General features: G+C 71.9%; 116 protein-coding genes, 3 pseudogenes and 1 riboswitch (2 of these 120 running past the window's edge). Of the genes and pseudogenes, 58 read left to right on the top strand and 61 right to left on the bottom strand.

Annotated features, from left to right (window positions below):
- The 3 genes and pseudogenes from ACIRB7_RS01995 to ACIRB7_RS01985 form a co-directional block, all read left to right on the top strand.
- Positions 1–109, top strand: partial view of a malate dehydrogenase gene (locus ACIRB7_RS01995; RefSeq protein ID WP_403591021.1) — the 3' end only. The gene continues 881 nt to the left of window position 1, outside the view; 109 of the gene's 990 nt are visible here — the last part of the coding sequence; its start codon lies beyond the left edge, outside the window; it ends in the stop codon at positions 107–109.
- 147 nt (positions 110–256) lie between these two features.
- Positions 257–685, top strand: a pseudogene (locus ACIRB7_RS01990) (hypothetical protein); the annotation flags it as partial.
- Positions 686–804: 119 nt separating this feature from the next.
- Positions 805–978: a hypothetical protein gene (locus ACIRB7_RS01985; RefSeq protein WP_403591019.1), complete on the top strand. Its 174-nt coding sequence runs from the start codon at positions 805–807 to the stop codon at positions 976–978.
- A 54-nt stretch (positions 979–1,032) separates the two neighbouring features.
- Here ACIRB7_RS01985 and ACIRB7_RS01980 read toward each other — a convergent pair whose 3' ends face one another.
- A complete protein-coding gene (locus ACIRB7_RS01980) occupies positions 1,033–1,569 on the bottom strand; it encodes a carboxymuconolactone decarboxylase family protein (protein WP_403591016.1) in 537 nt (178 codons plus the stop codon).
- Positions 1,570–1,616: 47 nt separating this feature from the next.
- On the opposite strand from ACIRB7_RS01980, the gene ACIRB7_RS01975 reads away from it, so the two are divergent.
- Positions 1,617–3,059 carry a PLP-dependent aminotransferase family protein gene (locus ACIRB7_RS01975; protein WP_403591013.1) on the top strand — a complete coding sequence of 481 codons (1,443 nt, stop codon included), beginning with the start codon at positions 1,617–1,619 and terminating at the stop codon, positions 3,057–3,059.
- 7 nt (positions 3,060–3,066) lie between these two features.
- On the opposite strand, the pseudogene ACIRB7_RS01970 reads toward ACIRB7_RS01975, so the two are convergent.
- A pseudogene (locus tag ACIRB7_RS01970) lies at positions 3,067–3,920 on the bottom strand (hypothetical protein).
- A 172-nt stretch (positions 3,921–4,092) separates the two neighbouring features.
- On the opposite strand from ACIRB7_RS01970, the gene ACIRB7_RS01965 reads away from it, so the two are divergent.
- Positions 4,093–4,389: a hypothetical protein gene (locus ACIRB7_RS01965; protein ID WP_403592438.1), complete on the top strand. Its 297-nt coding sequence runs from the start codon at positions 4,093–4,095 to the stop codon at positions 4,387–4,389.
- 13 nt (positions 4,390–4,402) lie between these two features.
- Positions 4,403–5,587, top strand: coding sequence for a glutathionylspermidine synthase family protein (locus ACIRB7_RS01960; protein ID WP_403591010.1), 1,185 nt, complete (start codon positions 4,403–4,405; stop codon positions 5,585–5,587).
- A gap of 23 nt (positions 5,588–5,610) precedes the next feature.
- Here the strand turns inward: ACIRB7_RS01960 and ACIRB7_RS01955 are convergent, their stop codons facing one another.
- From ACIRB7_RS01955 to rocD, 3 genes are all read right to left on the bottom strand, one after another.
- The gene (locus ACIRB7_RS01955) at positions 5,611–6,003 is read right to left on the bottom strand and encodes a type II toxin-antitoxin system VapC family toxin (RefSeq protein ID WP_403591006.1); all 393 of its coding nucleotides are present in this window, start codon (positions 6,001–6,003) and stop codon (positions 5,611–5,613) included.
- Positions 6,003–6,263 carry a hypothetical protein gene (locus ACIRB7_RS01950; RefSeq protein ID WP_403591003.1) on the bottom strand — a complete coding sequence of 87 codons (261 nt, stop codon included), beginning with the start codon at positions 6,261–6,263 and terminating at the stop codon, positions 6,003–6,005. The genes ACIRB7_RS01955 and ACIRB7_RS01950 overlap by 1 nt, the downstream gene beginning before the upstream one ends.
- 78 nt (positions 6,264–6,341) lie before the next feature.
- Positions 6,342–7,547, bottom strand: a complete 1,206-nt coding sequence (rocD, locus tag ACIRB7_RS01945) for an ornithine--oxo-acid transaminase (RefSeq protein ID WP_403591001.1) — start codon at positions 7,545–7,547, stop codon at positions 6,342–6,344.
- Positions 7,548–7,670: 123 nt separating this feature from the next.
- Positions 7,671–7,761, top strand: a riboswitch (ZMP/ZTP riboswitch).
- A 73-nt stretch (positions 7,762–7,834) separates the two neighbouring features.
- Between rocD and glyA the strand changes: the two genes are divergently transcribed.
- Positions 7,835–9,100 carry a serine hydroxymethyltransferase gene (glyA, locus tag ACIRB7_RS01940; RefSeq protein WP_403590998.1) on the top strand — a complete coding sequence of 422 codons (1,266 nt, stop codon included), beginning with the start codon at positions 7,835–7,837 and terminating at the stop codon, positions 9,098–9,100.
- Between the two features lie 70 nt (positions 9,101–9,170).
- Here the strand turns inward: glyA and ACIRB7_RS01935 are convergent, their stop codons facing one another.
- Positions 9,171–10,013, bottom strand: coding sequence for a hypothetical protein (locus tag ACIRB7_RS01935; protein ID WP_403590995.1), 843 nt, complete (start codon positions 10,011–10,013; stop codon positions 9,171–9,173).
- Positions 10,006–10,602 carry an RNA polymerase sigma factor gene (locus ACIRB7_RS01930; RefSeq protein WP_403590992.1) on the bottom strand — a complete coding sequence of 199 codons (597 nt, stop codon included), beginning with the start codon at positions 10,600–10,602 and terminating at the stop codon, positions 10,006–10,008. The genes ACIRB7_RS01935 and ACIRB7_RS01930 overlap by 8 nt, the downstream gene beginning before the upstream one ends.
- A 56-nt stretch (positions 10,603–10,658) precedes the next feature.
- Between ACIRB7_RS01930 and trpS the strand changes: the two genes are divergently transcribed.
- Entirely contained in the window at positions 10,659–11,672 is a 1,014-nt protein-coding gene (trpS, locus tag ACIRB7_RS01925; protein WP_403590989.1) for a tryptophan--tRNA ligase, read from the top strand.
- A 91-nt stretch (positions 11,673–11,763) separates the two neighbouring features.
- Positions 11,764–12,360, top strand: a complete 597-nt coding sequence (locus ACIRB7_RS01920; RefSeq protein ID WP_403590987.1) for a 2'-5' RNA ligase family protein — start codon at positions 11,764–11,766, stop codon at positions 12,358–12,360.
- A gap of 13 nt (positions 12,361–12,373) precedes the next feature.
- Here the strand turns inward: ACIRB7_RS01920 and ACIRB7_RS01915 are convergent, their stop codons facing one another.
- Together ACIRB7_RS01915 and ACIRB7_RS01910 are read right to left on the bottom strand one after the other, a co-directional pair.
- Complete coding sequence (locus ACIRB7_RS01915; protein ID WP_403590984.1) at positions 12,374–13,129, bottom strand: decaprenylphospho-beta-D-erythro-pentofuranosid-2-ulose 2-reductase; 756 nt, start codon at positions 13,127–13,129, stop codon at positions 12,374–12,376.
- Between the two features lie 8 nt (positions 13,130–13,137).
- Positions 13,138–14,517, bottom strand: a complete 1,380-nt coding sequence (locus ACIRB7_RS01910; protein WP_403590981.1) for an FAD-binding oxidoreductase — start codon at positions 14,515–14,517, stop codon at positions 13,138–13,140.
- A gap of 140 nt (positions 14,518–14,657) precedes the next feature.
- On the opposite strand from ACIRB7_RS01910, the gene ACIRB7_RS01905 reads away from it, so the two are divergent.
- Positions 14,658–15,569: a YihY/virulence factor BrkB family protein gene (locus ACIRB7_RS01905; RefSeq protein WP_403590979.1), complete on the top strand. Its 912-nt coding sequence runs from the start codon at positions 14,658–14,660 to the stop codon at positions 15,567–15,569.
- On the opposite strand, the gene ACIRB7_RS01900 is transcribed toward ACIRB7_RS01905, so the two are convergent.
- Positions 15,493–16,767 carry a D-alanyl-D-alanine carboxypeptidase family protein gene (locus ACIRB7_RS01900; RefSeq protein WP_403590977.1) on the bottom strand — a complete coding sequence of 425 codons (1,275 nt, stop codon included), beginning with the start codon at positions 16,765–16,767 and terminating at the stop codon, positions 15,493–15,495. The two genes, ACIRB7_RS01905 and ACIRB7_RS01900, sit on opposite strands and share 77 nt — an antisense overlap.
- Before the next feature lie 109 nt (positions 16,768–16,876).
- On the opposite strand from ACIRB7_RS01900, the gene ACIRB7_RS01895 reads away from it, so the two are divergent.
- Together ACIRB7_RS01895 and ACIRB7_RS01890 are read left to right on the top strand one after the other, a co-directional pair.
- Positions 16,877–17,122, top strand: a complete 246-nt coding sequence (locus ACIRB7_RS01895) for an SCO4848 family membrane protein (protein ID WP_073809839.1) — start codon at positions 16,877–16,879, stop codon at positions 17,120–17,122.
- 17 nt (positions 17,123–17,139) lie between these two features.
- Positions 17,140–18,450 carry a metallophosphoesterase gene (locus ACIRB7_RS01890; RefSeq protein ID WP_403590974.1) on the top strand — a complete coding sequence of 437 codons (1,311 nt, stop codon included), beginning with the start codon at positions 17,140–17,142 and terminating at the stop codon, positions 18,448–18,450.
- A 10-nt stretch (positions 18,451–18,460) separates the two neighbouring features.
- Here ACIRB7_RS01890 and ACIRB7_RS01885 read toward each other — a convergent pair whose 3' ends face one another.
- From ACIRB7_RS01885 to ACIRB7_RS01875, 3 genes are read right to left on the bottom strand one after another with little or no spacing between them, the layout of a single operon-like run.
- Positions 18,461–19,243, bottom strand: a complete 783-nt coding sequence (locus ACIRB7_RS01885) for a TetR/AcrR family transcriptional regulator (protein ID WP_403590971.1) — start codon at positions 19,241–19,243, stop codon at positions 18,461–18,463.
- Between the two features lie 10 nt (positions 19,244–19,253).
- Positions 19,254–19,766 (bottom strand): DCC1-like thiol-disulfide oxidoreductase family protein, encoded by a 513-nt coding sequence (locus tag ACIRB7_RS01880; RefSeq protein WP_403590969.1) that lies wholly within the window; start codon positions 19,764–19,766, stop codon positions 19,254–19,256.
- 6 nt (positions 19,767–19,772) lie between these two features.
- Entirely contained in the window at positions 19,773–20,207 is a 435-nt protein-coding gene (locus ACIRB7_RS01875) for a hypothetical protein (RefSeq protein ID WP_403590966.1), read from the bottom strand.
- 123 nt (positions 20,208–20,330) lie between these two features.
- Between ACIRB7_RS01875 and ACIRB7_RS01870 the strand changes: the two genes are divergently transcribed.
- Positions 20,331–21,110: an alpha/beta fold hydrolase gene (locus ACIRB7_RS01870; RefSeq protein WP_403590963.1), complete on the top strand. Its 780-nt coding sequence runs from the start codon at positions 20,331–20,333 to the stop codon at positions 21,108–21,110.
- A 37-nt stretch (positions 21,111–21,147) separates the two neighbouring features.
- On the top strand, positions 21,148–21,753 hold the full coding sequence (locus ACIRB7_RS01865; protein WP_403590960.1) for a MarR family winged helix-turn-helix transcriptional regulator: 606 nt from the start codon (positions 21,148–21,150) through the stop codon (positions 21,751–21,753).
- Between the two features lie 10 nt (positions 21,754–21,763).
- On the opposite strand, the gene ACIRB7_RS01860 is transcribed toward ACIRB7_RS01865, so the two are convergent.
- The 6 genes from ACIRB7_RS01860 to ACIRB7_RS01835 form a co-directional block, all read right to left on the bottom strand.
- Complete coding sequence (locus ACIRB7_RS01860) at positions 21,764–22,288, bottom strand: hypothetical protein (protein ID WP_403590957.1); 525 nt, start codon at positions 22,286–22,288, stop codon at positions 21,764–21,766.
- An 82-nt stretch (positions 22,289–22,370) separates the two neighbouring features.
- The gene (locus tag ACIRB7_RS01855; protein ID WP_403590954.1) at positions 22,371–23,129 is read right to left on the bottom strand and encodes a succinate dehydrogenase iron-sulfur subunit; all 759 of its coding nucleotides are present in this window, start codon (positions 23,127–23,129) and stop codon (positions 22,371–22,373) included.
- On the bottom strand, positions 23,129–24,883 hold the full coding sequence (sdhA, locus tag ACIRB7_RS01850; protein ID WP_403590951.1) for a succinate dehydrogenase flavoprotein subunit: 1,755 nt from the start codon (positions 24,881–24,883) through the stop codon (positions 23,129–23,131). Before sdhA ends, ACIRB7_RS01855 begins: the two co-directional genes overlap by 1 nt.
- A gap of 25 nt (positions 24,884–24,908) precedes the next feature.
- Positions 24,909–25,388: a succinate dehydrogenase hydrophobic membrane anchor subunit gene (locus ACIRB7_RS01845; RefSeq protein WP_351213637.1), complete on the bottom strand. Its 480-nt coding sequence runs from the start codon at positions 25,386–25,388 to the stop codon at positions 24,909–24,911.
- Between the two features lie 5 nt (positions 25,389–25,393).
- The gene (gene sdhC, locus ACIRB7_RS01840; protein WP_078623754.1) at positions 25,394–25,774 is read right to left on the bottom strand and encodes a succinate dehydrogenase, cytochrome b556 subunit; all 381 of its coding nucleotides are present in this window, start codon (positions 25,772–25,774) and stop codon (positions 25,394–25,396) included.
- 192 nt (positions 25,775–25,966) lie between these two features.
- The gene (locus ACIRB7_RS01835; RefSeq protein WP_403590947.1) at positions 25,967–26,659 is read right to left on the bottom strand and encodes a 2-oxo-4-hydroxy-4-carboxy-5-ureidoimidazoline decarboxylase; all 693 of its coding nucleotides are present in this window, start codon (positions 26,657–26,659) and stop codon (positions 25,967–25,969) included.
- Positions 26,660–26,796: 137 nt separating this feature from the next.
- Here ACIRB7_RS01835 and ACIRB7_RS01830 point away from each other — a divergent pair, with 137 nt between their 5' ends.
- The 4 genes from ACIRB7_RS01830 (at position 26,797) to ACIRB7_RS01815 (ending at position 29,857) form a co-directional block, all read left to right on the top strand.
- Complete coding sequence (locus tag ACIRB7_RS01830; RefSeq protein ID WP_403590944.1) at positions 26,797–28,419, top strand: glycoside hydrolase family 20 protein; 1,623 nt, start codon at positions 26,797–26,799, stop codon at positions 28,417–28,419.
- Positions 28,420–28,465: 46 nt separating this feature from the next.
- Entirely contained in the window at positions 28,466–28,696 is a 231-nt protein-coding gene (locus ACIRB7_RS01825) for a FitA-like ribbon-helix-helix domain-containing protein (RefSeq protein ID WP_403590941.1), read from the top strand.
- Positions 28,693–29,115 carry a type II toxin-antitoxin system VapC family toxin gene (locus ACIRB7_RS01820; protein WP_403590938.1) on the top strand — a complete coding sequence of 141 codons (423 nt, stop codon included), beginning with the start codon at positions 28,693–28,695 and terminating at the stop codon, positions 29,113–29,115. The genes ACIRB7_RS01825 and ACIRB7_RS01820 overlap by 4 nt, the downstream gene beginning before the upstream one ends.
- A gap of 127 nt (positions 29,116–29,242) precedes the next feature.
- Positions 29,243–29,857 carry a hypothetical protein gene (locus ACIRB7_RS01815; RefSeq protein ID WP_403590935.1) on the top strand — a complete coding sequence of 205 codons (615 nt, stop codon included), beginning with the start codon at positions 29,243–29,245 and terminating at the stop codon, positions 29,855–29,857.
- A gap of 6 nt (positions 29,858–29,863) precedes the next feature.
- On the opposite strand, the gene ACIRB7_RS01810 is transcribed toward ACIRB7_RS01815, so the two are convergent.
- The gene (locus ACIRB7_RS01810; protein ID WP_403590932.1) at positions 29,864–30,610 is read right to left on the bottom strand and encodes a Clp protease N-terminal domain-containing protein; all 747 of its coding nucleotides are present in this window, start codon (positions 30,608–30,610) and stop codon (positions 29,864–29,866) included.
- A 433-nt stretch (positions 30,611–31,043) separates the two neighbouring features.
- Here ACIRB7_RS01810 and ACIRB7_RS01805 point away from each other — a divergent pair, with 433 nt between their 5' ends.
- Positions 31,044–31,733 carry an RNA polymerase sigma factor gene (locus tag ACIRB7_RS01805; RefSeq protein ID WP_403590929.1) on the top strand — a complete coding sequence of 230 codons (690 nt, stop codon included), beginning with the start codon at positions 31,044–31,046 and terminating at the stop codon, positions 31,731–31,733.
- Positions 31,733–32,890 carry a hypothetical protein gene (locus tag ACIRB7_RS01800; RefSeq protein WP_403590926.1) on the top strand — a complete coding sequence of 386 codons (1,158 nt, stop codon included), beginning with the start codon at positions 31,733–31,735 and terminating at the stop codon, positions 32,888–32,890. The genes ACIRB7_RS01805 and ACIRB7_RS01800 overlap by 1 nt, the downstream gene beginning before the upstream one ends.
- Before the next feature lie 162 nt (positions 32,891–33,052).
- Here the strand turns inward: ACIRB7_RS01800 and ACIRB7_RS01795 are convergent, their stop codons facing one another.
- Positions 33,053–33,901 carry a L,D-transpeptidase family protein gene (locus ACIRB7_RS01795; RefSeq protein ID WP_403590923.1) on the bottom strand — a complete coding sequence of 283 codons (849 nt, stop codon included), beginning with the start codon at positions 33,899–33,901 and terminating at the stop codon, positions 33,053–33,055.
- A gap of 126 nt (positions 33,902–34,027) precedes the next feature.
- On the opposite strand from ACIRB7_RS01795, the gene ACIRB7_RS01790 reads away from it, so the two are divergent.
- From ACIRB7_RS01790 to ACIRB7_RS01780, 3 genes are read left to right on the top strand one after another with little or no spacing between them, the layout of a single operon-like run.
- On the top strand, positions 34,028–35,608 hold the full coding sequence (locus tag ACIRB7_RS01790) for a methylmalonyl-CoA mutase (RefSeq protein WP_403590920.1): 1,581 nt from the start codon (positions 34,028–34,030) through the stop codon (positions 35,606–35,608).
- Between the two features lie 59 nt (positions 35,609–35,667).
- A complete protein-coding gene (leuE, locus tag ACIRB7_RS01785; protein ID WP_403590917.1) occupies positions 35,668–36,324 on the top strand; it encodes a leucine efflux protein LeuE in 657 nt (218 codons plus the stop codon).
- 37 nt (positions 36,325–36,361) lie between these two features.
- A complete protein-coding gene (locus ACIRB7_RS01780) occupies positions 36,362–37,183 on the top strand; it encodes a MerR family transcriptional regulator (RefSeq protein ID WP_403590914.1) in 822 nt (273 codons plus the stop codon).
- A gap of 69 nt (positions 37,184–37,252) precedes the next feature.
- On the opposite strand, the gene ACIRB7_RS01775 is transcribed toward ACIRB7_RS01780, so the two are convergent.
- Both ACIRB7_RS01775 and ACIRB7_RS01770 read right to left on the bottom strand, forming a co-directional pair.
- Positions 37,253–38,593: a polysialyltransferase family glycosyltransferase gene (locus tag ACIRB7_RS01775; RefSeq protein ID WP_403590911.1), complete on the bottom strand. Its 1,341-nt coding sequence runs from the start codon at positions 38,591–38,593 to the stop codon at positions 37,253–37,255.
- Positions 38,590–39,636, bottom strand: a complete 1,047-nt coding sequence (locus ACIRB7_RS01770; protein WP_403590908.1) for a glycosyltransferase family 2 protein — start codon at positions 39,634–39,636, stop codon at positions 38,590–38,592. Before ACIRB7_RS01770 ends, ACIRB7_RS01775 begins: the two co-directional genes overlap by 4 nt.
- Positions 39,637–39,855: 219 nt before the next feature.
- Between ACIRB7_RS01770 and ACIRB7_RS01765 the strand changes: the two genes are divergently transcribed.
- From ACIRB7_RS01765 to ACIRB7_RS01710, 12 genes are all read left to right on the top strand, one after another.
- Positions 39,856–41,145, top strand: a complete 1,290-nt coding sequence (locus ACIRB7_RS01765; protein WP_403590905.1) for a DUF6716 putative glycosyltransferase — start codon at positions 39,856–39,858, stop codon at positions 41,143–41,145.
- On the top strand, positions 41,145–42,530 hold the full coding sequence (locus tag ACIRB7_RS01760; protein WP_403590902.1) for a cytidylyltransferase domain-containing protein: 1,386 nt from the start codon (positions 41,145–41,147) through the stop codon (positions 42,528–42,530). The genes ACIRB7_RS01765 and ACIRB7_RS01760 overlap by 1 nt, the downstream gene beginning before the upstream one ends.
- 11 nt (positions 42,531–42,541) lie before the next feature.
- Positions 42,542–43,435 carry an N-acetylneuraminate synthase family protein gene (locus ACIRB7_RS01755; RefSeq protein WP_403590899.1) on the top strand — a complete coding sequence of 298 codons (894 nt, stop codon included), beginning with the start codon at positions 42,542–42,544 and terminating at the stop codon, positions 43,433–43,435.
- Complete coding sequence (locus ACIRB7_RS01750; RefSeq protein ID WP_403590896.1) at positions 43,432–44,547, top strand: hypothetical protein; 1,116 nt, start codon at positions 43,432–43,434, stop codon at positions 44,545–44,547. Before ACIRB7_RS01755 ends, ACIRB7_RS01750 begins: the two co-directional genes overlap by 4 nt.
- A gap of 116 nt (positions 44,548–44,663) precedes the next feature.
- Positions 44,664–45,884: an amidohydrolase gene (locus tag ACIRB7_RS01745; RefSeq protein WP_403590893.1), complete on the top strand. Its 1,221-nt coding sequence runs from the start codon at positions 44,664–44,666 to the stop codon at positions 45,882–45,884.
- A gap of 411 nt (positions 45,885–46,295) precedes the next feature.
- Positions 46,296–47,348, top strand: coding sequence for a BMP family protein (locus ACIRB7_RS01740; protein WP_403590890.1), 1,053 nt, complete (start codon positions 46,296–46,298; stop codon positions 47,346–47,348).
- Between the two features lie 183 nt (positions 47,349–47,531).
- Positions 47,532–49,163, top strand: coding sequence for an ABC transporter ATP-binding protein (locus ACIRB7_RS01735; RefSeq protein WP_403592435.1), 1,632 nt, complete (start codon positions 47,532–47,534; stop codon positions 49,161–49,163).
- Positions 49,160–50,278, top strand: a complete 1,119-nt coding sequence (locus tag ACIRB7_RS01730) for an ABC transporter permease (protein ID WP_403590887.1) — start codon at positions 49,160–49,162, stop codon at positions 50,276–50,278. The genes ACIRB7_RS01735 and ACIRB7_RS01730 overlap by 4 nt, the downstream gene beginning before the upstream one ends.
- Complete coding sequence (locus ACIRB7_RS01725) at positions 50,275–51,537, top strand: ABC transporter permease (RefSeq protein WP_403590884.1); 1,263 nt, start codon at positions 50,275–50,277, stop codon at positions 51,535–51,537. The genes ACIRB7_RS01730 and ACIRB7_RS01725 overlap by 4 nt, the downstream gene beginning before the upstream one ends.
- Positions 51,534–51,929 (top strand): cytidine deaminase, encoded by a 396-nt coding sequence (locus ACIRB7_RS01720; RefSeq protein WP_403590881.1) that lies wholly within the window; start codon positions 51,534–51,536, stop codon positions 51,927–51,929. Before ACIRB7_RS01725 ends, ACIRB7_RS01720 begins: the two co-directional genes overlap by 4 nt.
- Before the next feature lie 83 nt (positions 51,930–52,012).
- Positions 52,013–53,290 (top strand): thymidine phosphorylase, encoded by a 1,278-nt coding sequence (locus ACIRB7_RS01715; protein WP_403590878.1) that lies wholly within the window; start codon positions 52,013–52,015, stop codon positions 53,288–53,290.
- Between the two features lie 100 nt (positions 53,291–53,390).
- Positions 53,391–53,981: a Uma2 family endonuclease gene (locus tag ACIRB7_RS01710; protein ID WP_403590875.1), complete on the top strand. Its 591-nt coding sequence runs from the start codon at positions 53,391–53,393 to the stop codon at positions 53,979–53,981.
- Here ACIRB7_RS01710 and ACIRB7_RS01705 read toward each other — a convergent pair.
- Positions 53,974–54,633: an HAD family hydrolase gene (locus tag ACIRB7_RS01705; protein WP_403590872.1), complete on the bottom strand. Its 660-nt coding sequence runs from the start codon at positions 54,631–54,633 to the stop codon at positions 53,974–53,976. The two genes, ACIRB7_RS01710 and ACIRB7_RS01705, sit on opposite strands and share 8 nt — an antisense overlap.
- Positions 54,634–54,696: 63 nt before the next feature.
- Between ACIRB7_RS01705 and ACIRB7_RS01700 the strand changes: the two genes are divergently transcribed.
- Entirely contained in the window at positions 54,697–54,972 is a 276-nt protein-coding gene (locus ACIRB7_RS01700; RefSeq protein WP_403590869.1) for an STAS domain-containing protein, read from the top strand.
- Here the strand turns inward: ACIRB7_RS01700 and ACIRB7_RS01695 are convergent.
- The 3 genes from ACIRB7_RS01695 to ACIRB7_RS01685 all read right to left on the bottom strand — a co-directional run bounded on the left by ACIRB7_RS01695 (position 54,961) and on the right by ACIRB7_RS01685 (position 58,064).
- Entirely contained in the window at positions 54,961–55,932 is a 972-nt protein-coding gene (locus tag ACIRB7_RS01695; protein WP_403590866.1) for a sigma-70 family RNA polymerase sigma factor, read from the bottom strand. The two genes, ACIRB7_RS01700 and ACIRB7_RS01695, sit on opposite strands and share 12 nt — an antisense overlap.
- Before the next feature lie 84 nt (positions 55,933–56,016).
- Positions 56,017–56,724, bottom strand: a complete 708-nt coding sequence (locus tag ACIRB7_RS01690) for a L,D-transpeptidase (protein WP_403590863.1) — start codon at positions 56,722–56,724, stop codon at positions 56,017–56,019.
- Between the two features lie 77 nt (positions 56,725–56,801).
- Positions 56,802–58,064: an MFS transporter gene (locus ACIRB7_RS01685; protein WP_403590860.1), complete on the bottom strand. Its 1,263-nt coding sequence runs from the start codon at positions 58,062–58,064 to the stop codon at positions 56,802–56,804.
- A 62-nt stretch (positions 58,065–58,126) separates the two neighbouring features.
- Between ACIRB7_RS01685 and ACIRB7_RS01680 the strand changes: the two genes are divergently transcribed.
- Positions 58,127–59,098, top strand: a complete 972-nt coding sequence (locus ACIRB7_RS01680) for a LysR family transcriptional regulator (protein WP_403590857.1) — start codon at positions 58,127–58,129, stop codon at positions 59,096–59,098.
- Here ACIRB7_RS01680 and ACIRB7_RS01675 read toward each other — a convergent pair.
- Entirely contained in the window at positions 59,084–59,860 is a 777-nt protein-coding gene (locus ACIRB7_RS01675) for an alpha/beta hydrolase (protein WP_403590854.1), read from the bottom strand. The two genes, ACIRB7_RS01680 and ACIRB7_RS01675, sit on opposite strands and share 15 nt — an antisense overlap.
- An 86-nt stretch (positions 59,861–59,946) precedes the next feature.
- Positions 59,947–60,723: a GNAT family N-acetyltransferase gene (locus ACIRB7_RS01670; protein WP_403590851.1), complete on the bottom strand. Its 777-nt coding sequence runs from the start codon at positions 60,721–60,723 to the stop codon at positions 59,947–59,949.
- Between the two features lie 101 nt (positions 60,724–60,824).
- Here ACIRB7_RS01670 and ACIRB7_RS01665 point away from each other — a divergent pair, with 101 nt between their 5' ends.
- Together ACIRB7_RS01665 and ACIRB7_RS01660 are read left to right on the top strand one after the other, a co-directional pair.
- Positions 60,825–61,979, top strand: a complete 1,155-nt coding sequence (locus tag ACIRB7_RS01665; protein WP_403590848.1) for an adenosine deaminase — start codon at positions 60,825–60,827, stop codon at positions 61,977–61,979.
- A 174-nt stretch (positions 61,980–62,153) separates the two neighbouring features.
- On the top strand, positions 62,154–62,525 hold the full coding sequence (locus ACIRB7_RS01660) for a hypothetical protein (RefSeq protein ID WP_403590846.1): 372 nt from the start codon (positions 62,154–62,156) through the stop codon (positions 62,523–62,525).
- Between the two features lie 86 nt (positions 62,526–62,611).
- Here the strand turns inward: ACIRB7_RS01660 and ACIRB7_RS01655 are convergent, their stop codons facing one another.
- From ACIRB7_RS01655 to afsQ1, 5 genes are all read right to left on the bottom strand, one after another.
- Entirely contained in the window at positions 62,612–62,812 is a 201-nt protein-coding gene (locus tag ACIRB7_RS01655) for a PspC domain-containing protein (protein WP_403590843.1), read from the bottom strand.
- 89 nt (positions 62,813–62,901) lie between these two features.
- Positions 62,902–63,483: a VanZ family protein gene (locus ACIRB7_RS01650; protein ID WP_403590840.1), complete on the bottom strand. Its 582-nt coding sequence runs from the start codon at positions 63,481–63,483 to the stop codon at positions 62,902–62,904.
- A gap of 61 nt (positions 63,484–63,544) precedes the next feature.
- The gene (locus ACIRB7_RS01645) at positions 63,545–64,207 is read right to left on the bottom strand and encodes a hypothetical protein (RefSeq protein ID WP_403590837.1); all 663 of its coding nucleotides are present in this window, start codon (positions 64,205–64,207) and stop codon (positions 63,545–63,547) included.
- Positions 64,204–65,733: an ATP-binding protein gene (locus tag ACIRB7_RS01640; RefSeq protein WP_403590834.1), complete on the bottom strand. Its 1,530-nt coding sequence runs from the start codon at positions 65,731–65,733 to the stop codon at positions 64,204–64,206. Before ACIRB7_RS01640 ends, ACIRB7_RS01645 begins: the two co-directional genes overlap by 4 nt.
- The gene (gene afsQ1 / locus ACIRB7_RS01635) at positions 65,730–66,407 is read right to left on the bottom strand and encodes a two-component system response regulator AfsQ1 (protein ID WP_017239746.1); all 678 of its coding nucleotides are present in this window, start codon (positions 66,405–66,407) and stop codon (positions 65,730–65,732) included. The genes ACIRB7_RS01640 and afsQ1 overlap by 4 nt, the downstream gene beginning before the upstream one ends.
- Positions 66,408–66,577: 170 nt before the next feature.
- Between afsQ1 and ACIRB7_RS01630 the strand changes: the two genes are divergently transcribed.
- Positions 66,578–67,300, top strand: coding sequence for a SigE family RNA polymerase sigma factor (locus ACIRB7_RS01630; RefSeq protein ID WP_403590831.1), 723 nt, complete (start codon positions 66,578–66,580; stop codon positions 67,298–67,300).
- Between the two features lie 145 nt (positions 67,301–67,445).
- Here the strand turns inward: ACIRB7_RS01630 and ACIRB7_RS01625 are convergent, their stop codons facing one another.
- The 4 genes from ACIRB7_RS01625 to deoC all read right to left on the bottom strand — a co-directional run bounded on the left by ACIRB7_RS01625 (position 67,446) and on the right by deoC (position 71,576).
- Positions 67,446–68,141: a uridine kinase gene (locus ACIRB7_RS01625; RefSeq protein WP_403590828.1), complete on the bottom strand. Its 696-nt coding sequence runs from the start codon at positions 68,139–68,141 to the stop codon at positions 67,446–67,448.
- Between the two features lie 141 nt (positions 68,142–68,282).
- Positions 68,283–69,182 carry an aldehyde dehydrogenase family protein gene (locus ACIRB7_RS01620; RefSeq protein WP_403590826.1) on the bottom strand — a complete coding sequence of 300 codons (900 nt, stop codon included), beginning with the start codon at positions 69,180–69,182 and terminating at the stop codon, positions 68,283–68,285.
- Positions 69,175–70,611 carry an aldehyde dehydrogenase family protein gene (locus ACIRB7_RS01615; protein ID WP_403590823.1) on the bottom strand — a complete coding sequence of 479 codons (1,437 nt, stop codon included), beginning with the start codon at positions 70,609–70,611 and terminating at the stop codon, positions 69,175–69,177. The genes ACIRB7_RS01620 and ACIRB7_RS01615 overlap by 8 nt, the downstream gene beginning before the upstream one ends.
- Before the next feature lie 5 nt (positions 70,612–70,616).
- A complete protein-coding gene (gene deoC / locus ACIRB7_RS01610) occupies positions 70,617–71,576 on the bottom strand; it encodes a deoxyribose-phosphate aldolase (protein ID WP_403590821.1) in 960 nt (319 codons plus the stop codon).
- A 110-nt stretch (positions 71,577–71,686) separates the two neighbouring features.
- On the opposite strand from deoC, the gene ACIRB7_RS01605 reads away from it, so the two are divergent.
- The 3 genes from ACIRB7_RS01605 (at position 71,687) to ACIRB7_RS01595 (ending at position 72,958) form a co-directional block, all read left to right on the top strand.
- Positions 71,687–71,893 (top strand): hypothetical protein, encoded by a 207-nt coding sequence (locus ACIRB7_RS01605; RefSeq protein ID WP_403590819.1) that lies wholly within the window; start codon positions 71,687–71,689, stop codon positions 71,891–71,893.
- A gap of 34 nt (positions 71,894–71,927) precedes the next feature.
- Entirely contained in the window at positions 71,928–72,656 is a 729-nt protein-coding gene (locus ACIRB7_RS01600) for a PH domain-containing protein (protein ID WP_403590816.1), read from the top strand.
- A gap of 119 nt (positions 72,657–72,775) precedes the next feature.
- Positions 72,776–72,958, top strand: coding sequence for a hypothetical protein (locus ACIRB7_RS01595; protein ID WP_403590813.1), 183 nt, complete (start codon positions 72,776–72,778; stop codon positions 72,956–72,958).
- A gap of 72 nt (positions 72,959–73,030) precedes the next feature.
- Here the strand turns inward: ACIRB7_RS01595 and ACIRB7_RS01590 are convergent, their stop codons facing one another.
- The 3 genes from ACIRB7_RS01590 to ACIRB7_RS01580 all read right to left on the bottom strand — a co-directional run bounded on the left by ACIRB7_RS01590 (position 73,031) and on the right by ACIRB7_RS01580 (position 76,362).
- A complete protein-coding gene (locus tag ACIRB7_RS01590; RefSeq protein ID WP_403590810.1) occupies positions 73,031–74,683 on the bottom strand; it encodes a phospho-sugar mutase in 1,653 nt (550 codons plus the stop codon).
- A 248-nt stretch (positions 74,684–74,931) separates the two neighbouring features.
- Complete coding sequence (locus tag ACIRB7_RS01585; protein WP_351213728.1) at positions 74,932–75,735, bottom strand: purine-nucleoside phosphorylase; 804 nt, start codon at positions 75,733–75,735, stop codon at positions 74,932–74,934.
- Positions 75,736–75,924: 189 nt separating this feature from the next.
- Positions 75,925–76,362: a gamma-glutamylcyclotransferase gene (locus ACIRB7_RS01580; RefSeq protein WP_125745095.1), complete on the bottom strand. Its 438-nt coding sequence runs from the start codon at positions 76,360–76,362 to the stop codon at positions 75,925–75,927.
- 241 nt (positions 76,363–76,603) lie between these two features.
- Between ACIRB7_RS01580 and ACIRB7_RS01575 the strand changes: the two genes are divergently transcribed.
- Together ACIRB7_RS01575 and ACIRB7_RS01570 are read left to right on the top strand one after the other, a co-directional pair.
- Positions 76,604–78,043 carry an NAD(P)H-quinone dehydrogenase gene (locus ACIRB7_RS01575; RefSeq protein WP_403590807.1) on the top strand — a complete coding sequence of 480 codons (1,440 nt, stop codon included), beginning with the start codon at positions 76,604–76,606 and terminating at the stop codon, positions 78,041–78,043.
- A gap of 168 nt (positions 78,044–78,211) precedes the next feature.
- Positions 78,212–79,138 carry a DeoR/GlpR family DNA-binding transcription regulator gene (locus ACIRB7_RS01570; protein WP_403590804.1) on the top strand — a complete coding sequence of 309 codons (927 nt, stop codon included), beginning with the start codon at positions 78,212–78,214 and terminating at the stop codon, positions 79,136–79,138.
- Between the two features lie 93 nt (positions 79,139–79,231).
- On the opposite strand, the gene ACIRB7_RS01565 is transcribed toward ACIRB7_RS01570, so the two are convergent.
- Both ACIRB7_RS01565 and ACIRB7_RS01560 read right to left on the bottom strand, forming a co-directional pair.
- A complete protein-coding gene (locus ACIRB7_RS01565) occupies positions 79,232–79,777 on the bottom strand; it encodes a TetR/AcrR family transcriptional regulator (RefSeq protein WP_403590801.1) in 546 nt (181 codons plus the stop codon).
- A gap of 79 nt (positions 79,778–79,856) precedes the next feature.
- Complete coding sequence (locus tag ACIRB7_RS01560; RefSeq protein ID WP_403590798.1) at positions 79,857–81,611, bottom strand: acetyl/propionyl/methylcrotonyl-CoA carboxylase subunit alpha; 1,755 nt, start codon at positions 81,609–81,611, stop codon at positions 79,857–79,859.
- 373 nt (positions 81,612–81,984) lie between these two features.
- Between ACIRB7_RS01560 and ACIRB7_RS01555 the strand changes: the two genes are divergently transcribed.
- Positions 81,985–82,422, top strand: a complete 438-nt coding sequence (locus ACIRB7_RS01555; RefSeq protein ID WP_403590795.1) for a hypothetical protein — start codon at positions 81,985–81,987, stop codon at positions 82,420–82,422.
- Positions 82,423–82,452: 30 nt separating this feature from the next.
- Here the strand turns inward: ACIRB7_RS01555 and ACIRB7_RS01550 are convergent, their stop codons facing one another.
- The 5 genes from ACIRB7_RS01550 to ACIRB7_RS01530 all read right to left on the bottom strand — a co-directional run bounded on the left by ACIRB7_RS01550 (position 82,453) and on the right by ACIRB7_RS01530 (position 84,678).
- Entirely contained in the window at positions 82,453–83,058 is a 606-nt protein-coding gene (locus ACIRB7_RS01550; RefSeq protein ID WP_403590792.1) for a nucleoside triphosphate pyrophosphatase, read from the bottom strand.
- A gap of 33 nt (positions 83,059–83,091) precedes the next feature.
- Positions 83,092–83,526 carry a PIN domain-containing protein gene (locus ACIRB7_RS01545; RefSeq protein ID WP_403590789.1) on the bottom strand — a complete coding sequence of 145 codons (435 nt, stop codon included), beginning with the start codon at positions 83,524–83,526 and terminating at the stop codon, positions 83,092–83,094.
- A complete protein-coding gene (locus tag ACIRB7_RS01540; protein WP_403590786.1) occupies positions 83,523–83,762 on the bottom strand; it encodes a ribbon-helix-helix protein, CopG family in 240 nt (79 codons plus the stop codon). Before ACIRB7_RS01540 ends, ACIRB7_RS01545 begins: the two co-directional genes overlap by 4 nt.
- A 46-nt stretch (positions 83,763–83,808) precedes the next feature.
- On the bottom strand, positions 83,809–83,937 hold the full coding sequence (gene mmpB, locus ACIRB7_RS01535) for a morphogenic membrane protein MmpB (protein WP_261993113.1): 129 nt from the start codon (positions 83,935–83,937) through the stop codon (positions 83,809–83,811).
- A 72-nt stretch (positions 83,938–84,009) separates the two neighbouring features.
- Positions 84,010–84,678, bottom strand: a complete 669-nt coding sequence (locus ACIRB7_RS01530; RefSeq protein WP_403590783.1) for a TetR/AcrR family transcriptional regulator — start codon at positions 84,676–84,678, stop codon at positions 84,010–84,012.
- Between the two features lie 37 nt (positions 84,679–84,715).
- On the opposite strand from ACIRB7_RS01530, the gene ACIRB7_RS01525 reads away from it, so the two are divergent.
- Positions 84,716–86,104 (top strand): MFS transporter, encoded by a 1,389-nt coding sequence (locus ACIRB7_RS01525; protein ID WP_403590780.1) that lies wholly within the window; start codon positions 84,716–84,718, stop codon positions 86,102–86,104.
- A 113-nt stretch (positions 86,105–86,217) separates the two neighbouring features.
- On the opposite strand, the gene ACIRB7_RS01520 is transcribed toward ACIRB7_RS01525, so the two are convergent.
- On the bottom strand, positions 86,218–86,430 hold the full coding sequence (locus tag ACIRB7_RS01520; protein ID WP_073809582.1) for an acyl-CoA carboxylase subunit epsilon: 213 nt from the start codon (positions 86,428–86,430) through the stop codon (positions 86,218–86,220).
- Positions 86,431–86,458: 28 nt separating this feature from the next.
- A complete protein-coding gene (locus ACIRB7_RS01515) occupies positions 86,459–88,051 on the bottom strand; it encodes an acyl-CoA carboxylase subunit beta (RefSeq protein ID WP_403590778.1) in 1,593 nt (530 codons plus the stop codon).
- Between the two features lie 134 nt (positions 88,052–88,185).
- Between ACIRB7_RS01515 and ACIRB7_RS01510 the strand changes: the two genes are divergently transcribed.
- From ACIRB7_RS01510 to ACIRB7_RS01495, 4 genes are all read left to right on the top strand, one after another.
- Positions 88,186–89,031, top strand: a complete 846-nt coding sequence (locus ACIRB7_RS01510; RefSeq protein ID WP_403590775.1) for a biotin--[acetyl-CoA-carboxylase] ligase — start codon at positions 88,186–88,188, stop codon at positions 89,029–89,031.
- 139 nt (positions 89,032–89,170) lie between these two features.
- Positions 89,171–90,310, top strand: coding sequence for an adenylate/guanylate cyclase domain-containing protein (locus tag ACIRB7_RS01505; RefSeq protein ID WP_403590772.1), 1,140 nt, complete (start codon positions 89,171–89,173; stop codon positions 90,308–90,310).
- A gap of 67 nt (positions 90,311–90,377) precedes the next feature.
- Positions 90,378–91,190: an enoyl-CoA hydratase/isomerase family protein gene (locus ACIRB7_RS01500; protein ID WP_403590769.1), complete on the top strand. Its 813-nt coding sequence runs from the start codon at positions 90,378–90,380 to the stop codon at positions 91,188–91,190.
- Positions 91,191–91,270: 80 nt separating this feature from the next.
- On the top strand, positions 91,271–92,419 hold the full coding sequence (locus ACIRB7_RS01495; protein WP_403590766.1) for a diguanylate cyclase domain-containing protein: 1,149 nt from the start codon (positions 91,271–91,273) through the stop codon (positions 92,417–92,419).
- A gap of 81 nt (positions 92,420–92,500) precedes the next feature.
- On the opposite strand, the gene ACIRB7_RS01490 is transcribed toward ACIRB7_RS01495, so the two are convergent.
- The gene (locus ACIRB7_RS01490) at positions 92,501–93,526 is read right to left on the bottom strand and encodes a hypothetical protein (RefSeq protein WP_403590763.1); all 1,026 of its coding nucleotides are present in this window, start codon (positions 93,524–93,526) and stop codon (positions 92,501–92,503) included.
- Between the two features lie 294 nt (positions 93,527–93,820).
- Here ACIRB7_RS01490 and hutH point away from each other — a divergent pair, with 294 nt between their 5' ends.
- Positions 93,821–95,362, top strand: coding sequence for a histidine ammonia-lyase (gene hutH, locus ACIRB7_RS01485; RefSeq protein WP_403592432.1), 1,542 nt, complete (start codon positions 93,821–93,823; stop codon positions 95,360–95,362).
- A gap of 77 nt (positions 95,363–95,439) precedes the next feature.
- Here hutH and ACIRB7_RS01480 read toward each other — a convergent pair whose 3' ends face one another.
- Positions 95,440–95,709, bottom strand: a complete 270-nt coding sequence (locus ACIRB7_RS01480) for a hypothetical protein (protein WP_403590760.1) — start codon at positions 95,707–95,709, stop codon at positions 95,440–95,442.
- 110 nt (positions 95,710–95,819) lie between these two features.
- Here ACIRB7_RS01480 and ACIRB7_RS01475 point away from each other — a divergent pair, with 110 nt between their 5' ends.
- Both ACIRB7_RS01475 and ACIRB7_RS01470 read left to right on the top strand, forming a co-directional pair.
- The gene (locus ACIRB7_RS01475) at positions 95,820–96,164 is read left to right on the top strand and encodes a hypothetical protein (protein WP_403590757.1); all 345 of its coding nucleotides are present in this window, start codon (positions 95,820–95,822) and stop codon (positions 96,162–96,164) included.
- A 203-nt stretch (positions 96,165–96,367) separates the two neighbouring features.
- The gene (locus ACIRB7_RS01470) at positions 96,368–97,642 is read left to right on the top strand and encodes an Ig-like domain-containing protein (protein WP_403590755.1); all 1,275 of its coding nucleotides are present in this window, start codon (positions 96,368–96,370) and stop codon (positions 97,640–97,642) included.
- Positions 97,643–97,725: 83 nt separating this feature from the next.
- Here the strand turns inward: ACIRB7_RS01470 and ACIRB7_RS01465 are convergent, their stop codons facing one another.
- Positions 97,726–98,592 (bottom strand): helix-turn-helix domain-containing protein, encoded by an 867-nt coding sequence (locus tag ACIRB7_RS01465; RefSeq protein ID WP_403590753.1) that lies wholly within the window; start codon positions 98,590–98,592, stop codon positions 97,726–97,728.
- Positions 98,593–98,733: 141 nt separating this feature from the next.
- Between ACIRB7_RS01465 and ACIRB7_RS01460 the strand changes: the two genes are divergently transcribed.
- On the top strand, positions 98,734–99,774 hold the full coding sequence (locus ACIRB7_RS01460; RefSeq protein WP_403592429.1) for an NAD(P)-dependent alcohol dehydrogenase: 1,041 nt from the start codon (positions 98,734–98,736) through the stop codon (positions 99,772–99,774).
- Between the two features lie 159 nt (positions 99,775–99,933).
- Positions 99,934–100,233 (top strand): annotated as a pseudogene (locus ACIRB7_RS01455) (DUF1330 domain-containing protein); the annotation flags it as partial.
- A gap of 99 nt (positions 100,234–100,332) precedes the next feature.
- On the opposite strand, the gene abc-f reads toward ACIRB7_RS01455, so the two are convergent.
- From abc-f to ACIRB7_RS01435, 4 genes are all read right to left on the bottom strand, one after another.
- Positions 100,333–101,964: a ribosomal protection-like ABC-F family protein gene (gene abc-f / locus ACIRB7_RS01450; protein WP_403590750.1), complete on the bottom strand. Its 1,632-nt coding sequence runs from the start codon at positions 101,962–101,964 to the stop codon at positions 100,333–100,335.
- 155 nt (positions 101,965–102,119) lie between these two features.
- Complete coding sequence (locus ACIRB7_RS01445; RefSeq protein WP_403590747.1) at positions 102,120–102,785, bottom strand: hypothetical protein; 666 nt, start codon at positions 102,783–102,785, stop codon at positions 102,120–102,122.
- A 16-nt stretch (positions 102,786–102,801) separates the two neighbouring features.
- On the bottom strand, positions 102,802–103,467 hold the full coding sequence (gene msrA, locus ACIRB7_RS01440) for a peptide-methionine (S)-S-oxide reductase MsrA (RefSeq protein WP_403590744.1): 666 nt from the start codon (positions 103,465–103,467) through the stop codon (positions 102,802–102,804).
- 122 nt (positions 103,468–103,589) lie between these two features.
- Entirely contained in the window at positions 103,590–104,702 is a 1,113-nt protein-coding gene (locus ACIRB7_RS01435; RefSeq protein ID WP_403590741.1) for a hypothetical protein, read from the bottom strand.
- A gap of 71 nt (positions 104,703–104,773) precedes the next feature.
- Between ACIRB7_RS01435 and ACIRB7_RS01430 the strand changes: the two genes are divergently transcribed.
- A complete protein-coding gene (locus tag ACIRB7_RS01430) occupies positions 104,774–105,928 on the top strand; it encodes a cystathionine gamma-synthase (protein ID WP_403590738.1) in 1,155 nt (384 codons plus the stop codon).
- Between the two features lie 93 nt (positions 105,929–106,021).
- Here the strand turns inward: ACIRB7_RS01430 and ACIRB7_RS01425 are convergent, their stop codons facing one another.
- The 4 genes from ACIRB7_RS01425 to ACIRB7_RS01410 are packed head-to-tail and all read right to left on the bottom strand — an operon-like array spanning position 106,022 to position 107,592.
- Positions 106,022–106,213, bottom strand: a complete 192-nt coding sequence (locus ACIRB7_RS01425; protein WP_403590736.1) for a DUF1059 domain-containing protein — start codon at positions 106,211–106,213, stop codon at positions 106,022–106,024.
- A 44-nt stretch (positions 106,214–106,257) separates the two neighbouring features.
- Positions 106,258–106,509 (bottom strand): hypothetical protein, encoded by a 252-nt coding sequence (locus ACIRB7_RS01420; RefSeq protein ID WP_403590733.1) that lies wholly within the window; start codon positions 106,507–106,509, stop codon positions 106,258–106,260.
- A complete protein-coding gene (locus ACIRB7_RS01415) occupies positions 106,506–107,009 on the bottom strand; it encodes a sigma factor-like helix-turn-helix DNA-binding protein (RefSeq protein WP_403590730.1) in 504 nt (167 codons plus the stop codon). The genes ACIRB7_RS01420 and ACIRB7_RS01415 overlap by 4 nt, the downstream gene beginning before the upstream one ends.
- Before the next feature lie 31 nt (positions 107,010–107,040).
- Positions 107,041–107,592, bottom strand: a complete 552-nt coding sequence (locus ACIRB7_RS01410; protein ID WP_403590727.1) for a MarR family winged helix-turn-helix transcriptional regulator — start codon at positions 107,590–107,592, stop codon at positions 107,041–107,043.
- Between the two features lie 147 nt (positions 107,593–107,739).
- On the opposite strand from ACIRB7_RS01410, the gene ilvA reads away from it, so the two are divergent.
- Positions 107,740–108,617 carry the 5' portion of a threonine ammonia-lyase gene (ilvA, locus tag ACIRB7_RS01405; protein ID WP_403590724.1) on the top strand. The gene runs 352 nt beyond the window's last position, so 878 of the gene's 1,230 nt are visible here — the first part of the coding sequence; the start codon lies at positions 107,740–107,742; its stop codon lies off the right edge, out of view.

Here is a 108,617-nt window from a genome sequence, read left to right as displayed (position 1 = left end):
GATCGTCCAGGGTCTGGAGATCAACGACTTCTCCCGTACGCGCATCGACGCCTCGGTGGCGGAGCTCGCCGAGGAGCGCGACGCGGTGCGCGAGCTCGGCCTCCTCTGAGACCAGCGGCTCGCCTGAGCCCGGCTCACCCGAGTTCCGACTCGCCTGAGCCCGGCTCCACACGCTCGGCGCCCCCGGCCCGTACGACCGACCGTACGAGCCGGGGGCGCCGTTTTCCGTGCCGACACGGAACCCCGAGCTCCCCTGGAGGGCGGCGAGAGCCGCCGGCACTTCCTGCGCGTCCGGGTCGGCGGCTGGGGCGAGGAGATCGTCACGACCGTCTTCGTCCGCGTCCACACGCAGGGCGGGATGCTGATGCTGGAGGTGGCGCCGCACGTGCTCCGGCCGGTGAAGCCGCTCTACCGGTACGCCGACCGGATCGCCCACCGCTACCTGCACAACCACCACTTCGGCAAGGCCGTCTGGGCCCTCGGTCAGACCCCGCGCTCCGCCGGGCAGGCCCTGGTCACGGTCGGGCGCTCGCTCGCCCACGGCTGGCGGCTGCTCACCGCGGGCCACGCCAACGCGCTGCCCGAGGGCCCCGAGGTCTCGGTCCGCGAGCTCGGTTCCGACGACGAGGCCTCGCTCTTCCAGGAGATGGACGTCAGCCGTTATCTGAAGAGCGTGCAGGACCGCCGTACGAGGCCCTGAGGGGGGCCTCCGAGGACGGGCGGGCCAACAAGCCCGGCTACCAGGAGATCAGCCTCGAACGGGTCACGGGAGAAGCGGGTGCCCCGGCCGACTCCGTCGAGCTGGTGTACGCGTACGACCGGGACGACGGCAGCCGCCGCAAGGTCGTCGACCGGGCCTTCACGGCCGAGGACGGCACCCACTACGCGATCCTGGCAGCCGGCCCGGAGAGCGCCTGGCCGAAGCAGCGCGAAGTCCTCCGCGTGGCCCTGGACTCCTTCCGTCCGGGCGCGCACTGACCTGATCCGTCACGTCCCCGGGGCGCGCACTGACCCGGGTCGGCGCACCCCCGGTCACGCCGGGCGCGGGGTGTAGTGGCCGGGCGTCATCCGGGTGGTGACGGCGATCCGGTTCCAGGCGTTGATGACGACGATCGCGCTGATGACCCGGGCGAGTTCGGTCTCGTCGAAGTGCGCGGCGGCGTGGGCGTACACCTCGTCGGGGACGGAGCCCTCGGTGAGGACGGTGACGGACTCGGTCAGCGCGAGGGCCGCGAGTTCCCGCTCGGTGTAGAAGTGCCGGGACTCCTCCCAGGCGGAGAGCTGCACGATCCGCTCGACGGTCTCACCCTCCGCGAGCGCGTCCTTGGTGTGCATGTCGATGCAGAACGCGCAGCGGTTGACCTGAGAGGCCCGGATCTTGATCAGGTGGTAGAGGGTCGGGTCGATGTCCTGAGCGGCCGCCGCGTCCAGCCGGCGCATCGCGCGGTAGAACTCGGGGACGCGCTCGGCGAAGGGGAGCCGGGGGGCGTGCGCGGGGGCGTACTCGACGTGCGAGACGGCGGCGGAGGCGGCGGCGGTCTCGGTGAGAGTGGTGTTCGTGGTGGTCATGTCTCTCACCGTACGAGCCGGATGGCGCAGGGGTATGGTCCATTCCCATGGCGAATGAGTGTGCCAATTTCGGGGCCGACCTCCACCTGGAGCTCCGCGGTCCGCGCCTGCGCGCCGGTCTCATGGACGCGCTGCGGGAGGCGGTGCGCACCGGCCGCCTGGAGGCCGGCACCCGGCTGCCGTCGTCCCGTACGCTCGCCGCCGACCTCGGCATGGCCCGTAACACCGTCGCCGACGCCTACGCCGAACTGGTCGCCGAGGGCTGGCTGACCGCCCGGCAGGGCTCCGGCACCGTGGTGGCCCGCCGCGCCGAGCCCCGTACGGCGGTGCGCCCGCCTCCCGTCTCCTCGCCCGTGCTCTCCCCGACCCGGCCCGCCGCGCCCGCGCACAACCTGCGGGCCGGTACCCCCGACCTCGCGTCCTTCCCGCGCGCCGAGTGGCTCAAGGCGTACCGGCGGGCGCTCACCGACGCCCCGAACGAGGCCTTCGGATACGGCGACTCGCGCGGCCGGATCGAACTGCGCACCGCCCTCGCCGATTACCTCGCCCGTGCGCGGGGCGTGCACGCCCGGCCCGAACGGATCGTCATCTGCGCGGGCTTCGTGCACGGCCTGTTGCTGATGGGCCAGGTGCTGCGGAACCGGGGCGTACGGAACGTGGCGGTCGAGTCGTACGGGCTCGGCCTCCACGCCGGTCTCCTCACCGGGGCGGGCCTCGGGATCCCCGTCCTGCCCTTCGACGAACGCGGCACCAGGGTCGAGGAGTTGTCGGACCCGGGGGAGTACGGCGAGGGGGAGGCGCTCGTCTCTGCCGGGGCCGTCCTCATGACGGCCGCCCACCAGTTCCCGCTGGGCGGCGCCCTGCCCCCCGACCGGCGGGCGGCCGTCGTCGACTGGGCGCGGGCATCCGGCGGCTTCGTCCTGGAGGACGACTACGACGGGGAGTTCCGCTACGACAGACAGCCGGTCGGCGCGCTCCAGGGCCTCGACCCCGAACGGGTCGTCTACCTCGGCACCGCGAGCAAGTCCCTCGCCCCCGGACTGCGGCTCGCCTGGATGGTGCTGCCGGAGAGCCTCGCCGGCGAGGTGGCGGCGACGAAGGGGGCCGTGGACTGGACGTCGAGCGCGCCGGACCAGCTGGCGTTCGCGGAGTTCCTGCGCTCGGGGGCGTACGACCGGCACGTACGGGCGATGCGGCTGCGCTACCGGCGCCGCCGCGACCAGCTGGTCGCGGCGGTGGCCGCGCACTCGCCCGACACCCGGGTCAGCGGGATCGCGGCCGGTCTCCACGCGGTCCTCGCCCTGCCGCCCGGCACCGAACAGGCCGTCCTGCGGTCCGCCGCCTGGCACGGCCTCGCCGTCCAGGGCGTCAACCAGTTCCGCCGCCCCACGGTCCCCCCGACCCTGGACGGCCTCGTCGTCGGCTACGCCACCCCTCCCGACAGCGCCTGGAACAGCGCCCTCCAGAGCCTCTGCCGGGTGCTGCCCTGAAGTGATGTCAGGAGGCCTCGGGGCGCGCTGGGTCCGTGAGGCCCGTACCGAGGGCCGCCTCCGGGGCCTCCCCGAAGCGGGCCAGGGTCAGGGAGCCCGCCACCGCCACGGCGAAGCCGACGATCGCGAGCAGCCGAACCCCTCCCGCGTGCGGTCCCCGAGCCAGACCACCCCTACCACCGCAGGACCGATCGTCTCGCCGAGCACCATGCCCGCCGTCGCGGTGGTGACCGAACCGCGCTGGAGCGCCGAGGTCAGGAGGAGGAACGCCGCGCCGCCGCCCACGAGCAGCGCGTACAGGACCGGGTCGGCGAAGTCGACGCCGTCGAACAGTCGCACCCCCACCTCCACCACCCCGAAACCGAAGCCGGCGCCCAGGCCGAGGACCAGCGCGCGCGGCCGGTCCGGGAGCCGCCCGCCGACCACGCCGAGCAGCAGCACGCCGACGGCGGTCGCGAGCAGCGCCCACCGGAGCGCCTCCGAGCCGTCCCGGTGACCCTCCCTGCCCGAGGCGAGGGCGAGCAGGGCGAGTCCTGCGCAGACCACGGCCACGGCCGTCCACTCCACCCGGCTCAGCCGCACCGGAAGCACCCGGGAGGCGACGACCGCGGTGACCGCAAGGCTCGCGGCGAGGGCCGCGCCCACCGCGTAGATGGGCAGCGTCCGCAGGGCGACGACCTCCAGGGCGAAACCCAGACCGTCGAGGCCGAGACCGACGACGTACCGCCACTGCCGCAGCGCCCGCCACATCAGCGCCACGTCGACGCCGCCACCCGTCCCGGGCGTCGCGGCCCGGGCCGCCACCGCCTGGAGCACGGAGGCCGTGCCGAAGCAGACGGACGAAGCGAGCGCGCAAACCATCCCGAAGAGCACGAAAAGACTCTAGGGGGTGCGGCCGGAAACGACCGGCCTACACTGTGCGGTCGCGGCAGACGTGAACGCGACAAGAGCGGGCGCGATCGTGATCGCGACAGAGGTGGACGCGACGAGCGTGACCGTGGCGGTCGCGACCACGAAGGGGAGGGCGACGGACATGCGCAGGCTGAGGTCGAGCACGGTGGTGCTCGGCGGGATGGGCGTGCTCGCGGCGACGATCACCGCGTGCGGCTCCGAGCCGGACAGGCGGTGCGTGGACCCGCTGACCCGGGAGGAACTGCCCCGCTACGAGTGCGAGAGCGGCGGTGGAGACGATGACGACGACGGCGCGAGCCACCGGGGCTCGTACTACTACGGCGGTTCCCTCCGCGACAACCGCGTGAGCGGCGGCAGCTTCGACAAGAAGGCCGTGGACACCGGCGGCTTCGGCTGCTCCGGTTCCGGCGGCGGCTGAGAGGGCCCGGCACATGGAACGGCACACCATCGAGCCCCGGCCCGGCTGGCAGGAGACGGTGGAGGAACAGGGGCTCGTCTACCCGCTGACCCGCTACCCGGACGGCTCGCTCCGCCCGTACTGGGACGAGAGCGCGTACTACTCCTTCACCCTGCCCGAGGTCGAGGCCCTCGAAGAGGTGGTCGACGAGCTGCACGCCATGAGCCTGGCGGCGGCCGCGCACATCGTCGAGCGGGAACGGTTCGCCGAGCTCGGGATCACCGATCCGAAGCTCGTCGCCCGGGTCGCCGAGTCCTGGCGCCGCCGCGCGGAACTCCCGTCCCTCTACGGACGGTTCGACCTGCACTACGACGGTACGGGCCCGGCGAAGATGCTGGAGTACAACGCCGACACCCCCACCTCGCTCGTGGAGGCCGCCAGCCCGCAGTGGTTCTGGATGGAGGAGCGGTTCCCCGGCGCCGACCAGTGGAACTCCCTCCACGAACGGCTCGTCGACGCCTGGAAGCGGCAGGCACCGCTGCTGCCGCCCGGCCCCGTCCACTTCGTCCACTCCGACGGCGACGAACTCGGCGAGGACCTGATGACGGTCGCGTACCTGCGCGAGACCGCCCAGCAGGCCGGACTCGACACCGAGGCGCTCTCCGTCGAACGGATCGGCTGGGACCGGCTCTCGCGCCGCTTCGTGGACGACCGGCTCCGCTTCATCCGCAGCTGCTTCAAGCTCTACCCGTGGGAGTGGCTGACCACCGACCGCTTCGGCCGACACGTCCTCGACACCCTCGACAACGGCGGCGGCACCGGCACGACCTGCTGGATCGAGCCCGCCTGGAAGATGCTGCTCTCCAACAAGGCGCTCCTCGCCATCCTGTGGGAGCTGTACCCGGGCCACCCGAACCTGCTGCCCGCCTACCTCGACGGGCCGCGCGAACTCGCCGCGACCACCGGCTGGGTGGCCAAGCCGCTGCTCGGCCGCGAGGGCGCGGGCGTCACCCTCCACGAGGCCGGCACGGAACCGTTCGTACGGGACGGGGAACCCTGCTGCTACCAGGAACTGGCCCCGCTGCCCGACTTCGACGGCAACCGGGTGGTGCTCGGCGCGTGGGTCGTCGAGAACGAGGCGGCGGGGCTCGGCATACGGGAGTCGGCGGGACTCGTCACCGACGAGTACGCCCGCTTCCTCCCGCACGTGATCCTGTAGGGCGGCCTGTCTTCGGCCCGACGTCAGATCTTCACGACGGTGACGGACGGGCCGCAGAGCAGTGTCAGATCCTCCGGATCCGAGGTCAGGACGGTGACCGGGCCCGCCGCACGGCGCGCGATCGCCGCCAGGACGGCGTCGATCGCGTACTTGTGGCCGTGCAGGCCGTGTTCTCGTAGGAGTACGGCGGCCTCGTCGCTCACGGAGCGGGTGACATCGTGCACGTCGATGCGGGACAGGACCCATTGGATGCGCGCCGGGTGAACGCGTTCGTAGTCGGCCTCCAGGCGGGTCATCGCGGTGGTGGCCACCTGAATGCCTGTTTCCGTCGCAACCTGGACGCGGACCACGACACGCCGGTCCTTGAGGTAGAGCTTCGAGAGCCCTTCGCTGTCCAGCAGTAGCGTCCCCGCCATCAGGCGGCAGCCTCGCGGGCGTCGTCCGCGCCTGACGCGTGATGGCGCAGCTCGTCACGGGCGGCCTTGAGCTCCTCCTCGGTCAGCGGGTCGTTGTCGATCTCGAAGTCGGCCACAATCTCCCGGAGCCGCTCCATGGCGAGCCGATGTTCCAGAGCCTCCGCCACGTATGCGGAGAAGCCACCCGGCCCGACCCGGCTCCGCACACTCTCCGCGAGATCCTCGGGCAGGCTGATCGAGTACTTCTTGCTACCGCTCATGCATCTGATCCTACTGCTGATGCCCCCCTCGCGGGTGGTTTTCGGCCGCACCGCCAGGGGAGTCCAGGTCTCTCGCCCTCAGGCCGACAACACGCCCCTCAGCTGCTCAAGCCCCCAGTCCAGGTCCTCCTTCGAGATCACCAGGGGCGGCGCGATCCGGATCGTCGAACCATGGGTGTCCTTCACCAGGACACCCCGCTCCATCAGCTTCTCCGAGATCTCCCGGCCCGTGCCCCGCGACGGCGCGATGTCCACCCCGGCCCACAGCCCGCGCCCGCGCACCGCCTCCACCGCCCCGCCGCCCACGAGCAGCCCCAGCTCCGCGTGGAGATGCTCGCCCAGCTCCGCCGCCCGCTCCTGGAACTCACCGGACCGCAGCATCGCGATCACCTCGAGGGCCACCGCGCACGCCAGCGGGTTCCCGCCGAACGTCGACCCGTGCTCACCCGGCCGGAACACCCCCAGCACGTCACGGTCGGCGACCACCGCCGACACCGGCACCACCCCGCCGCCCAGCGCCTTCCCCAGGACGTACATGTCCGGCACCACACCCTCGTGCTCGCACGCGAACGTCCTCCCCGTCCGGCCGAGGCCCGACTGGATCTCGTCCGCCACGAACAGCACGTTCCGCCTGCGCGTCAGCTCCCGCACCCCCGCCAGATAGCCGGCCGGCGGGACCAGGACCCCCGCCTCGCCCTGGATCGGTTCGATCAGCACGGCCACCGTGTTCTCGGTGACCGCCGCCTCCATCGCCGTCAGGTCCCCGTACGGCACGATCTCGAAGCCCGGCGTGTACGGGCCGTAGTGGTCCCGGGCCTCGTGGTCCGTGGAGAAGCTGACGATCGTCGTCGTCCTGCCGTGGAAGTTGTTCGCCGCGACCACGATCTTCGCGTGCCCGTCCGGCACGCCCTTCACCTCGTACCCCCACTTCCTGGCGGTCTTCACGGCCGTCTCGACCGCCTCCGCGCCGGTGTTCATCGGCAGCACCGCCTCCTTGCCGCACAGCTCGGCGAGTTGGGTGCAGAAGTCGGCGAACCGGTCGTGGTGGAAGGCGCGCGAGGTCAGCGTCACCCGCTCCAGCTGGACCTTCGCCGCGTCGATCAGACGCCGGTTGCCGTGCCCGAAGTTGAGCGCCGAGTACCCGGCGAGCAGGTCGAGGTAGCGGCGCCCCTCGACATCGGTCATCCAGGCGCCGTCCGCCGAAGCGACGACGACCGGCAGGGGGTGGTAGTTGTGAGCGCTGTGCGCCTCCGCCGAAGCGATCGCGTCTTGTGTGCCCGACACGGGATCTCCGTTCGTCCTGCGGCTCGCGGGATGGACCCGCCGAAGGGGTGTGGCCCCCTGTTTCTATCGTCGCTCGCACACGGGGCGGGGAAACCTCGCGCGCGGCGCGCCCGCTACTCTGAAAACACGCACGGCGACTGGCGCACGGGGAAACGACCCCGGGGGAGCCGTGCGCGGCAGACCACACGGGACGCCGCCCGCCTGGGCGTCACGGGACCGAAGTCCCGCGTGGCGCCGCGCCTCTCGCACAGTGCCCCGGGACCCACCGACGCCCGGAGGATCCCCGCATGAACGCCCCGCAGCATCCCGCACTCGCCGCCGCCGACCCCGAGCTCGCCGCCCTCGTCGGCGCCGAGGAACGGCTCCAGGCCGAGACCCTGCGCCTCATCCCCAGCGAGAACTACGTCTCCGCCGCCGTCCTCGAAGCCTCCGGCACCGTCCTCCAGAACAAGTACAGCGAGGGCTACCCCGGCCGCCGCTACTACGAGGGCCAGCAGATCATCGACCAGGTCGAGGCCCTCGCCGTCGAGCGAGCCAAGGCCGTCTTCGGCGTCGAGCACGCCAACGTCCAGCCCTACTCCGGCTCCCCGGCCAACCTCGCCGTCTACCTCGCCTTCGCCGAGCCCGGCGACACCGTCATGGGCATGGCCCTGCCGATGGGCGGCCACCTCACCCACGGCTGGGGCGTCTCCGCCACCGGCAAGTGGTTCCGCGGCGTCCAGTACGGCGTCCGCCAGGACACCGGCCTCATCGACTTCGACCAGGTCCGGGAGCTGGCCCTCAAGGAACGCCCCAAGGCGATCTTCTGCGGCGGCACCGCGCTGCCCCGCACGATCGACTTCGCCGCCTTCGGCGAGATCGCCCGTGAGGCCGGTGCCGTGCTCGTCGCCGACGTCGCCCACATCGCCGGCCTCATCGCCGGTGGCGCCCACCCGTCCCCCGTCCCGCACGTGGACGTGATCTCCACGACCACCCACAAAACCCTGCGCGGCCCGCGCGGCGCCATGCTCATGTCCCGCGAGGAGCACGCCAAGGCGCTCGACAAGGCCGTCTTCCCCGGCCTCCAGGGCGGCCCGCACAACCAGACCACCGCCGCCATCGCCGTCGCCCTCCGCGAGGCCTCCCAGCCCTCCTTCCGCGACTACGCCCACGCCGTCGTCGCCAACGCCAGGGCCCTCGCCGAGGCGCTCCTCGCCCGTGGCTTCGACCTGGTCTCCGGCGGCACCGACAACCACCTGATCCTGATGGACCTGACCCCCAAGCAGGTCCCGGGCAAGATCGCCGCGAAGGCCCTCGACCGGGCCGGCATCGTCGTCAACTACAACACCGTCCCCTACGACCCCCGGAAGCCCTTCGACCCCTCCGGCATCCGCATCGGCACCCCCTCCCTCACCTCCCGCGGCCTCACCCCGGAGCACATGGACCAGGTCGCCGACTGGATCGACCGCGGCGTCACGGCGGCCGGCGCGGGGGACGAGGACGCCCTCCACACCGTCCGCGCCGAGGTCGCCGACCTGATGGCCGCCCACCCGGCTCCGGGCCTCCCCGTCTGACCACCCAGACCTGACCGCCCAGACCTGACGGCGCCGGCGTCGGCGCCGACCCAGACCTGACGGCCAGGGACTATCCGCCCACCGACTCCGCCGCCCGGCGGGCCTGCTCGCGGTCCGGTATGCCTTCAAGCCGGAAGGTGCGCGTGCCCCCGCTCCTCGTCCAGAGGAGCGTGGGGCCCGCGGTGCGGACCTCGTGCGTCCAGGCCGCGCCCGCCCCGTCCGTCATCGGGACCGTCAGGAGGTGCGGGGCCGCGAACCAGTAGCCCTGCGCGCCGTCCGGGAGGTCGACCCACTCCGGCCGTGTCCTGACCTGCTTGGCGAAGCCGATGTCCAGACCGGCCGGGAACTCGTCGAGCCGGACCGTCCGCTCCCCGTCGCGCCAGCACAGGCTGATCACCGCCCGGCCCCGCTCGGCCGACCCCGTCACCGCGACCGCGTCCGGCGCGCCGAGCGCCCTCGGTATCAGCGGCTCGAAGCCCGCCAGGCGCCCCGCCTCCGCCAACGGCACCGGCTCCGCGCACCCCGGCACCGCGCCACCGGCCGGGGCAGGGTGCCCCTCCGGGTCGTACCGCACGGTGACCCCGCCGAAGCCGAACCAGTCCGCCACCGCCGCCCGCACCGGCGGGGTGAGCACCAGGACGATCAACACCCCGGTCAGGCCCGCGACCAGCGCCCGCCACCGCTCGCGCGCCCACCCCCGCACCGACGCCCACCGGCTCCGTACCGGCGCGGGCGCGGGCGCGGGCGCCGGCGTCGGCACCCGCTCGGCGAGGAGCTGCGCGAGCACCCGCTCGGCCATCGTCTCGCCGTCCACGTCCGGCACCCGCAGCCGCCGCCCAAGCTCCCTCAGTTCACCCGGCAGTTCACCCGGCAGTTCGTCGGGCCGTTCGCCCGGCCGCCGCTCGTCAGCCACGCCCCTCACCTCCTCCCCGGTCTTCGTCCAGCACGAGTCCCAGCTTCTTCAGCGCCCGGCTCAGCCGGGACTTCACCGTCCCCTTCGGCCAGCCGAGCGCCTGGGCGGTCTCCGTCTCGTCCAGCTCCAGGAGATAGCGGTGGATCACCACCTGCCGGTGGGCCTCCGTGAGCCCGTCGAGGGCGTCGAGAAGCCGCCTGCTCCGCTCCCGCTCCTCGGCCGCCACCGCCGGATCCGCCGAATCCGGTATCCGCGGCTCGCCCCCGAGCAGGTCCGCCTCCCGGTCGGCGACGGCACGCTGCCGACCCGCCGCCCGCACTGTGTTCCTGGTCTCATTGACCACGATCCGCAACAGCCACGGCCGGAACGCCGCCCCCTCCTGGAACCGCCCCAACGAGCGGTACGCCTTGAAGAAGGCCTGCTGCACCACGTCCTCGGCCTCCGCGCCCGCACCGCACGCCACGGCCGCTCTCAGCGCGACCGCCGTGTGCGCGCGGACCAGCGCCGCGTACGCCTCCGGCTCTCCGGCGCGTACCCGAGCGATCACCGCGGCCTCGTCGTCGACCAGGCCCCCCTCCCGCGTCCTCACACTCTTGATACACCGGCAGTCCGGGATCGGTTCCCACACCTGAGAGAATGATGTGCATGGCCTCTGACAGTCCCCGTGTGCTCTCCGGAATCCAGCCCACCGCAGGCTCGTTCCACCTCGGCAACTACCTCGGCGCCGTCCGCCAGTGGGTCGCCCTGCAGGAGACCCACGACGCGTTCTACATGGTCGTCGACCTGCACGCGATCACGGTCCCGCAGGACCCCGCCGAGCTGCGTGCCAACACCCGGCTCGCCGCCGCCCAGCTGCTGGCCGCCGGCCTCGACCCGGAGCGCTGCACCCTCTTCGTCCAGAGCCACGTCCCCGAGCACGCGCAGCTCGGCTGGGTCATGAACTGCCTCACCGGCTTCGGCGAGGCCTCCCGCATGACCCAGTTCAAGGACAAGTCCGCGAAGCAGGGCGCCGACCGCGCCACCGTCGGACTCTTCACGTACCCGATCCTCCAGGTCGCGGACATCCTGCTCTACCAGGCCAACGAGGTCCCGGTCGGCGAGGATCAGCGCCAGCACATCGAGCTGACCCGCGACCTCGCGGAGCGCTTCAACGGCCGCTTCGGCGAGACCTTCACGATCCCCAAGCCGTACATCCTCAAGGAGACGGCGAAGATCTACGACCTCCAGGACCCGGCGGTCAAGATGAGCAAGTCGGCGTCGACGCCGAAGGGCCTCATCAACCTCCTGGACGACCCGAAGGCCACCGCGAAGAAGGTCAAGAGCGCGGTCACCGACACCGACACGGTGATCCGCTTCGACCCGGAGAACAAGGCGGGCGTCTCCAACCTGCTCACGATCATGTCCACGCTCACCTCCACGTCCGTCGAGGACCTGGTGAAGAGCTACGAGGGCAAGATGTACGGCGCCCTCAAGACGGATCTCGCCGAGGTCATGGTGGACTTCGTCACGCCGTTCCGGGCCCTCACCCAGGAATACCTGGACGACCCCGAGACGCTGGACTCGGTCCTGGCCAAGGGAGCGGAGAAGGCCCGCGCGGTCGCCGCGGAGACGCTGGCGCAGACGTACGAGCGGATGGGTTTCCTGCCCGCCAAGCACTGAGGCGGACGACCCTGGCCACAAGGGTGGTCCAGGCCGCACACTGGCGGCTGGACCACCGCACACAAGTCGACGGACGACGGAGGAGAACGACGTGGGGACCGTAACGCTCGGCGTTTCGATCGCGGTCCCGGAGCCCTACGGCAGCCTGCTCCAGGAGCGGCGCGCCGGCTTCGGGGACCCGGCCGCGTACGGCATCCCCACGCACGTCACGCTCGTCCCGCCGACCGAGGTCGCGGAGGAGCGGCTGCCGGAGATCGAGGCGCACCTCGCCGGTGTCGCCGCCGACCACCAGCCCTTCCCGGTGCGCCTGAAGGGCACCGGGACCTTCCGTCCGCTCTCCCCGGTCGTCTACGTGAAGGTGCAGGAGGGCGTCTCCCTCTGCCACCGGCTCCAGCACCAGATCCGGGACGAGGCGGGTCCGCTGGTGCGCGAGCTCCAGTTCCCGTACCACCCGCACGTCACCGTGGCGCACGGCATCTCCGAGGAGGGGATGGACCGCGCGTTCGAGGAGCTCGCCGGTTACGAGGCGGCGTGGACCTGCCGCTCCTTCGCGCTGTACGAGCAGGGCCCGGACGGCGTCTGGCGGAAGCTGTACGACTACATGTTCGGCAGCGGCCGCCCGGTCTCGGCCGTCCCGACGCAGTGCGGCAGCCCGATCGACTCGCCGACCGCCTGGCCCAGGGCCTGACCGCCTCCTCGGCTCACACCGGCAGGCGCCGGAACAGCGGCCTCGGCACGTGCCGTACCGCCGCCATCACCATCCGCAGCGCCCCCGGCACCCACACCGTCTCCGAGCGCCGCCGCAGGCCCAGCTCGATCGCGCCCGCGACCGCCTCCGGCGTGGTCGCGAGAGGCGCCTCCGCGAGCCCCGCCGTCATCTTCGAGCGTACGAACCCGGGCCGTACGACCATGACGTGCACACCGGTGCCGTGCAGCGCGTCCCCGAGGCCCTGGGCGAAGGCGTCGAGGCCGGCCTTCGACGAGCCGTAGATGAAGTCGGCGCGGCGGGCCCGTTCCCCCGCCACCGAGGAGAGCACCACGAGCGAGCCGTGCCCCTGTGCCTGGAGCGCGCCCGCGCACACCAGACCGGCCGAGACCGCGCCGGTGTAGTTGGTCTGGGCGACGCGGACGGCGGCGACCGGGTCGGACTCGTCCCGCGCCTGATCGCCGAGGACCCCGAAGGCGAGCAGCACCATGTCGATGTCGCCCTCCGTGAAGACCTTGCCGAGCCGCTCCTCGTGCGACTCGGTGTCGAGCGCGTCGAAGGGGACGGTCCGCACGTCCGCGCCGAGCGCGCGCAGCGAGTCCGCGGCGGCGGTCAGGGCGGGGGAGGGGCGTCCGGCGAGCCAGACGGTACGGGTACGCCGTGCGATCAGTCGGCGGGCGGTGGCGAGCCCGATCTCGGAGGTGCCGCCGAGGACGAGCAGGGACTGCGGGGCGCCGAAGGCGTCCTTCATGGAAGCTCCTAGAGACCGAGGCGGCGGGAGAGGTCCGAGGTGAGGACGGACCGGGGGTCGAGTGCGGCGCGCAGCGCCCGGAACTCGTCGAGCCCGGGATACATCGCGGCGAGCGTCTCCGGCCGCACCCGGGAGTCCTCGGCGAGCTGGATCCGGCCGCCCGCGCCCGCGACCTCCTCGTCGAGCGCGTCGAGGAAGGCCGCGAGCCCGGGGAGGCCGGCGGGCAGGTCGAGGGCGAGCCCCCAGCCGGGGAGCGGGAACGAGAGCCGGCCCGGGTCGCTCGCGCCGAAACGCCTGAGGACGGCGTGGAAGGAGGGGCAGCCGCGGTCCGCGATCCGCCGCACCACCCTCCGCAGGGCCTCCTCCTGCCCGTACGGGACGACACACCGGTACGGGACGAGGCCCACGCGCGCGTGGAGCCGGTTCCGGTGCGGGACGCCGTCGATAGGGGGAAACAAGAAGGCGCTGAGCGGCTGGAGCCGACCGGTGCTCTCCCGGGCCGCCCCGCGGTACCGCAGCTCGTTGAGCAGCCCCACGGCGGTACGGCCGAGCAGCCCGCCGGGGGCGTACGCGGGCGGGGCGGGCAGCCGAACCGGCCGGAAGGCGAGCGGCGCGCGGCGGGCCCGGTGCCGCCGGGGCAGCGCGTCGTACGGGGCGTGGTCGCCGCGCGTGAGGACGGCGCGGCCGGTGGCGGCGCCCCGGGCGAGCAGATCGATCCGGGCGAGGGAGTAGCGGTACCGGTGGTCACCGGAGGCGAGCCGGTCCATCAGGTCGTCGAGGTCGCGGGCGCGCTCGGTGTCCACGTACATCAGCGAGGTCTCGACGGGCAGCAGCCGCAGCGTGACGGAGAGGATCACGCCGGTCAGGCCCATGCCGCCGGTGGTGGCGTCGAAGAGCGGGGTGCCGGGCAGCACGGTCCGGATCCCGCCGTCGGCGGTGAGGAGCCGGAGCGCGGTCACATGCCGGCCGAAGGAGCCTGCGACCTGGTGGTTCGCGCCGTGGACGTCGGCCGCGACGGCGCCGCCGACGGTGACGTACCGGCTCGCGGGGACCACCGGCACGAACCAGCCCAGCGGCAGCAGCGCCGCCATCAGCCGGTGCAGGCTGACACCCGCCTCGCAGACGACGACACCGGCGGTGGCGTCGACGCCCAGGATCCGGTCGAGGCCGGTCATGTCGAGGACGGTGCCCCCGGCGTTCTGGGCGGCGTCCCCGTACGCGCGGCCGAGGCCGCGGGCGATCGAGCCGCGCGCCCCGCAGGCGCGCACGGCCTCGGCCACCTCGGCCTCGCCGCGCGGCCGGTGCACGCGCGCGAGGGTCGGGGCGGTGCGCCCCCAGCCGCTGAGCTCTACGCAGTCGTCGTCAAGGACGTGGGTCTCGACAGCCATGAGGGTGACCGTATAGCCGCCTCTGTCGCTTATGCCGGTATTGCAGAGCGGTTCGTCGAAATGGGTGATTAGACGAGAGTCGGGAAAACATCCCCGAGCAGCATCCGGCGGAGCGCACGGATCGGGGGTAGGGGTACGGAATGGACTGGCTGACCAAGCTCCCCGTCATCGGCCCGTGGGTCGCCCGCCTCATGAAGACCCACGCCTGGCGCGCGTACGAGACCCTCGACGAGGTCCACTGGAGTCGGCTCGCCGCCGCGATCACCTTCCTCTCCTTCCTGGCCCTCTTCCCGCTGATCACCGTGGCCGCCGCGATCGGCGCCGCACTCCTCTCCGACCGGCAGCTCGCCCGGATCGAGGAGAAGATCGGCGACCAGGTCCCCGGCATCTCCGAGCAGCTCGACATCGGCGGGCTCGTCGCCAACGCCGGCACCGTCGGCCTCGTCGCCGGCGCCGTCCTGCTCGTCACCGGCATCGGCTGGATCGGCTCCATGCGGGACTGCCTGCGCGCGGTGTGGAAGCTCGACGACGTGGACGAGGGCAACCCGGTGCTGCTCAAGGGCAAGGACGCGCTCGTCCTGCTCGGCCTCGGCGGAGTCGCCCTCGGCTCGCTCGCCGCGTCCTGGCTCGGCTCCACCGCCGTCGGCTGGAGCGCCGACCGGGTCGGCGTCTCCGGCGAGGGCGCGGGCGGCGTCCTCCTCCAGGGAGCGGCCGTCCTCGTCGCCGTCGCCGCCGACTTCCTGATCCTGCTGTACGTCCTCACGCTGCTGCCCGGCGTCCAGCCGCCCCGCCGCGCCCTCGTGGTGGCGGCGCTCATGGGGGCGGTCGGCTTCGAGCTGCTCAAGCTGCTGCTCGGCGGCTATATGCGGGGCGTCGCGGCGAAGTCGATGTACGGGGCGTTCGGCGTGCCGGTCGCCCTGATGCTCTGGATCAACTTCACCGCGAAGCTGCTGCTGTTCTGCGCCGCCTGGACCGCTACGGATTCACGTCGGGAGACTGCTCCCGAGGCCGACGCAGCCCCGCCGAAGCAGCCAGCGGCCAGCGGCGGTTGACCAGGAAGACACCCCCGGCGAGGAACAGGAACACCCCGCCCGCCACGGCGAGCGCGATCCCGATGCCGCCGGACTTGTCCGTGGCCCCCGCCTGGATGGTGTTCCCCGGCGCGGAGGCGTTCCCGTCGGGGGCGGCCGTCGAACTCTCGCCCGGGGCGGCCGTGCCCGTACGGGCGGACAGGGGCGGCACCAGTTCACCGACCGGGGTCACCTTCCCGGCCGCGGCGAAGCCCCAGTCGAGCAGCCGGGCGGTCTCGCGGTAGACGGCGTGCTGCTCCTTCGACGACGGGTTCATGACGGTGACGAGCAGCACCTTGCCGCCCCGCTCCGCGACCCCCGTGAAGGTGGCACCCGCGTGCGTGGTGCTGCCGTTCTTGACCCCGGCGATGCCCTGGTACGGGGCGACGCCGAAGTCACCCGTGAGCAGCCGGTTGGTGTTCTGGATCTCGAAGGTCTCGCGCTTCTTCCCCGGCTTCTGCTCGCCGGGGAAGACGGCCCGGGGTGTGGCCGCGTACTCGCGGAAGGCCGGCTTCTTCATGCCGTTGCGGGCGATGAGCGTCAGGTCGTACGCGGAGGAGACCTGCCCCGGGGCGTCGTAACCGTCCGGGGAGACCACATGGGTGTCGAGCGCCTGGAGCTCGACCGCGTGGTCGTTCATGTCCTTCACGGTCTGGCGGAGGCCGTTGTTCATGTTCGTCAGGACGTGCACGGCGTCGTTGCCGGAGCGGAGGAACACGCCGAGCCACAGGTCGTGGACGCTGTAGGTCTGCTTCTCCTTGATGCCGACGAGGCTGGAACCCGCTCCTATCCCGGCCAGGTCGGTGTTGGTGACGAGGTGGTTCTGCGTCTTGGGGAACTTCTCGAGCAGCGTGTCCGCGAAGAGCATCTTGAGGGTGGAGGCCGGGGCGAGCGGCCAGTGCGCGTTGTGCGCGGCGAGGATGTCGCCGTTCTCCGCGTCCGCGACGATCCAGGACCGGCCGGAGAGCTCCTTCGGCAGGACAGGGGCGCCGGGGCCCAGCTTCACCTGGGTGCCGGGGGTGCCGAGCAGCGGGCCGCCGAGCGAGGACATCTTGGCGGGGGGCTTGGGCTGCTGCTTGTCCTTCCCGGGCTCCGGGGCCGCGTGGGCGGGCACGGCGGTGACGAGCGGCAGGAGCACAGCGGCGGCGACGGCCCAGGCGGCCTTCTTCGAAGCAGACACGGTCGTGAACGTACAGGTACGAGATGAGGATCCGAACCCCGGCTTGCTCTTCGCCGCCGCTCCTCCACCCGGACGCGGGGGCCGCGGGGCACGCGGTGATACTGGGGTCATGAAGCTCAGCCGCCGCGTCTCCTGGTTCCTGCTCGCGTTCGGGGTGTGGAGCTGGTTCATCTGGATCACCTTCGTCAAGAACCTATGGAACGACGGGAGCGGCCTCGCCTTCGACGACGCGGGCGACCCGACGGCCTACTTCTGGGTTCACCTGCTGCTTGCCGTCACGTCCTTTGTCCTGGGGACGGTGATCGGGGTGCTCGGGTTGCGTGGTGTGCGTGCCGCGCGTCGCGCGAACGGTTAGAAGAGGGGTTTCGGGGCGTGGTCGTCTTCCTGCTGGTCCTGATCGTGGTACTCGCGCTGCTCGGCGCGGTCCACTGGTACGTGTGGCGGCGCCTGGTGCGCGATGTCACGCGGCGCGGCAGCCTGCCGCGCCGCCTGGGCACGGCCGCCGTCGTGGTGCTGCCCCTGCTCTCGTTCGCGGCCCTCGGCTCCGCCCGCGCCGGAGCCCCCTTCCGGCTCCAGCAGGTGGTCGCCTGGCCGGGCTTCCTGTGGCTCGCCCTGCTCCTGTACGTGACCCTGGCCCTGGTCGTCGGGGAGGCCGTCCGCCCGGCCCTGCGCGCCTGGCTCGCCCGCCGGGACGCGAAGGCGGCGGTACCGGCGGCCGCGGCGGCGGCCGCGCCCGTACCGGCCCCGGAGCCCGTGCCCGCCGCCGTGGGGCCGGCCGAGCCGGTGGAGCCCCCGGCCACGGCCGAACCGGCGCCCGCGCCCCCGACCGCGGCCGCCCCCACAGCCCCCACCGACGTCTCCCGGCGCCTGTTCGTCTCCCGGGTCGTCGGCGGCGCCGCCGCGGCGGCCGCCGTCGGGACCGTGGGCTACGGCGCGTACGGCGTGCTGCGCGGCCCCCGGATCAAGCGGGTCACCGTCCCGCTCGCCAAGGTTCCGCGCGCCGCGCACGGCTACCGGATCGCCGTCGTCTCCGACATCCACATCGGACCGATCCTGGGCCGCGCCCACACGCAGCGCATCGTGGACGCGATCAACTCCACCCAGCCCGATCTGATCGCGGTCGTCGGCGACCTCGTCGACGGCACCGTCGAGAACCTCGGCTCCGCCGCCGAGCCGCTCGCCCGGCTCCGCGCCCGCCACGGCTCGTTCTTCGTGACCGGCAACCACGAGTACTTCTCGGGCGCCGACGCCTGGGTCGACCACGTCCGCGAACTCGGCCTGCGCCCGCTGCGCAACGAGCGCCTGGAGATCGCGGCCGGCTTCGACCTCGCCGGCGTCGACGACATCGCGGGGGAGAGCGAGGGCCAGGGCCCCGACTTCGTACGCGCCCTCGGCGACCGCGACCGGGCCCGCGCCGCCGTCCTCCTCGCGCACCAGCCGGTCGTCGTCCACGACGCCGTACGCCACGGCGTGGACCTCCAGCTGTCCGGCCACACCCACGGCGGCCAGCTCTGGCCCGGCAACTACCTCGCCGAACTGGCGAACCCGACCGTCGCGGGACTCGAACGGTACGGAGACACCCAGCTGTACGTCTCCCGGGGCGCGGGCGCCTGGGGACCCCCGGTGCGGGTCGGCGCGCCGTCCGACATCACCCTCGTCCAGCTCGCCTCCAAGCAGGCGTGACCGGCCTGTCCTACGAGGTCTTGGGCGGCTTCGGTTCGGCCCCCTTCTTGGGCTTCCCCGAGGCCGCCATCCCGGCCGCCGTCGGCATGAAGTCCGAGAGCAGCTCGTGCGTCTCCTTGACGAGCGGGCGCAGGATGCGGAAGCGGGAGAGCGAGATCGCCCGGGCGGTGACCGGCGCGAGCCGTTCCACCAGACGGCGGCTGTTGGCCGCGTCCTCCGAGCGGTCGTACACCCAGAACAGCACCAGGCCCATCTGCTGGAGCCACAGCAGCTGCGGGAGCGCTTCGGCCAGTTCCGGGTCGACCTTCACCGAGGCGCCGGAGATGACCCGCCGGTGGACCTCGATCGCCGCCTCGCGCGGGCTCTCCGACTCGGGCGAGAACGGGCTGAGGGGGCTGTCCGGGTCGGCCGCGTTCTTGAAGAACTGGGACGCGAACTCGTGGTACGGCCCCGCGATGTCGAGCCAGCCGAGGTAGACCCCCCGGATCCGGGCCGTCAGGTCCTTCTCGCCACCGGTCAGGAGGGACTCGACGGCCGCCTGGTGCTCCTCGGCGATCCGGTCGTAGAAGCCCTGGACGAGGTGCTCCTTGGACGAGAAGTAGTAGTACGCGTTGCCGACGGAGACCCCGGCCTCCTGGGCGATGGCCCGCATCGTCGTCTTGTCGTAACCGCGCTCCTTGAACAGCCGGAGCGCGGTCTCCAGGATGAGCGTGCGGGTCTGCTCGCTCTTCGGGGCCTTCTTCTCGTCGGCCGGCTTGTCGTCGGCCTTCTTCTCTTCCTTCACGTCCTTCACGGGGCCGAGCCTAGCCGGGCGCACCGGGCACCTCGCAGTGCCCGTCCTCGCAGGCCGGCCCCTTGAGGGCCTCGCGCCACTTCGCCGCCGCGAGGACCGTCATCCGGGCGAAGGGCTGCCCGGCGGGGGTGGCGAGCCAGTGAGCCCTCGGCCGGTGGTCGGCGAGCGCCCAGAGGCAGACGATCCAGGCGGAGGTCCCCCGGTAGACCTGGCCCCGGTCCCCGACCACGGTGATCTCCCGCAGGGTGGAGGTGTGGTCGAGGTCCGGGAAGCGGCGCCCGGCCTCCTGCGACCCCGCCGGTACGAGGTCGAGCGGTACGAGCTGCCGCTGGCGCAGCAGCCAGTGCCTGAGGTGCACGCAGAGCGGGCAGTCGGCGTCGTACAGGACGGTCAGGCGTCCGACGGGGATCGTCGGCGCGGACGGGACCGCGGACGGGACTGCGGACGGGACCGGTGTCGGGACCGGGGCCGGGTCCTGGCCAGGTGTCGGGACCGGGGCCTGGCCAGGCGTCGGGGTCGGCATGGCGGGTCAGCCCTGCGGTGCGGGCGGGGCCCAGGGGCCGGTCCTCGGTGTGGTGGTCCAGCCCTGCGGGCCGACCGGCGGCACCTGTTCGCGCTCCATGACACCGCGGCGGCGGATCTTGTTGAGGACGTAGACGTTGCCGAGGTGCATCACGCCGAGGACGAGCAGGACGACGCCGAGCTTCACGGAGAGCGCCTCGAAGAGCGCGCGGGCGTCGCGGACGGCCTCGTCCTGGCTCAGGTAGAGGGCGACGAAGCCGAAGTTGACGAGGTAGAAGCCGACCACCAGGAGGTGGTTGACCGCCTCGGCGAGCTTCTCGTTCCCGTGGAGGACGTCCGCGAGGAAGATCCTTCCGTTGCGGCTGAGCGTGCGCGCGACCCAGACGGTCAGGGCCACGCTGATCAGCAGGTAGACGATGTACGCGATGACAGTGAGGTCCATGCCCCACCCTCCCTTGAACGCGTTCAAAAGCTGGCAGTCATGACTGTAGCCCTCTCTTTGAACGTGTTCAAGTCGCAAGAAGGAGTTCGTGTGCCCGACCCGGGGCCCTCTAGGCTCACGCGGATGACGCTCTCTCATGACCTGGCCGGTACCGGCCCCTCGGCCGTCGTTCTGTTGCACTCCGGGGTCTGCGACCGCCGGATGTGGGACGTGCCGTTCTCCGCGCTCGCCGAGGCGGGGCACCGCGTCGTCCGCTGCGACCTCCGCGGCTTCGGCGAGACCCCCGTCGACGCCCCGCACACCCACGCCGAGGACGTACGGGACCTCCTCGACCACCTCGGCGTCGAACGGGCCGCCGTCGTCGGCTCCTCCTTCGGCGGCGAGGTCGCCCTGGAGTTCGCCGCGCGTCACCCCGAGCGCCTCTCCGCCCTCGCCCTGCTCGGCTCCGGCATGCCCGGCATGGAGCCCGGCGAGGAACTGCGGGCCTGGGGCGGGCGCGAGGACGCGCTCCTCGAAGCGGGCGACATCGACGCCGCCGTCGAGCTCAACGTCGACACCTGGCTCGGCCCCGAGGCGGGGGAAGAGGCCCGCGCCCTCGTCAGGGAGATGCAGCGCCGCGCCTTCGAGGTGCAGCTCTCCGTACCCGACGAGCACGGTCCGGTCGACCCCGGCGTCACCCGGGACGAACTCGCCGGCATCCAGGTGCCCGCCCTGGTGGCGGTCGGCCGCCACGACCTCCCCGACTTCCGGGCGGTCGCCGACGAACTGACCCGTCTCCTGCCCGCCGCCCGCCGCGTCGACCTCGACTGGGCCGGACACCTCCCCGCCCTGGAACGTCCGCACGAGACGGCCCGCCTGTTGGTCGCCTTCCTGGCGGAGGCCCCGACACGGGCCTCGCTCTGACCACCGGGGGCGCGGCCTGCCGACGTACGATCCCCCCATGGCGCATCCCGAGGAACCGCGTACTCCGAGCGAGCCGCATCCCCCGAGCGAGCCGCATACCCCGAGCGAGCCGAGAACCGCCGACGCGCCGCGCGACTGGACCGACGAGCACGTCGCCCGCTGGCAGCCGGTCCTGCCCGGTCTCGACCCCGTGGTCGAAGGCGCTGTCACCCGGATGAAGAAGCTCTCCGTGCATCTCCGCCGGGTCAGGGAGCAGTCCCTCGTCGACTTCGACCTGGAGCGGCACGAGTTCGACACGCTCCACAAGATCGCCGGGCGTGGCGGCAGCGCCGCCCCCTCCGAGCTCGCCCAGGACCTCGACCTGGTCCCCGCCTCCGTCTCGGGGCGGCTCGACGCCCTGGAGAAGCGGGGCCTCGTCCGTCGTACCCAGTCCACGGCCGACCGGCGCCGGGTCGTCGTCGAACTCACCGCCGTCGGCCGCGAGACCTGGCTCGGCGCGATGGACGTCCTCGGTCACGAGGAGTACCGGCTCCTCGGCGTCCTCGCGCCCGAGGAGCGCGTCCTCCTCAACGACCTGCTGCGCCGGGTCATGGTCGAGGCGGAGTCCACGGAGCCCGCCACCCGCCACCACTGGCACGGCTGACGACCGGCACTCACATGCTGAGCGACCGCGCGTAGTTGAGCTGGCCCATCACCCAGTGGATGGTGTCCGGGCCGCGCGCCGGGATCATCGTCGCGTGGTGCTTGCCGCCGCTGGTCACGGTGACCTGGATGAAGCCGGTGGTCTGCTTCTCCTTCATCAGCAGGAACAGCAGGCCCAGCAGGCAGAAGATGAAGAAGACGATGGCCAGCACGATCGCGACCGTGGGCATCTTCTCCTCGGTCCGCGACATGTCCATCGCGTTCCACACGGCGCCCTTCAGGGGCATCGGCCCGGCCGGCGTGATGATCTGGTCGCCCACGACGGTGATGTCGCCCAGGCTCAGCAGCGGGGCGCCCCCGCCCGGCATGCCCTGCGGCACCGGCGCGTACTGCGGCGGCGGCACCGGCACGCCCTCGGCGATCGTCGGCTGGTACGCCGGCGTCTGCGGGTACCCGTAGGCCGGCGTCCCCGCCTGCTGCCCGGGGCCCCACTCGTACCCCTCAGGCTCCGACTTGTAAGGGTTCGGCTCGCTCATCTGTCCCCGTCCTCCGTGAGAAAAAAGGCCCGCTCCTGCACGCCGCAGCGTACAGAAGCGGGCCGAAGCACCGAACGGGTTGTCAGAAGCGGCGCGTGATCAGCGCGCGCTTGACTTCCTGGATCGCCTTCGTGACCTCGATGCCACGCGGGCACGCGTCCGTGCAGTTGAACGTCGTGCGGCAGCGCCACACACCGTCCTTGTCGTTCAGGATCTCCAGGCGCTGCTCGCCCGCCTCGTCACGCGAGTCGAAGATGAAGCGGTGCGCGTTGACGATCGCGGCCGGACCGAAGTACTGGCCGTCGTTCCAGAAGACCGGGCAGGACGACGTGCACGCGGCGCACAGGATGCACTTGGTGGTGTCGTCGAAGCGCTCACGGTCCTCGGCGGACTGCAGACGCTCGCGCGTCGGCTCGTTGCCCTTGGTGACCAGGAACGGCATGACGTCCCGGTACGCCTGGAAGAAGGGCTCCATGTCGACCACGAGGTCCTTGAGGACCGTCAGGCCCTTGATGGCCTCGACCGTGATCGGCTTCTCGGGGTTGAGGTCCTTGATCAGGGTCTTGCAGGCGAGCCTGTTCTTGCCGTTGATCCGCATCGCGTCCGAGCCGCAGATGCCGTGCGCGCACGACCGGCGGAAGGTCAGCGTGCCGTCGACGTCCCACTTGATCTTGTGGAGGGCGTCGAGCACACGCTCCTTCGGGTCGATCTCGATCTGGAAGTCCTCCCAGACCGACGCGTCCGACAACTCGGGGTTGAAGCGGCGGATCCGCATCGTGACCGTGATGTACGGGGAGGCGGCGGAGTCCTTCTCCACCTTGTCCAGTACGGGGGTAGCCATCAGTACTTACGCTCCATCGGCTGGTAGCGGGTCTGGACGACCGGCTTGTAGTCGAGACGGACGGTCTCGGAGCCGTCCTCGCCGACCTCGCGGTACGCCATGGTGTGGCGCATGAAGTTGACGTCGTCGCGGTTGGGGTAGTCCTCGCGGTAGTGACCGCCGCGGGACTCCTTGCGCGCCAGGGCAGAGACGGCCATGACCTCGGCCAGTTCGAGCAGGTTGCCCAGCTCCATGGCCTCAAGGAGGTCCGTGTTGAAGCGCTTGCCCTTGTCCTGGATGGACACGTTCTCGTAGCGCTCGCGCAGTTCGGCGATCTTCTCGACGGCCGTCTTGATGGTCTGCTCCGTGCGGAACACCATCACGTTGGCGTCCATCGTCTCCTGGAGCTCGCGGCGCAGGTCGGCGACCCGCTCGCTGCCCGTGGAGTTGCGCAGCTTCTCGATCTGCGCGACGACGAGGGACTCCGGGTTCTCCGGAAGCTCGACGAAGTCGTGCTTGGCGGAGTACTCGGCGGCGGCGATGCCGGAGCGCTTGCCGAAGACGTTGATGTCGAGCAGCGAGTTGGTGCCGAGGCGGTTGGCGCCGTGCACCGACACGCAGGCGACCTCGCCGGCCGCGTACAGGCCCGGGACGACGGTGGTGTTGTCGCGGAGGACCTCACCCTGGACGTTCGTCGGGATGCCGCCCATGGCGTAGTGCGCGGTGGGCTGGATCGGGATCGGGTCCGTGTACGGCTCGATGCCGAGGTACGTACGGGCGAACTCGGTGATGTCCGGGAGCTTGGCGTCGAGCTGCTCCGGCGGGAGGTGCGTCAGGTCCAGGTAGACGTGGTCGCCCTCGGGACCGCAGCCGCGGCCCTCGCGGATCTCCGTGTAGATGGAGCGGGAGACGACGTCACGGGACGCGAGGTCCTTCATGACCGGCGCGTACTTCTCCATGAAGCGCTCGCCGTCCTTGTTGCGGAGGATGCCGCCCTCACCGCGGGCGCCCTCCGTGAGCAGGATGCCCATGCGCCAGATGCCCGTCGGGTGGAACTGGAAGAACTCCATGTCCTCCAGGGGCAGACCGCGGCGGAAGCAGGCGGCCTGGCCGTCACCGGTCAGGGTGTGGGCGTTGGAGGTCACCTTGAAGAACTTGCCGGTGCCGCCGGACGCGTAGATCACGGCCTTGGCCTGGAAGACGTGGATCTCGCCGGTGGCCAGCTCGTACGCGACGACGCCGGCGGACTTCTTGACGCCGTCGACCTCGGTGATCAGCTGGTCCAGGACGTAGAACTCGTTGAAGAACTCCACGCCCTCCTTGACGCAGTTCTGGTACAGCGTCTGGAGGATCATGTGGCCGGTGCGGTCCGCGGCGTAGCAGGACCGGCGGACCGGGGCCTCGCCGTGGTTGCGGGAGTGGCCGCCGAAGCGGCGCTGGTCGATGGTGCCGTTCGGGGTCCGGTTGAACGGCAGGCCCATCTTCTCCAGGTCGAGGACGGCGTCGATGGCCTCCTTCGCCAGGATCTCGGCGGCGTCCTGGTCGACCAGGTAGTCACCGCCCTTGACCGTGTCGAAGGTGTGCCACTCCCAGTTGTCCTCCTCCACGTTCGCCAGCGCGGCGGCCATGCCGCCCTGCGCTGCGCCCGTGTGGGAGCGGGTGGGGTAGAGCTTCGTCAGCACGGCGGTGCGGCTGCGCTTCGTCGACTCGATGGCGGCGCGCATGCCGGCGCCACCGGCGCCGACGATGACGGTGTCGTACTTGTGGATCTTCATGACGTGGATTACCTCAGCCCCGTGCCTAGCGGATGTTCGGGTCGAAGGTGAAGATCACCAGCGTGCCCAGAAGGATGGTGAACACCGTGGCGGTGTACAGCAGGCCCTTGAGCCACAGGCGCGTGTTGGCCCGCTCCGCGTAGTCGTTGATGACGGTACGGAGGCCGTTGGCGCCGTGCAGCATGGCCAGCCAGAGCATCAGCAGGTCCCAGACCTGCCAGAACGGGGACGCCCAGCGGCCGGCCACGAAGGCGAAGCCGATCTTGGAGACGCCGCCGTCGAGGAAGAGCTGGATCAGCAGGTGGCCGAGGACCAGGACGACGAGGACGATGCCCGAGAGGCGCATGAAGAGCCACGCGGCCATCTCGAAGTTGCCCCGGGTCGCGCGCGGGGTCTTGCCCGTGCGCTTGCGGGGGGCCTCGATGAACGGCGCGGGGTTGTCCACGTCGTACTGGGCGCCGCCCTCGACGGGGCCGATCGCGGTGGTGGAGGTGTCAGCGGACATATGCGTCAGCTCCCGAACAGTTCACGTGCGGCGTGCCCGAGGATCGGGTACAGCGAGAAGGCCATCAGCACGACCCAGATGCCCACGACGGTCCAGAGCATCTGCTTCTGGTAGCGCGGGCCCTTGGACCAGAAGTCCACGGCGATGACCCGGAGGCCGTTCAGCGCGTGGAAGAGGATGGCAGCGACGAGGCCGTACTCCAGAAGAGCGACGATCGGCGTCTTGTAGGTCGCGACGACCTCGTCGTACGCCTCGGGGGAGACGCGGACGAGAGCGGTGTCCAGCACGTGTACGAACAGGAAGAAGAAGATGAGGACGCCGGTGACTCGATGAGCCACCCAGCTCCACATTCCTTCCCGGCCGCGGTACAGCGTTCCAGCCGGCACGGAAAAACCCTCCGGGAGCGGGGATCAGGGTCGGCCGGCTTCTCTGTCGGTCTGACCCGGCCGGGTACGGTCCACCGGCCCCGGTCATCGTAGCGACGACTTGTCGGTTCGCTCGCGCGGGGTCCATCGGTGTGATCAAACAGGCACGGACGGGCTATCGCGCGGGCCGGAATCGCCGCGTTCCGGACGGAATCACGGCCCGGTGTGTCGGGGTGTGAGCGCCTCGGAGAGCCGGAAGGCCAGGCGGGCGCGGGCGAGCCGGCGCAGTTCCTCGGCGGCGATCACCCGCTCCTCCTCCGCTTCGTTGCCGAGACGTGACCGGATACCGGCCAGTACCCGGTCGAGCCGCTCCCCGGGGCTCACTCCGTCGAGGCTGATCACGAACGCGTGTCCGAAGCTGCTCTCGTACGCGGCGTGGGCGGCCCGCAGCGCGGTCCGGGCCGCCGGCGGGGCGTCCGGGTGCGGAAGGGCGGAGGACTCGGCGGCCAGGGCCTCGTCGAGATCGGTGCGGGACAGGTCGTACCCGGCCTCGTCGGCGGCGGCGAGGAGGGCGGCCACGGTCGGGTACGGGCGGTGCGCCGCCACCCGTTCGGCCCAACGGTGACTGTGGCAGCAGGAGAGGAGCAGTACCTCGGCCTCGTCGGGCGTGGCGGCGTTGAATCCGGCCAGTCCCCGGAGGGTCCCGAGGGGGGCGGAGCCCTTGTGCTGGGCGGGCACGCCGGAGGGGGCGGCGGTGGCCGGAGGGGTGGCCGTGGCGGTGGCCGAAGCGGCGGCGTCGGGGCCGGCGGGCGTGTCCGTGGAACCCGGGTTCCGGCAGGGGACATGGGTGTCGCTGGTCAGCGTGGACTCCGGTACTCCGGGACGGGTGGGGTGGACGTGACTCAACGTTATCGACGGGACGGGGGAAGTGTCCGACGGATGCGCGAATTTCACCCGGAAGGGAGAGTTTCGGAACATGTGACGGATGATCGGGTTCCGTTCCCCCGATTGGCCGGACCGCCCGCCGTACGGGAGGATTCCGAATGATGCGGTACTCCATATGGGGGCCCCACAAGGGCCCCGGACTCCTTGCAACCGCGGTGGCACTGGTCACCGTGGCGGCCTGCTCCAACAGTGCTCCCACCGGAGCCCCCACGCCCCCCACCCCCTCCGGCGGCACGTCCGCGAGCGCCGCGCCCACCAGCGCGCAGCCCAGCCCGACGCCCACGCCGAGCCGGACCTACCCGCTCTCCACCGCGCCCCGGACCGTCCCCGCCGTCCGCGACCACGAGGCCGCCCGCGGCCCCGGCTGGAAACCGACGCCGACGGCCGGGATCGTCATCGCCGCGGGAAGCGAGGGACTCGCCGACGAGGCACGGCTGCTCGCGGGAGAGCTCAAGATCGCCTACCGGGGCGCCGTCGCGGCCCGCGCGGGCGACGTCGAGCTGGCCCTCGGCGGCAAGGGCTCCCCCGAGTCGTACACGCTGACCACCCGCGACGACCGGGTCAGGATCACCGGCCCCGACCAGGCGGGCGTCTTCTACGGCACCCGCACCCTCAAGCAGTCGGTGAAGGGCTCGGGCGCGATGCCCGAGGGCACGGTCATCGACACCCCCGCGAAGCCCCAGCGCGGGCTCAACCTCGACATCGCCCGCAAGTTCTTCACCGCGGAGTGGATCGAGGCCAGGCTCCGGGAGATGGCCGACCTCAAGCTCAACCAGTTCGGTCTGCACTTCTCCGACGACCAGGGCTTCCGGATCGCCTCGGACACCCACCCCGAGATCGTCTCGGAGCAGCACCTCACCAAGGCCGAGGTGCGCCGGATCCTCGCGCTCGCGCAGACCCTGCACATCACGGTCGTGCCCGAGATCGACTCGCCCGGACACCTCGGCGCCGTCCTGCGCGCCTACCCGAACCTGCAACTCCGCAATGTCCAGGGCACCCCGCGCCAGGGCGCGATCGACATCTCCAAGCCCGCCTCCGCGCGGCTCGTGGACGAGCTGCTGCGCGAGTACGCCGCGCTCTTCCCCGGCGGCTGGTTCCACGTCGGCGCCGACGAGTACCAGGCCCTGACCGTCCGCTCCCCGGCGGCCTCCTATCCGCAGCTGGCCACGGCGGCCCGCCAGCGGTACGGGCCCCAGGCGAGCGTCCAGGACCTGGCGGAGGGCTGGCTGAACGACCGCGCGGCGGTGGTGCGCGACACGGGCAAGGTGGCGAAGGCCTGGAACGACGGCTTCTTCAGCGGCGGGGTCGTCCAGGCCGACAAGAGCATCGAGGTCGAGTACTGGACGGGCAAGGAGATCGGGGCCCGGCCGCCGGGCGAGTACCTGGCCGAGGGCCGCAAGGTCGTGAACCTCAACGACGAGTACCTCTACTACGTCCTGGGCGAGCCGAACCAGTTCACGTACCCCACGGGCCGCCGCATCTACGAACAGTGGACACCACTGGTCCTGCGCGGCACGACCCCGGTGCCGGCGCGGTACGACCCCCAGATCCTGGGCGGCCGCCTCGCGGTCTGGTGCGACCTGTCGGGCGCGCAGACGCAGGCGCAGGTGGCGAACGGCATCCGACTGCCCCTGGCGGCACTGGCCCAGAAGGTCTGGGACCCGGCGAAGCCGAGCATGACCTGGGACCAGTTCCGGGCGCTGGCGGCGAGGGTGCGCTGAGGCGCATCTGCTAGCAGATTGCTGGCCATGCGACTATTCTTGTCGCATGGCCACTCTCTACGTGCGGGACCTGTCCGAGGAAGCGCTGACCGAGCTGAAGATAAGGGCCGCCCGCAATCGGCAGTCCTTGCAGGCGTACGCACGGACCCTGCTGGAGCAGGAAGCGGCGTCGCCGTCGCTGGAGGACGTGATCGCCCGCATCGAGGGCCGGGTGACGGCGAGGCTCTCCACCGAAGACGTACTGGACGAGATCGACCGGGGAAGGCGGCGCGAGTGATCGTCGTCGACGCCGGTGCGTTGGTCATGCTCCTTTCCGACGCGGGGCCGGTCGGCGTCGCGGTGAGGGAGCGGGTGAAGGGGGAGCGGCTCCTCGCCCCCCACCTGGTGGATGTCGAGGTGACGTCCGCGCTCCTGGGCAGGCACCGCGGCGGCAAGCTGACCGACCGCGAGCTGGACGACGCCTCCACGGCGTTCGCCGAATTGCCGTTGCGGAGGTCGGAGCACCTGTTCCTGCTGCCGCGTGTGCGGGAGCTGTACGCGAACCTCAGCGCGTACGACGCCGTGTACGTGGCACTCGCCGAGGGGTACGACGTGCCGCTGGTCACGAGTGACGGCCGGATCAAGGACGGCGCTCGCGCCACCCGGGCCAAGTGTCCGGTGGAGGTCTTCAACGAGAAGACCCACGGGGCGCCGTAGGCGGCTGTCCGGCCTCTATGCAGCGCGCCGCGCCACTGGCATGATTCCGGCCGCGCAGTGACGAAAAAGCGCCCCTCGGCGCAGTAGGGGAAGTACTGCGTCCGCATCGGGTGGCGAGGAGGCGTCCATGACGTCGGGGAACGGCCGGAGCCTGCTGGAACTGATCGACGGGGCCGATGAGCGAGGTCTGGCCGCGGCCGGCCTCGCCTGTCTCGACCGCTGCCTTCCGCTGCTCGCCGGCGACCGCGGTGAGGCCCTGCGCCCCGTGTGGGCGGCCGTCGCGCGCGGCGACGGGAACGCCTGGGGCGAGGCCGTCGCCAAGGCCCGGATCGAACTGGACGTCGACGGCACGGAGGGCGCCGGGGCCGTAGTCGGACCGCTCACCGCCGGGGCCGTGACCGGACTGTCGGCCGCCGGGGCCGTACGCGGGATGCTGGTCGCCGCCCCGGACGCCTGGGCGGCCGGGGAGCTCCGCGCCTGGGCCCACGCCTGCTCCGCCGGTGCCCTCGCCCTGCACGGCCGCTACGACGCCGCCGAGGTGTCCGACGGACTCGTCGAGCGCTGCCGGGCCGGGGACGCGGACGGTGCGGGCCCGCTGCTCGCCGGGGAGCTCCGCCGCCAGCAGGCCGTCCTCGAATCGGTCGCCCACGGCCCGACCGGTCTGCGCCGGGCGCGTGAACTCTCCGTCGAGGGCGGCCGGGTGCTGCGCGCGGTCGTCTCGCGCCGGGCCCGCACCGCTTAGGGCCTGTCAGGACTCGTCGGGATCCGGCGTCTCGACCATCGCCGAGGCGATCGTCTCGGCGATCTGCCGCTCCGCCGTGGCCTTGTCGAGTCCGAGCCCGGTGAGCACGCCCGTACCGTCCTCGTGCTCCAGGAGGGCGAGCAGGATGTGCTCGGTGCCGACGTAGTTGTGGCCGAGGCGCAGGGCCTCGCGGAACGTCAGCTCCAGGACCTTCTTCGCCGCCGCGTCGTACGGGACGAGGGTGGGCGGCTCCTCGACGCCCGGCGGCAGGGTCGCGGCGGCGGCCTCGCGGACCTGGTCGAGGGTCACGCCCTGGGAGGTGATCCAGTACGCGGCGATCCCCTCCGGCTCGGCGAGCAGGCCGAGCGCCAGGTGGGAGGGGGTGATCTCGGCGTTGCCGACGGCCGTGGCCTCGTTCTGGGAGGCCATGACCACGTTCCTGGCCCGGGGGGTGAAGCGGTTGAACCCGGCGTTCGGGTCCATCTTCTCCGCGTCCGGCTCCTTGGGCACGAAGCGCTTCTGGGCCGCCTGGCGGGTCACGCCCATGCTGCGGCCGATGTCGGTCCAGGAGGCGCCGGAGCGCCGGGCCTGGTCCACGAAGTGACCGATGAGGTGGTCGGCGACATCGCCGAGGTGGTCCGCCGCGATGACCGCGCCGGTGAGCTGCTCCAGGGCGTCGGGGTGGACCTTCTTGATCGCGTCGATGAGCTCGTCGAGACGGACAGGGACTTTCGGGCCGACTGGATTCGTCATGAGTGCAACCCTAGGTTGACACCCCGTCGCTGTCAACCGTCAGTTGACAGTGGGTGGGCGCACTACGCCCCTGGCGGGCGAGAAGAGCGAAAAAGGGGAGGCCGGAGGGCCGGACATGGGAGACGACCGGGGCCGCCACCCCCCACAGGAGAGGCCCCGGTCGTCGTCCACGGAGCCGCAGCACGGCTCCGTACTCCATTCAGCGCCAGGGGTGCGTTTTCTGTCACACCGCCGCGCACCCGCGTCCGGACACCATCCACGTGCCCCTCGCGCGCCCCCGCTCGAAGGTTGCAAGTTGCACAAAGAGCCCGGACCGCGTGGACGCGATGCCGCGCCACGACGTAGCGTGCAGATGCGCGAGGCGGCGTGGCGGTGGTGACCAGCCGCGATGAGCGACGACCGGACGACGCGACCGACGAACAGGGTTTGGGGAGTGCTGGGGGACGACGCGGAGCTGACGGCCGCGGTGCTCGCTGCGCAGGACGGGGACGAGAACGCCTTCCGTACTGTGTATCGCGCCGTGCATCCACGGCTGCTCGGCTACATACGCACACTGGTCGGCGACGCGGACGCCGAGGACGTCGCCTCGGAGTCCTGGCTCCAGATCGCCCGCGACCTCGACCGCTTCGACGGCGACGCGGACCGCTTCCGGGGCTGGGCCGCCCGGATCGCCCGCAACCGCGCCCTCGACCACATACGGATGCGCGGCAGGCGGCCCGCCGCCGGCGCCGACGAGGCCGAGCTCACCGACAAGCCCGCCACGTCCGACACCGCGGGCGAAGCCCTGGAGGCCCTCGCCACCGGACACACCATGCGGCTGATCGCCCAGCTCCCGCAGGACCAGGCCGAGGCCGTCGTCCTGCGCGTCGTCGTCGGCCTCGACGCCAAGAGCGCCGCCGACACGCTGGGCAAACGCCCCGGCGCCGTACGCACCGCCGCCCACCGCGGCCTGAAGAAGCTCGCCGAACTCCTCGGCGTCGACGGCGAGACGGACGGGGCGGACGTCACCGCCGAATCCGTCGCCGCACTGGACGGTGTGCCTCCGCAACGCGGGCGCCTCCCGGGGCCCGTGCCGCCACGCGGTGTGACGCAATCACGTCCCCGTACGCAGAAGGACATGTGATGGCCGACGAGCGGTACCAGTGGCTCGACCAGGACGCCGCCGAGCGGCTGCTCCGCGGCGAGCCGGTCGACGCCGTCGGCGACCACGCGCGCGCGGGGGCCGAGCGTCTCGCCGGAGCCCTCGACGCGACCCGTGTCCACGCCCTCCCCGCGCCCGGGAGCGGCGAACTCCCCGGCGAGGCCGCCGCGCTCGCCGCCTTCCGTAAGGCCACCGCCGAGCGCGCCGCCGCGCGTGCCGACGGCCGCGCCCCCGAGACGGCCGGAGCCGCGCACGGCCGCACCCTCCACGCCGACCTCGGCCGGGTGCGGCTCGCGCCGGCCGCCGCGCCGACGCGCCGCTGGGGTCGGTCCGTACGGTACGGACTCGCCGCCGCGGTGGCCGCCGTCACCGTCGGAGGGGTCGCCGTCGCCGCTGGAACAGGTGTGCTGCCCCTGGTCGGTCCGGCACCCGCCAGCTCCGTCACGGCGGGGGAGACCGCCGGCACGCTCGTGTCGAAGGAGCCCGGAATACGCCAGGACCCCGAGGCGCCCCCGACGCTTCCGGGCACCGACGGCGAACCCGCCCCCGGCGTGTCCCCCTCCGCCGGCACCACCACCGCACCGCCGACCGGAAGTCCGGACGGACACGGCACCGCCACCCCGGGTCCCGGCTCCCCGGAGCCGGGCAGGAGCACGGCGGGCACGGGCAGGGACTCCGGCGGCACGGGAACGCCCCCCGGCGGCACGGGCGTGGCCCCGGGCGGCACGACCTCCCTGGCGAAGGCCGTCAGGGCCTGCCGGGAGTACCGGTCGGGGAGGCTCGACGCCACCGGCCGGACGCAGCTCACGAACAGCCTGCGCGGCGGTGAGACCCTGCGCCGCTACTGCGACCGCGTCCTCGGCGGCGGCACGGCCACGCCCGGCGGCGAGGCCAAGGACGACTCGAAGGACTCCTCCGGCGACGCCAAGGACGACAAGGCCGACGACAACGCCGACGACAAGGGCGCCAAGGACAGCGCCGGGGACGGCAGGCCCGAGGACGGGCGCGTCGACGAGCACGCCGGGTCGGGGAACAGTCGTACCGGGGACGCCGCCGAGGACCGTCGCGGCACCGTCCGCTCGTCCGTCTCCGCACCCCTCGGCTTCGCCGTCACCGCACGCGTCGCGCTCGCGGTGTAACACTTCTCGACGCGACGGCGCAGTATGGAGTGTGCCGACTGGTCATCGGCCGCGCAGAGAGCCGGGGTTCCCCCCGTACCTACGGCTCCGCGCACCCGGCGCGGGTGGGGCACGTTCCCCCGGTCCCACCCGCGCCCTCTCTCCTCCCCTTCCCCTCCCGGGTCACCAGTGGACGACGACCTTGTCGCCGATCTTCACCTGGTCGAAGAGGGTCGTCAGCTTCGCCCGGTCCCGGACGTTGACGCAGCCGTGCGAGGCCCCGTCGTAGCCGCGGGCCGCGAAGTCCGACGAGTAGTGCACGGCCTGGCCACGACTGAAGTACATCGAGAGCGGCATCGGCGTGTGGTACAGCCTGGACCAGTCCTGGCGGACCTTCCGCTCGACGGTGAACGTGCCCTCCCGGGTCGGGGTGTTCTCCGAGCCGAAGCGGACGTCCATCGCCGAGACGACCTTGCCGTCGATCATCCAGGCGAGGGTCCGGCTCTCCTTGCTGATGCACAGCACCCGGCCCGTCATGCACCGCGCGTCGGGGGCGTCCAGCTGGTTGGTGGTCGCCGGCTTCAGCTCGTCGGCGGTCGGCTTCCGGCTCGCCCCGAGCAGCTTCTCCCAGGTCGCCCCGTCGACCGAACCGGCCCGCGGCAGACCCTGCTTCTTCTGGAAGGCCTTGACCGAAGCGGCCGTCATCGTCCCGTAGAACCCCGTGGGGGCCCGGTCGAAGTGACCGAGCTGCCGCAGCCGCGCCTGGAGCTCACGGACCTGCTCGCTCTCGTCCCCGTCGCCCATCAGGACCGTGGACCCGGGTTCGGGCTTCGCGGTCGTCGGCGAGGCGGACGGGGCCGTCGTGGTCGGTGCGGGGGCGGCGGTCGTCGGCGCCTTCGTCGGACTCGCGGACACGGTCCCGGATCCGGCGCCACCCCCGGCGTCGGCCGCCTGGGCCGTACAGCCGGTGGCGAGGGCCACCGAGGCCGCTGCCAGTACCGCTCTGCGTATGACGGAAGAAGACCGTTTCATTGTTGCCCCCCGGGACGAGTCTGTGTACGTAGGGATGCTCCACGCGCGCGCGTGGTTGCGCGGGTGGACCATGGACCGCGCATCCTGTGAGGAAGGTCCGAGCACATCTACCGGGAGGCACAACGCATGGCGCGCGAGTCGGAGTCGGGGCTGCCCATCGAACCGGTCTACGGACCGGACGCCCTGGACGGGTGGGACCCCGCCGAGAAGCTGGGCGAGCCCGGCACGTACCCCTTCACGCGCGGCGTGTACCCGTCGATGTACACCGGCCGGCCCTGGACCATGCGCCAGTACGCGGGCTTCGGCACCGCCGTCGAGTCCAACGCCCGCTACAAGCAGCTCATCGCCAACGGCACGACGGGCCTCTCCGTCGCCTTCGACCTGCCGACGCAGATGGGCCACGACTCGGACGCGCCGATCGCCTCGGGCGAGGTCGGCAAGGTCGGCGTCGCGATCGACTCGATCGACGACATGCGGATCCTGTTCGACGGGATCCCGCTCGACAAGGTCTCCACGTCGATGACGATCAACGCGCCCGGCGCCCTCCTTCTCCTCCTCTACCAGCTCGTCGGCGAGGAGCAGGGAGTGCCGGCCGACCAGCTGACCGGCACCATCCAGAACGACGTGCTCAAGGAGTACATCGCCCGCGGCACGTACATCTTCCCGCCGAAGCCGTCGCTGCGGCTGATCGCCGACATCTTCAAGTACTGCCGGGCCGAGATCCCCAGGTGGAACACCATCTCGATCTCCGGCTACCACATGGCAGAGGCCGGGGCCTCGCCCGCGCAGGAGATCGCGTTCACCCTCGCCGACGGCATCGAGTACGTACGGACCGCCGTCGCCGCCGGTATGGACGTGGACGACTTCGCGCCCCGGCTCTCCTTCTTCTTCGTGGCCCGCACGACGATCCTGGAGGAGGTCGCGAAGTTCCGGGCGGCCCGCCGGATCTGGGCCCGGGTCATGCGGGAGGAGTTCGGCGCGACGAACCCCAAGTCGCTGATGCTCCGCTTCCACACCCAGACCGCGGGCGTGCAGCTCACCGCCCAGCAGCCCGAGGTCAACCTGGTGCGCGTCGCCGTCCAGGGCCTCGCGGCCGTCCTCGGCGGCACCCAGTCGCTGCACACCAACTCCTTCGACGAGGCCATCGCCCTGCCGACGGACAAGTCCGCCCGCCTCGCCCTGCGCACCCAGCAGGTCCTCGCGTACGAGACCGACGTCACCGCCACCGTCGACCCCTTCGCCGGCAGCTACGTCGTCGAGAAGATGACCGACGACGTCGAGGCCGCGGCCCTGGACCTGATGGCCCGGGTCGAGGACATGGGCGGCGCGGTCGGCGCGATCGAGCGCGGCTTCCAGAAGGGCGAGATCGAGCGCTCCGCGTACCGGATCGCCCAGGAGACCGACAGCGGCGAGCGGGTCGTCGTCGGCGTCAACCGCTACACGATCGACGTCGAGGAGCCCTACGAGCCGCTGCGCGTCGACCCGGCGATCGAGGCCCAGCAGGCCGAGCGCCTCGCCCGGCTGCGCGCCGAGCGCGACCAGGACGCCGTGGACGCGGCGCTCGTCGCCCTGAAGAAGGCGGCCGAGGGGACGGACAACGTCCTCTACCCGATGAAGGACGCCCTCAGGGCCCGGGCCACGGTCGGCGAGGTCTGCAACGCGCTGCGGGAGGTCTGGGGCACGTACGTTCCGACCGACGCCTTCTGATCTTCCGCGATACGAAACACACGGGCGGAGTGTCGTACCCACGTGCGACACTCCGCCTCATGCTGGGTGTCACCGATCTTCCGACCTACCTCGTGGGTCTCGTCCTCATCATCCTCCTGCCGGGGCCGAACTCGCTGTACGTGCTGTCCGTCGCCGCCCGCAAGGGCACCCGGACCGGGTACAAGGCCGCCGCCGGTGTCTTCACCGGCGACGCCGTCCTGATGACGCTGGCCGCGCTCGGCGCGGCCTCACTGCTCCAGACCACACCCCTGCTCTTCATGATCGTGAAGTACGCGGGCGCGGGGTACCTGGCGTGGATGGCGTACGGGATGCTGCGGGCGGCCTGGTCGATGTGGCGCGGGCGGGACGAGGTGCGTCACGAGGACACCGCCCAGGCTCCGGTGGCCGCGGGGGAGAACCCGTACCGGCGGGCGCTGATCATCAGCCTCTTCAACCCGAAGGCGATCCTCTTCCTCATCTCCTTCTTCGTGCAGTTCGTGGACCCCGGCTACGCCTACCCGGCGCTCTCCTTCCTGGTCCTCGGCACCCTGCTCGAGATCGGCAGCTTCCTCTACCTGACGCTGCTCATATTCGGCGGCACCCGGCTCGCCGCGACGTTCCGGCGCCGCAGGCGGCTCTCGGCCGGGGCGACCTCCGCCGCGGGCGCCCTCTTCCTCGGCTTCGCCGCGAAACTCTCCCTCAGCAGCGCCGCTTGACCCTCACACCGTGTGAGGTCGTTCCGTAGGGGTCGTCATGTTTGCCATCGGAGACTTCGCCCGGCACGGGCGGGTGTCGGTCCGGATGCTGCGCCACTACGACGCCATCGGACTGCTGCGCCCGGCCCACGTCGACCCGCACAGCGGCTACCGCTTCTACACGGCGGACCAGCTCGCCCGGCTCAACCGTGTCATCGCGCTCAAGGACCTCGGCTTCACCCTCGAACAGGTGGGGGCGATCCTCGACGAGCAGATCGACGCGGACGAGCTGCGGGGCATGCTGCGGCTGCGCCAGGCCGAGCTGGAAGCGGCCCTGACGGAGGCGCGGGCCAGGCTCGCCCAGGTCGGCGCGCGGCTCCGAGCCATCGAGAGCGAGGGACGCATGTCCACCCAGGACGTCGTCGTGAAGAAGATCCCCGCCGTGCGCGTCGCCGAGCTGAGCGGCGTCGCCGCGAGCTTCGGCCCGCAGGACATCGGCCCGGTGATCGGGCCGATGTACGACGAGCTGTGCGGCCGGCTCGAAGCCGCGGGGGTCACCGGGTTCGGCCCGGGGATCGCGTACTACGAGGACGCGGGCAAGGGCGACGGCTCGGTCGTCGTGCACGCCGCCATGACCGTCCCCGAGGGAACGGCCGCGGAGGGCGTCGAGGTGCGGGTGCTGCCCGGCATCGAGGAGGCGGCCACCATCGTCCACCGGGGATCGATGGAGGACATCCTGCCGACCGTGCAGACCCTGGCCGCCTGGATCGACACCAACGGCTACCGGTCCGCCGGTCACGCCCGTGAGCTGTACCTGGAGTGCCCGGAGGACCCGGCCGGCTGGGTCGCCGAGATCCAGGAGCCCGTCGTCCGCGCCTGAGCCCGGACGCGCCCGCGGGCCCGGGTCACCCCCGAACGGGGTCCCGGGCCCGCGGGCCGTACCTCGTCGCTACCGCTTCTTCAGCGCCTTGCGCAGCCGCAGCGCGCGCCGCGCCAGCCGGCGGACCTTCGGGTGGCGGGGGATCGGCAGGCCCCCGGGCAGGTCAAGGACGGTGAGGCGGCGGCGGGTGAAGTGGTGCCGGGTGCGCTCGGCGAGCGGGCCCGACAGGTGCCGTACCGCGGGCTCCCGCAGCTCCGGCCGTATCTTCGGCTGCATCGCGAAGCCGACCGCCGCGACCAGGTCGTTCAGGAGCTCCGTACCGGCCGCGTCGCCGACCACCGCGCCGCTGTCCTCCGTGCCGTCCTCAAGGGGCGGCACGACGGCGTCCACGACCGTGAGCGGGATGCGGTTGCTGTTCTGGAACGGGGTGAGCCGTTCCAGGAGGGCGCCCGTGCCGACCCGGGCCACCGGCAGCCCGTAGAAGGTCCCCGCGGTCAGCAGCGCGGTGGAGAAGCAGCCGACGACGAGCGCGGGCCGCAGCTCGCCGTAGAGGACCTCGGCCAGCACCGGCCGGTCCTCGACGGTCAGTTCGGCGCCGAGCTCCTCCGCCGCCCGCACCAGCGTCCGCGACCAGGCGTCGGGGGCCGTCGGGTGCGGCTTGAAGACGAGCCGCCGGTGGCCCCGGGCGATCGCGCCCCGGACCATCCGCAGGTGCAGCTCCTCCTCCTCCGCGGCGGTCAGCAGCTTGAGCGCCGCCAGGTACTGGCCGAGAAGCAGGGCGGGCCCGCCCTCCGTCGCCCCCGCGGGCCCGGGGCCCGCCAGCTCCTCGACGACCTTGGTGAACGCCTCCGTCGGTACGGCCTCCGGCACCGCGCCGAACTCGGCGAGCAGCAGCGGCGCGAGCCCGGGCACGAGGTCCAGGTGGAGCAGCCGGCCGACACGACCGCCGATCAGCGGGTCGATCTTGTTACGGGTCGGCCCGTAGCTCATCAGACCGTCCGCGTACACGGTGATCGGCGCGTCGGGCAGCAGCTGGGCGATGGCGAGCGCGGGCGTCACCTGGAGCGATTCCAGGGCGAGTTCGACGCGGTCGTCGCCGAGGTTCCAGAGCTTGCGCAGATGCCGCTGGAGGAGCGGCAGATCGCTCGCGCGCGGGGTCCAGCCGCCCGGGTGGAGCGGGGAGATCGTCTCGTTCCAGGACAGGACGGAGTCGAAGCGGCCGCGCAGCCGGTCGAAGCCCTCGGCCTCGTCGAGGGCCGGGGTCGTCTCCGGGACGGCCGCGTTGTTGGTGACGAGGAGGATCCGGCGGTCGGCGGTGCCGAAGCAGCCGCTGTCCACGGCGGCGGCGAGCGTCACCGCCCCGTAGAGGGTGGAGGCACAGAAGATCTGGGTGGTCCGGCGGGCGCTCACGCGGCCACCTCCGCGGAGGCCGAGCCGGCACCGGCGCCCGTACGCGTCCCCGGGCCCGCGCCCGGGGTCGGGGACGGCGGTGGGGCCGGGCGACGGCGGCGCAGTCTGCGCAGCATCGTCGCGCGGTCCCCGCCCATCGCCGTCAGGGCCTCGTCGAGGACCCCCTGCGGCATCCGCCGCAGCGCACCCGCGCTCATCGCCTTCAACTGGCGGGCCACCTCCGGCTCGAATCGTTCGATCGAACCCATGTGATGGGAGATCACCGCGCAATAGGTACGGACGGCTTTCGGAAGAAGAAGATCCGCATTCGCGTCCTTCGCCGTTTCCTCGATCACCTGGTCGAAAGCGCGGATGAAATCCAATTGCCGTACATCACCGATCTGGGTGAGCGAGGTCGCGACCCCACGCCGGTAGAAGACACCGAGTTCACCGATCGCGGCGAACGATTCCGCCTCGCGGTGCAGTCTCCAGATCCACGGCCGGTCCTCGGCCGTCCGCAGACCGTGCGTGAAGTGCAGAAGCCCGCGGTCGAGAAGCCGCCGGTGGTAGATCCCCGCCCAGGCGTACGGGTAGTCGACCGAGGTCGTCCGGTGCGCCGGCAGGATCGCGTCCCGCGGGTTCAGCACCTCGCCGCGCAGGGGCACCGGCGCGCGGCGGATGCCGCGGTTCCGGCCGGTGACGGAGACGTGGTCGGTGCGCAGGAAGTCACAGCCGAGGTCCTCGGCCGCCGCGACCAGGCGGGAGTAGTAGCCGGGGGCGAGCCAGTCGTCCCCGTCCAGGAAGGTGAGGTATTCGCCGCTGGCGGCGTCGATGCCGGTGTTCCGGGCCGTGGCGAGGCCCTCGTTGTGCTCGTGCCTGATCAGGACGGCACCCGGGATCTCGCGCGCGGCCCGTTCGAGGAGTTCGGGCGTCCCGTCCGACGAGCAGTCGTCGACAAGAAGGAACTCGAAGTCCTCGCGGGCGTTGGCCCGCAGGCTCGTGAGGGTATCGGGGGCGTATGTCTGCACGTTGAAGAACGGCACGACGACGGAGAGCTTGACCACGCGGCCGACGCTAGGCGCCGCCCCGGCATTCCCACCGACCGGTGGGCAGCTATTCGGTGAACACCAAGCGGCGGGCCGATTAACCACCTTTCCCTGTGGGTGGATCCGGCCCCCTTACGACCGGATCCCGACCTACTTCAACAGGAGGAGAGGCTCTGTTCACCGTTTGTTGTGGCCCAGTTGGGCCGGAAAGCGGAATGCCCTTCTAGCGTCCTCGGCGTGCAAGGAAGTAACAGAGAAGCGGTACGGGTCGCCGTACTCGCCGACTCCGACACCCGGTGGAAATGGGGCGCCCTCACGGCGCGCCGCATCACCACGGCGACCGCCGAACCCACCGGATTCGTCCTGCGCGGACGGGCGACGCCCACCGCGCGCCAACTCGCCGAGACAGGGGTGTCCACGACCACCCCGCGCGAGGTGACGGGCGCGGAGTTCCTGCGCGCCCTACGGGACGCGGAGGAGCGCGGCGAGGGATACGACCTCGTCGTTCTCGCCCTCGTCGGCGGCACCGTCCGGGCCGTCCTCCAGGGCCTGGCCGATCTGGACCTGGTCCGGCGCCCGGTGATCGTCACCGGCTACGTCGGCGTCGTCTACGAGAAGCTCACCGACGGACTGCTGTTGCGCCACGGCGCCGATGTCGTCCTCGCCAACTCCCGCCACGACGCGGAGCGTTTCCGCGCCGTGTACGAGGGAGTGGGCGCCGGAGCCGACTCGGTCGTCGAGGCCGCCCTGCCCTTCCTGGGCGGCGCCCCGTACGCCCCCGAGGCCGGCCGCGACACCCTGGTCTTCGCCGCCCAGCCGTCCGTGCCGGCCACCCGGACCGAACGCGCCTACGTGCTGCGGCGGCTCATCGCCCACGCCCGCCTCCACCCGCGCCGCGAGGTGCTCCTCAAGCTCCGCTCCAAGCCGGGTGAGCACACCACGCACCTGGAGGAGTTCCCGTTCCAGAAGCTGGTCCGCGAGCTCGACCCGCCCGCCAACTTCCGGCTGGTGTACGGACACATGGGCGAGGTCCTCGACCGTACGGACCTCCTGGTCACCGTCTCCTCCACGGCCGCCCTGGAAGCCCTGCACCGCCGGATCCCCACCGCGATCCTCACCGACCTCGGGGTCCGCGAGGCGCTCGGCAACCACCACTTCGTGGGCTCGGGCCTGCTCGCCTCCTTCGACCGGCTCGACAAGGGGCTCGCCCCGACGCCCGACGAGACGTGGCTGGCCCGGCAGGGGGTGGCCGCCGACGGCTCGTACGAGGGGGCCTTCGACGCGGCCCGCGACCGGGTCGCCGAACTCCTGGCGCTTCCCGAGCTGCCCCCGATCACCCCCTACTACACCGCGGAGACGGCCCCCGGCTACCTGCCCGGGATCCTCGCCCGCCACCGCCTGGACGTCTCCGCGCCGGAGTCCCGCGAGAGCGGCCTGCGCCGGATCGTCCGGGAGGCGGCGCGGGGCGCGTACCGCCACGGCGTGCAACGCGTCGCCCCCGTCATCCGCCGCCTGGGAGAACTCTGATGCCCGCCACCACCCAGCCCCCCGCACAGCCCACGGCCACGGAGCCCGCGGCCACGGAGCCCGCGGCCACGGAGCCCGCGGCCACGGAGCCCGCGGCCACGGAGCCCGCGGCCACGCAGCCCACGGCCACGGAGCCCGCGGCCACGCAGCCCACGGCCACGCAGTCCACCGCCCAGGGCCCCGCCGCCTCGGCCACGCAGCCTCCCGCCACCGTGCTCGCCGTGATCCCCGCCCGGGGCGGCTCCAAGGGCGTCCCCGCCAAGAACCTCGCCCCGGTCGCCGGAGTCCCCCTGGTGTCCCGTGCCGTCCAGGCCTGCCTCGGCGCCCGCCCGGTCACGCACGTCGTCGTCTCCACCGACGACGCCGGCATCGCGGCCGCCGCCCGCACCGCCGGGGCCGAGGCCGTGCGGCGGCCCGCCGAGATCGCGGGCGACACCGCCACCAGCGAGGCGGCCGTCCTGCACGCCATGGACGCCTTCGAGGCCACCCACGGCCGCCCGGCCGACGTGGTCCTCCTCGTCCAGTGCACCAGCCCCTTCCTCACCTCCGCCGAGGTCGCCGAGACCGCCGAGCGCATCACCTCCGGCGCCGCCGACACGGCCTTCACGGCGGCCCCGTCCCACGGCTTCCTCTGGCGCGACACGGTCGAGGGCGGCGCCACCGGCGTCAACCACGACAAGGCGCACCGCCCCCGCCGCCAGGACCGGGAGCCCGAGTACCTGGAGACCGGCGCCGTCTACGCCATGGACGCGGCCGGGTTCCGTACCCACAGGCACCGCTTCTTCGGCCGTACCGCGCTCGTCGTCACCGACCCCGCCCGGGTCCTGGAGATCGACGACCCGCACGACCTGGCCCGGGCCCGCGCCCTCGCGCCGCTCCTCGACACCCCGGCCACGCCCGGCTTCGCCGACATCGACGCCGTGGTCCTGGACTTCGACGGCACCCAGACCGACGACCGGGTCCACCTCGACGCCGAAGGACGCGAGTTCGTCTCCGCGCACCGCGGCGACGGCCTCGGCATCGCCGCCCTGCGCCGCGCGGGCCTCCCCGTCCTCATCCTCTCCACCGAGCAGAACGCCGTCGTCGCCGCCCGCGCCCGCAAGCTCAAGATCCCCGTCCTGCACGGCATCGACCGCAAGGACCGGGCGCTCAAGGAGTGGTGCGACGCCGAGGGCATCGACCCGCAGCGCGTGCTCTACGCCGGAAACGACGTCAACGACCTGCCCTGCTTCCACCTCGTCGGCTGGCCCGTCGCGGTGAGCAGCGCCCACGACTCCGTGCGGGCCGCGGCCCGCGCGGTCACCGTCACCCCGGGCGGCTCAGGAGCGATCCGCGAGATCGCCGCCTGGCTCCTCGGACCCGAGCTCAACACCCCCAACGCGTAAGGAACCGCACCATGAACAGCCGCCTCCGCACCCTCGGCGACAAGACCGCCGGCCCGGGCCGCTCCGTCTACATCACGGGCGAGATCGGCATCAACCACAACGGTGACCTCGACAACGCCTTCGCCCTCATCGACATCGCCGCCGAAGCCGGCTGCGACGCCGTGAAGTTCCAGAAGCGCACCCCCGAGATCTGCACGCCGCGCGACCAGTGGGACATCGAGCGCGACACCCCCTGGGGCCGGATGACGTACATCGACTACCGTCACCGCGTCGAGTTCGACGAGACCCAGTACCGCGCGATCGACGAGCACTGCAAGAAGCGCGGCATCGACTGGTTCGCCTCCCCGTGGGACACCGAGGCCGTCGCCTTCCTGGAGAAGTTCGACGTCCCCGCCCACAAGGTCGCCTCCGCCTCCCTCACCGACGACGAGCTGCTGCGCGCGCTCCGCGCCACCGGCCGTACGGTCATCCTCTCCACCGGCATGTCCACCCCGGTGCAGATCCGCCACGCCGTCGAGGTCCTCGGCAGCGCGAACATCCTGCTCTGCCACGCCACCTCGACCTACCCGGCCAAGGCCGAGGAGCTCAACCTCCGCGTCATCCAGACGCTCCAGGACGAGTACCCGAACGTCCCGATCGGTTACTCCGGCCACGAGACCGGCCTCCAGACCACCCTCGCGGCCGTGGCCCTCGGCGCCACCTTCGTCGAGCGTCACATCACCCTCGACCGCGCCATGTGGGGCTCCGACCAGGCCGCCTCCGTCGAGCCGCAGGGCCTCCAGCGCCTGGTCCGCGACATCCGCGCCATCGAGGCCGCCCTCGGCGACGGCGTCAAGAAGGTCTACGAGTCGGAGCTCGGCCCGATGAAGAAGCTCCGCCGGGTCCAGGGCCTCGTCACCGCATGACCGGGCAGCTGGCGTTCGTCGAGAGCCCGGTCCAGCTTCTGAACGTCCTGGAATGGGCGCACACGCAGGCGCCCGCCCCGGGCGCGCCCCGCACCGCGCCCATGGGCGCGCCCCACTCGGCGGACGCCACCCCGCCCCTCACGGTCGTCGTCCTCTCGCCGACCGACCCCATGTCACGTGGCCAGCTGCGCCGGATGGCCCAGCTGGCCCGCGACGAGGGCGTCACCGTCCACTGGCAGGAGGCCCGCGGCGGCCGGGGCGCGCTCGTCCGCACCCTGCGGGAGCTCGCCCGGCCGCTGCGGTCGGCGGAGCGGGTGATCATCGGAGACCCGTTCTCGCGGTACGTCCAGCTGCTCCTGACCCTGTTCGGACCCCGGCACCTGACGGTGGTCGACGACGGCACCGCGACCATGGAGTTCGCCGACCAGATCGGCCGGGGCGAGCGCCTGGTGCGCTGGCACCGCAAGGGAAACCTGGGCCCGCGCGAGCTGGTCCTCGCCCCGGTGACCTCCCTCGCCCGGCGGCGCCTCGCCCCGACCCGGGGCCGTACGGTCGAGATCTTCACCTCGCTGCCCGTGGAGGCCCCCGAGGGCATCGAGGTCACCGAGAACTCCTTCGCCTGGACCCGCACCCGGTTCGGCCCGCCCCGGCTCATCAGCGGCGCGGACCTGGTGGGCACCTCGCTGGTCGAGACGGGCGTGGTCGACGCCGGCCACTACGACCGGGTGGTCGCGGAACTCGCCCGCGCCCACGGCGCCACCCGCTACTTCGCGCACCGCAGGGAGAGCGCCGAGAAACTGCACCGCATCGCGGTCGAGACGGGTCTTCAGGTGGTCCGGCCCGAACTGCCCCTCGAGCTGATCGCCCGGCGCGGCCCCGTCGGCCGTACGATCGTCAGCTTCCCGTCCACGGTCGTGCACACCCTGCCGCTCGCCCTCGCCGGGACCGGGGTGAAGGTCGCGGTCTGCGAGATCGCCCCGGAGTGGCTGCGGGAGAGCGCCTCACCACGCGCGCAGGGGTTCCTGTCCGGCGTGGCGGGCACCGCGGCCCACGAGGTCGACCGGCTCACCACCCGGGCGTCGACCTCCACCGACCGGCTCGGATTCGGGTGACCCTACCCACATGGAACAGCCTTCATGCCTGGTGAACGGAGTTTCTTTCCCCTAACGGGTTGAACTTTTCGTGATCAACGGGCAGTTGACCTGTCTGAAGGCCTACCCTTCAAAAGGTGAACCAGTTGAAGTCCCGTGAGCCAGACTCCGCCACCCTGCCCGGAAAGCTGTCCGACCCCCTGCGCGTCGAGCTGATCGCCTTCCGCAGGGACGTGCACATGCACCCGGAGCTCGGGAACCAGGAGTTCCGTACGACCGCCGTGCTGAAGGCCCGCCTGGAGGCGGCCGGCCTCGCGCCGAAGGTCCTGCCGGCCGGCACCGGACTCATCTGTGACATCGGCACCCCGGACCCCCGCCGTCCCATGTTGGCGATCCGCGCCGACCTCGACGCGCTGCCCATCCCCGACGTGAAGACCGTCGCCTACCGCTCCACGGTGGCCAACCGCGCCCACGCCTGCGGACACGACGTCCACACCACCACCGTCCTCGGCGCCGGACTCGTCCTCGCCGAACTCGACCGCCAGGGCCTGCTGCCCAACGCCGTGCGGCTGATCTTCCAGCCCGCCGAGGAGGTCCTCCCCGGCGGCGCCGCCGACGCCGTCGCGGCCGGGGTCCTGGACGGGGTCGGCCGGATCATCGCCGTCCACTGCGACCCCCGGGTGGACGCCGGGAAGATCGGGCTCCGCGCCGGCCCCATCACCTCCGCCTGCGACCGCCTCGAAGTCACCCTCGACGGCCCCGGCGGCCACACCGCGCGCCCGCACCTCACCACCGACCTCGTCACCGCCGCCGCCCGGGTCGCCACCGACGTCCCCGCCGTCCTCGCCCGCCGTGTCGACGCCCGCTCGGGCCTCTCGGTCACCTGGGGCCGTATCGAATCCGGCCACGCGCCCAACGTCATCCCCCAGCACGCGGAGCTCTCCGGCACCGTCCGCTGCCTCGACCTGCCGACCTGGCGCGAGGCACCCGACCTGGTCCACGCGGCGATCGACGAGATCGCGACCCTGCACCGCGCCAAGTCGACCGTGAACTACGTCCGGGGCGTCCCCCCGGTCGTCAACGACCCGGGGGTCACCGAACTGCTCCACGACGCCATGGCCGCGCGCCGTGGAACGCACGCGATCGAGGACACCGAGCAGAGCCTCGGCGGCGAGGACTTCTCCTGGTACCTGGAGCACGTCCCCGGCGCCATGGCCCGCCTCGGCGTCCGCACCCCCGGCGACACCCGCGTCCGCGATCTGCACGCGGGCGACTTCGACGTGGACGAGCACTGCATCGAGGCCGGGGTGGAACTCTTCACGGCCGCGGCCCTCCTCGACGCCACGCCGACCCTCTGACCCCGCCCGCCCCGGGCCCCACGCCGACCCCGCCGGGCCGGGGCCCCACGCCGACCCGCTGACGCCCGCCCGACCCGGGCCCCACGCCGACCCGCTGACGCCTGCCCGCCCCGGGCCACGCCGACCCGCTGACCCCCGGCCGGACGGACCCTCACCCCTCCGGCCGACCGCCGTCCCCCCTTCGGCCCAGCGCCCGGCGTGGCGCGCCCCCGCGCCCCTCCCGCCGCCCGTTCCCGGCGGTATAACCGGCCGTACCGGGCCGAACGCCCCCGGTCGCCTCGACTGGCCGGTTCGCGACGATCCGATAACGACTCATGAACGGGTCTTTAACTGACATCTACGCGCGTTACGATCGCCGCGAAACCAGCGCCGGAAGAGGCGCTTTCGGTCAGTCTTGAAGGGACCCTCCTCTTGCGCCGGATCACCAGGATCACGACCGTGGGCATCGCCTCCGCGGCCCTCGCCCTGTCCGCCACCGCGTGTGGCAAGTCTTCGAACGACTCCGGTTCCGGGACGGACTCGAAGGCGGCCAAGGCCGCCATCGCGTACGACATCGGCGGCCGTGGCGACCAGTCGTTCAACGACGCCGCCTACGCGGGCCTGAAGAAGGCCGAGGACGAGCTCGGCGTCAAGGGCTCCGAGGCCGAGCCGTCCGAGGGTGAGGGTGACGCCGACAAGGTGCAGCGCCTCACCGCGCTCGCCCGCGCCGGCAACAACCCGGTCATCGGCGTCGGCTTCGCCTACGCGCCGGCGATCGAGAAGGTCGCCAAGGCCTACCCGAAGACCACCTTCGGCCTCATCGACGACACGTCGAAGACCGGCCCGAACATCGCCAACCTCGTCTTCAACGAGGAGCAGGGCTCCTACCTGGCCGGCGTCGCCGCCGCCAAGGCGTCCAAGACCGGCACGGTCGGCTTCATCGGTGGCGTCGAGGTGCCGCTGATCAAGAAGTTCGAGGCGGGCTTCGCGCAGGGTGTCAAGGACACCAACCCCAAGGCGAAGGTGCTCGTGCAGTACCTGACCCAGCCGCCGAACTTCGACGGCTTCTCCAAGCCCGACCTCGGCAAGGCCGCCGCGCAGGGCCAGCTCGACAAGGGCGCCGACGTGATCTACGCCGCCGCCGGTCTGGCCGGTTCCGGCTCGATCGAGGCCGCCGCGACCGCCGGCAAGTGGGCCATCGGCGTCGACTCCGACCAGTACAACCAGGCCGGTCTCGCCTCCTACAAGGAGCACATCCTGACCTCGGTCACCAAGGACGTGTCGGACTCGGTCTTCAACCTGATCAAGTCGGTCAAGGACGGCAAGCCGCAGACCGGTGAGATCCGTTACGGCCTCGCCGCGGACGGCGTCGGCCTGGCCGACTCCAACCCGGCGTACAAGAAGATGACCGATGTCACCGACGCCGTGGCGAAGGCGAAGAAGGACATCGTCGACGGCAAGATCACGGTCAAGACCGCTCCGTAAGGACGGCAGGTCACCGACCTCAGGGCCCGGCAACGGTGGGACCCCCACCGGAGCCGGGCCCCGTTCCCGTACAGGTTTTCACTTTCCGGCAGCGCTACGCGTGTAGATGTCTCCCTGGCACGATAACTTCGCCCCGCCCTGCCCTCCCCCGCTCCCACTCCTTCCGGCCAAGGAGAGTGCGTCATCAACGCGTCCAGCCCCCCTGCCGTAGAACTGCACGGCATCACCAAGCGATTCCCTGGCGTCGTCGCCAACAAGGACATCGCGATCACGGTCCGCAAGGGCACCGTGCACGCCCTCATCGGCGAGAACGGTGCCGGCAAGTCGACCCTCATGAAGATCCTCTACGGCATGCAGAAGCCGGACGAGGGCACCATCGCCGTCGACGGCGAGCAGGTCACCTTCTCCAGCCCCGGTGACGCCATCGCGCGCGGCATCGGCATGGTGCACCAGCACTTCATGCTCGCCGACAACCTCACCGTCCTGGAGAACGTCGTCCTCGGCGGCGAGAAGCTCTACGGCATCGGCGCCAAGGCGCGGCGGAAGATCCAGGAGATCTCCGACGCGTACGGCCTCGGGGTCCGCCCCGACGCGCTCGTCGAGGACCTCGGTGTCGCCGACCGCCAGCGCGTGGAGATCCTCAAGGTCCTCTACCGCGGCGCCAGGATCCTCATCCTCGACGAGCCGACCGCCGTCCTCGTCCCGCAGGAGGTCGACGCGCTCTTCGACAACCTGCGCGAGCTCAAGTCCGAGGGCCTGACCGTCATCTTCATCTCGCACAAGCTGGGCGAGGTCCTGAAGGTCGCCGACGACATCACCGTCATCCGCCGGGGCACCACGGTCGGCACCGCCGACCCGAGGACCGCCACCACCAAGCAGCTCGCCGAGCTGATGGTCGGCAGCGAACTCCCCTCGCCGGAGACCCGCGAGTCGACGGTCACCGACGTCCCGATGCTCAAGGTCGAGAACCTGACCCTCGTCGAGGGTGGCGGCGCGACCCCCCTGACCACGGCCGCCCCGCCGGACCCGTCGAGCACCGCCACCGTCCGCGAGGAGACCGCGGCGGGCCGCAAGCTCCTCGACGACATCTCCCTCACGATCCACAAGGGCGAGATCCTCGGCATCGCGGGCGTCGAGGGCAACGGCCAGACCGAGCTCATCGAGGCCCTCATGGGCCTGTCCACCCCCGACGCGGGCGTCATCTCCCTCGACGGCAAGGACATCTCCAAGGTCTCGGTGCGCAAGCGCCGCGAGGGCGGCATCGGCTACATCCCCGAGGACCGCCACCGCCACGGCCTGCTCCTGGAGTCCCCCCTCTGGGAGAACCGCATCCTCGGCCACGTCACCGAGGCGCCCAACTCGAAGCGCGGCATCCTCGACCCGAAGGCGGCCCGCAAGGACACCGAGCGGATCGTGCGCGAGTACGACGTCCGCACTCCCGGCATCGACGTCACCGCGGCCTCCCTCTCCGGCGGCAACCAGCAGAAGCTGATCGTCGGCCGCGAGATGAGCCACGCCCCCAAGTTCCTGATCGCCGCCCACCCCACCCGTGGTGTGGACGTCGGCGCGCAGGCGCAGATCTGGGACGCGATCCGGGACGCCCGCCGCGAAGGCCTGGCGGTGCTGTTGATCTCCGCCGACCTCGACGAGCTGATCGGTCTCTCCGACACCCTCCGGGTCATGTACCGCGGCAAGCTCGTCGCCGACGCCGACCCCGCCACCATCACGCCCGAGGAGCTGGGCTCCGCCATGACCGGCGCGGCCAGCGGTCACCTCGAAGGCAACGAAGAGCCCGAAGACGGTGACGCCCGATGATGAAATTCGACAAGGACAAGCTGATCATCGGGGCCGCGGGCCCGGTGCTCGCGCTCGTCTCCGCGTTTGTGCTCACCGTGCTGGTGCTGCTCGCGACGGGCCTCGACCCGATCGAGCCGATCCGGCTGATGATCGACAACGCCGCGTTCTCCGACATCCAGGTCCTGATCGTCAACCAGACCGGGATCTACTACCTGGCAGCCCTGGCCGTGGCCGTCGGCTTCCGGATGAACCTGTTCAACATCGGCGTCGACGGCCAGTACCGGCTCGCCGCGATGGTCTCGGCCCTCGTCGGCGCCTCGGTCGAGCTGCCCGGCCCGCTGCACATCCTGCTCATCGTGCTCGTCGCGATGCTGACCGGCGCCTTCTGGTCCGGCATCGCCGGCATCCTGAAGACCACCCGGGGTGTCTCCGAGGTCGTCTCGACGATCATGCTGAACGCCATCGCGACCTCGCTGGTGGCCTGGCTGATCCTGCCGAAGAACTTCGGCTTCCAGCCGGAGGGCTCGAACAACCTCACCACCGGTGAGATCTCCGAGTCCGGCTGGTTCCCGGGCATCGACATGGGCGAGGGCAACGGAGTCATCTACGGCTTCACGTTCGTCGCGCTCGCCCTCGGCGTCGTCTACTGGTTCGTCCTCAACCGCACCCGGTTCGGCTTCGACCTGCGCGCCACCGGCGCCAGCGAGTCCGCCGCCCAGGCCAGCGGCGTCGACGCCAAGAAGATGATCCTCACCTCGATGCTGCTCTCGGGCGCGCTCGCCGGCCTCTCCGGCATGCCGACGCTGCTCGGCGAGTCCCACACGTACAGCCTCGACTTCCCCGTCGGTGTCGGCTTCACCGCCATCACCATCGCCCTGCTCGGCCGTAACCACCCGGTCGGCATCTTCTTCGCGGCCCTGCTCTTCGCGTTCCTCGACAAGGCCTCCTCGTCGCTGGACACCGAGGGCTACCCGAAGGAGATCACCAAGATCATGCAGGGCATCATCGTGATCGCGGTCGTCGTCTCGTACGAGCTCGTCCGCCGTTACGGCCTCCGCCGCCAGCAGCAGAAGGTCGGCGAGGAACTCGCCGCCGGCGGCGCCATCAAGACCGACAAGGAGGTCTCGGCATGAGCACCGGCACTGTCACCAAGCCGAGCGCCGCGCCCAAGGGCGGCGGACGCCGCAAGCTCACCCTGCCGTGGATCATGCTGATCGTCGCGGCCGGTCTCGTCCTCTTCTCCTTCGTCCGGGTCGTCTCCGGCGCCGACGACCTCACCTCCGTCGGACAGGTCTCCGGCGCGCTCCAGCTCGCCGTCCCGATCGGCCTCGCCGGACTCGGCGGCCTGTGGGCCGAGCGCGCGGGCGTCGTCAACATCGGCCTCGAAGGCATGATGGTCCTCGGCACCTGGTTCGGCGCCTGGGCCGGCTACCAGTGGGGCCCCTGGGTGGGCGTCCTCCTCGGTCTCCTCGGCGGCGCGCTCGGCGGTCTGCTGCACGCGATCATCACCGTCACGTTCAACGTGAACCACATCGTCTCCGGTGTGGCGATCAACATCCTGGCGGTCGGCTTCACCCAGTACCTGTCGAACTTCACGTTCGCCGAGGCCGAGGGCGGCTCCTCCAAGCAGTCCCCGCGCATCGACCAGATCACGAAGATCACCATCCCAGGGTTGTCGGACTGGCTACAGGACCTCCAGCAGAAACACTGGTTCCTGATCTCCGACCTGGCCGGCATCCTCGGCGGCCTCGTCACCAACCTGTCGCTGCTCACGATCGTCGCCCTGCTGCTGATCCCGGGCACCTGGTGGCTGCTGTGGCGTACGGCCTTCGGCCTGCGGCTCCGCTCCTGCGGTGAGAACCCGGTCGCGGCCGAGTCCCTCGGCGTGAACGTCTACAAGTACAAGTACATCGCCGTCACCGTCTCCGGCGCCCTCGCCGGCCTCGGCGGCGCGTTCCTCGCGATCGTCGCCACCGGCATCTACCAGGAGGGCCAGACCGGCGGCCGCGGCTACATCGGTCTCGCCGCGATGATCTTCGGCAACTGGATGCCCGGCGGCATGGCACTCGGCGCCGGCCTCTTCGGCTTCACCGACAGCCTCAAGCTCCGCGGCGGCGCCGAGAACGTCCACGCGCTGCTGCTGCTCGTCGCCGTGCTCCTGGTGCTCGCCGCGGCCTGGCAGCTGTACAAGAAGAAGTACGTGGCCGGTGTGGTCGCGGCCGCCTTCTCCGTCGGCTTCTTCCTCTGGTACCTGATGACCGACGAGGTCCCGAGCCAGTTCGTCGACGCCGCCCCGTACATCACCACCCTGCTCGTGCTCGCCCTCTCGGCGCAGCGCCTGCGCATGCCGAAGGCCGACGGACTGCCGTACCGGAAGGGCCAGGGCAAGTGACGTCCGCGCCCGACTGGGACCTCCTCCGGGAGACGGCCCGCGAGGCCATGTCCCACGCGTACGCCCCGTACTCGGGCTACCCGGTCGGCGCGGCGGCCCTCGCCGACGACGGCCGGGTGGTCTCCGGCTGCAACGTCGAGAACGCCTCCTTCGGCCTCGGCCTGTGCGCCGAGTGCGGCCTCGTCTCGCAGCTCCAGGCGACCGGCGGCGGCCGGCTGACCCACTTCGTCTGCGTCGACGGCCGGGGCGAGCCCCTGGTGCCGTGCGGCCGGTGCCGGCAGCTCCTGTACGAGTTCGGCGGCCCCGAGCTCGTCCTGGAGACGCCCGCCGGGTTCCTGACGCTGGCGGAGATGCTGCCGCAGGCGTTCGGCCCGGACCACCTCACCAAGTAGCACCTCGGAGCGACCCTTCCGGCACGATGGAAGGGTCGCTCCCCCCTTCCCCCCTCTATGCGCGTAGAAAGAGGCACCACCTCATGGACGTCATCTCCGTCATCCGCACGAAGCGGGACAAGGGCGAGCTGAGCCCGGAGCAGATCGACTGGGTCATCGACGCGTACACCCGCGGTGCGGTCGCCGACGAGCAGATGTCCGCCCTGGCCATGGCCATCCTGCTGAACGGCATGAACCGCGCGGAGATCGCCCGCTGGACCGCCGCGATGATCGCCAGCGGCGAGCGCATGAACTTCGACTCCCTCTCCCGCCCCACCGCCGACAAGCACTCCACCGGCGGTGTCGGCGACAAGATCACCCTTCCGCTCGCCCCGCTCGTCGCCGCCTGCGGCGCGGCCGTCCCGCAGCTCTCCGGCCGCGGCCTCGGCCACACCGGCGGCACCCTCGACAAGCTGGAGTCCATCCCCGGCTGGCGCGCCCTGCTCTCCAACGAGGAGATGCTGCACGTCCTCGACACCACCGGCGCGGTGATCTGCGCGGCGGGCGACGGCCTCGCCCCGGCGGACAAGAAGCTCTACGCGCTCCGTGACGTCACGGGCACGGTCGAGGCCATCCCCCTCATCGCCTCGTCCATCATGTCGAAGAAGATCGCGGAGGGCACCGGCTCCCTGGTCCTCGACGTGAAGGTCGGCACCGGCGCCTTCATGAAGAACATCGAGGACGCCCGCGAACTGGCCTCGACGATGGTCGGCCTCGGCACCGACAGCGGCGTGCGGACGGTGGCCCTGCTCACCGACATGTCCACCCCGCTCGGCCTCACCGCCGGCAACGCCCTCGAGGTCCGCGAGTCCGTCGAGGTCCTCGCGGGCGGCGGCCCGGCGGACGTCGTCGAGCTGACGATCGCGCTGGCCCGCGAGATGCTCGCCGCGGCCGGCATCAGGGACGCGGACCCGGCGAAGGCCCTCGCGGACGGCTCGGCGATGGACCACTGGCGCCGGATGATCGCGGCCCAGGGCGGCGACCCGGACGCGACCCTCCCGGTCGCCCGCGAGCAGCACGTGGTCACCGCCCCCGCCGACGGCGTCCTCACCCGCCTCGACGCCTACGACATCGGCATCGCCGCCTGGCGCCTGGGCGCGGGCCGCGCCCGCAAGGAGGACCCGGTGCAGGCGGGCGCGGGCGTAGAACTGCACGCCAAGCCGGGCGACACGGTCACGGCGGGCCAGCCGCTCCTGACCCTCCACACGGACACCCCGGAGAAGTTCGAGTACGCGCTGAAGTCCCTGGACTCGGCCTGGGACATCGCGGCCCCGGGCACGGCCTTCACCCCGACTCCGATCGTCCTGGACCGCATCGCCTGAGGCATATGCATCTGACACGTTCGGGTGAACGGGACCGGTGGACCATCGCCGGTCCCGTTCGGCATGCTGGGATCGGTGACGACCGAATGAGGAGCACACCATGAGCGCACTCGCTGCCGAGCCCCAGTACGGCCAGGGCAATGGCTGGGAGGACCTGGTCCGTCGCTGGGAGTCGATGGACTGGCCCGAGGGCTGCAAGGTGGAGATCATCGAGGGGATCATCACCGTGGCACCCACGCCGTGCGCCGGACACAACAACATCGCTTACAGGATTCTGAGGCGGCTCGCGGCTGAGATCCCCGAGGAGTGGGGCGTCTACCAAACGCAGTCCATCGCGATTCCGACCCGCCTGAGCGCCTTCGTCCCGGACCTCCTTGTTGCCCCTCTGAACGAAGTGGAGGGGCCCCACCACATCGTCCCGGCCGCAGTGGCAGAACTCGTTGCCGAGGTCACTTCGCCGTCGAACGCGAGCACCGACCGGATCACGAAAGCTGCCGCGTACGCCGAGGCCGGTGTACCGCTCTACCTCCTCATCGACCGCCACGCGCCCGGCGGCCCCACCGTGACCCTGTACGGCGAGCCGAAGGGTGACGTCTACCGCGTGCTGCGCGCGGTGCCGTTCGGCGAGGAGATCCACCTCCCCGCCCCCTTCGGCCTCACCCTCGACACCGCAGAGTTCCCCGTCAGCTGAGCGCCACGCCGAGCAGCCCCGGCAGCTCCCGCATGTGCTCGAAGACAACCGTCCGGGGTCCCGCGAGCCGCTCCGCCCGGGACAGGCCGCCCGCGTAGCCGAAGGCCCGCATCCCGGCCGCACGGGCCGCCCGCACGCCGTACGGGCTGTCCTCCACCACGGCGCACCGCTCCGGCGGGACGCCCATCGTGGCCGCCGCGTGCAGGAAGAGGTCCGGGGCCGGCTTGCCCCGGGCGACGTCACGGGCGCTGAACATGCGGCCCTCGAAGCGGTCCAGCAGGCCCGCGCGCGTGAGGTTCTTGCCGATGCTGGCGTGGCTGCCGTTGGAGGCGAGGCAGTACGGGACGTGCAGCGCGTCCAGGACTTCGGTGACGCCCTCCACCGCCGTCAGCTCCGCGTCCAGCGCGTCCTCGTACCGCTGCCGGAAAGGCGCGTTCCAGCCGGGCTCGAGCGGGCGGCCGATCCGCTCCTCCAGGATCGAGGTGAGGAGCTCGTGCGAGGAGCCGACGAAGTGCTCCACCATCTCCTCCTCGGTGAACTCCGCCCCGAGGGTGGCGAACACCTCCCGGTCCACCCGGCAGTAGATCCGCTCGCTGTCCACCAGAACGCCGTCGCAGTCGAAGATCACCAGTTCGACAGGCTCATGAGTCATGATCGGCAGCCTAGCGACACGGGCCCGCGATGAGTTCCAGGTCCCGGGGCGGTCTCAACGGACGTGGACACCAGTCAACCGCTTGTCGTGACCCTGCCCGCCCGCCCCACCCGGGACGAGGTGGCGCGGCTCTGTGCCGAGCTCGCCGCCGCCCCGCCCGGTGACGTGGTCTGCGAGGTCGGCGCCCTCGCGCCCGCCGACCTCACCGCCGTCGACGCCCTCGCCCGCCTGAAGCTCGCCGCCGGCCGCCGTGGCCACCGGATCCGCTTCCACGGAGCAGGACCCGACCTACGGGCCCTGCTCCTCCTGACGGGAATCGACGGGACCCTAGGCCTCTAGCCGGGCCGGCAGGTCGAAGAGCGGGAACCAGCGCTCGGTGTCCAGGAAGAAGTCCATCCCGGCGACCTTGCCGTCGCGGAGCTCCAGGACGATGAGCGCCCACGGGCTGTAGCCGCCCGCCGGGTCCGGGTGGTACTGCGCGAACGCCGGGGAGCCGTTCGCCACGGTCGGCACCAGCTTCGAGCCGGAGCAGACCTCGCCGACGCCCAGCATCCAGCCGACGATGTCGTCGTGACCCTGGAGCCAGAGGTCGTACGGCGGCATGGACATGGTGGCGTCCTCGTGGAGGAGCGCGGTCAGCGCCTTCATGTCGTAGCCCTCGAAGGCGGCGACATAGCGCTCCAGGAGCGCCTTCTGCTCCTCGTCGAGCGGGTTCGCCGGGTCGGAGGCGGCCGGCGCCTGCTCGGCCAGGGTCGCGCGGGCCCGCTGGAGCGCGCTGTTGACCGAGGCGACGGTGGTGTCGAGGAGCTCCGCGACCTCGCTCGCCTTCCAGGCGAGCACCTCGCGCAGGATGAGCACCGCCCGCTGCTTGGGCGGCAGATGCTGGAGCGCGGCGACGAACGCGAGCCGTACCGTCTCCCGGGAGACGGCCGTCTCCGCCGGGTCCGCGACCGAGGGAAGGACCCGCCCGTCGGGGACCGGCTCCAGCCAGGTGATCTCGGGCTGCTTGACGAGCTGCGCCTGGGCGACCGGCGTCGGCGAGGTCAGGTCCATCGGCCGTGCCCTCCGGTTGCCCGCGTTCAGCGCGTCCAGGCAGACGTTGGTGGCGATCCGGTACAGCCAGGACCGCAGCGAGGAGCGGCCCTCGAAGGAGTCGATGGCCTTCCAGGCCCGGACCATGGTGTCCTGCACCGCGTCCTCCGCCTCGAAGGACGATCCGAGCATCCGGTAGCAGTAACCGGTCAGCTCCCTGCGGTACTTGTCGAGTTCGTCGGTCGTCGCGGTCGCGGCGTCACTCATCGGGTCCACACCCCACTCACCCCTCACCGGCACCCGTTCGGTGCCGGTGAGAGGGAAGCTACCGGAGCGGACTGACAGTCGGGGTCAGGTTCCCGGCTTACGTCCGTAGACGAAGACGTCGTCGCCGTTCCGCAGCAGGTTCCAGTACACCTTGGCGTCCCTCGACGTCATGTTGACGCATCCGCCCGAGCCCGGTGGGTTCCACATGGACTTGGTGGTCGAGTGGAAGGCCTGCCCGCCGTCGAAGAACTGCGCGTACGGCATGGAGACGTTGTAGAGCGTCGACCAGTGGTTGATGTTCCGCCAGTAGATCTTCTTCGAGCCGGTACGGGTCTCGGTGCCGTCCTTGCCCGTACGGACCGGCACGGGGCCGTACTTGAGGCGGCTGCCGTCCTGGATCCAGGTCAGCTGGCGGGTCAGGTCGACGCAGGCGATCCGGCCCCGGTTGGTCGGACAGGCGCCCGCCCGGTTGGGGGTGGTGCCCGCCGCCCTCTGCTGGAGGATCGTGTTCATCGTGCGCCAGGTGACCGTCCCGGCGTACCCCGCGGCCGGGGTGATGCCGTGCTTCGCCTGGAAGGCCTGGATGGCCTGGCAGTCGGCGAGCGACTGGCGGCCGTCGACGGTCCGCCCGAGGAACTTCTCCACCTGCTTCTGGTACGGGCCCGTCGTCACGTTGCAGGACGCCGCCTGCGCCGGAGCCGTACCGAGCGCGATCGTCATCGGCACCACCAGTGAGGTGAGGCCGGCCGCGATGCCCGCTCTCCTGCCTATGCGACCCGCGATTCTCTTCATGATTGTCAACTCCCCCTTGAGTCCTATCACTCAGGACGTCCGGGGGAGCGACTCAGTTGCAGTGGAACCGGGCGGAATCAGCAGGGCGCGGCGATCCGCGTCCGCCGCGCCTCCAGGCGGGCGCTGTGGCTGCCGTACAGCGTGACCGACACGACGCCGAGGACCGCGACGAGACCGATCAGGACGGTCCCGGCCCACCCGCCCGCGTGGAAGGCGACCGCGCCGAGCGTGCCGCCCGCGCTGCTGCCGAGGTAGTACGCGGACTGGTAGAGCGCCGAGGCCTGCGCGCGGCCCGTCGTCGCCGTACGGCTCACCGAGGAGGAGGCGACGGCGTGGCCCGCGAAGAAGCCGGCCGTGATCAGGACGAGGCCCGCGAGGACCGTGGGCAGCGCGTCGGCGAGCGAGAGCAGCAGGCCGAGGGCCGTGGTGGAGACCGCCAGGTAGAGCGCCCCGCGCCGGCCGAGCCGCCCGACGAGCCTGCCGGCCGCCGCCGAGGAGACCGTACCGACCAGGTAGACCAGGAAGATCGAGCCGATCACGCCCTGCGGAAGCGAGAACGGGGCCTCCACCAGGCGGTAACCGATCACGGTGTACACCGCGCCGAAGACCGTCATGAACAGGGCGCCGATCACGTAGAGACGCATCAGCAGCGGGTCGGAGAGATGCGTCCGCACGGTCCGCGCGAGCGCCCGCGGGTCGAGCGTGCCCGGCGTGAAGTGCCGTGCCTTCGGCAGCAGCGCCCGGAAGGCGAGCGCGCAAAGGAGCGAGGTCAGACCGACGGCGGCCAGACCCGCACGCCAACCCCACATCTGGGCCACCCAGCCGGTCACCAGACGGCCGCTCATGCCACCGATCGAGTTGCCCGCCACGAACAGGCCGATCGCGCCGATCAGCGCCCGGGGGCGGACCTCCTCCGCGAGGAAGGCCATCGCGGAGGCCGGGAGCCCGGCGAGCGCCACGCCCTGGACCGCGCGCAGCGCGATCAGGGACTCCAGGTTCGGGGCGAGCGGCACCAGGAGCGCGACGGCGACCGCGACCGACAGGGAGGCGATCATCATCGCGCGCCGGCCGAAGCGCTCCGAGAGGGCGCTCAGCGGGAGGACACACAGGGCGAGGGCGCCGGTCGCGGCCGAGACCGTCCAGGAGGCGGCGGAGGCGGTGGCGCCGAACTCGGCCGAGATGGCCGGGAGCAGGGCCTGCGTGGAGTAGAGGAGGGCGAAGGTGGCGAGGCCGGCGGCGAAGAGCGCGAGGCTCATCCGGCGGTAGCCGGGGGTGCCGGGGGCGAGGCGGGTGTCGGCGGACGCGGTGGTGGCGGCCGCCTTGGTACTGGCGGAAGGCATGTCACGAACGTAGGCCGCCCCACTTCATGCGTCCAATGCACGGAACTGCTGTAATCGTTCCCATGGTGCATGAGTACAGGTCACAGCCTCGCCTGTCACCGAACAGTAACGAAGAAGACATGGGACCGCTGCTCGCGCCCCGGCTCGCGTACTTCGCCGCCGTCGCCCGGCACGAGCACGTGACCCGCGCCGCGGCCGAGATGGGCGTCCCCCAGTCGACGCTCTCCCGGGCCATGGTCCGGCTCGAACAGGACCTCGGCGTCTCCCTCTTCGCCCGCCGCGGCCGTACGGTCTCCCTCACCCCGGCCGGCCGCCGCTTCCTCACCGCCGCCGAGCGAGCGCTCGCCGAGGTGGAGCGGGCCGCCGACACCGTACGCGCCGACGCCGACCCGGCCGCCGGCCGCGTCGCCTTCGGCTTCCTCCACACCATGGGCTCCGAGACCGTCCCCGGCCTCATCAGCGCCTTCCGTGTCGACCATCCGCGGATCCGCTTCACCCTCGTCCAGAACTACGGCGAGGCGATGATCGAACGGCTCCGGGCCGGTGACCTCGACCTCTGCCTGACCTCGCCGGTGCCGGACGCCCCCGACCTGGTCGCCCGCCGCCTCGACGAGCAGCGGCTGCGGCTCGTCGTCCCCGACGACCACCGGCTCGCGGGCCGCAAGCGCGTCCGCCTCGCCGAGGCCGCCGACGAGACCTTCGTGACCCTGGAACCGGGGTACGGGCTCCGCCGCATCACCGACGACCTGTGCGCCGAGGCCGGCTTCAAGCCCCGGGTCGCCTTCGAGGGCGAGGAGACCGAGACCCTGCGCGGCCTGGTCGCCGCCGGCCTCGGTGTCGCCCTGCTGCCCCCGCCGGCCGTGCCGCGCCCCGGCGTCGTCGAACTCACCGTCACCGCACCGCGCGCGGTCCGCGAGATCGGCGTCGCCTGGCTCGACGGCCACCCGGACACGGCCCCGGTGGCCGCCTTCAAGAAGTTCCTCCTCGGCAGGCGCGGTCATCTGCTCCCGAAGGAGCCCTCACCACCGGGCTGAGCCCCCGAAGCCCGCCGCGAGCGGCATCCGCAGGCCGAGGGGCGGGGGAGCGGCCATCGCGTCCTTCACGGGGCGGGCGACCGGGCGGGCGAAGAGGGCGCCGAGGACGAAGTCGGCGGCCAGGGCCCGGACCTCCTCCGCGTACTGGCGCAGCGCGTGGCCGTCCGAGTGGACCTCGAAACGGCAGGTGTCCCGGTTGGCCTTCTTCGCCCGCGCGGCGAACCGGAACGACAACTCGGGGTCCGTACGGGCGTCGTTCGTGCCGTGCACGAGCAGCACCCGGCGCCCCACCAGCTGCCGTACGGCCTCCGGCTCCGCCGCCACGTCGTCCTCCGGCAGCCAGGGCGCGAGCCCCAGGACCGAGCCGACCGCGTCGTGCCCGGCCGCCCGCAGCGCCGCCCGGGCGCCGAGCCCGTGCCCGACGAGACAGACCGGGACGTCGCCGTAGCGCCGTACCGTCTCCGCGACCGCCCAGGAGGCGTCCTCCGCGAGGTTCGCGTCGGCGCCGTTCCAGCCGCGCCCCCGGTAGCGCACCACATGGGCGACGAGGCCCTCGGACCGGCCCGCGCGGACGAGCGCGCGCCCGAGCGGCAGCATCGCCGCGTGGGCCCGCGCGGAGGCACGACGCCCCGACACCGGCTCGCCGTCCGGCAGCAGCAGCACCACGCCGCCCGCGGCCGCCGACGTCCGGGAACCTCCAACAGGCCGTCCGAGCCGGGGTCTCCGGGCGTCGGGCGGCCCCACGAGTGCGAAGTGCGCCATGACAGAACAGTCTCAGAAGCGGAGGTGTACGCCAGTCGTACGCGCGGTCTCTGTTACGTATCGTCCGCGAGGGCGAACGCGCCCGATCACAGGGACCGGTCGAAACGGGACACCCTCCCGACGGTCTCGAAACCCTTCCGCGCGTACCAGTGGCGCGGCCAGTCGTCCGGGCGCGCGGTCAGGAAACGGGTGGTGCAGCCGGCGTCGGTGGCCAGCCGCAGGGCCGTGTCGATGACGACCCCGGCATGCCCCTGCCCCAGATGGGCCTCGTCCGTGACCAGGTCCTCGATCTGCGCCACCCCGCTCGCCGGGTCCAGATACAGATCGGCCCAGCCGGCCACCTCGCCGTCCGGGCTGTACGAAGCCAGGAACCGGACGACCTCGGCGCCCCGGCGCCTGGCCGTCCGCCGCTCCACCAGGTCGTGGACGTGCTCCGGTGAGGCGTCCGGGGCGAGCCGGCGCCAGGACGCGATCAGCGGCCCGCGCAGCGTGTCCAGGTCCACCTCCCGCGCTCCGCCGTGCCCCGGGACGGGGCCGGTGTGCCGCATGAGGAGCGAGGTGGAGTGCCGGTACCCGGCCCGGGACATCGGCTCCAGACAGGTCCCCGCGACTTCCTCGTCGAGGACGAACGCGTGACGGTACGGAAGGTGCCCCATCAGCTCGTCGGCCCGCGCGGGCAGCACCTCGGGGTCGGTCCGCCCTTCGACCAGTACGTGGTTGTGCCCCCGGGAGAGCGCGTACGTGTCGTCCCGTACGGCGAACCCGCCCGGGAAGTCGACGGTCCGGGCCGCCTGGCGGCGATGGAAGGCGGACAGGAAGCCGCGTATGCGACCCAGGTCGGGATGGGGGTCCGAGGAAGTCATGGGCGCAGGCTAGGCGTTCGGCTCCGGACCCGCAGCGGAAAATCCCCGGGTCGCACGTGCCACGAGGCGCCCTCTACGCGCGTAGGGGCTAGAGTGCGGAAATGACGAGCCAGACCCCCAGCGTCCCCACCGCGGACCAGATCCGCCGCGCCCCGAAGGTGCTGCTCCACGACCACCTCGACGGCGGGCTGCGCCCCGGCACGATCATCGAACTCGCCCGGGAGCAGGGCTACTCGCAGCTCCCCGAGACGGAACCCGACAAGCTCGGCATCTGGTTCCGCGAAGCCGCCGACTCCGGGTCCCTGGAGCGCTACCTGGAGACCTTCGCGCACACCTGCGCCGTCATGCAGACCCGCGACGCCCTCTTCCGGGTCGCCGCCGAGTGCGCCGTCGACCTCGCCGAGGACGGCGTCGTGTACGCGGAGGTGCGCTACGCCCCCGAGCAGCACCTGGAGGGCGGCCTCACCCTGGAGGAGGTCGTGGAGGCCGTCAACGAGGGCTTCCGTGAGGGCGAGCGGCAGGCCAGGGCGAACGGTTACCGCATCCGGGTCGGCGCCCTGCTGACCGCGATGCGGCACGCGGCCCGCGCCCTGGAGATCGCGGAGCTCGCCAACCGCTACCGCGACACCGGTGTCGTCGGCTTCGACATCGCGGGCGCCGAGGCGGGCTACCCGCCCACCCGCCACCTCGACGCCTTCGAGTACCTCAAGCGGGAGAACAACCACTTCACGATCCACGCGGGCGAGGCCTTCGGGCTGCCCTCCATCTGGCAGGCGCTCCAGTGGTGCGGCGCCGACCGGCTCGGGCACGGCGTCCGGATCATCGACGACATCGAGGTCGCCGACGACGGCTCGGTGACCCTCGGCCGGCTCGCCGCGTACGTCCGCGACAAGCGGATCCCGCTGGAGATGTGCCCCTCGTCCAACCTCCAGACCGGGGCCGCCGCCTCGTTCGCCGAGCACCCCATCGGTCTGCTCCGCAGGCTGCACTTCCGGGCCACGGTCAACACCGACAACCGGCTGATGAGCGGGACGAGCATGAGCCGTGAATTCGAATTGTTGACCGAGGCCTTCGATTACACGCTCGACGACATGCTGTGGTTCACGGTCAATGCGATGAAATCAGCGTTCATTCCTTTCGATGAACGACTGGCCATGATCAACGAGGTCATCAAGCCCGGATACGCCGAGCTGAAGTCCGAATGGCTGTTCCAGCAGACCGCCGCGACCAGCGAGTCTTCCCGTACGGCGGGCTGAGACGGCACCCCGTCACGGGGGCGGGAGCGGCCGGGCGAGCACGACACCCGGCCGCTTTCCGGTGTTTGCGGAGGCGTCGATCACTGGTTAGGTTGCAGAACCGCTCTGCATTCCCAGGATTTCCCCTCCCGGCTTTTCCCCGAAGCCCCCGGATTCCCCAAGGAAGATTTTCAGATGAAGCAGTCTGCCGCCAAGAAGCTCGGTGTCGCCGCTCTCGGTGCCGCTTTCGCCGCCACCGCCGCCGGCACGGCCTCCGCCGCGCCGTCCCTGCCGCTCGGCGCCGACGTGCTGGGCACGGTGACCCAGGCCGTCCCGCTGGGTGACGGCCTCACCGAGCTCCCCGACGGCGCCGCCGAGTCCCTCGGTGCCGGACAGGGCGCCCTCGGACAGGGCCTCGACCAGGGAGCGAAGAACCTGCCGGCCACGGCCGGCCAGGCCACCAAGGGCCTCCCGCTCGACGGCGCCACCGGTGCCCTCGGCGGCCTGCCGATCGCCGGCCTCCTCGGCGGCCTGCCGCTGGGCGCCACCGGCCTGCCGATCGGCTGACCACCGCCGTACACGCCGAAGGGGCGCGCACCCGGTTCTCCCGGGTACGCGCCCCTTCGGCGTGCGTGTGGGCGTACGGTCAGCCGCTACCAGGCCGTACTGGCGCTCTTCTCCGCCGGCAGGAAGATCCACAGGCCCAGGTAGAGCAGGAACTGCGGGCCGGGCAGCAGGCACGAGGCCACGAAGATCACGCGCATCGTCGTCGCGGAGATGCCGAAGCGCCGGGCCAGCCCCGCGCACACTCCGCCGATCATGCGTCCGTCACGGGGGCGGGCAAGTGCGGCCATGGTTGGCTCCTTCGGAGTCGGTCCGGGAGCCGCTCCTCGGGCTCCCGATGACTCCATACTGCCGCCGGACGGGGTCCCGTGGCGTCGGTCTACCGGGCGATCGGGACCCTGGTAATCGTCGGGGTCGCACCCTGAGTCCCATCATTCCGCAGCAGGGCGGAACCCTGACCCCGGCTGGTCCCCGCGGAGGAGTCCGGCCGCCCCGCGTCCGACCTGCGGCGCAGCCAGGTCCGCCCGGCCGGCACGAGGAGAAGATGCGCGAGCGCCACCCCGGCCGTGTTCAGGAGGACCGAGTCCACGTCCACGACCTGACCGGGTACGGCGGTCTGCAACAGCTCCACGGCCAGCGACACCAGCGCACCGGCGGCGGTCGTCCGGACGAGGGAGGCCCAGTGGGAGACGTTCAGCCGCCCCTCGGCCATCGGGAGCAGTACCCCGAGCGGGGCCAGGAGCAGCAGCCCCTCACCGATCAGCCGGGCCGCCTCGGCGGTGCCGAGGGCGAGATCCGCCCGGAGGCCGTTCAGCGGGACGGTGTTCGGCGCGGTCACCCAGGCCACGTCCCGTGGCCGCAGGCTGACCCAGGCGACGAGCAGCAGATGCGCGACGACGAGGACGAACCCCGTCGCGCGGACGACCACGGCGGCACTGCCGCCCGAACCTTGACGCTGCACGCCCCCCAAGACGCCAAGCACGGCGGAATCGGTTCCGCCGGGTCGCGTCCGGCCCCGCGGACTAAGGAGCGGTCGCGCTCGCCGCCGGTGGCGCGGACTCCGGAGCGGTCGAGGGCTCCGGGGTCGGCGCCGGCGCCGTCGGGGGCGCCGACTCCGGGCGTTCGCGCAGCTCCGTCGTGCAGCGGTAGCGCTTCGGCTCGTACGCGCCGGGGCCGCCGAGCAGGGCCGTGTGGCCGCCCGCGCCCGCCGAGCTCTCCGCGAACGTGCAGACCAGCTGCGACAGCGCCGTCGGCGCCAGGTCCTCCGGCTGGCGGCTCAGCCGCAGCGTCCCCGCCGGGTCGCCCCGGTGGCCGCCGCTCACGACAAGGGGTCCGCGGACCGCGCTCGTGAAGCCGGCCTGCCGCTCGCTCTCCGAGGGCTCGGCGAGCAGCTGCGCGAGCAGCCCCCTGGCCGTACGCACGGGATCGCCGCCCGCCTTCTCCTCCGGCAGCGGCGACCGCCGGTCCACCGCCTCCAGCTGCGACCCGCAGACCAGGAACACCCGGACCGGCACGCCCTGCACCGCAGAGCCCGTCGTACTGCCCTCGGTCGTGCTGCACGGGACCCGGGACGGGGCCGCGCCCGCGTCGACCGGGACCGAGGTCGTCCTGATCCCGCAGCCCGTGACCACCGCGGCCAGCGCGACCGCCGTCAGGGCCGTACGCCCGAAGGTGCGGCGCCTCACGCTTCCTCCACCTCGCCCTGGCTGCTGCGGGTCTGCACCTCGCGGGTGATCCCCGACGCGTCCAGGGGCAGCCGCAGCACGAACACCGCGCCGTCCACCGCCCCGTCCTCGCCGACCGAGTTGGCGGCGGTGATCGAACCGCCGTGGATCAGCGCGTTCTCCATGGCGATCGACAGGCCGAGCCCGCTGCCGTCGGACCGCGGCCGGGAGGCGCTCGCCTTGTAGAAGCGGTCGAAGACGTGCGGGAGCACCTCCTCGGGGATGCCGGGGCCGTGGTCGCGTACCGCGATGACCAGCTCGTCGTCCTCCGTGCGCACCGAGACCCGGACCGGCGAACCGCCGTGCTTCAGCGCGTTCCCGATCAGGTTCGCCAGGATCACGTCGAGGCGGCGCGGGTCGAGCGGCGCCACGATCCCGCGCTCGGCGTCCAGGTCGACCGCGTCCAGCCACGCGCGCGCGTCGATGCACGCGGTGATCTGGTCGGCGATGTCCACCTCGTCGAGGACGAGCCGGGCGGTGCCCGCGTCGAAGCGGGTCACCTCCATCAGGTTCTCCACCAGGTTGTTGAGCCGGTGGGTCTCGCTCACCACCAGCGCCACCGCCGGGGCGATCATCGGGTCGAGGGAGTCCTGCTCGTCCTCGAGGACCTCCGTGACGGCCGTGAGGGCGGTCAGGGGGGTCCGCAGCTCGTGCGACATGTCGGCCACGAAACGCCGGGAGGACTCCTCCCGGGCGCTCATGTCCGCGACCTTCTTCTGCAGGGACTCCGCCGCACTGTTGAACGTACGGGTCAGATCGGCCAGTTCGTCCGCGCCGGTGACCCGCAGCCGGGTGTCGAGCTTGCCCTCGCCGAGCTGCTTGGCCGCCTCGCCGAGCCGGTGCACCGGGCGCAGCACGGTCGTCGCCGCGACCTGCGCGAGCAGCACCGAGCCGGCCACCGCGAGCGCGGTGGCGATCCCGAGCGACCAGGCGAGCGAGTTCAGATCGGCCTTCTCGGCGGCGAGCGACTTGAACATGTAGCCGGCGGGCCCGCCGCCGTCGATCCGCGTCCCGCCGACCAGGTACGGCGTCCCGTTCCGCTCCGTACGCTGCCAGAACAGGTGGTACGCGTACGGGTTGGCGTCCGTGACCGGCCGCTCGGTGTCCACGGCCTCCGTCAGCGAGCGCGGCACGTCGGCCAGGGTGAAGTCGTCCGGGTCCGAGGCGCCGACGATCGGCTTGCCCGCGGCCCGCTCACCGAGCAGCAGCACCTGGTAGTCGCGGCTGCCCGTCGCCATCTGCTCGGCGGTCCGCCGCAGCTCGTCCTGGGTGGGCCGCAGCGGCAGCGTCGCCGCCCGGTTCTGCATCTCCTGCCGGAAGTCGTTGAGCGCCCCGTCCTGGGTACGGGTCAGCACCGCCTCGCGGTTCAGCCAGTACGCGATGCCGGAGGCGGCGACGGCGGCGGTGAGCGCGACCAGGGCGAAGACGACGACGAGCCGCAGCCGCAGGCTGGAGAGACGCACCCGCGTGAGGATCCCCTTGCTCACGCAGGGACGTCCAGCCGGTAGCCGACCCCGCGCACGGTACGGATCAGCGTCGGCGAGGACGGCACGTCCTCCACCTTGGCGCGCAGCCGCTGCACACAGGCGTCGACGAGCCGCGAGTCGCCCAGGTAGTCGTGCTCCCACACGAGCCGCAGCAACTGCTGCCGGGAGAGCGCCTGTCCGGGCCGGCGGCTCAGCTCCAGGAGCAGCCGCAGCTCGGTCGGGGTGAGCTGGAGGTCCTCGCCGTTCTTGGTGACCGTCATCGCGGACCGGTCGATGACGAGGGACCCGTACGTCGCCGAATCCGTCGACTCGCGCTCGCCCCGTCGCAGCACGGCCCGGATACGGGCGTCGAGGACACGGCCCTGCACCGGCTTCACGACGTAGTCGTCGGCGCCGGACTCCAGGCCCACGACCACGTCGATGTCGTCGCTGCGCGCGGTCAGCAGGATGATCGGCAGCTGGTCGGTGCGGCGGATGCGCCGGCAGACCTCGAAGCCGTCGATGCCGGGCAGCATGACGTCGAGCACGACCAGGTCGGGCCGCTGCTCGCGCAGCAGCTGGAGACCGTCCTCACCGGTCGCGGCGGTGGCCACCCGGTGGCCCTGCCGGGACAGGGAGAGTTCGAGGGCCGTGCGGATGGCGTCGTCGTCCTCGATCAGCAGCAGAAAAGGCACGGGCGTCATTCTGTCGCATGCGGCCGTCCGAGTTCGACCGCTGGGAGGCGCGCTTCCGTCCCGGCCCCTGTGACACGTCTGTGACAGTCGACGGACAGCGCCATGAAGTCCGGTGGGCAAGCTTCTTGGCACACGGACCGAAACACACTCCAACCGACGGGGGGCGCGAGATGAACGCACTGCACAGCACCACCTCGAGCGCAGTAGTCACGCGTCTCCACGACGTCGTGCGGAGCACGGAGAAGTCCGGGGCTGCAATGAACGGACGGGGGTGCGTTCGCAGCGTCGGGCGTCAGCGCAAGGCGCCTTACATGGTGGCCATCGCTGACGGGGGAGCGGCGTACGGGGAGGTCACGGGGGAGCGCAACTGCTCGGAAGCCGAGTTCACGGCTTACGTCCAGGAGCGTCGTGCCTCCCTGTACGCCACCGCCTACCACCTCACCGGTGACCGGTTCGAGGCCGAGGACCTGCTCCAGAGCGCGCTGTTCTCCACGTACCGCGCCTGGGAGCGGATCAGCGACAAGGCCGCGGTCGGCGGATACCTCCGCCGCACCATGACCAACCTGCACATCAGCGCCTGGCGCCGGCGCAAGCTCAACGAGTACCCGACCGAGGAGCTGCCGGAGACGGTCGGCGAGACGGACGCGATGCGCGGCACGGAGCTGCGCGCGGTGCTGTGGCAGGCCCTGGCCCGGCTGCCCGAGCTCCAGCGGACCATGCTGGTGCTGCGCTACTACGAGGGCCGGACCGATCCGGAGATCGCGGAGATCCTGGACATCAGTGTCGGCACGGTGAAGTCGAGCATCTGGCGCTCGCTGCGGCGACTGCGCGAGGACGAGGTGCTGAGCTTCGGCCGTGACGAGGAGGAGTCCTTCGGCGAGCTGGTGGCCTGAAGGTCTGGGGGGAAGCCCAGGAAGGCCTACGGGGGAACGGGGCCGGAGAGGGACCGTACGGGGGTACGGGGGAAATGAAGCGGGCTGTACGAGCCGGGGGGTCTCGTACAGCCCGCTTCGCGTTGCGGTGGGAGGCGGGCGGCGGTCAGCCGGCCGCGGGCGTGCGGTGGCGGCCCGCTGCCGCGGCTGCCAGGCGGCCCAGGGCCTCCTTCTTCGCGCAGGGGTGGGCGCCGAGCGCGGTCTGGCGGGTCACGATCGCCCGCTCCGTCCGCATCAGGCGCCAGCCCCGCCTCAGCAGGAACGGCACCGACTTGCGGCCCTCCCTGAGATCGCGGGCGAGCCGCCGGCGGAACGTCGTCGAGGGGCGGCCCCGCAGACAGAGCGCGTCGGCGAGGACGTCGAGTTCACGGCAGCGGGACACGATCTCGGCCGCGAAGATCCCCTCCGCCACGAACAGCGGCGTCCGCCCGATGTCGAGCCGCTCGCGGTCCACCCGGGAGCTGGTGGCGATGTCGTACACGGGGACCTCGGCCCGCCCCGTACGGCACAGTTCGACGATGGCGGCGACGGCGGCGTCCGCGTCCCAGGACCGCGGGGAGTCCCAGTCGATGTCCGAGCTGCCGTCGACGATCGGGAGGGACGGGTCGTCGGCCTCCTTGTAGAAGTCGTCGAGGCGCAGGACCGGGAGGCCGGTGACGGCGGCGAGGGACGACTTGCCGGAGCCGGAGGGGCCCGCGAGCAGGACGACCCGGGCGGGGATCGGTTGGGAACTCACGGGACACCAGTGTGAACCATTCCCCCGTGCGGGGGACCCCCGAGGAACCCCGTTGGTATCGAGCATCACACCCCGACTACTGCCCGTGCCCACCTGGTCACCCCTCGGAGGGGCGTGACGGCGCGTCGTGCCGAATCCCGGAGGGCGGCGGGCGACGCCGGACAGCCCCCGGGCACGTACACCCGGGGGCTGTCCGTCTCTTCGGGACTAGTACGAGGAGCCGCTCGCGCCCAGTGAACCCGTCGGGTGCCAGACCGTCTTCGTCTCCAGGAAGGCGGTCATGCGGTCCGTCGTCGGGGACTCCGCGAAGTCCTCGGTACGGGGGCGCAGGACGCGCTTCAGGTTGTCCGCCGCCGCGATCTCCAGGTCGCGGGCGAGGTCGCCGTCGGCCGCGCCCGTCAGGTCGATCGCGTTGACGTCCTGGTGGGACGCCAGGTGCGGGCCCATCTCCGCGGCCTTGCCGGAGAGGATGTTGACCACACCGCCGGGGAGGTCGGAGGTGGCCAGGACCTCGCCCAGGGAGAGCGCCGGGAGCGGGGACTTCTCGCTCGCGACGACGACCGCCGTGTTGCCCGTCGCGATCACCGGGGCGATCACCGAGACCAGGCCGAGGAACGACGAGTCCTGGGGGGCGATGACGGTGACGACGCCCGTGGGCTCCGGCGTGGACAGGTTGAAGTACGGGCCCGCGACCGGGTTGGCCCCGCCCACGATCTGGGCGATCTTGTCCGTCCAGCCCGCGTACCAGACCCAGCGGTCGATGGCCGCCTCGACGACCTCGGCCGCCTTGTTCTTGGACAGGCCCTCCGCGTGTGCCACCTCGTGCACGAACTGGCCCTTGCGGCCCTCCAGCATCTCGGCGACGCGGTAGAGGATCTGGCCGCGGTTGTACGCGGTCGCGCCCGCCCAGCCGCCGAAGGCCTTGCGGGCGGCGACGACCGCGTCACGGGCGTCCTTGCGGGAGGAGAGGGGCGCGTTGGCCAGCCACTTGCCCTTGTGGTCCTGCACTTCGTACACCCGGCCGCTCTCGCTGCGGGGGAACTTGCCCCCGACGTACAGCTTGTAGGTCTTGAAGACGCTCAGACGCTGCTCGGACTTCTCAGACATCGAGGTAGGCCTCCAGACCGTGACGGCCGCCTTCGCGGCCGAAGCCCGACTCCTTGTAGCCGCCGAAGGGCGAGGTCGGGTCGAACTTGTTGAACGTGTTGGCCCAGACGACACCCGCGCGGAGCTTGCCGGCGACCGCGAGGATGCGGGAGCCCTTCTCCGTCCAGATGCCGGCCGACAGGCCGTACTGGCTGTTGTTGGCCTTCGCGACCGCCTCGTCGGGCGTGCGGAAGGTCAGCACCGACAGGACCGGGCCGAAGATCTCGTCGCGGGCGACCGTGTGCGCCTGCGTGACGTTCGTGAAGAGCGTCGGGGCGAACCAGTAACCGGCCGCCGGGAGCTCGCAGGCGGCGGACCAGCGCTCGGCGCCCTCCGCCTCGCCCTGCTCCACGAGGGTGGTGATACGGGCCAGCTGCTCGGACGAGTTGATGGCACCGATGTCGGTGTTCTTGTCGAGCGGGTCACCGAGGCGGAGCGTCGACAGGCGCCGCTTCAGGCTGTCGAGCAGCTCGTCCTGGATCGACTCCTGGACCAGGAGGCGGGAGCCCGCGCAGCAGACCTGGCCCTGGTTGAAGAAGATGCCGGTGACGATGCCCTCGACCGCCTGGTCGATGGGGGCGTCGTCGAAGACGATGTTCGCGCCCTTGCCGCCCAGCTCCAGTGTCAGCTTCTTGTCCGTGCCGGCGACCGAGCGCGCGATGGCCTTGCCGACGGCGGTCGAACCGGTGAAGGCGACCTTGTTGACGTCCGGGTGCTCGACGAGTGCGGCGCCGGTGTCCCCGTACCCGGGAAGGATGTTGACGACGCCCTTCGGCAGCCCGGCCTGGCGGCAGATGTCCGCGAAGAACAGGGCCGACAGCGGGGTCGTCTCGGCCGGCTTCAGGACGACCGTGTTCCCGGTGGCGAGCGCCGGGGCGATCTTCCACGCCAGCATCAGGAGCGGGAAGTTCCACGGGATGACCTGGCCGGCCACGCCGAGCGGGCGCGGGTTCGCGCCGTAGCCGGCGTGGTCGAGCTTGTCGGCCCAGCCCGCGTAGTAGAAGAAGTGCGCGGCGACCAGGGGGAGGTCCGCGTCGCGGGTCTCCCTGATCGGCTTGCCGTTGTCCAGGGTCTCCAGGACGGCCAGCTCGCGGCTGCGCTCCTGGATGATCCGGGCGATACGGAACAGGTACTTGGCGCGCTCGGAGCCGGGCAGCGCCGACCACTTCTCGAACGCCCTGCGGGCCGCCTTCACCGCGCGGTCGACGTCCTCGGCGCCCGCCTGGGCGACCTCGGCGAGGACCTCCTCGGTGGAGGGGGAGACGGTCTTGAAGACCTTGCCCTCGGCCGCCTCGACGAACTCGCCGTCGATGAACAGGCCGTAGGAGGGGGCGATGTCGACGACGGACCGGGACTCGGGCGCCGGCGCGTACTCGAATGCAGATGCCATGTTGATCAGTCCACCGTCACGTAATCGGGGCCGGAGTAGCGGCCGGTCGCCAGCTTCTGGCGCTGCATCAGCAGGTCGTTGAGCAGGCTGGAGGCGCCGAAGCGGAACCAGTGGTGGTCCAGCCAGTCCTCGCCCACGGTCTCGTTGACGAGGACCAGGAACTTGATCGCTTCCTTGGTGTTGCGGATGCCGCCGGCCGGCTTCACGCCGATCTGGACGCCGGTCTGGGCGCGGAAGTCGCGCACGGCCTCCAGCATCAGGAGCGTGTTGGCCGGGGTGGCGTTGACCGCGACCTTGCCGGTCGAGGTCTTGATGAAGTCCGCGCCGGCCATCATGCCGAGCCAGGAGGCGCGGCGGATGTTGTCGTACGTGGACAGCTCGCCGGTCTCGAAGATCACCTTGAGGCGGGCGCGGTCGCCGCACTCCGCCTTGACCGCGGCGATCTGCTCGAAGACCTCCAGGTAGCGGCCGGAGAGGAAGGCGCCACGGTCGATGACCATGTCGATCTCGTCGGCGCCCGCCGCGATGGCGTCTGCCGTGTCGGCGAGCTTCACCGGGAGCGCGGCGCGCCCGGCCGGGAAGGCGGTGGCGACCGAGGCGACCTTGACGCCGGAGCCCGCGGTGGCGGCCTTGGCGGTGGCGACCATGTCGGGATAGACGCAGACGGCGGCGGTCGTCGGCGTCGTGCGGTCGGTCGGATCGGGACGGACGGCCTTGGCGGCGAGCGCCCGGACCTTGCCCGGGGTGTCCGCGCCTTCGAGCGTCGTCAGGTCGATCATGGAGATGGCCAGGTCGATGGCGTACGCCTTGGACGTGGTCTTGATCGAGCGGGTGCCGAGGGACGCGGCGCGCGCCTCCAGGCCGACGGCGTCGACGCCGGGCAGCCCGTGGAGGAAACGGCGCAGCGCACTGTCGGACGCGGTCACGTCGGCGAATGCGAGAGCTGCGGGTGCAGTGGTGGGCATGGTCACCAGTCGAGCATATCTACGCGCGTAGCGACCTGTACAGGGGACGGGCTTCGCAGAGCCCGAGGTCACAGGGCGGCGCCCGGCGTGGTGACGGCTGTCACACGCCCGTGACCCGCGCCGACGGCACCCGTGCCGTCTTCCGCGTGCGGGAGCTGGAGCAGGTCGACAAGGACGCCTTCCCGACGGCCGAGGTGTACGGCGACAACGCCCGTCCCGAGCTGCGTGGGGTCACCTGCGGCGGTGGTCTTGTCGACGGTCACGGCCCCGGCAACATCATTCTGTACGCGGATCTCGTGGCCACGCGGGCCGCCTGAGCCTCCACCGGCCCGCTGAGGCAGAATCGGCGGCATGACGACCCCCGAGCCGACCCCCGAGCCCAGCCACGAGCCGAGCCGCGAGTCGACCCCCGCGCAGCCGGCCGCGAACCAGCCGTCCGCGCAGCCGTCCGCGAACCAGCCGTCCGCGCGGCAGTCGTCACCCGACCGTGTCTTCCGGTCGCCGCTGGGGATCGCCAGCGGGGTGTTCCTGCTGCTCCTCGCGTGCGTGTTCGCCGGTGACGTGCTCCTGCGCGGCGAGGGCCGCTCGCCGTGGCTCGCGCTCGCGGGTCTCGTCCTCGCCGTCCCGCTGATCGTCGCCTTCACCATCCGGCCCGCCGTGTACGCCAACGACGACCGGCTCCGGATCCGTAACCCGTTCCGGTCGATCACCCTGCCCTGGGCCACGGTCGCCGACGTCCGCGCCGGCTACTCCAGCGAGGTCCTCACCCGCGACGGCGTCAAGTACCAGCTGTGGGCCGTGCCCGTCTCGCTGCGCCAGCGCAAGCGGGCCGCCCGCCGCGCCGCCCGCGCCTCGCAGGACGACCCGCACGGCCGTACCTCGGTCAACGCCGACGTACGGGACAGCACCTCACGGACAGCGCCCACCGACCAGACCATCGCCGACCTGCGCGAGCTCGCCGAGCACCGCTCGGGGACGCCCGGGGCGCAGGGGGAGGCGCGGGTGCGCTGGGCGTACGAGATCGTCGGGCCCGCCGTCGCCGGGCTGCTGCTCCTCGTGATCCTCGTGGCGACCGGCTGATCCCGAGCGCGACCTGCTGAGCCGGGCCCTCCCGCGCCGGATGTCCAAGGGGCAACGGCCCGGTGAAGCGTGCAACCCGCAGTTGGTTTGGCGCCCAACATTCACGCGCGTCTCCATAGATGCTCCTCGTTCACATCGAGTGGCGCACCCGGCCACCGGGCCGGACTTGCGACTCCTGCGCCTTCTTCCTCGCGGAGCAGGGCACGCCCGGGGTGATCGTCGAGCACGGGCCGACGGCGACGGTGTTCGGCTCGCCGCGCGACCCGCGTACGGAGGACTACGTCAACGGCCGCTTCGGCTGAGCGGCGCGGACGGAACACGGAAGGGCCGGCACGGAAGAAATCCCGCACCGGCCCTCCACGACAGCCGAGATGTCAGAGCCCCGCGGCCGCCGAAAGATCCCGCTTGACCGCGACGAGCAGCTCCGAGGCCTTCGCGCGCGCCGGGGCGAGATCGGCAGCGGAGGCGACCGGCACCACGACCTCCAGGTAGCACTTGAGCTTGGGCTCCGTACCGCTCGGGCGGACGATCACCCGGGCCTTGTACGCGCCCTCCAGGTGGTAGCGCAGCCCGTCCGTCGGGGGCAGCGACTCCGTGCCCTTCGTCAGGTCCTCCGCCGAGACGACCGTCAGACCGGCCAGCGAGACCGGCGGCCGCTCGCGCAGCGCCGCCATGGCGTTCGCGATGACGCTGAGGTCCTCGACGCGCACCGACAGCTGGTCCGTGGCGTGCAGCCCGTGCTCCACCGCCAGGTCGTCGAGCAGGTCGGTCAGCGTCCGGCCCTGCTCCTTGAGCACCGACGCCAGCTCGGTGACGAGCAGCGCCGCCGTGATGCCGTCCTTGTCGCGGACGCCCTCCGGGTCGACGCAGTAGCCGAGCGCCTCCTCGTAGCCGTACCGCAGGCCCTCGACGCGGGCGATCCACTTGAAGCCGGTCAGCGTCTCCTCGTACCCGACCCCGGCCGCCTCCGCGATCCGGCCGAGCAGCGAGGACGACACGATCGACTCGGCGAAGACGCCCGTGGCGCCCTTGTGGACGAGGTGCGCGGCGAGCAGGGCGCCGACCTCGTCGCCGCGGAGCATCCGCCAGCCGCCGACGACGGCCGGGTCCGGCACGGCCACGGCGCAGCGGTCGGCGTCCGGGTCGTTGGCGACGACCAGGTCGGGGTCCACGGCCCGGGCCGCCTCGAAGGCCAGGTCCATGGCCCCCGGCTCCTCCGGGTTGGGGAAGGCGACGGTCGGGAAGGCCGGGTCCGGCTCGGCCTGCGCGGCGACGAGCGCCGGCGGCGGGAAACCTGCGCGGGCGAACGCGGCCGTCAGGACGTCCTTGCCGACGCCGTGCATGGCCGTGTAGACGGTCCTGGCGGTACGGGGGGACCCGGGGGTCAGGACGTGGTCCGTACGCTCCAGATAGGCGTCCAGGACCTCGTCACCGAGGGTCTCCCAGCCGTCCTCCGGGCGCGGTACGTCGTGCAGCGAGCGGATCGCGGCGATCTCGGCGGCGATCTCCGCGTCGGCGGGCGGCACGATCTGCGAGCCGTCGCCCAGGTAGACCTTGTAGCCGTTGTCGCGGGGCGGGTTGTGGCTCGCGGTCACCTCGACACCGGCGACGGCGCCCAGATGCCTTATGGCGTACGCGAGGACGGGCGTCGGCAGCGGGCGGGGGAGCAGCGCGGCGCGCAGCCCGGCGCCGGTCATCACGGCGGCGGTGTCGCGGGCGAAGTCGGCGGACTTGTAGCGGGCGTCGTAGCCGATGACGACGAGGCCGCCCTCCTCGCCCTTCGCCTTGAGGTACGCGGCGAGGCCGGCGGCGGCCCGGATGACGACCGAACGGTTCATCCGCATGGGCCCGGCGCCCAGCTCACCCCGGAGCCCGGCGGTGCCGAACTGGAGGGTGCCGGCGAAACGGGCGGTGAGCTCGTCGCTCGCGCCACCGTCGAGGAGCGCGGCGAGCTCGTCACGCGTCTCCGGGTCGGGGTCCTCGGCGAGCCATGCCTGGGCCTGGGTGAGGAGATCGTCCTGCGTCACGGTGTGCCTTTCGGGGTGGGGCGGGCGGGAGGGTGCGGGCGGGTGCGGGGCGCGGGTCCGGGGGCCGTAAGCCGCTGCGCGGAGCCATTCCCCACCCCGCCCCTTCCCGAACTGGGGGCAAGCCCCCAGCCCCGTACGGCCTGCGGCCGTGCCCCCACACGCCGGGCGGGCTGAAAATCAGCTCCGCCGGCGTGTGAGGCGCGGGGTCTGGGGCGGAGCCCCAGTTCGGGACGGGGCGCCGAAGGAACTCAGATCCGGTCGAGGACCCGCGTCAGCAGCTCACCCATGCGCGCCGCCGAATCCCGCCCCGCCTGGAGAACCTCCTCATGGTTCAGCGGCTCGCCCGAGAGCCCCGCCGCCAGGTTCGTGACCAGGGAGATGCCGAGGACCTCCGCGCCCGCCTCGCGGGCGGCGATGGCCTCGAGGACGGTGGACATGCCGACCAGGTCGCCGCCGAGGACGCGGACCATGTTGATCTCGGCCGGGGTCTCGTAGTGCGGGCCGGGGAACTGGACGTACACGCCCTCCTCGAGCGTCTCGTCGACCTCCTTGCACAGCGCGCGCAGCCGCGGCGAGTACAGGTCGGTGAGGTCCACGAAGTTCGCGCCGACGATCGGCGAGGCGGCCGTCAGGTTGAGGTGGTCGCTGATGAGGACGGGCTGGCCGGGGCGCATGCCCTCGCGCAGGCCGCCGCAGCCGTTGGTGAGGATGACGGTCTTGCAGCCGGCGGCGACGGCGGTGCGGACGCCGTGGGCGACGGACGCGACACCGCGGCCCTCGTAGAAGTGGGTGCGGCCGAGGAAGACGAGGGCGCGCTTGGCACCGATCTTGTACGAGCGGATCTTGCCGCCGTGGCCCTCGACGACGGGCGGCGGGAAGCCGGGGATGTCGGTCACGGGGAACTCGGCCTCGGGCGCGCCGAGCGCGTCGACGGCGGGCGCCCAGCCCGAGCCCATGACCAGGGCGACGTCGTGGTTCTCGACTCCGGTCAGCTCGCGCAGACGGGCGGCAGCGGCCTCGGCGGCCTCGTACGGGGTGGCAGTTGCGTTCACTGACTCTCTCGCCTCGGGGAGGGGGGTCCGAGGCGGGCCCCGGACGGATTTCATACGCGCAGAAGCGTAGCCGGAGTTTGCCTACGCGCGTAGATGACGATGCCGACGGACATGCGATCGTTGTCTTGTCGTTTCCGACGAAAGGCGCACACGTACCCCCGTGCCCGCCCCTGGGGTGATCGTCCACCCTCAGCAGGGGCGCTTGCGCAACTCCATCACGTAGTCGTGCGGCGCGCCCGCCGACTCGGCCGCGTCGGCGACCTCGCCCAGGTACCGCGCGGACGGCAGCCCGCCCTCGTACCCGTTGAGCACGTACACCCAGGCGGGCTCCTCGCCGTCCAGGGTGTCCACCCGCACCCGCATCCGGCGGTAGATGTCGAGGCCGACGCCCTCCCAGCGGTCCATGGACTCCTCGTCCATGGGCGCGATGTCGTACAGCGCCACGAAGACCTGGGAGCGGGGGGCCTCCACGATCGTGGCCAGCGCTCCCTCCCAGCCCATCTGCTCGCCGCCGAAGGTAAGCCGCCAGCCGTTCAGCCAGCCGGTGCCGCGCAGCGGGGAGTGCGGTGCGCGGCGGCTCATCAGCCGCGCGTCGAGGTTGCCGGCGAAAGCGGCGTAGAGCGACATGGGACCGAGGGTACGGGAGGGGGCGGGGTGTCCGCCGAACTCCGAGGTGGCGGCCGTGCGGCCACGCCCGCAGGAGGGCCGCGCCGCCGGGCGCGCCGCTTCGCCGGGCCCCGGCGTGAGACCGCGCCGGGCGTGCGGGAGAATGGGGTACGCACTTGAAGCGTGCGGGACAATGGCGTACGCACTGCATCCCAGCGGGGGGACCCCCCGGCAGAACGAGAGCAACGAGGCGTAGATCCCAGTGACCCGGATCGTGATCATCGGCGGCGGACCCGGCGGATACGAGGCGGCCCTGGTGGGCGCCCAACTCGGCGCGGAGGTGACCGTCGTCGACACCGACGGCCTCGGCGGCGCGTCCGTCCTGACCGACTGCGTCCCGTCCAAGACGCTCATCGCCACGGCGGAGGTGATGACCACCTTCGACTCCTCCTACGAGGAGCTCGGCATCATCGTCGCGGACGACACCCCGCACCTGGAGCAGGCCGCCCGGGTCGTGGGCGTGGACCTCGGCAAGGTCAACCGGCGGGTGAAGCGCCTCGCGCTCGCCCAGTCGCACGACATCACCGCCTCCGTCACCCGGGCGGGCGCCCGGGTCCTGCGCGGCCGCGGCCGGCTCTCCGGCCGGCAGGCGATGGACGGCTCCCGCCAGGTGATCGTCACCGCGGCCGACGGCACCGAGGAGACGCTGACCGCGGACGCCGTGCTCATCGCGACCGGCGGCCACCCGCGCGAGGTGCCGGACGCCAAGCCGGACGGCGAGCGCATCCTGAACTGGACGCAGGTCTACGACCTCAAGGAGCTCCCCGAGGAGCTCATCGTGGTCGGCTCCGGTGTCACCGGCGCCGAGTTCGCCGGTGCCTACCAGGCGCTCGGCTCCCGGGTCACCCTGGTGTCCAGCCGCGACCGCGTCCTCCCCGGTGAGGACCCGGACGCCGCCGCCGTCCTGGAGGACGTCTTCCGGCGCCGCGGCATGAACGTCATGGCCCGCTCCCGCGCCGAGTCCGCCAAGCGGGTGGGCGACCGGGTCGAGGTCACCCTCTCGGACGGCCGGGTCATCTCCGGCACGCACTGCCTGATGGCGGTCGGCGCGATCCCGAACTCGGCCGGAATGGGTCTGGAGGAGGCGGGCGTCAAGCTGAAGGACTCCGGTCACATCTGGACCGACAAGGTCTCCCGTACGAGCGCCCCCGGCGTGTACGCGGCCGGTGACGTCACCGGTGTCTTCGCGCTGGCCTCGGTGGCCGCCATGCAGGGCCGTATCGCGATGTACCACTTCCTCGGCGACGCGGTGGCCCCGCTCAACCTGAAGACGGTCTCGTCGAACGTCTTCACCGACCCGGAGATCGCCACCGTCGGCTACACCCAGGCCGACGTGGACGCGGGCAAGATCGACGCCAAGGTCGTCAAGCTGCCGCTGCTGCGCAACCCGCGCGCGAAGATGCAGGGCATCCGGGACGGCTTCGTCAAGATCTTCTGCCGTCCCGGCACCGGCATCGTGGTCGGCGGCTGTGTCGTCGCCCCGAAGGCGAGCGAACTGATCCATCCGATCTCGATCGCGGTCGACAACAATCTGACCGTGGAACAGATCGCAAACGCTTTCACCGTGTACCCCTCCCTGTCGGGTTCGATCGCGGAAGTGGCACGGCAGTTGCACACCCGGAAGTCCGCCGGCGAGGTGTAACTCCGCGTACCGGCACAAGGTGGATCAACGACGGGGCCTCCCATATCACTTGGAGGCCCCGTCTGTGTGCATCTTCTGCAATTCGGCGCATAGTGCTGAAAAGTATCGGCCGGTCACGTTACTGTCAGTTTCGTGTTCGCTGCAGAACGTCGCCAGTTGATCCTCGAAATGGTGCGAGCCAATGGGGCCGTGTCGCTCCGCGAGCTCGCCCGCGTCGTCCAGACCTCTGAAGTGACCGTACGGAGAGACGTACGGGCCCTTGAGGCAGAAGGACTCCTCGACCGCCGGCACGGCGGTGCGGTGTTGCCGGGCGGATTCACGCGAGAATCCGGCTTCCCGCAGAAATCCCATCTCGCGGCCGCGGAGAAGACGGCCATCGCCGACGTCGCCGCGAGCCTCGTCGAAGAAGGTGAGGCCATCGTCGTCGGCGCCGGGACGACCACGCAGGAGCTGGCCCGCCGGCTCGCCCGCGTGCCCGGTCTGACCGTGGTCACCAACTCCCTGCTCGTCGCGCAGGCCCTCGCCCACGCCAACCGGGTCGAGGTCGTCATGACCGGCGGCACCCTCCGCGGCTCCAACTACGCCCTGGTGGGCAGTGGGGCCGAGCAGTCGCTCCAGGGGCTCAGGGTCTCCCGCGCCTTCCTCTCCGGGAGCGGGCTGACCGCCGAGCGCGGCCTGTCCACGTCCAACATGCTCTCCGCGAGCGTGGACCGGGCGCTCGTCCAGGCGGCGGCGGAGGTCGTGGTCCTCGCCGACCACACCAAGCTCGGCGCCGACACCATGTTCCAGACGGTGCCCACGGACGTCATCACCCGCCTGGTGACCGACGAGCCGCCCGCCCACGACGACCGGGCCGCCACCGAGCTCCAGGCCCTCGCCGACCAGGGTGTGCACATCGCCGTCGCCGGTACGGGCGCCGCCAACGGACCCACGGGCGGAGACCAGGTCCCCCCGGGTGCCCGGCCCCGCCGTGACATGCCGCTCCCGGTCCAGCGCGGACGGATGGCGGCCGGTCAGTACCGGGGACCGGGCGGAGGGATGGCCGCCGAGACGATGGAGCGCACAGCACGCGTCGCGGACATGCGCCGCCGCTGAGGTCGCCCGAGGCGGCCCGAGTGGCCCGAGGCGGCCCGAGGGACCTTCCCCCAGGGGTCCCACGCCGCCCGCACACACAGGACGGCGGCGGTGTCAGTCCTTGATGCCCCGCAGTGTCAGCGCCAGCAGGCGGTCCGCCAACTCGCGGTCCTCCGGGCACTGTTCCGCCGCCAGCGCGATCGCGTTGGTCAGCTGCATCAGATCGCCGATCGACACGTCGGCGCGCACCTGGCCCGCCTCCCGGGCGCGCCCGAGCAGCCGCTCACCCGCCGCGCGCAGCGGCTCGCTGCATCCGGCGAGCGCCGAACTCCGGTCGTACGAGGCGGACATCAGCGCGTGCGCGAGCCCCCGGTACTCGCCCGCGTGGGCGATCAGGGCCCGCAGCCACTCCACGAGCGCCCGGCACGGCTCCTCGGTCTCCGCCAACTCCGTGGAGCGGCTCAGGAGTTCCGCCAGGGCCTCCTGGAAGACGGCGTTCAGCAGCTCGGCCCGGGTGGGGAAGTGGCGGTAGAGGGTGCCGATGCCCACGCCCGCGCGACGCGCGATCTCCTCGAGGGAAGCGTCGGCGCCCTGTGCTGCGAAGGTGCCACGGGCCTCGGTGAGCAGTCGCTCGTGGTTGCGGCGTGCGTCGGCTCGCATGGCGTGAGATGCCCTCCCCTCGGCGAAGGGCCCGCAGGCGACTGCCTGCGGGCCCTTCGTACCGTACTCGGTGCGACGGTCAGTCCTTGATGTCGCAGATGGCGGCGCCGGAGGTGACGGACGCGCCGACCTCGGCGGTCAGGCCCTTGATCGTGCCGGAGCGGTGCGCGTTGAGAGGCTGTTCCATCTTCATCGCCTCAAGGACGACGATGAGGTCGCCCTCCTTGACCTCCTGGCCCTCCTCGACCGCGATCTTCACGATCGTGCCCTGCATCGGGGAAGCGAGAGTGTCACCCGAGGCGGCCGGGCCGGACTTCTTCGCCGCCCGCCGCTTCGGCTTCGCACCCGCCGCGATGCCCTGACGGGCCAGGGTCATGCCGAGGCTGGACGGCAGGGAGACCTCCAGGCGCTTGCCGCCGACCTCGACGACGATCGTCTCGCGGTTGCCCTCGTCCTCGTCGGCGTCCGCACCACCCGGCGCGAACGGCTTGATCTCGTTGACGAACTCCGTCTCGATCCACCGCGTGTGCACCCGGAACGGATCAGCGGTGAAGTCGGGGTCGACGACGACGGCCTGGTGGAAGGGGATGGCCGTGGCCATGCCCTCGACCTTGAACTCCTCCAGCGCACGCGCCGCGCGCTGGAGCGCCTGCTCACGGGTCGCGCCGGTCACGATCAGCTTGGCGAGCAGCGAGTCCCACGCCGGGCCGATGACGCTGCCGGACTCCACGCCCGCGTCGAGGCGGACACCAGGGCCGGACGGCGGCGCGAACAGGGTCACCGTGCCCGGCGCCGGAAGGAAGCCACGGCCCGGGTCCTCACCGTTGATACGGAACTCGAAAGAGTGACCCCGCACTTCCGGGTCGCCGTAACCGAGCTCCTCACCGTCCGCGATCCGGAACATCTCCCGCACCAGGTCGAGACCCGTGACCTCCTCGGTCACCGGGTGTTCCACCTGCAGACGCGTGTTGACCTCAAGGAACGAGATCGTGCCGTCGGTACCGACGAGGAACTCGACCGTGCCGGCGCCGACGTAGCCGGCCTCCTTCAGGATCGCCTTCGACGCCGCGTACAGCTGCGCGTTCTGCTCCTCGGAGAGGAACGGCGCCGGGGCCTCCTCCACCAGCTTCTGGTGACGCCGCTGGAGCGAGCAGTCACGGGTGGAGACCACGACCACGTTGCCGTGCGAGTCGGCCAGGCACTGCGTCTCGACGTGACGCGGCTTGTCGAGGTAGCGCTCGACGAAGCACTCGCCCCGGCCGAACGCCGCCACCGCCTCACGGACGGCGGAGTCGTACAGCTCCGGCACTTCCTCCAGCGTCCGGGCGACCTTCAGACCACGCCCGCCACCACCGAACGCGGCCTTGATCGCGATCGGCAGCCCGTGCTCCTCCGCGAACGCCACCACCTCGTCCGCACCCGAGACCGGATCCGGGGTGCCGGCGACGAGCGGGGCGCCGGCGCGCTGCGCGATATGACGCGCCGCCACCTTGTCACCCAGATCCCGGATCGCCTGCGGCGGCGGACCGATCCACGTCAGACCCGCGTCCAGCACCGCCTGGGCGAACTCCGCGTTCTCCGACAGGAACCCGTAGCCGGGGTGGATGGCGTCCGCACCGGAATCCTTCGCCGCCTGGAGCACCTTCGCCATGTCCAGGTAACTGGTCGCCGGAGTGTCACCGCCCAGAGCGAACGCCTCGTCGGCCGCCCGGACATGCAACGCATCCCGGTCCGGCTCGGCGTACACGGCCACGCTGCCGATACCCGCGTCCCGGCACGCCCGGGCCACACGGACAGCGATTTCGCCACGGTTGGCGATGAGCACCTTGCGCACGATGGCTCCCTCCTTGAAACAAGCTGAGTTTAGGGACTGCCGACACGGCCTTTCGACCCGTCCCCAGTGGTGAGCTTGCCCACACGGAGCGTGACCCCGGGCCTGCTCGGGTCGTGAATTCCCTTGTCGCACCACGGTACGCAGGGTTCCTTTACGGCACAGTAGCTCCGAGGTGTGGCGCAGGTCTCTGTTCGCACGGCCAGTCGCCATTCGGGTTTCTTTGTGGAGTCCCTACGAACGGGTCGGTGATTCTTTGCCGGGCCGTGCACCGTCGCCCGCCGTGTCCACGCCCTTGTCCAGAGGTTTACCGGCCAGTAGCCTTCGCGCTGTCGATCGTACTGTCGGTAACACCGAATGCAGGGGGGTGGCCGAGGTGGCCCGCAGACCCATAGCTCTCGTGACAGCGGCGGTGCTGCTCCTCGAAGCGCCCGGGATCGTCGTCGTCAACGCCGTGATGGCCCGGTTCGTGAAGGCCCAGTCGATGTCCCTCGACGGCATGGACCCCGACGCGATGTACACCGGCACATGGGCGCTCGGCATCGGGTCCGGGATCGCCCTCGTCCTCTGCTCCCTCGTCGCCCTCCTCGCGGGCGTCCGCGACCGCCGGCCCGGACGCGCCGCCCGGGGCCTGCTCATCGGCTGCGCGGTCGTCCACGGGATCCTCGCCGCGGTGGCGGTCGGGCTCCTCGGGTGGCCGGCGTTCACCTTCCTGGTGGTCGTCCTCGGCCTGATCGTGCTCACCCTCGTGGCGTACGGCGAGGGGCACGGCAAGGCCGCCGGACCCCGTGAAGAGGTCCCGGCGGCCGCGTGACCCACGGTCGTGCGCGGGCGGGTACCTCGCTCAGGCCCAGAGGCCGGTGATCTGCACGTCCAGCTTCGCCAGGAGCCTGCGCAGCAGCGGCAGCGACAGGCCGATCACATTGCCCGGGTCCCCGTCGATGCCGTCGATGAACGGCGCCGAGCGCCCGTCCAGGGTGAACGCGCCCGCCACGTGCAGCGGTTCACCGCTCGCCACGTACGCGGCGATCTCCTCGTCCGTCGGCTCGCCGAAGCGGACCACGGTGGAGGCCGTCGCCGACTCGAACCGCTTGGCGGTCGTGTCGTACACGCAGTGACCCGTCTGGAGGATGCCGACCCGCCCGCGCATCGCCTTCCAGCGGGCGGTGGCCTCCTCGGCGTCGGCCGGCTTGCCGAGAGCCTGCTTGTCGAGTTCGAGGACCGAGTCGCAGCCGATGACCAGAGCGCCGAACGCCTCGGGCCGCGCCGCCACATGGGCCGCCTTCGCCTCCGCGAGGGTGAGCGCGAGCTCCGCCGGGGTCGGGGCGTGCACCTTGTCCTCGTCGACCCCGCTCACGATCACCTCGGGGGCGAGACCGGCCTGACGGAGCAGCCCGAGACGGGCGGGGGAGGCGGAGGCGAGCACGACACGGCGCGGTTCAGCAGTCATGGCCACCATCGTAGGGGGGATGGCGTGGCGTGCTCAGTGATCGAAGGGCAGGACACGGAAGGCGCTGAAGCCCTTGGTCAGTGGTGTGATCGCCCGGAAATCGCGCTGGTCGAGCGACAGGATCCGGTCCGTCCGGTAGCGGTCGGCGAGCACGACGCCGACCGCGTCGGCCAGGTCGAGCCGCAGGCCCTCGTACTTCTGTCGTACCTCGTGCGCCGCGACGAGATCCACGGGGTGGAGGGTGGCGAGTTTGTACTGGCCGTCGGTGAGGCGTTCGTTCACCGCCTCCATCGTCCTGAGGGACGCGGGGAAGCCGAGGTGACGCTGGACGATGTGGTCGAGCTCCGTGACGACCAGCGGTGAGATGGCCAGAGTCTCCTCGGCCACGATCCGGGCGGACGCCTCGTGTTCGGGTTGAGCGGCATCGAATGCCGCGAAAAGCGCGGAGGTGTCGGCCACGATGATCATCGACGGGCGGCGCTTTCCTCGATGTGCTCGGAGACGGCGTCGTCCATCTCTTCGGGCGTGAGGGGGCGGCCGCTGTTGAAGACGGGCAGCGGGCGACGGTGAGGCGTGGGGCGGTTCTCCAGCATGGCGGCGATGCTCCGCCTGATGAGCTCGGCCTTGCTGATGCCGGTGGCGGCGGACTCGGCGTCCAGTCGGAGCTCCAGCTCTTCGGGGAGGTACACCGTCGTCTTTATCATGCATCGACGGTACCACCCGTACGTATGGCACCGGGGGGCCCGGCGCTCAGCGCGCGCTGACCGCGAACATGGCCACCACCATCGCGAGCGCCAGCAGTACGCCCGCGCGGCGGAGCATCGCCTGCATGTCGCGCATGAACTTCGGCGGCTGATTCTTCGGGTCCGACCACAGCATGCCTCCGATCCTGCGGCCGGAACCGGGTGGGGCGCCTGAGTACAAATACTCAGGAGCCCCCGTGCCGAAGGACTATTCGCGGAGGAACACCCCGTCCCGCGCCGCCGCGAGCGCCGCCGAGACCGCCCGTTCCACCACGGCCGCGGTGAGGTCCTCGCGGGTGACGGTGAAGCGGTAGTAGAGCGGCGCGGAGACGGCGCGGAGCAGTTCGACCGGGTCGGTCCCCGCCGGGATCTCGCCGCGCGCCTCGCCCCTGGCGACGACGGGGGCCCATTCCGCGAGCCGGGTCCGGTAGAAGTCGGCGAGCGCGCGGGCGCACTCCTCGTCGCAGGCGCCCGCGGCGATGACCGCGCGGAAGACGGCGCCCATCCGGGGGTCGGTGAGGGTGTCCCGTACGAGTTCGGCGTTGGCCCGCAGGTCGCCCGCGAGGCTGCCGGTGTCGGAGGCGGGCAGGGACTGCTCGGCCATGTCGTGCAGGAGGTCGGTGACCAGGCCGACGGGGGTGCCCCAGCGGCGGTACACGGTGGTCTTGCCGACGCCGGCGCCCGCGGCGATCCGGTCCATGTTGAGGGCGTGGAAGCCGCTCTCGGCGAGGGCGTCCCGGGTGGCGTCGAGGACGGCCCTGCGGACCTTCGCGGTACGGCCGCCGGGGCGCAGGGTGCCGGGCGAGGCCGGCTGGCTCTCAGTCAAACGGGTCTCCTGTTCCATTAACGCCATCGATTCTGCTACGGTACGGGACATCTTAACGGAACCAGTCTCCCATTAAGGGGTCGTACGCATGGTTGCCCTGGATCACCCCAAGCCCGCCGAACAGTCCATGGACCAGACCCAAGGGCCGACGGACACCCGTATGACCGGCCGGATGCGGCTCGTCCTCGTCGTCCTCCTCCTGGCCCAGTTCATGCTGGCCGTCGACTTCTCGATCCTGAACGTCGCCCTACCCGTCATCGGCGAGGGACTCGGCTTCAGCCTCGGCGGGCTCCAGTGGATCGCCACCGCCTTCGCCCTCGCCGCCGCCGGATTCACCCTGCTCTTCGGGCGCGTCGCCGACCTCGTCGGACGCCGCCGCCTCTTCCTCGGCGGCATGGCGCTCCTCGGCGTCTCCTCCCTCGTCGGCGGCCTCGCCACCACCCCCGAGATGCTCATGGCCGCCCGCGTCGCGCAGGGCCTCGCCACCGCCGCCGTCACCCCGGCCGGCCTCTCCCTCCTCACCTCCTCCTTCCCCGAGGGCCCCCTGCGCGCCCGCGCGCTCGGCCTCAACGGCGCCCTGATGTCCGCCGGCTTCACCACCGGCGCGATCCTCGGCGGCGTCCTCACCGACCTGCTCTCCTGGCGCTGGGCCTTCCTCGTCAACGTGCCCGTCGTCCTCGCGGTCCTCCTGGTCGCCCCCGTCGTCCTCAAGGAGAGCCGCCCGGCCGTCCGGCCCCGCCTCGACGTCCCCGGCGCTATCACCGTCACCGCCGGACTCCTCGCCCTCGTCTACGGACTGACCACCGAACCCTGGGCGCTCGTCGCCGGCGTCGCCCTGCTCGTCGCCTTCTGGTTCGTGGAGCGAAGGTCCGCCTCGCCCCTCGTGCCCGTACGGATCCTCACGCGCCGCACCGTCGTCTGGGGCAACCTCGCGGGCCTCGTCGCCTTCGTGACCGAGACCTCGCTGGTCTTCCTGATGACGCTCTACCTCCAGGACGTCCTCGGCTTCTCCCCGCTCGCCGCCGGACTCTCCTTCGGCGTCCTCGGCGCCGGCACGGTCATCGGCGGAGTGTTCGCCTCCCGCTTCATCGGCCGCTACGGCGCCCGCACCGCGCTCGTCGCCGGCGGGCTCCTCCAGGCCGTCGCGACCCTCGCCCTCTACGGCCTCGGCGACGACCGGGGCAGCCTCTGGCTGCTGCTCGCCGCGACCTTCGCGGGCGGCGTCGGCAACATGCTCGCCATCGTCGGCTTCATGGTCACCGCCACCTCCGGCATCCCCGACCACGAGCAGGGCACGGCGACCGGCCTCGCGACCATGACCCAGCAGATCGGCATCACCATGGGCACGCCGATCATGAGCGCGGTCGTCGTCACCACGCCCGTGCTGCTCGACGGCATCGGTCTCGCGGTCCTCGTCAACGCCGCGATCGTCGCCGCCGGAGCCGTCCTGTCCGGCCTCTTCCTGCGCCGTACGTGACCGTACGCGACCGGACCGGAGGCGGACGTACGAGAAGGGCCGGACCCCCCGCACACGGGGTCCGGCCCTTCCTCACGCGACGACCCGGCGACGACCGGGCGGCGGCCAGGCGGCTACACGGGCCAGTACGACCGCGCCCAGGCCCGGGGCCCCGGCCGGTGCCGTACCGCCCTCGCGATACGGGACGGGTCCGACCACCCCTCCGGCACCACCGGGCCGCCGCTCCCGGCGGACGCCGCCGCCGTGGCCGCGGCCCGGGCCTGAACCACCGCCAGTGCGGCGGCCAACTCCTCCGGGGTCGGGTTTCCCCGTACGACCTTGATCACAACGACTCCTTCGCGGTCCTGGAGGGATTTACAGCGGGATGTTGCCGTGCTTCTTCGGAGGCAGGGATTCCCGCTTCGTCCGCAGCTGACGCAGCCCCTTCACGATCTGCGGGCGCGTGTCCGACGGCATGACCACACCGTCGATGTACCCGCGCTCGGCCGCCGTGTACGGGTTGAGCAGGGTGTCCTCGTACTCCTGGATCAGCCGCGCCCGCTCCGCCTCCTGATCCTCCGCGTCCGCGATCGTGCGACGGTGCAGGATGTTCACCGCGCCCTGCGCGCCCATGACCGCGATCTGCGCCGTCGGCCACGCCAGGTTCAGGTCCGCGCCCAGGTGCTTGGAGCCCATGACGTCGTACGCGCCGCCGAAGGCCTTCCGCGTGATGACCGTGATCAGCGGGACCGTGGCCTCCGCGTACGCGTAGATCAGCTTCGCGCCGCGCCGGATGATGCCGCCGTACTCCTGGTCCACGCCCGGCAGGAAGCCCGGCACGTCCACGAAGGTCAGGACCGGGATGTTGAACGCGTCGCAGGTACGGACGAACCGCGCGGCCTTCTCACTCGCGTCGATGTCCAGGCAGCCCGCGAACTGCATCGGCTGGTTCGCGACCACACCCACCGGGAAGCCCTCGACCCGGCCGAAGCCGGTCAGGATGTTCGGCGCGAACAGCGACTGCGTCTCCAGGAACTCGCCGTCGTCGAGGACGTGCTCGATGACCCGGTGCATGTCGTACGGCTGGTTCGCCGAGTCCGGGATCAGCGTGTCGAGCTCGCGGTCCTCGTCCGTGACCTCGGTGTCCGCGACCTCCGGGAAGGTCGGCGGCTCGGAGAGGTTGTTCGACGGAAGGTAGGACAGGAGCGACTTCACGTACTCGATGGCGTCCTTCTCGTCACCCGCCATGTGGTGCGCCACGCCCGAGGTCGCGTTGTGCGTCCGGGCGCCGCCCAGTTCCTCGAAGCCCACGTCCTCGCCGGTCACCGTCTTGATGACGTCGGGACCCGTGATGAACATGTGCGAGGTCTGGTCCACCATCACCGTGAAGTCGGTGATCGCGGGCGAGTACACCGCGCCGCCCGCGCACGGGCCGACGACCAGGGAGATCTGCGGGATCACCCCGGAGGCGTGGGTGTTGCGGCGGAAGATCTCGCCGTACATGCCGAGCGCGCTCACACCCTCCTGGATGCGGGCGCCGCCCGAGTCGTTGATGCCGACGACCGGGCAGCCCGTCTTCAGGGCGAAGTCCATCACCTTGATGATCTTCTGGCCGTACGTCTCACCGAGCGCGCCGCCGAAGACCGTGAAGTCCTGCGAGAAGACGGCCACCGGGCGCCCGTCGACCGTGCCGTAGCCGGTGACGACACCGTCTCCGTACGGCCGGTTCTTCTCCAGGCCGAAGTTGGTCGACCGGTGCCGGGCCAGTTCGTCCAGCTCGACGAACGACCCCTCGTCGAGCAGCAGCGCGATCCGTTCGCGCGCGGTCAGCTTCCCCTTCGCGTGCTGCTTCTCCACCGCACGCTCCGAGCCGGCATGGGTGGCCTCGTCGATACGGCGCTTGAGGTCCGCGATCTTGCCTGCGGTCGTGTGAATGTCGATCTCGTACTGCTCTGCCGGCTCGGACATCGGGATACGGCTCCCTGCCTGGTCACGGGGGGTTCGTTGACTACGAATGGGCTAGTGCTCAGCTACTGAGCCGTAGCGTATCGACGCCGATACGGTTCGGCACTGCGGTCTTTGCCACACCTAGTCTGGCTTGCATGACGTCCTCTCAAGGCTCAGGCGGGCCCTGGTCCGACCTCGACCGGCCCCCGCTGAACACCGCCGCACTGCGCCGCGCCCTCGTTCTCCCCGACGGCCTGTGGACCTCGCTCGACGTGGTCACGACCACCGGATCGACCAACACCGACCTCACCGCCCGCGCCGACGACCTGCCCCCGGGCGCAGTCCTCGTCGCCGAGGAGCAGACCTCGGGCCGGGGCCGCCTCGACCGCAGCTGGATCGCGCCCCCCCGCTCCGGCCTCTTCGTCTCCGTCCTCCTCAAGCCGGACGTGCCCGTCCACCGCTGGGGCTGGCTCCCGCTGCTCACCGGCGTGGCCGCCGCGACCGGCCTCGCGAAGGCCGCCGGAGTCGACATGTCGCTCAAGTGGCCCAACGACCTCCTTGTTTCCGTCGCGGGCGAGGAACGCAAGACCGGCGGCATCCTCGCCGAGCGCGCCGGCGAGGACGCCGTCGTCATCGGCCTCGGCCTCAACGTCACCCTCCGCGAGGACGAACTGCCCGTCCCCGGCGCAGGCTCCCTCCTCCTCGCCGACGCGATCTCCACCGACCGCGACACCCTCCTGCGGGCCGTCCTGCGCTCCTTCGCCCAGTGGTACGGCGACTGGGTACGGGCCGACGGCGACCCCGAGGCCTCCGGCCTCCAGGCGGCGTACGCGGCCGGCTGCGCGACCCTCGGCCGCCGGGTCAGGGCCGACCTGCCCGGCGAGCGCATGCTGGAAGGTGAAGCGGTCGCCCTGGACGGCGACGGCCGCCTGGTCGTGGCCACGGAGGGCGGCGGCACGGAAGCGGTGGGAGCGGGCGACATCGTCCACTTGCGGTCCTAGGGCCCCTCCAGGATCCGCCCGTCACCCCGGGCGGTCGGCGCCAACGCGTGAGCCAGCACACACCTGCCGTATCGTGGACCGCGATCCAGGGCGACAGATCGGCAGGGCAAGTGGGCAGGGAACGGGCAGGAGGCGGCCGGTGACCGTCGACGACGAGAACGAGGGCGGCGCGCCCGAGCCTCCCACGTACCCCACCCCCCATCACGAGGTCGACCACACGGCCGAGCCGACGGACGACCCGCTGGCCATCCGCCTCGAACAGCTCATCCTCGGCGCCGACCGCCGCTACACCCCGTTCCAGGCCGCCCGCACCGCAGGCGTCTCCATGGAACTCGCCTCCCGCTTCTGGCGGGCCATGGGCTTCGCCGACATCGGCCAGGCCAAGGCGCTCACCGAGGCCGACGTCCTCGCGCTGCGGCGGCTCGCCGGTCTCGTCGAGGCCGGGCTGCTCAGCGAGCCGATGGCGGTGCAGGTCGCCCGTTCCACCGGGCAGACCACCGCCCGGCTCGCCGAGTGGCAGATCGACTCGTTCCTGGAGGGCCTCACCGAGCCGCCGGAGCCCGGGATGACCCGTACGGAGGTCACGTACCCCCTGGTCGAGCTGCTCCTGCCCGAGCTGGAGGAGTTCCTGATCTACGTCTGGCGGCGGCAGCTCGCCGCCGCCACCGGCCGGGTCGTGCAGGCCGCCGACGACGAGGAGATGGTCGACCGGCGGCTCGCGGTCGGCTTCGCGGACCTCGTCGGCTTCACCCGGCTCACCCGCCGCCTGGAGGAGGAGGAGCTCGGCGAGCTGGTCGAGGCCTTCGAGACGACCTGCGCCGACCTCGTCGCCGCGCACGGCGGCCGGCTCATCAAGACCCTCGGCGACGAGGTGCTGTACGCCGCCGACGACGCCGGCACGGCCGCCGAGATCGCGCTGCGCCTCATCGAGACCCTCAGCGACGACGAGACCATGCCCGCGCTGCGCGTCGGCATCGCCTTCGGCACGGTCACGACCCGGATGGGCGATGTCTTCGGCACCACCGTGAACCTCGCCAGCCGCCTCACCTCGATAGCGCCGAAGGACGCCGTCCTCGTCGACGGCGCGCTCGCGGAGGAACTGTCCAGGACGGGCGAGGCGCCCGTGTCCGAGACGGAGGCGGCCGAGCAGGCGGCCCGCGCCGAGAAGGAGGGCCGCAAGCCCGCCACGTACCGCTTCGCGCTCCAGCCGATGTGGCAGCGCCCGGTCCGTGGCCTCGGCGTCGTCGAACCCTGGCTCCTGACCCGCCGCCCGACTTAGGATCACTCCCGTGAACGCCGGTTAACAGCCGTTAACGGGCGGGTCCCGGTCGGGAGGGTGTGCGGTCATGTCCGAGCAGCGCTTCGGTGAGTTCGTGGTGGTCCGGAGGGGCGGGGACGGGGACGGCGGGAGCGACGGGCACGTCGCCGAGCTGGTCCTCGACCGGCCCAAGGCGATGAACGCCGTCTCCTCCGAGATGGCCCGCTCCCTCGGCGCCGCCTGCGACGCGCTCGCCGCCGACCCCTCGGTCCGCGTCACCGTCCTCACCTCCTCGAACGACCGCGCCTTCTGCGTCGGCGCCGACCTCAAGGAGCGCAACTCCTTCACCGACGCCGAGCTGGTCCGCCAGCGGCCCACCGCCCGCGCCGCCTACACCGGTGTCCTGGAGCTCCCGATGCCGACCGTCGCCGCCGTGCACGGCTACGCCCTCGGCGGCGGCTTCGAGCTGGCGCTCGCCTGCGACGTGATCGTGGCCGACGCGACCGCCGTGGTCGGCCTCCCCGAGGTCTCCGTGGGCGTCATCCCCGGCGGCGGCGGTACGCAGCTGCTTCCGCGCCGGGTGGGTGCGGCGCGCGCCGCCGAGCTGGTCTTCACGGCCCGCCGGGTGGAGGCGTCGGAGGCCCGCGAGCTGGGCCTGGTCGACCTCCTGGAGGAGGACGCGCGGACGGCGGCACTGGACCTCGCGGGGCGGATCGCGGCGAACTCGCCGGTCGGCCTGCGCGCGGCGAAGAGGGCGATGCGGCTCGGTCAGGGCCTCGACCTGCGAGCGGGTCTTGAGGTGGAGGACGCGGCCTGGCGCTCGGTGGCGTTCTCGGGGGACCGGGCGGAGGGCGTGGCGGCCTTCAACGAGAAGCGGAAGCCGAACTGGCCGGGCGAGTAATCCCTCCCGTTCTGTACTAAATGTCACGGACGGTGACGCCTCAGAGGTGAAAACAGGTCAAACCTCCCTAAGCTGGAGGAATGGGTGAGGACGGACGGCTGCGAGCCGTAGTGGCGCTGGCGCAGGGGATGGCGGCGGCGCACACTCCACGCGAGTTCTGGAGGGCGGCGGCGCTCGGGGCCTGTGAAGGGCTCGACGGCACCTTCGCCGCCCTCTCCGTCTGGCAGCGGGACCACGGCCGCCTCAAGGTCCTGGTGAACGCGGGGGAGCGGGCCGTGGGCGAGGAGGAGTTCCCGGACTCGGAGACGTATCCGGTGCACCAGTTCCCCGAGATCACCGAGTTCCTGCACGCGCGATGGGCGGGCGGCGGCGAGCCGGACGCCTGGGTGGAGACCGCCGGCGACCCGGTATCGACGGGCCGGGTGACGGGCCTGCGGCGGCGGGGGCGCGGCTGCTGCGTGGTGTCCCCGATCGTGCTGCACGGGCGGGCGTGGGGCGAGCTGTACGTGGCCCGCCCGCCGCAGGCGAAACCTTTCACCCGGGCGGACGCCGACTTCGCGACCGTGCTCTCGGCGGTCGTCGCGGCGGGCATCGCGCAGGCCGAGCGCCTGGAGGAGGTCCGCAAACTGGCCTTCACCGACCCCCTGACCGGTCTCGCCAACCGGCGGGCCGTCGACACCCGCCTGGACGAGGCCATCGAGCGCTACCGGGCGGACGGCTCCGTCGTCAGCCTGATGGTCTGCGACCTCAACGGCCTCAAGCGCGTCAACGACACCCACGGCCACGCGGTGGGGGACCGGCTCCTCGAACGCTTCGGCTCCGTCCTCTCCCGCTGCGGCGCCCAGCTGCCCGGCGCGCTCGCGGCGCGCCTGGGCGGCGACGAGTTCTGCCTCCTGACGGTCGGCCCGACGGCGGACGAGGTGGTCGCGGTCGCCGAGGAGCTCTGCGTACGGGCGGCGGAACTGGAGCTGGGGGAGGGCGTGGCCTGCGGGGTGGCGTCCACAGGCGACCCCATCGGCCCCCTCAAGTCGGCCCGCCGCCTCTTCCGGCTCGCCGACGCGGCCCAGTACCAGGCCAAGGCGGCCCGCTCGACGAAACCGGTGGTGGCGGGCCGCGACGGCACGGTGATCCGCCTCGCGGACGCCCCACCGGGCGGCCGAGACCGCCGCCGCTTCAGGGACGCCCCACCGGTGGAACCCCCACGCGAGCACCCACCTCAACGTCCCTGAGGCTGCAGGCGGGGCAGCGGGGCAGCGGGGCAGCGGGGCAGCGGGGCTCGTGGGCGTGACGGGCGTATGCGGCGCGACCCCCTACTGGACGCTCCAGCGCGGCGGGTGTGCGGGATCTCCGGGGCAGGCGAAGACGTTCAGCTCGCCGTGGTTGCCGACCACGACCCCGGTGGGGACCGAGGCCGGGCGGGGGCGGGAGCCCTGGTCCTCCACCGGGGTCCAGCTGCCGCTGCCGCCGTCCCACTCGGACGTGTCGACGGTGAGCAGCAGACGCATCGGGGTCGCGCAGGTCAGGCAGTCCATCGGGTACGGGTCGGTCGCGTGCCAGGAGGCGTATCCGCCGGCCCGCCAGCCGGGCGGGATCGACAGGTCGTACTGGTAGGCCACGGGGTCGGCCTCGTCCTCCCGCTCCTCCGCCTCCTCCTCCAGAGCCTCCTCCCAGGCGTAGATCCGAGCACACAGGTCCTCGGGCAGCAGCCCGGCGAAGGGGTACGTGACCACCTGCTCCGGATGCAGCGCGCAGGGGTCGGGGACGTAACCCTCGTAGCCGACGACCTCCGGCTGCGGCGGCGACGCCAGGACGTCGACGACCTCCGCCGCCCTGCGCCAGCGCAGGTGGAGCAGCATGCTGTAGCCGGTGGGGCGGTGGGCATCGAAGGGGCACCAGAAGACCTGGAGCAGGTCGGCACCGTCCGGGCCGGCCGGGAGATCCGGGAGATCGCGCGCGTACAGCTGCGCGAGGCCGATCATGGGCAGCGGATCGTTCTCGCTCGCCCCGGGCACCAGGTGCTCGCGCTCCAGCTCCTCGACGAGCCGCCGCTCCTCTTCCGTCAGCCCTCGGTACGGGTCCCGTGCCTCCGCGACGGCCATGACCTCACGCTTTCGGCGAATGTCCGCAGGGCGCCGCCCGCGGCCGCGGCCGTGGACCTCGGTACACACCGGCCACGGCTCGTCCGCCGGCCACAGCATCGGCCCACCGACGGAGCTCTCGGACAGACCGGGACGCCCCGGCCTCGGGTGCAGCCGGGTGGTCGTGCCCCGGTGAGCGGCCAGTTCGGGAAAGAGCTCTTCGACATCGAGCGGCCGGGCCGGCGTGGTCCTCTTCATGGAGGCGACCTTAGTGTCGGGGTTCGCAGGGGTTCGCAGGGGTTCGCATCCAGGCCGGCTGGGGGGTGGGGGCGAGACCAACGCGTAGGGGCGCGCCGCTGTTTGGGGCCAGGTGAATTTGCTGAGCTGAGAGCGGACGTCCGTGGGGTGGCGGGTCTCTGGGGTTCTGGGGGTGGGGGTGCCTGATGGGCTTCTGGCGCGGCCGCCCTCGTAAGGGTCCGCCCCCCGCCCGGACAGTGACCAAGTCACCTAGTGACAGCTCGGTCTTCAATCCGTAGGGTGCTGAATATGGATATGCAGACAGTCGTCCTCGGCACGTCCGGCACGACCCCGCAGGACGTCATCGACGTCGCCCGTCACGGCGCCCGCGTCGAGCTGTCGACCGAGGCCGTGCAGGCGCTCGCCGCCGCGCGGAGCGTCATCGACGCGCTCGCCGCCAAGCCCGAGCCCGTCTACGGGGTCTCCACCGGCTTCGGCGCGCTCGCCACGCGGCACATCAGCCAGGAGCTCCGCGCCCAGCTCCAGCGCAACATCGTCCGCTCGCACGCCGCCGGCATGGGCCCCCGCGTCGAGCGCGAGGTCGTCCGCGCCCTGATGTTCCTGCGGCTGAAGACCCTCGCCTCCGGCCACACCGGCGTCCGCCCCGAGGTCGCGCAGACCATGGCCGACGTCCTCAACGCCGGCATCACCCCGGTCGTGCACGAGTACGGCTCCCTCGGCTGCTCCGGCGACCTCGCCCCGCTCTCCCACTGCGCCCTCGCCCTGATGGGAGAAGGGGACGCCGAGGGGCCCGACGGTGAGCTGCGCCCCGCCGGCGAGCTGCTCGCCGCGCACGGCATCGCGCCCGTCGAGCTCAAGGAGAAGGAGGGCCTCGCCCTCCTCAACGGCACCGACGGCATGCTCGGCATGCTGATCATGGCCCTCGCCGACCTCGACACCCTCTACAAGTCGGCCGACATCACCGCCGCGCTCTCCCTCGAAGCCCTCCTCGGCACCGAGAAGGTCCTCGAACCCGAGCTGCACGCCATCCGCCCCCACCCCGGCCAGGCCGCCTCCGCCGCCAACATGCTGGCCGTGCTCAAGGGCTCCGGCCTCACCGGCCACTTCCAGGCCGGCGAGGCCCCCCGCGTCCAGGACGCCTACTCGGTGCGCTGCGCCCCGCAGGTCGCCGGCGCCGGCCGCGACACCATGGCCCACGCCCGGCTCGTCGCCGAGCGCGAGCTCGCCGCCGCCGTCGACAACCCCGTCGTCCTCGCCGACGGCCGCGTCGCCTCCAACGGCAACTTCCACGGCGCCCCCGTCGCGTACGTCCTCGACTTCCTCGCGATCGCCGCCGCCGACCTCGGTTCCATCGCCGAGCGCCGCACCGACCGGCTCCTCGACAAGAACCGTTCGCACGGCCTGCCGCCGTTCCTCGCCGAGGACGCCGGTGTCGACTCGGGCCTGATGATCGCCCAGTACACCCAGGCCGCCCTCGTCAGCGAGATGAAGCGGCTCGCCGTCCCGGCCTCCGCCGACTCCATCCCGTCCTCCGCCATGCAGGAGGACCACGTCTCCATGGGCTGGTCCGCCGCCCGCAAGCTGCGCACCGCGATCGGCAACCTCAACCGGATCATCGCCGTCGAGCTGTACGCGGCCACCCGCGGCGTCGAGCTCCGCGAGGGCCTGACCCCCGCCCCCGCCTCGCAGGCCGCCATCGCCGCCCTGCGCGCGGCCGGCGTCGAGGGCCCCGGCCCGGACCGGTTCCTCGCCCCCGACCTGGCCGCCGCCGACACCTTCGTACGGGAAGGGAAGCTGGTCGCGGCGGTGGAACCGGTCACCGGCCCCCTGGCCTGACGTCCGTCCCCGCGCGGGCCCCGGAACAGACCGGAACAGCGGTCCCGGAACACACCGGAACAGCGGGGCCCGCGCTCTCAGGACGCCCGGCCCCGCTGTCTCATCGCGAGCGCCACGAAACCCGCGCCGACCCCCAGGAAACCCGTACCGCCAAGCAGGTAAGGCATGGTGTCCAGGCCGCCGGTCTCCGCGAGGCGCCCGTCGCCCGGGGCGGGCTCGTCCAGGGTCACCCCGACTCGTACCCCGCCCGGGTCGTCGGTGGCGTTCGCGGACGGTACGAACCACAGGGCGCACAGCAGCGTGCCCGCGGCTGTCGCGGTCAGCAGTGGGCGTCGGGCGGCGGACACGGAAATTTCGATCCCCCTTGCGGAAACCGTGAATTGATCGGTGCGCCGATGCTAATGAACACAGCGGGTCGTGGGAAAGCCGAGGGCCCGCGGCCCCTACGCTCCGAACCATGAGTACTTCTGAGACAGCACGCTATGTACGCCTTCGCGTCGATGTGGTTCTGGAGATCGACGGTCCCGCGGAGCTGGCCGAGGCCGCCGAGGGCCGGATCGACGACGACGAGTTCATGCCGGAGGAGGAGCGGGTGCACGCCCGCGCCGCCGCGCGCGAGGACAGCGCCGAGGCCCTCGCCTACCTTGTCGAGCCCTTCGACCTGATCCGGGACGTCCCCGGCATCGAGATGGTCCAGGCCTCCTGGAGCAGCGAGGAGGTCGAGTACGACCCCGATGCGCTGGAGTGGGACCTCGGCGAGGAAGATGGGGCGGAGGATGACGACGAGGAAGAGCGACCGTAGGGGCGAGGTTCGCCGCCCCTAGGGGTTCGAAGCGCCCTGTTCGGAGGCCTCGGGACATCGTCCCGAGGCCTTTCGCGTGGGCCGGGAACCGCACGCACCACCCGTGCGTGTCGATCAGTGGCGTTCCCCACATACCGTCCGGTTCCGGAACCGGACGGGGTGTCATGGGTATTCAGGTAAGTGTTGGCAGGGAATCGGCGACGATGGAGAAGCGTGTGATGAAGGACGGCAAGCGCCGCCGCAGGGGCCTGGCCGCCGCGGCCGCCGTGCTCGGTGGTGTGCTGGTGCTCTCGGCGTGCAACGACGGAGACAAGGGCGCCGGCGCCGCCGGTTCCCCCACACCACAGTCACAGGCCCAGGTCGACAAGGCTGCGGAGGCGGCCAAGACGTCCAAGGCGCAGATCACCATCGCGCCCAAGAGCGGCACGCAGAACGCGTCCATCAACAACGACGCCAAGGTCACCGTCACCGACGGCAAGCTCACCGAGGTCACCTTGACCTCCGCCGAGGGCACCAAGGTCAAGGGCGAGATAGCGGCCGACGGCCTCAGCTGGAAGCCGAGCGAGCAGCTGGAGCGCGCCACGGTCTACAAGATCGCGGCCACCGCCACGGACGCGGAGGGCCTGGAGGCGCACGAGAACTCCTCGTTCACCACCGTCTCCAAGGCCAACAGCTTCATCGGCAGCTTCACGCCCGAGGACGGCTCCACCGTCGGCGTCGGCATGCCGGTCTCGATCAACTTCAACAAGGCGATCACCGACAAGAAGGCCGTCCAGAGCGGCATCACCGTCACCTCCAGCAGCGGCCAGGAGGTCGTCGGGCACTGGTTCGACGCCCAGCGCCTCGACTTCCGCCCCGACGACTACTGGACCGAGGGCTCGACCGTCACCCTCAAGCTCGACCTGGACGGCGTCGAGGGCGCCGACGGTGTCTTCGGCGTCCAGCAGAAGACCGTCACCTTCAAGATCGGCCGCAACCAGGTCTCGACCGTCGACGTCGCCACCAAGACCATGACGGTCACCCAGGACGGCAAGACGATCAAGACCATCCCGATCTCCGCCGGCTCCCCGGAGAACCCCACCTACAACGGTGAGATGGTGATCTCCGAGAAGTTCAAGGAGACCCGGATGAACGGCGCCACCGTCGGCTTCACGGACGACGACGGCAAGGGCGAGTACGACATCAAGGACGTGCCGCACGCCATGCGCCTGTCCACCTCGGGCACGTTCATCCACGGCAACTACTGGGGTCCCGACTCGATCTTCGGCTCCGCCAACACCAGCCACGGCTGCGTCGGCCTCAACGACGTCAAGGGAGCGGGCGACCCGAAGCAGCAGGCCGCCTGGCTCTACGACCACTCGATGGTCGGTGACGTCGTGATCGTCAAGAACTCCAAGGACAAGACGATCGCCCCCAGCAACGGCCTCAACGGCTGGAACATGAGCTGGGCGGACTGGAAGGCCGGCTCGGCCGTCTGATCCCGGACGCGGACGCGTACGTACCGCCGAGGCCCCCTCCCGCGCCGGGAGGGGGCCTCAGCGCTTCAATGCTTCACACCGCGTTACGTCCGTACGTCCGTCGTCTCGTCCACACCCCACTGCGCGAGCAGCCGCAGCGCGTCCGCCGACGCCGTCCCGGGCTCCGCGTGGTACGTCACGAGCACCAGGTCCGGATCGTCGCCCGCCACCTTCAGGGACTCGTACGACAGCGTCATCTCGCCCACCAGCGGGTGCCGCAGCCGCTTCGTGCCGTGCCCCTTGTCGGTCACCGTGTGCGCCGCCCACAGCGAGCGGAACTCCTCGCTCCGCACGGACAGCTCGCCCACGAGCGCGAGCAGCTGCGGATCGTCCGGGTAGCAGCCCGCGTACAGCCGCAGCACACTCACCACCTCGACCGCCTTGTGCTCCCAGTCGATGTACAGATCCCGCGCGTTCGGATCCAGGAAGATCATCCGGGGCATGTTGCGCTCGGCCGGCTCCCACGCGGCGAAGTCACCGAACAGGGCCCGCGCCATCCGGTTCCACGCCAGGATGTCGAGGCGGCGCCCCAGGACGAAGGCCGGGACCGCGTCCATCGAGTCGAGCAGCTGCGACAGCGACGCCCGTACCCGCTGCGGGCGCGCTATCGCCGCCCGCTGCCGCTTCTTCACCGTCGGCTTCGCCAGATGCGTCAGATGGGCCCGCTCGGTGTCGCTCAGGCGCAGCGCCCGCGCGATCGCGTCGAGCACCTCCGTGGACACGTTCCGGCCGTTGCCCTGCTCAAGCCGGGTGTAGTACGCCACCGACACCCCGGCCAGCTGCGCCAGCTCCTCACGGCGCAGCCCCGGCACCCGCCGGTGCCGCCCGAACTCGGGCAGCCCGACGTCCTGCGGCTTCAGCCGGGCCCGCCGGGAGCGCAGGAATTCGCTGAGTTCGGCACTGGGGTCCATACGACCCCATTATCGCCGCCCCTCCCCGCCGCCGGACGTACGTTCCTGACCCTGCCAGTGGTAGGCACACCGGTCGTAGGCTGAGCAGGGGGCTGGGTGACCTGGGAGTTCTCGGGCAGCGTGGACGGCATGACCACGAACATGACCACCGTCCCCGCCTACGCCGCACCCGCCGCCAACGCCCCCCTGGAGCGCACCACCGTGCCGCGCCGTCCCGTCGGCGAGCACGACGTCCTCATCGACATCAAGTACGCCGGCATCTGTCACTCCGACATCCACCAGGCGCGCGACGGCTGGGGCGAGGGCATCTTCCCCATGGTCCCGGGACACGAGATCGCCGGAATCGTCGCGGAGGTCGGCCCCGGTGTCACCAAGTTCCAGGTCGGCGACCGGGTCGGCGTCGGCTGCTTCGTCGACTCCTGCCGCACCTGCGCGTACTGCCTCCAGGGTCTGGAGCAGTACTGCACGGGAGGCATGACCGGCACGTACAACGCCCTCGACAAGAACGGCGAGCCGACCTACGGCGGCTACTCCAGCCACATCGTCGTCGACGAGAACTACACCCTGCGCATCCCCGAGGGCATCGCGCTCGACGAGGCCGCGCCGCTGCTCTGCGCCGGCATCACCCTGTACTCGCCGCTCGCCCACTGGGGGGCCGGCCCCGGCAAGAAGGTCGCGATCGTCGGCCTCGGCGGCCTCGGCCACATGGGCGTCAAGATCGCCCACGCGCTCGGCGCGGAGGTGACCGTGCTCAGCCAGTCGCTGCGCAAGCAGGAGGACGGCCTGAAGCTCGGCGCCGACCACTTCCACGCGACGAGCGACCCGAAGACCTTCACCGAACTCGCCGGCACCTTCGACCTGGTGATCTCCACGGTCTCGGCTCCGCTGGACTTCGACGCCTACCTGAGCCTGGTCAAGACGGACGGCGCCCTCGTCAACGTCGGCGCCCCCGAGGAGCCCGTCTCGGTCGGCCTCTTCTCCCTCATCGGTGGCCGCAAGACCCTCGCCGGCTCGATGATCGGCGGCATCGCCGAGACGCAGGAGATGCTCGACTTCTGCGCGGCGCACGGCCTGGGCGCCGAGATCGAGGTCATTTCGGCGGACCGCATCAACGAGGCGTACGAGCGTGTCATCGCGAGCGACGTCCGCTACCGGTTCGTTGTCGACACGTCGACGATCTGAACGCCCGCCTTGTGACGCGCGGTTCCGACGGGCGGTTTCGTCAGGCGGTACGGGCCGGGTCGTGACGGCCGGGAGCGATGGCCCGGCGTGACTGCCGGAGCGTGACGGCCAGGGGGGATCGCCGGGGCGTGACCTCCGGGGTAATCGACCCCGGACGGCATGCCCCGGCACGCTGTCCCCATGACCGCATACGCGATAGCGAACCTGCGCCCGACAGCCGCCCTCCACGACGAGGTCCTCCAGTACATGGAGCGCGTCAAGTCCACGCTCGACCCCTTCGGCGGCCACTTCCTCGTGCACGGAGCGCCCGAGCGGGACGTCAAGGAGGGCGAGTGGCCCGGCGCGGTCGTCCTCGTCGGCTTCCCCTCGATGGGGCACGCCCGCGCGTGGTACGACTCCGCCGCCTACCAGGAGCTGATCCCGCTGCGCGCGCGGCACATGGCGGGCGACCTCCAGCTGATCGACGGCGTCGGCCCCGGCTACGACCCGGCGGCGACCGCCGCGGTGCTGCGCGCCACCGCGCCGGACGCGTCAGACGTGGCGGACGCGGCCGCCGCGTCAGACCGTGCGGCCGGAGCGGAGTTCGAGCCGGGTGCCACCGAAGCCCGCCCGGAAGCGGTGGTCGTGGGAGACCGCGACCACCGCTCCCTCGAAGGCGGCGAGCGCCGCCTCCAGATCCTCCACCAGGGACAGCGCCACGTGGTTGGTCGGCTCGTCCAGGACCAGCAGGTCGGCCGGCCGGGTGACAAGCCGGGCCAGCTCGAGCCGGCGCTGCTGGCCCACCGAGAGCCGGGCCACCGGCACGGCCAGGTCCTCCTCCCGGAACAGCCCGAGCGCGAGTAGCTCCTCCGCGTGCTCCTCCGGCAGGCCGGGGCGTCCCGCCGCGTACGCCGTGAGCAGGGGTTTCGGGGACGGTACGGGGGGCAGCTCCTGGGCCAGGTATCCGACACGGGCCGACCGTACGACCGTCCCGCCGTCGGGCCGCAGCTCGCCGGCGAGCACCCGCAGCAGGGTCGTCTTCCCGGCGCCGTTGGGCCCGGAGACGAGCAGCCGGTCACCGGCCGAGATCCGGAGCTTTTCGACCCGCAGCCGGTCACCGACCACGACGTCGACGAGCTCGGCGAGGACCGGAAGCCCGGCGCCGCCGGCCCCGGCGGTCGTCGAGATCCGGGCCGTGAAGCGCAGCGGCTCCGGCGGGGCCGGTACCGGCGCCCGCAGCAGCTGGTCCAGCCGTACGCGCGCCGCCCTGACCTGCCCCGACAGCTTGTTCTCGTGCGAGCGGCGGTGCTTGCCGAAGCCCTGCCGGGGGTCCTTGCCGGACCCGGCGAGCCGCTGTCCGGCACGCGCGACCAGCTCCTCCGTACGGGCCAGCTCTTCCCGCCACTCCTGGTGCTCCTGCGCCAGGCGGCGACGGTCCGCGGCCTTCGCCGTGCGGTAGCCGGACCAGCCGTCGCCGTAACGGGTCACGGCTCGGGTGTCCCGGTCGACCTCCAGGATCGCCGTCGCCATTCCTTCCAGGAACGCCCGGTCGTGGGTGACCGCCACCACCGTGCCGCGGTGCGTCCGCAGCCGCTCCTCCAGCCAGCCGGCGGCGGCCCGGTCGAGATGGTTGGTGGGTTCGTCGAGCAGCAGCAGCTCGGTCCCCGCGGAGAGGACGCAGGCGAGGGCGAGCCGCGACTGCTCGCCGCCGGAGAGGGTGCCGACCCGACGCTCGTACGGCACATGTCCGAGGCCGAGGCCGTGCAGCGCGGCGTCCACCCGGGCGTCCGCCTCGTAGCCGCCGCGCTCCTCGTACCGGGCGGCCAACTCGCCGTACGCGAGCAGCTCCCCGGGCGTCGCGGAGCCGAGCGACTCCTCGGCGGCCCGCAACTCCCGCTCCATGGTGCGGAGTTCGGAGAGGGCGGCGTCGACGGTGTCCCGCACGGTGTGCTCGGGCCCGACACCGAAGGTCTCCGCGAGCGTCTGCGCGAGCCGCGCGACGCCACCGGGAAACCGAACGGTCAGCTCCCCGCCGTCGGGCGCCTCGGCCCCGGCGAGCAGCCGCAGCAGCGTGGACTTCCCGGACCCGTTCTCGCCGATGACGGCGGCCTTCTCACCGGGGCGGACGGTGAACGTGATCTGTTCGAGGACGGAGCGGTCCCCATAGGACTTGGAGACGTCTTTCAAGGTCAACTGGGCGCGGTCGCGCATGGGTTCTTTCCCTGGGAGAGGGGGCGTTCGGGCCGGAGAAAGGGACACCGGGACCGCCGAGGCCGCGCCGAAAGGGCGCCGGGTCAGCGGCTCAGGCCGTGTCCACGGCCGGAATCAGAGAAAGAAGTAGAACGAACCCATGCGGTCGAGTGTAGCTACCGGGCGGGGGAAGCCGCCGTGGCATAAACGAGGAGGTCCGCGAAGCGCAGCCACTGGAGGAGGTGCGTGTTCAGCGGTGCGTAGCCCGGACGGACCTCGTCGCGGATGCCGGCACGGACGCCGACGAGCTCGTCGCGTGCCGTGTCGTCCGGCACTCCGAGGGCAGCGACGTAGGCTGCCCCGCAGGCGTCGAGCCGGTCGTGCAACTCCGTGAGCCGCAGCGCCACGTCGTCGGACACGAGGGTGGGGTCGGGCCGGGGCAGACCGCGGAACGCCCTGTGCCGGTCGGCCACGGCGGCGACGAGCCCCAGCCGGGACGGTGCCGTCGCGGTGGGCCAGTGCGGCCGCCACGATGCCGCGACGGGCCCGCCCACGCGAATCCGCCGACCGGCCGCCTTCTCCACCCGGCGGCGGGCCGCGAAGGAGGCCACCTCCGCGCGCCGGACCGCGCGGCTCGCCTCCAGGGTGTCCAGCGCGCGCAACAGAGCGGCGGCGTCCCGCCGGAGGTCCGGCGAAGGGACTGCCGTCATGGCGAGGTAGGTCCAGGTCGCGTGGAAGCCGAGCGGACAGTACTGCCCGACGGCACACCGCAGTGCGGTGTACCGCCTGGCGGTCGGCAGCCGTTCGTCACGCACCCGCCGTGCGTAGGTCCCGAAGCTCACGCGACGAAGCGGGCCGTCAGCCGTCGGCCCTGGCCACGCCGATCGGGCACGAGACGCCCGTGCCGCCGATGCCGCAGTAGCCCGCCGGGTTCTTGTCGAGGTACTGCTGGTGGTACGGCTCCGCCGGGTAGAACGGGCGGGTTTCGTCGGCCGGGAGGAGTTCGGTGGTGATCGTGCCGTAGCCCGAGCCCGTCAGGACCTTCTGGTAGGCCTCGCGGGACGCCTCGGCGGCCGCGGCCTGGGCGGGGGAGTGGGTGTGGATCGCCGAGCGGTACTGGGTGCCCACGTCGTTGCCCTGGCGGAAGCCCTGCGTCGGGTCGTGCGACTCCCAGAACAGCTTCAGGAGGCTCTCGTACGAGACCTTCGACGGGTCGAAGACGACCCGGACGGCCTCGGTGTGGCCGGTCAGACCCGAGCAGACCTCCTCGTACGCCGGATTCCGCGTGTAGCCGCCCTGGTAGCCGACGAGGGTCGTCCAGACGCCGTCGGTCTGCCAGAACGTGCGCTCGGCGCCCCAGAAACAGCCGAGGGCGAAGTCGGCGACCTCCAGGCCCTCCGGGTACGGGCCGAGGAGCGGGTTGCCGAGCACGGTGTGACGGTCGGGCACGAGGAACTCGGGCTCGGAACGGCCGCGCAGGGCCTGCTCGGGGGTGGGGAGGACGGGGGTGCGGGACAGGAACATGCTGCATCTCTCCTCGACGGTCGGCAGACAAGCACAACAAGGAGGTGAGGGGAATCCTTCCCCTCACCCTCCGGCACAGCACAAGGAGGCGGGGGATACTCCTCCCCCGGCGCGCCCCCCCGTCAGCGCGGCAGCGTCGCCGGGCTGCCGCCGTTCGCCTCGTACCCCGCCACCGCCAGGTTCCGGAAGACCGTGAACTCCGCCGCCGGGTCACCGCTGAGCGTCCACGGCACCGCGCCCACGTGCCCGTCCACCTTCACCAGCTGGTGCATGGCCTCGGCCCAGCGCTCCCCGCGCACCAGGAACCAGACGAGCAGATGGCGGACGTGCGCCAGCATCGGGTCGTCGGACCGGGCCGAGTGGACCGCGTACAGCGCGCCGTCCATCGCCTTCGACACCACCGCCGTACGGAAGAAGTCCCGCACGAGCACCATGTCCGGCACGTGCTCGTACACCGCGAACAGCGGCAGCGCCGCGAGCAGCGAGCCACGCGGGGCGCGCGCCGCGGCCGTCGTCGCGAAGTGGTCGGCCTCCTCGCGCGAACCGTGCCACTTCTCGCACCAGTAGTGCAGGGCCGCCAGATGCGCCCCCATGTGCTGCGGCGCGCGGTCGATGACCTGCGCCCACACCTGGTCGAACTGCTCGTGGCTGTAGCCGAGGCCGCGCGCCACGGCCAGCTGCGTGATGTACGGGACGGGGTCGCCCGGAGCGAGCAGCGCCGCCTCCTCGGTGACCTTCCGCCCCTCCTCCAGGATGATCCGGAAGTCGTCGGTCCCGGCCGCCGAGGAACGCCACGCCTGCTGCACCAGGAACTCCGCGTGCACGGCCGCCCCGCCCGCGTCCTTCGGGGCCTCCGCCCGCCACGCCCGCAGCCACGCCCCGCCCACGCCCGGCCGCTCCTGGAGCTCGAGGGACGCGGCGCCCGCGAAGGCCTGGACGCGCTGCCAGCGCACCTCGCCGTCCTTGTCGGTGGCGGCGAGCAGCCGCGACGCCGCCCCCCAGTCCTGGGTGGCCTGGACGACGTCGAGCACGTGGAGCAGGTCGTCGTCCGCGCCCGGCAGCCGTACGTCCTGGTCCTCCTGCCGCATGAACCCGTACGCCTCCGGGTCCGCCGCGTCCGGCGACCCCGGCGCCGCCAGCCGGATCCCGCCCCCGCCACCGCGTCGGCGCGCCAGATAGGGACCGAGTACGGCGAACAGCATGCCCAGCGCGATCAGGAACCAGAGAATCTCCATGCGTCCATTGTCCAGGACACCGGATGAGACGATCGCGGCGCCGGGGGTCGTCCGGGACTACGCTCCTGACCATGAGCGACCAGCACTCCCACCAGAGCTTCGAGACCCGCGCGATCCACGCGGGCAACACCGCCGACCCGCTGACCGGCGCGGTCGTCCCGCCCATCTACCAGGTGTCCACCTACAAGCAGGACGGCGTGGGCGGGCTGCGCGGCGGATACGAGTACAGCCGCAGCGCCAACCCGACCCGTACCGCCCTGGAGGAGAACCTGGCGGCCCTGGAGGGCGGCCGGCGCGGTCTCGCCTTCGCCTCCGGTCTGGCCGCCGAGGACTGCCTGCTGCGCACGCTCCTCGCGCCCGGCGACCACGTGGTCATCCCGAACGACGCCTACGGCGGCACGTTCCGGCTGTTCGCCAAGGTCGTGGAGCGCTGGGGCGTGGACTTCTCGGTGGCGAACACCTCCGACATCGACTCGGTGCGGGACGCCGTCAACGAGCGTACGAAGCTGATCTGGGTCGAGACCCCGTCGAACCCGCTCCTCGGCATCACCGACATCGAGGCCGTCGCGGGCGTCGCCCGCCAGGCCGGCGTGAAGCTCGTCGTCGACAACACCTTCGCGTCGCCGTACCTCCAGCAGCCGCTGGCGCTCGGCGCGGACGTCGTCGTGCACTCGCTCACCAAGTACATGGGCGGCCACTCGGACGTCGTCGGCGGTGCGCTCGTGACGGCCGACGAGGCGCTCGGCGAGGAGCTGGCGTACCACCAGAACGCGATGGGCGCGGTCGCCGGCCCCTTCGACTCGTGGATCGTGCTGCGCGGCATCAAGACCCTCGCGGTCCGCATGGACCGGCACAGCGAGAACGCGGAGAAGATCGTCGAGATGCTGACCCAGCACCCGAAGGTCACCCAGGTGCTCTACCCGGGTCTCCCGGAGCACCCGGGGCACGAGGTCGCGGCCAAGCAGATGCGGTCCTTCGGCGGCATGATCTCCTTCCGCGTGGAGGGCGGCGAGGAGGCGGCCGTCGAGGTCTGCAACCGTGCGCGGCTCTTCACGCTCGGTGAGTCCCTCGGCGGTGTCGAGTCCCTCATCGAGCACCCGGGCCGGATGACCCACGCGAGCGTCGCGGGCTCCGCCCTCGAAGTGCCCGCCGACCTGGTCCGCCTCTCGGTGGGCATCGAGAACGTCGACGACCTGCTGGCCGACCTGCGCACGGCGCTGGGCTGACAGCCGGTCCGTACGGAGGGCCCGGCACCCCGCGGGAGGGGGGCCGGGCCCTCCTCCGTCGTGCACCGGCGGGGGCCGGGTTCTCCGGCTCGTTCACGTCCCGGGCAGCGGGTCCTTCAGATAGGCCCGGACCTCCTCGCGGAACTCGGGGGTGTCCGTGTGCTCGTGTACGGACACGGCGTGCTCGACGGCCGCGCGAAGGACTTCCTCCTCCTCGCCCGAGATGTACAGCGAGCAGCCGGAGACGCTCGGGGCGTCCCGGCAGTCGGATGCTTTCCTGGCCATGACGACCTCCAGACAGACCCCCTCGTTCCAGGCTAGGCCCGTCCTCACCACCCTTCGAGCGGTGGTGTCGTCTCCGCCGGCGGGACCTCCCACGGCCGGGCCACCGACGCCCACACCACGAACGCGAGCACGGCGACCGTGCCCAGGAACCAGAGCGCCCGGCGTACCGTCCGGGCGCGGTGCGCGCGCCGGGCCCCGCGCTCCGCCGCCCGCCGCGCCAGGTCGCCCGGGACCGGCGGATGCGGGGTGTCGAGGAGCCGGCGGACCGCGGCCTCCTTGTCCTCGTGCCGCGTCACGCGGCCGTCTCCCCAGGAGCGCCGCGCCGTCTGGCTTCCGCCCTCAGCGCGGCCACGGATCGGGCGCAGACCGCGCGGACGCGTGCCTCCGGCAGGCCGAGCAGCGCCCCGACCTGCTCCTCGGCGACCCCCTCGTACAGCCGGAGGACGAGGACGAGCCGTTCCTGCGGGTGGAGGGCGGAGAGCACTCCGCCCCGACCGCCGCGGTGCCGCCAGGCGGTGCGGGCGAAGCGGGCGGCGAGGTCGCGCCGGGTGAGGTCGTACGGGTCCTCGTCACGCAGCCGGTCCCAGGTCGCGTACGTGTGCGCGAGGGAGGCGGTCAGCAGTGCCTGGGCGTGCGGGTTGCGGGTGCGGGTCTCGGCGGTGAGCAGGGTCGCGGCGTGCAGCAGCCGGCCCGCCGCCCCGGCGACGAACGCCTCGAACTCCCGGGCGCGGTAGGCGCGTTCGGTACGTCCGGCGGCGCCGGGGCCGCTCCGATGCTCTCGTACGTCCTCTCGCACGTCCTCATCTGAGGGCAGCGCGGGTGTGGGGTCAAGAGGTCGGCGCGGACTCGCTCGGCCCCTCGGTCGTGGCGGTGCCCCCGGACTCGCCCCCGGCGTGGCCGGTGTGGGCCGACTGCCGTACGGACAGGGCGGTGTTGAAGCGGGTGAGCAGGGTGCAGAAGGACTCCCGCTCGTCCGGCGTCCAGCCGTCCGTGACCTCCACCATCAGCTGGCGGCGCGAGGAACGGACCTCCTCGAGGCGGGCCAGGCCGCGCGGCGAGAGCTGGAGGACGACGGCCCGTCCGTCCTCCGGGTGCGAGGTGCGCTTCACCAGGCCGGTGTCGACGAGCGGGGCGACCTGGCGGGTGACGGTCGACGAGTCGATGCCCATGCCGGCCGCGAGCGCCTTGACGCCCATCGGGCCTTCCTGGTCGAGCCTGTTGAGCAGGAGGTACGCTGCCCGGTCCATCGAGTTCCGCAGCTGGCCCGTGCCGCCGAGGCGGGTCTGCTCGGCCCGGCGGGCGAAGACGGCCACCTGGTGCTGGAGGGCATCGAGGAGACCGGGGTCGAACTCAGTCGTCATGTCCTGAGATGTGGGCATGGCTGGGGTCTCTCTCGTGCGGGGGTGGTCGGTCGGTGGGGGACAGAGTACGCGGCCCCGGGGAGGTCCGTACCGGGGCTGCGTAAACCAGTTGCGCACCCGTCCGCCGGGCGGCCACGAGGGCCGTGAGCTGCGAGACTTGCTGTCATGAGCTTCCGTACGCCAGACCCCTTGCACCGGCTGATGCTCGACGATGTGCGGGGGGCGCAGAAGATGCTGTCCGGGGTCGCGCGGATGACGGCGATGGAGGGCAGCCGCCATCTGTCGTCGCTGGTGGGGGCGCCGGTGCAGCTCAAGTGCGAGAACCTCCAGCGGACCGGTTCGTTCAAACTGCGCGGGGCGTACGTACGGATCGCCGGGCTGCGGCCCGAGGAGCGGGCCGCCGGGGTCGTCGCGGCCTCGGCCGGCAACCACGCGCAGGGCGTCGCGCTCGCCTCGCAGCTCCTCGGGGTGCACGCGACCGTCTTCATGCCGGTGGGCGCCCCGCTGCCGAAGGTCGCGGCGACCCGGGAGTACGGCGCCGACGTCCGGATGCACGGCCATGTCGTGGACGAGACGCTGGCGGCGGCGGAGCGGTACGCGCGGGAGACCGGCGCCGTGTTCATCCACCCCTTCGACCACCCCGACATCATCGTGGGGCAGGGCACGGTGGGCCTGGAGATCCTGGAGCAGTGCCCCGAGGTCAGGACGATCCTCGTGGGCGTCGGCGGCGGCGGTCTCGCGGCCGGCGTCGGACTCGCGGTGAAGTCGTTGCGTCCGGACGTGAAGGTGATCGGCGTCCAGGCGGAGGGCGCGGCCGCGTACCCGCCGTCGCTGGCCGCCGGGCATCCGGTGGTGGTCGACTCACCGGTGACGATGGCGGACGGGATCAAGGTGGGGCGGCCGGGCGACGTGCCGTTCGCGCTGGTCCAGGAGTACGTCGACGATGTCGTCACGGTCTCCGAGGACGCGCTGTCCTCGGCGTTGCTGCTCTGCCTGGAGCGGGCGAAGATGGTCGTCGAGCCTGCGGGTGCCAGCCCGGTGGC

Origin of the sequence: Streptomyces sp. NPDC093795 (assembly GCF_044764665.1) — a bacterium.
Lineage (GTDB): Bacteria > Actinomycetota > Actinomycetes > Streptomycetales > Streptomycetaceae > Streptomyces.
This window is presented reverse-complemented; position numbering and strand designations above follow the sequence as displayed.

What these genes read in the sequence shown, in the direction of transcription:
- ACIRB7_RS01980 (WP_403591016.1), bottom strand. Translation starts at nt 1,569, where the DNA reads ATGACCACCACGAACACCACTCTCACCGAGACCGCCGCCGCCTCCGCC.
- ACIRB7_RS01975 (WP_403591013.1), top strand. Translation starts at nt 1,617, where the DNA reads ATGGCGAATGAGTGTGCCAATTTCGGGGCCGACCTCCACCTGGAGCTC.
- ACIRB7_RS01965 (WP_403592438.1), top strand. Translation starts at nt 4,093, where the DNA reads ATGCGCAGGCTGAGGTCGAGCACGGTGGTGCTCGGCGGGATGGGCGTG.
- ACIRB7_RS01960 (WP_403591010.1), top strand. Translation starts at nt 4,403, where the DNA reads ATGGAACGGCACACCATCGAGCCCCGGCCCGGCTGGCAGGAGACGGTG.
- ACIRB7_RS01955 (WP_403591006.1), bottom strand. Translation starts at nt 6,003, where the DNA reads ATGGCGGGGACGCTACTGCTGGACAGCGAAGGGCTCTCGAAGCTCTAC.
- ACIRB7_RS01950 (WP_403591003.1), bottom strand. Translation starts at nt 6,263, where the DNA reads ATGAGCGGTAGCAAGAAGTACTCGATCAGCCTGCCCGAGGATCTCGCG.
- glyA (WP_403590998.1), top strand. Translation starts at nt 7,835, where the DNA reads ATGAACGCCCCGCAGCATCCCGCACTCGCCGCCGCCGACCCCGAGCTC.
- trpS (WP_403590989.1), top strand. Translation starts at nt 10,659, where the DNA reads ATGGCCTCTGACAGTCCCCGTGTGCTCTCCGGAATCCAGCCCACCGCA.
- ACIRB7_RS01915 (WP_403590984.1), bottom strand. Translation starts at nt 13,129, where the DNA reads ATGAAGGACGCCTTCGGCGCCCCGCAGTCCCTGCTCGTCCTCGGCGGC.
- ACIRB7_RS01910 (WP_403590981.1), bottom strand. Translation starts at nt 14,517, where the DNA reads ATGGCTGTCGAGACCCACGTCCTTGACGACGACTGCGTAGAGCTCAGC.
- ACIRB7_RS01905 (WP_403590979.1), top strand. Translation starts at nt 14,658, where the DNA reads ATGGACTGGCTGACCAAGCTCCCCGTCATCGGCCCGTGGGTCGCCCGC.
- ACIRB7_RS01895 (WP_073809839.1), top strand. Translation starts at nt 16,877, where the DNA reads ATGAAGCTCAGCCGCCGCGTCTCCTGGTTCCTGCTCGCGTTCGGGGTG.
- ACIRB7_RS01880 (WP_403590969.1), bottom strand. Translation starts at nt 19,766, where the DNA reads ATGCCGACCCCGACGCCTGGCCAGGCCCCGGTCCCGACACCTGGCCAG.
- ACIRB7_RS01875 (WP_403590966.1), bottom strand. Translation starts at nt 20,207, where the DNA reads ATGGACCTCACTGTCATCGCGTACATCGTCTACCTGCTGATCAGCGTG.
- ACIRB7_RS01870 (WP_403590963.1), top strand. Translation starts at nt 20,331, where the DNA reads ATGACGCTCTCTCATGACCTGGCCGGTACCGGCCCCTCGGCCGTCGTT.
- ACIRB7_RS01865 (WP_403590960.1), top strand. Translation starts at nt 21,148, where the DNA reads ATGGCGCATCCCGAGGAACCGCGTACTCCGAGCGAGCCGCATCCCCCG.
- ACIRB7_RS01860 (WP_403590957.1), bottom strand. Translation starts at nt 22,288, where the DNA reads ATGAGCGAGCCGAACCCTTACAAGTCGGAGCCTGAGGGGTACGAGTGG.
- ACIRB7_RS01855 (WP_403590954.1), bottom strand. Translation starts at nt 23,129, where the DNA reads ATGGCTACCCCCGTACTGGACAAGGTGGAGAAGGACTCCGCCGCCTCC.
- sdhA (WP_403590951.1), bottom strand. Translation starts at nt 24,883, where the DNA reads ATGAAGATCCACAAGTACGACACCGTCATCGTCGGCGCCGGTGGCGCC.
- ACIRB7_RS01845 (WP_351213637.1), bottom strand. Translation starts at nt 25,388, where the DNA reads ATGTCCGCTGACACCTCCACCACCGCGATCGGCCCCGTCGAGGGCGGC.
- ACIRB7_RS01830 (WP_403590944.1), top strand. Translation starts at nt 26,797, where the DNA reads ATGATGCGGTACTCCATATGGGGGCCCCACAAGGGCCCCGGACTCCTT.
- ACIRB7_RS01825 (WP_403590941.1), top strand. Translation starts at nt 28,466, where the DNA reads ATGGCCACTCTCTACGTGCGGGACCTGTCCGAGGAAGCGCTGACCGAG.
- ACIRB7_RS01815 (WP_403590935.1), top strand. Translation starts at nt 29,243, where the DNA reads ATGACGTCGGGGAACGGCCGGAGCCTGCTGGAACTGATCGACGGGGCC.
- ACIRB7_RS01810 (WP_403590932.1), bottom strand. Translation starts at nt 30,610, where the DNA reads ATGACGAATCCAGTCGGCCCGAAAGTCCCTGTCCGTCTCGACGAGCTC.
- ACIRB7_RS01800 (WP_403590926.1), top strand. Translation starts at nt 31,733, where the DNA reads ATGGCCGACGAGCGGTACCAGTGGCTCGACCAGGACGCCGCCGAGCGG.
- ACIRB7_RS01795 (WP_403590923.1), bottom strand. Translation starts at nt 33,901, where the DNA reads ATGAAACGGTCTTCTTCCGTCATACGCAGAGCGGTACTGGCAGCGGCC.
- ACIRB7_RS01790 (WP_403590920.1), top strand. Translation starts at nt 34,028, where the DNA reads ATGGCGCGCGAGTCGGAGTCGGGGCTGCCCATCGAACCGGTCTACGGA.
- leuE (WP_403590917.1), top strand. Translation starts at nt 35,668, where the DNA reads ATGCTGGGTGTCACCGATCTTCCGACCTACCTCGTGGGTCTCGTCCTC.
- ACIRB7_RS01780 (WP_403590914.1), top strand. Translation starts at nt 36,362, where the DNA reads ATGTTTGCCATCGGAGACTTCGCCCGGCACGGGCGGGTGTCGGTCCGG.
- ACIRB7_RS01760 (WP_403590902.1), top strand. Translation starts at nt 41,145, where the DNA reads ATGCCCGCCACCACCCAGCCCCCCGCACAGCCCACGGCCACGGAGCCC.
- ACIRB7_RS01755 (WP_403590899.1), top strand. Translation starts at nt 42,542, where the DNA reads ATGAACAGCCGCCTCCGCACCCTCGGCGACAAGACCGCCGGCCCGGGC.
- ACIRB7_RS01750 (WP_403590896.1), top strand. Translation starts at nt 43,432, where the DNA reads ATGACCGGGCAGCTGGCGTTCGTCGAGAGCCCGGTCCAGCTTCTGAAC.
- ACIRB7_RS01730 (WP_403590887.1), top strand. Translation starts at nt 49,160, where the DNA reads ATGATGAAATTCGACAAGGACAAGCTGATCATCGGGGCCGCGGGCCCG.
- ACIRB7_RS01725 (WP_403590884.1), top strand. Translation starts at nt 50,275, where the DNA reads ATGAGCACCGGCACTGTCACCAAGCCGAGCGCCGCGCCCAAGGGCGGC.
- ACIRB7_RS01715 (WP_403590878.1), top strand. Translation starts at nt 52,013, where the DNA reads ATGGACGTCATCTCCGTCATCCGCACGAAGCGGGACAAGGGCGAGCTG.
- ACIRB7_RS01710 (WP_403590875.1), top strand. Translation starts at nt 53,391, where the DNA reads ATGAGCGCACTCGCTGCCGAGCCCCAGTACGGCCAGGGCAATGGCTGG.
- ACIRB7_RS01705 (WP_403590872.1), bottom strand. Translation starts at nt 54,633, where the DNA reads ATGACTCATGAGCCTGTCGAACTGGTGATCTTCGACTGCGACGGCGTT.
- ACIRB7_RS01695 (WP_403590866.1), bottom strand. Translation starts at nt 55,932, where the DNA reads ATGAGTGACGCCGCGACCGCGACGACCGACGAACTCGACAAGTACCGC.
- ACIRB7_RS01690 (WP_403590863.1), bottom strand. Translation starts at nt 56,724, where the DNA reads ATGAAGAGAATCGCGGGTCGCATAGGCAGGAGAGCGGGCATCGCGGCC.
- ACIRB7_RS01685 (WP_403590860.1), bottom strand. Translation starts at nt 58,064, where the DNA reads ATGCCTTCCGCCAGTACCAAGGCGGCCGCCACCACCGCGTCCGCCGAC.
- ACIRB7_RS01680 (WP_403590857.1), top strand. Translation starts at nt 58,127, where the DNA reads ATGGTGCATGAGTACAGGTCACAGCCTCGCCTGTCACCGAACAGTAAC.
- ACIRB7_RS01675 (WP_403590854.1), bottom strand. Translation starts at nt 59,860, where the DNA reads ATGGCGCACTTCGCACTCGTGGGGCCGCCCGACGCCCGGAGACCCCGG.
- ACIRB7_RS01670 (WP_403590851.1), bottom strand. Translation starts at nt 60,723, where the DNA reads ATGACTTCCTCGGACCCCCATCCCGACCTGGGTCGCATACGCGGCTTC.
- ACIRB7_RS01665 (WP_403590848.1), top strand. Translation starts at nt 60,825, where the DNA reads ATGACGAGCCAGACCCCCAGCGTCCCCACCGCGGACCAGATCCGCCGC.
- ACIRB7_RS01660 (WP_403590846.1), top strand. Translation starts at nt 62,154, where the DNA reads ATGAAGCAGTCTGCCGCCAAGAAGCTCGGTGTCGCCGCTCTCGGTGCC.
- ACIRB7_RS01655 (WP_403590843.1), bottom strand. Translation starts at nt 62,812, where the DNA reads ATGGCCGCACTTGCCCGCCCCCGTGACGGACGCATGATCGGCGGAGTG.
- ACIRB7_RS01630 (WP_403590831.1), top strand. Translation starts at nt 66,578, where the DNA reads ATGAACGCACTGCACAGCACCACCTCGAGCGCAGTAGTCACGCGTCTC.
- ACIRB7_RS01625 (WP_403590828.1), bottom strand. Translation starts at nt 68,141, where the DNA reads ATGCTCGATACCAACGGGGTTCCTCGGGGGTCCCCCGCACGGGGGAAT.
- ACIRB7_RS01620 (WP_403590826.1), bottom strand. Translation starts at nt 69,182, where the DNA reads ATGTCTGAGAAGTCCGAGCAGCGTCTGAGCGTCTTCAAGACCTACAAG.
- ACIRB7_RS01615 (WP_403590823.1), bottom strand. Translation starts at nt 70,611, where the DNA reads ATGGCATCTGCATTCGAGTACGCGCCGGCGCCCGAGTCCCGGTCCGTC.
- deoC (WP_403590821.1), bottom strand. Translation starts at nt 71,576, where the DNA reads ATGCCCACCACTGCACCCGCAGCTCTCGCATTCGCCGACGTGACCGCG.
- ACIRB7_RS01600 (WP_403590816.1), top strand. Translation starts at nt 71,928, where the DNA reads ATGACGACCCCCGAGCCGACCCCCGAGCCCAGCCACGAGCCGAGCCGC.
- ACIRB7_RS01595 (WP_403590813.1), top strand. Translation starts at nt 72,776, where the DNA reads ATGCTCCTCGTTCACATCGAGTGGCGCACCCGGCCACCGGGCCGGACT.
- ACIRB7_RS01580 (WP_125745095.1), bottom strand. Translation starts at nt 76,362, where the DNA reads ATGTCGCTCTACGCCGCTTTCGCCGGCAACCTCGACGCGCGGCTGATG.
- ACIRB7_RS01570 (WP_403590804.1), top strand. Translation starts at nt 78,212, where the DNA reads ATGGTGCGAGCCAATGGGGCCGTGTCGCTCCGCGAGCTCGCCCGCGTC.
- ACIRB7_RS01565 (WP_403590801.1), bottom strand. Translation starts at nt 79,777, where the DNA reads ATGCGAGCCGACGCACGCCGCAACCACGAGCGACTGCTCACCGAGGCC.
- ACIRB7_RS01550 (WP_403590792.1), bottom strand. Translation starts at nt 83,058, where the DNA reads ATGACTGCTGAACCGCGCCGTGTCGTGCTCGCCTCCGCCTCCCCCGCC.
- ACIRB7_RS01545 (WP_403590789.1), bottom strand. Translation starts at nt 83,526, where the DNA reads ATGATCATCGTGGCCGACACCTCCGCGCTTTTCGCGGCATTCGATGCC.
- ACIRB7_RS01540 (WP_403590786.1), bottom strand. Translation starts at nt 83,762, where the DNA reads ATGATAAAGACGACGGTGTACCTCCCCGAAGAGCTGGAGCTCCGACTG.
- mmpB (WP_261993113.1), bottom strand. Translation starts at nt 83,937, where the DNA reads ATGCTGTGGTCGGACCCGAAGAATCAGCCGCCGAAGTTCATGCGCGAC.
- ACIRB7_RS01530 (WP_403590783.1), bottom strand. Translation starts at nt 84,678, where the DNA reads ATGTCCCGTACCGTAGCAGAATCGATGGCGTTAATGGAACAGGAGACC.
- ACIRB7_RS01525 (WP_403590780.1), top strand. Translation starts at nt 84,716, where the DNA reads ATGGTTGCCCTGGATCACCCCAAGCCCGCCGAACAGTCCATGGACCAG.
- ACIRB7_RS01515 (WP_403590778.1), bottom strand. Translation starts at nt 88,051, where the DNA reads ATGTCCGAGCCGGCAGAGCAGTACGAGATCGACATTCACACGACCGCA.
- ACIRB7_RS01510 (WP_403590775.1), top strand. Translation starts at nt 88,186, where the DNA reads ATGACGTCCTCTCAAGGCTCAGGCGGGCCCTGGTCCGACCTCGACCGG.
- ACIRB7_RS01500 (WP_403590769.1), top strand. Translation starts at nt 90,378, where the DNA reads ATGTCCGAGCAGCGCTTCGGTGAGTTCGTGGTGGTCCGGAGGGGCGGG.
- ACIRB7_RS01495 (WP_403590766.1), top strand. Translation starts at nt 91,271, where the DNA reads ATGGGTGAGGACGGACGGCTGCGAGCCGTAGTGGCGCTGGCGCAGGGG.
- ACIRB7_RS01490 (WP_403590763.1), bottom strand. Translation starts at nt 93,526, where the DNA reads ATGAAGAGGACCACGCCGGCCCGGCCGCTCGATGTCGAAGAGCTCTTT.
- hutH (WP_403592432.1), top strand. Translation starts at nt 93,821, where the DNA reads ATGCAGACAGTCGTCCTCGGCACGTCCGGCACGACCCCGCAGGACGTC.
- ACIRB7_RS01475 (WP_403590757.1), top strand. Translation starts at nt 95,820, where the DNA reads ATGAGTACTTCTGAGACAGCACGCTATGTACGCCTTCGCGTCGATGTG.
- ACIRB7_RS01470 (WP_403590755.1), top strand. Translation starts at nt 96,368, where the DNA reads ATGGAGAAGCGTGTGATGAAGGACGGCAAGCGCCGCCGCAGGGGCCTG.
- ACIRB7_RS01465 (WP_403590753.1), bottom strand. Translation starts at nt 98,592, where the DNA reads ATGGACCCCAGTGCCGAACTCAGCGAATTCCTGCGCTCCCGGCGGGCC.
- ACIRB7_RS01460 (WP_403592429.1), top strand. Translation starts at nt 98,734, where the DNA reads ATGACCACCGTCCCCGCCTACGCCGCACCCGCCGCCAACGCCCCCCTG.
- abc-f (WP_403590750.1), bottom strand. Translation starts at nt 101,964, where the DNA reads ATGCGCGACCGCGCCCAGTTGACCTTGAAAGACGTCTCCAAGTCCTAT.
- msrA (WP_403590744.1), bottom strand. Translation starts at nt 103,467, where the DNA reads ATGTTCCTGTCCCGCACCCCCGTCCTCCCCACCCCCGAGCAGGCCCTG.
- ACIRB7_RS01435 (WP_403590741.1), bottom strand. Translation starts at nt 104,702, where the DNA reads ATGGAGATTCTCTGGTTCCTGATCGCGCTGGGCATGCTGTTCGCCGTA.
- ACIRB7_RS01430 (WP_403590738.1), top strand. Translation starts at nt 104,774, where the DNA reads ATGAGCGACCAGCACTCCCACCAGAGCTTCGAGACCCGCGCGATCCAC.
- ACIRB7_RS01425 (WP_403590736.1), bottom strand. Translation starts at nt 106,213, where the DNA reads ATGGCCAGGAAAGCATCCGACTGCCGGGACGCCCCGAGCGTCTCCGGC.
- ACIRB7_RS01410 (WP_403590727.1), bottom strand. Translation starts at nt 107,592, where the DNA reads ATGCCCACATCTCAGGACATGACGACTGAGTTCGACCCCGGTCTCCTC.